This is a genomic window from [Zimmermannella] faecalis ATCC 13722, from assembly GCF_000381765.1.
Classification (GTDB): domain Bacteria; phylum Actinomycetota; class Actinomycetes; order Actinomycetales; family Microbacteriaceae; genus Gulosibacter; species Gulosibacter faecalis.
On sequence record NZ_KB907080.1, the window covers coordinates 56587 to 169388 of the forward strand.

The following is a 112802-nucleotide window of genomic DNA, read 5'->3' on the forward strand; positions in this document are numbered from 1 at the left end:
GCCGAGTCGTCGGGACACCTGCTCCCGATCACCGATCCCGACCTCGTCATCGCCGAGGTCGTGCGCGCGCTCCGATCCGACCGCGCGGGCAGCGAGGCCGACGAGCTCAGGCCGTGACCCCTACCGTTTCAACCCCCTACCGCTTCGGGTCGAGCAGCCCGACGCCGTACCAGCGCTCGCGCGGCACATCCATCGCCGAGCACACCGCGAGCCACACCGAGCGGGCATCCTCGCCGTCGTCGAGCGCCTGGCGCGCCGTGCGGTCGCCGAGGGCGCCGATGACGACATCGCGCACGACCGACGTGCCATAGGCCTCGCCAAACTCGTCGCGCACTGCCCGCTGGAACTCGCTCAATCGCATGTCGCACAGCCTAACGGCCTCGGCCCCGACCGGAGAATCCGATCGGGGCCGAGGGCTCGAAGGTATAAAGGGCCATCGCTTCGGTGAAGCGACGCGGGTTAGTGCGTCGTGACCACCGGCTCGTGGCGCGCCGCGCCAGCGAGCAGGTTGTCGGGGACGGTGTCGGGAATCACCTGCGTGAGGCCGTGCTCGCGTGCGAGCAGCGTCTCGTTCTTCGCGAGACGGTTGCCGACCTCGTGGTAGATCGTCGACAGCGGCGTGTCGAGCGCTTCGGCAACCGAGGCGAGAATCTCGCTCGATGCTTCCTTCTGCCCTCGCTCAATTTCCGACAAGTATCCGAGCGCCACCGAAGCGCGACCGGCCACCTGACGGAGGGTGTCGCCGCGACGTAGACGGACGTCCCGCAGCACCTCGCCCATTTCATGTCGTACCAGCACCATACGGAACCTCCCTTCCTAATAAGTTCGTGGCTCGCACGGTTCGTGAGCCTTGAAGTCTACAACCGAAGCCTCCGCGATCGCATTCCCGAGTTCGGCAATGCTGTCGGGAAATCTTCAGGCTCCCGCGAATTCCGCGAGATGTTCGAGCAGATTGAAGATCGCGGCCTCGACGGTCGCGATACGGATGCGGTGGCGCGAGCCGATCGGGTCGTCGGCCCGCACGAGGTTCCCGAAGTCGAGTTCGACGACGCGGTCGCCAAAGATTGAGTCGATGCCGATGAACACGCGGCCCGGAGCGCTCCCGTCGGAGGGCTCGGGGCCAGCGACCCCGGTCGTCGAGATGCCGATGTCGACCTCGCGCTCGTGCTTGAACGAGAACTGTCGCCGCACGCCGGCCGCCATCTGCTGCGCGACCTCTGGGTGCACGGCCCCGACCGCGCCAAGCAGCGACTGCTCGACGCCGAGCAGCTCGCGCTTCGCCGCGAACTGATACGCGACCGTCGCCCCTTGGAACACGGCCGAAATACCCGGCACGCGCACGAGCTCGGCGGCGAGCTCGCCGCCGGTGAGCGACTCGGCGACCGCGATCGTGAGGTCGGCCCGCAGCAGCAAGTCGCCGAGCTCGGCGGTCTGCGCGGGGATTGCGTTGACCTCCGACTCGACGGGCGGCAGGCCCGGCATGTCGGGTTCGGGCTCGGTGTCGCCGGCCGCGCGTTCCGCTTCCGCGGCGGCGACGACCTCGTCGCTCACCCGCACGGCGTTCTCGTCACCCTCGTAGTTGATGGGCTCGAGCACCTCGGCCTCCCAGTACTCAACGGGCTGCGTGCGGTCGTCGTTCGTGTTGCGGTCGCTCATGCGTGCTCCCCCGAGGCCTGCGCCGACGCGCCATCGGCGTCGGTCTTCTTTGGCCAGTATGCCCGCACGAGGTAGTCGATTCCCGACCAGATGGTGAGAACGAACGCGGCCGCCATGGTGATGCCGTTGACCCAGTGCATCCAGTCGCCGAGGAGCGCCGGCAGCGGCGCAATCGCGAGCGAGATCGCGATCGCCTGCATGACCGTCTTGAGCTTGCCGCCGCGCCCCGCCGGCAGCACGATGCGACGCGCCTCGACGAGGCGCCACACGGTGATGCCAAGCTCGCGCAGCAGAATCAGCCCCGTGACCCACCACGGCAGCTCGCCGAGCAGGCTCAGCAGAATGAGCGCGGCGCCGGTGAGTGCCTTGTCGGCGATCGGGTCGAGCAGCTTGCCGAGGTCGCTGATGAGATTCCGGCTGCGCGCAAGGTGGCCGTCGATCGCATCCGAGCCGATGCCGACGACGAACAGCGCGAGCGCAACCCAGCGCAGCGCGCCGTGCTCCCCCGCGTCGGCGAGCATAGCCCACGCGAAGGCCGGCACGAACAGGATGCGCACGATCGTGATGAGGTTCGGCACGGCCCAGTTGCTCACGGGGCCGTCGCCGGCGCGCCAGACGCGCGGGCGCGTATCCGCCCCGCCCGCCGCGTTCGAAGACTCAGTCACGACCGGTCAGCTCCCACGCGTCCTCGGACTCCGACGACTCGACCTCTTCGAGACCCTCGTACTCGGCGGCGATCGGGTCGCTGCCGTAGGGGTCGTCGTCGCCGTCGTCGCTCGGCGCCGCGGGCGGCGGGCCGTCACCGCGGAGCATCGCGAGCACCTCGGGCAGCTGCTCGGGTGACGCAAGCACGTCGCGGGCCTTCGAGCCCTCCGAGGGTCCGACGATTTCGCGCGACTCGAGCAGGTCCATGAGCCGGCCCGCCTTCGCGAAGCCGACGCGAAGCTTGCGCTGCAGCATCGAGGTCGACCCGAACTGCGACGTGATGACGAGCTCGGCGGCCGCGAGCAGCGGCTCGAGGTCGTCGCCGATGTCGGCGTCGATCTCGCGCTTCTCTGCCGGCGCCGTGACATCGGCCCGGTACTCGGGCTTCGCCTCGGACTTCACGTGCGTGACGACCTGGTGAATCTCGTTATCGCTCACCCAGGCGCCCTGCACGCGAATGGGCTTCGACCCCTGCGGCGAGAACAGCGCGTCACCCTGGCCGATGAGCGTCTCGGCGCCGGTCTGGTCGAGAATGACGCGCGAGTCGGTCGAGCTCGTCACCGCGAACGCGAGGCGCGAGGGCACGTTCGCCTTGATGAGGCCCGTGACGACGTCGACCGAGGGGCGCTGGGTCGCGAGCACGAGGTGGATTCCCGCGGCACGGGCGAGCTGTGTAATGCGCACGATCGAGTCTTCGACGTCGCGCGGCGCCGCCATCATGAGCTCCGCGAGCTCGTCGACCACGACGAGCAGGTACGGGTAGGGCTTGAGCTTGCGCTTCGATCCCTCGGGCACCTCGACCTGGCCCGCACGAATCGCCGCGTTGAAGTCGTCGATGTGGCGGAACCCGAAGTTTTCGAGGTCGTCGTACCGCATCTCCATCTCTTTCACGACCCACTGCAGCGCCTCGGCGGCCTTCTTCGGGTTCGTGATGATGGGCGTGATGAGGTGGGGCACACCCTGGTACGGGGTGAGCTCGACGCGCTTCGGGTCGACGAGCACCATGCGCACCTCCGACGGCTTCGAGCGCATGAGGAGCGACACGATCATCGAGTTCACGAAGCTCGACTTACCCGAACCGGTCGAACCGGCAACGAGCAGGTGCGGCATCTTCGCGAGGTTCGCGAGCACGAACCCGCCCTCGACGTCCTTACCGACGCCGATCGTCATCGGGTGGTGCGCCTTGAGCGCCTTCTGCGAGGCGAGCACGTCGCCGAGCTGCACGGTCTCGCGGTCGGTGTTCGGAATCTCGATACCGATCGCTGACTTGCCGGGAATCGGCGAGAGGATGCGCACCTGGTTCGAGCGCACCGCGTACGCGATGTTCTTCGAGAGGTTCGTCACCTTCTCGACCTTCGTGCCGGGCGCGACCTCGACCTCGTAGCGCGTCACGGTCGGGCCCCGTGAGAAGCCCGTGACCTTCGCGTCGACGTTGAACGACTGGAACGTCTGGTTCAGCGCCTCGATCGTCGTCTCGTTCGCCTCGGTCTTCGACTTCGGCGCGGCGCCCCGTTCGAGAATCCGCTGGGCCGGCAGCGCGTAGGGCGCCTCGTCGGCGCCCGCCTCGGTGCGCGTATCCCAGTTCGCGGTCTCGTCTTCTTCAACCGCGGCGAGCGCGTCGGCCTCGCTCGGCTCCGACGACGCGGCCGGAGCGGGCGCGGCGGATGCACCGGGGCGCGGTGCCGGGGCGGACTGCGAGCTCGACTGGCTCGCGGCCTGCTCGGGCAGCGGCTGCGTGTTCGACCGCAGGGGTGGGAGCACCTCGGTCGGGTTCTCGAGGGGCGCGGGATCGGCGAAGTTTCCAATTGGCGACGCGTCGTCGCTCGGCGCCTGCACGTCGTCGAAGATCTCGGTGCCGAACACCTCGGTCGCCTCGTCGCGGCGGCGCTTGCGGCCGCGACGCCCCTTCTTGCCGTCGTCGAGCACGCGCGTCTCGGCGGTGCCCTCGCGGTTGTCGGGGTCGACGAGCGGCGAGTCGTAGGCCGGGTCTTCCTCTCGGCCCGTGTCGTTGCGGCGCCACCACGGCAGGTCATCGTCGGCCGCGTCGCGCGGTTTCGCCGACTCGGTGGCCGTGGCGGGCTTGCTCGCTTCGCCCTCGGGCTTCTCGGCGCCGACGAGCCAGTTCCAGCCCTGCACGATGCGGGTGGGGAGCTGGCGCGGCGGCGTCTTCGTGAGCACGAACAGCGAGAGCACAAAAATGAGCGCGAGCACGACCGTCGCGCCGATGACCGTGATGAGAAAACCGAGCGAGCCGCCGACCATCCAGCCGAAAATGCCGCCGGAGCGCGCGAGGGCGGGCATGCCCTCGGCGGGCTGCGGCTGGCCGGAGTGGAGGTGGCAAATGCCGGACGCCGTGAACAGGGCCATCGCGAGGCCCGTGAACACGCGGCCGTTGTCGTAGACCGATGCCGGGTGGCGGTAGAGCCAGAGCGCGAGGCCGACGAGCACAACCGGCATCGCGTACGCGACGAGGCCGAACAGGCCGCCGAAGCTGAAGGCGTTGAGGTTCTCGGCGACGACGTTGCCCGGGAAGAACCAGAGCGTCACGCCCCCGAGTACGCCGAGCAGCACGAGCACGGTCGGGAACGTGTCGCGACGGTCTTCTTTCGCGAGATCATCCCGGCCGAGCGAGCGCGCGGCGCCGCCCATCAGGTGTGCGAAGCCGTTCCAGGCGCGCGCGCCCCAGCCCAGCTCTTCGTTCGTGAACTGGACCTTCGTATCGTTCTTCGCGGCGCCGCGAGACCGGCCGCTCTTGGCAGCGGTCTCCTTCTTCCCACGGTTCGAGGCAGTATTCGGCATGGATACCAAGGTACTTCCCAGGCCCGGATTTGCCCGGGTTCGCCGCGGAGTGCCCGCGAATTGCCTCGCGTATCCGCCGGGGGTCGGCTACTCGGCGGAGTTCGCGAACGTCACGACCGGCACGATCATCGGCCGACGGCGCTGCTTCGTACCCGCCCAGCGGCCCACGACGCGACGCACGGCCTGCGAGAGGCGGTACGTGTCGCGCACGCCGTCGTCGAGCGCATCCTCAAGGGCCTTGCGTACCTGCGGCACGAGCGGCTCGAACACGCGGTCGTCGGGCGCGAAGGCGCGGGCGTGGAACTCGGGGCCCGCGATGATCTTGCCGGTCTTCGGGTCGACGACCGTGTAGATCGAGATGAAGCCCTCCGACGAGAGCGTCAGGCGGTCCTTGAGGTCATCTTCGGTCACCGTGCCGACGGTCTTGCCGTCGACGTACACGAACCCGACCGGCACCTCGCCGACCTTGGTCGGCACGCCGTTCTTCAGGTCGATGACGCCACCGTTCTCGGTGATGATCGTGTGGTCGGGTCGCACGCCCGACTTCACGGCGATCTTCGCGTTCGCCGTGAGGTGACGCCACTCGCCGTGTACCGGCATGGCGTAGTTCGGCTTGATGACGTTGTACGCCGCGAGCAGTTCGTCGGCGAAGCCGTGGCCCGAGACGTGCACCTTCGCGTTGCCCTTGTGCACGACGTCGGCGCCGACCTTCATGAGGTTGTTGATCATGTTCGACACCGGCACCTCGTTGCCGGGCACGAGGCTCGAGGCGAGCACGACGCGGTCGCCCTCGCCTACCTCGATCGCGTGGTCGCCCTGCGCGATGCGGTTGAGCACGGCGAGCGTCTCGCCCTGCGAACCGGTGCACACGAACACGACCTTGTCGCGCGGCATGCCGAGCGCCTTCTTGTAGTCGACGATGACGCCGTCGGGAGCGCGCAGGTAGTCGAGGTCGAGCGCGATGCCCATGTTGCGCACCATCGAGCGACCGACGAACGCGATCTTGCGGCGGTTCTCGGCCGCGGCGTTGATGACGTGCTGCACGCGGTGCACGTGGCTCGCGAAGCTCGAGACGATGACGCGGCCCGTGCTCGTGCGCACGGCCTCGTGAATCGCGGGGCCGACCGAGGCCTCGGAGCCCGAGTGGCCCGGCACCTCGGCGTTCGTCGAGTCGCAGAGGAACAGGTCGACGCCCTGCTCGCCGAAGCGGCCGAGGGCGCGCAGGTCGGTGAGGCGGCCGTCGAGCGGCGTCGGGTCCATCTTCAGGTCGGCCGTGTGAATGAAGCTGCCGGCTTTCGACGTGACGTGCACGCCGAGCGAGTCGGGAATCGAGTGGTTCACGGCCCAGAACTCGCACTTGAAGGGGCCGAACTCCTCGACGTCGCCCTCGTGCACCGTGAGGGTGTACGGCGTGATGCGGTGTTCCTTGAGCTTCGCCTCGACGAGCGCGAGCGTGAGCGGCGAGCCGATGAGGGGAATGTCGGGCTTGCGCTTGAGCAGGTAGGGCACGCCGCCGATGTGGTCTTCGTGGCCGTGCGTGAGGAAAATGCCGACGACGTCGTCGAGGCGGTCGAGGATGATCTCGATGTCGGGCAGGATCAGGTCGACGCCCGGCTGCGTCGACTCGGGGAAGAGCACGCCGACGTCGATGATGAAGATCTTGCCGTTGAGCTCGAACGAGGTCATGTTGCGGCCGACCTCGCCGAGTCCGCCGTGCGGAATGATGCGCATCGTGTCGCGCGCGAGGGTCGGAAGCTGGACCGGGATTGATTCAGTTGTGGTCTGAGTCATTGTTGCCTGTCGATTGGGCAGCCGCGTCGCGGCCGGGATGTTCCCGGTGCGGCGGCCGCGGTGGAGACGCCTAGCGCGTCGTGCCCGCGATCTTCGGCAGCGCGCCACCTGCGGCGGCGTTGCGATCCGGGCGGAAGTTTGAGAAGTCGACGCCGGCGAGCCCGTGCACCTGTGCGACGTCGTTCTCGATGACCTCGGCCTCGGGTTCTTCGGGCCCGACGAGCGGCAGACGCACGCGGGGGCTCGAGATGAGGCCAAGGCCGTGGAGGATGTACTTGGTCGAGACGGTGCCGGGGATGTGCGTCATGGTCGCACGGGCGAGCGGCTCGAGGAGCTTGTGTTCGGCCGTCGCGGTGGCGAGGTCGCCCCGGTTGACGGCGTCAACGATGGTTCGGTAGGGCTGCGGCGCGATGTTCGCGGTGACGCCGATGAGCCCGGTCGCGCCGATCGCGAGCTCGGGCAGGGCCATTGCGTCATCGCCCGCGTAGTAGAGCAGGTCGGTCTCGTTGAGCACCTGCGACACCTCGGCGAGGTCGCCCTTCGCGTCCTTCACGGCGAGGATGTTCGGGTGCTTCGCGAGCCGCGTGATCGTCTCGCGACGCACGGGCACCCCGGCGCGGCCGGGGATGTCGTAGATGATCATCGGCAGGTCGGTCGCGTCGGCAATCATGCGGAAGTGCGTGAGCAGACCGGCCTGTGTGGGCTTGTTGTAGTACGGGGTGACGGCCATCACCGCGTCGGCGCCAGCGGCTTCCGACTGCTTTGCGAGCTGGATGGCGTGGGCGGTCTCGTTCGAGGGGCCGCCCTGGATGATCTTCGCGCGGTTCCCCGCGACCTCTTTCGACACCTTGATGAGCTGCAGCTTTTCGGCGTCGGTGAGCGTCGAGGTCTCGCCGGTGGTGCCCGAGACGACAATGCCGTCGGCACCGTTCGAGACGAGGTAGTCGACGTGGCGTTCAACGTCGCCCCAGGCGACCTCGCCATCGTGATCCATCGGCGTAATGAGCGCCACGAGTACCTGGCCGAAAGGGTTGTTTGCAGTCACTCTGTAATCCTACCGTGATGCGGTGAACCCGCGTCGAGTGCGACGCCAGGCTACGACGCCGCCGCTGCCCCAGCCCACGGTGCGGCGTGAGTTCGCCCCGGCGGCCGTGAACCGAGAGAATAGTGCTCATGCCCGAACAGCCTGATACCCCCGACGCGCCCGCTCGCGGCGCCGCCAAGTCGTCGGCCGAGTCGCGCGCGAAGTTCCGCGTGCGGTCGTTCTCGATGCGCGGACACAACCGTATGGCCCGCGACTTCGACGAGATTCTCGAGCGCCACGGCGACGATTACCTCATCGACCTCCCCGCGGGCGGGGCGACCGCGACGATCGCCGACGACGCGCGCGTCGATCTCACCGCCGAGTTCGGCCGCGAGGCGCCCCTCGTCGTCGAGATCGGCCCCGGCAACGGCGAGCAGCTCACCCACGCGGCCCAGGCGCATCCCGACTGGAACTTCCTCGCGTTCGAGGCGTGGCACCCCGGCGCGGCCCGGTGCGTCGGCAACTTCGCGCGCGCGGGCGTCACGAACGTGCGCGTCATCGAGGCCGACGCGGCGCAGGCGGTGCCGATCGTGTTCGGGCTCGAGATCGCGCGCGACGCCGACGACGTGCAGGGCGGCTACGGTGTCGGCGTCGACGGCACGGGCCGCACGACCGGTCGGCGCGACCCCGCGCATCCGAACTCGTCGAACCCACTCGCGCACGAGCTGTGGACCTTCTTCCCCGACCCGTGGCGCAAGGCGAAGCACCACAAGCGGCGCCTCGTGAACGAGCTGTTCGCCGCGACGGTCGCGGGCGTGCTCGAGCCCGGCGGCACGTGGCGGCTCGCGACCGACTGGGAAAACTACGCGTGGCAGATGCGCGACGTCGTCGAGGCGTCGCCGCACTTCACGAACCCGCACGCCGGCGAGCGGCCCGACCCGGCCGATCCGGAGCCCGAGCGCGGCGGCTTCGCGCCCCGCTTCGAGGGCCGGCTGCTGACGCACTTCGAGGAGCGCGGCCGGCTCGCCGATCGCCCGCCGCACGACATCGTCGGCGTTCGCGTCAGCTAGTGGTGGCCTAGCGTTGGCGCGGTAGGTCGCGGGCGCCGACCGCGCGGTCGATTGTGACGCCGAGATCGGGCACCTCGAGGCGGATGTTCGCGATACCGTTCGCGTCGAGCCGCACGGTCTCGCGCACGAGTGGGCCCGGGTCGCGGCGCTCGACCGCGACGCGCTCGAGATCGGATACGCCGACCAGGCCGCGCTCGAACGGCACGACGACCTCGGCGAGCACCGTGAGGTTGCCGATGCCGCCCGCGCCCTCGCGCGTGAACTCGACGAACCGGAACCAGCCGACGTTGTGCGCCGCCCGGTATTCGCGCACGGCCGTCGCTCCCGCCGCTCCCTCGCCCGCGTCGAGGAGCACGTCGAAGTCGACCTCGGCGCCCGCCGCGCGCTCGCGAAACACCCCGACGCCGCGCGACGAGCGGTCGAGCAGCCAGTAGTCGGAGCCCGGGTCGGCGGCGATCGCGAGGCCAATCGCGGTGGCGGCGGCGGGATACGGCGAGCGGTGCACGCGACGGCCAAATCGCTCGCGCAGGAGCCGCGGCACGAGCGGAAGCGCGCTCGCGCCGCCGACGAGGTAGATGCCCGCGATCTCGGAGTCGGTGAAATCGGTTGGTTTGGCGCTACGCCTGCCCGCCGGGATGCTCCGTGCGAGACATGGCCCCATCGCCTCGAGGGTGCGTTCGACGAGCGGCGCGACCGCGCGGTAGTAGTCATCGACCAACACGATGAGGTCGTCGTCGCCGCGCTCGAGCAGCACGCGTCGGGTCTGCGGTGTGAGGCGTTCCTTCGCCGCGCGGGCCGTCTCGCGCAGCCGCTCGAGCTCGGCCGGGATGACCGCGCCGTGCCCGCCCACATTCCCCAGCCCATCCGCCCCGCTGAGGGCGAGCTCGACGAGGCGCTCGTCGAAGTCGTCCCCACCGAGGTGCGGGTCGCCCGAGGTCGCGAGCACGGCGTGCTCGGCACCGTCGATGCGCACGAGCGACGCGTCGAACGTGCCGCCGCCGAGGTCGTACACGACGACGTCACTGCGGCGCGAGTTCAGCGTGCGCGCGTGCCGATGGCTGTACTCGAACGCGGCCGCGCTCGGCTCGTTCACGAGCGCGAGCACCCGCACGCCCGCGCGAGTGAACGCGTCGAGTGTGAGGAGGCGCTGCGCGCTCCCCGCGTTCGCCGGCACGCCGACGACCGCCTCGAGCACGGCGTCGCCGGCCGCGATGCGCTCCCGCACAAGCGGATGCCGCCGCACGCCCGCGATGACGTGGGCGGCGAATGCCGCGAGCACCTCACCGAGCGGACGATGCTCGGCGTCGATCGCCACCGGCGTGGCCGCCGACGCGTCGGGGCGCGCAAGCAGGCGCTTGAACGACCTCGCCAGCGCGGCGGAGGCGTTCACGCCATCGGAGCCGGGCAGTGCATCCCGCCCAGCCGGTGCATCCCACTGAGCCAGCGCATCCCAGCCACCGACGAGCCGACCCGAGCCGTCGCCCGCGAGCCCCACGACCGACGGGACGTGCTCGTGGGGGTCGCCCTGCGCATCCACGACCCCGAGCACCGGGTAGTTCCCCCGATCGGCCATTGCCACGAGGGTGCGCGTCGTGCCGAAGTCGATGCCGAGCCGCATGCGCGCGAACCTAGCAAGCGCGAGTTACCGGCGGGCAAACACCCACGCCTCAGCCGCAAGCCGCTGCCGACCTACTTCTTCGACTCCTCGACGTCGCCCGACAGCGCCGCGATGAAGGCCTTCTGCGGCACTTCGACGCGGCCGACCATCTTCATGCGCTTCTTGCCTTCCTTCTGCTTCTCGAGCAGCTTCCGCTTGCGCGAGATGTCGCCGCCGTAGCACTTCGCGAGCACGTCCTTGCGAATCGCGCGAATCGTCTCGCGGGCAATGATGCGCGCGCCGATCGCCGCCTGAATCGGCACCTCGAACTGCTGGCGAGGGATGAGCTTGCGCAGACGCTCGGCCATCATCGTGCCGTAGCTGTACGCCGAATCGCGGTGCACGATCGCACTGAACGCGTCCACCTTCTCACCCTGCAACAGAATGTCGACCTTGACGAGGTCGTCGGACTGGTCGCCGATCGGCTCGTAGTCGAGCGACGCGTAGCCCTGCGTGCGCGACTTCAGCTGGTCGAAGAAGTCGAAGACGATCTCGCCGAGGGGCAGCTGGTAGCGCAGGTCGACGCGCTCCTCCGAGAGGTAGTCCATCGACTCGAGGCGGCCGCGGCGCGACTCGCACAGCTCCATCACCTTGCCGATGTAGTCCTTCGGCACGAGAATCGACGCCTTCACCATCGGCTCCCGCACCTCGGAGATCTTCCCCTCGGGGAACTCCGACGGGTTTGTCACGTGATGCGTCTCGCCGTCTTCCGTGACGACGTCGTAGGTCACCGACGGCGCGGTCGTGATGAGGTCGAGGTCGAACTCGCGCTGCAGGCGCTCCGTGATGATCTCGAGGTGGAGCAGGCCGAGGAACCCGACGCGGAAGCCGAACCCGAGCGCGACCGAGGTCTCGGGCTCGTATGTGAGCGCCGCATCCTCGAGCTTGAGCTTGTCGAGTGCCTCGCGCAGAGCCGTGTAGTCGCCCGCCTCGATCGGGTAGAGCCCCGAGAACACCATCGGCTTCGGGTCGATGTAGCCCGGCAGCCCCTCGGTGGCCGCCCGCTTCGAGGCCGTGACCGTGTCGCCGACCTTCGAGAGGCGAACATCCTTCACCCCTGTGATGAGGTAGCCGACCTCGCCCACCGCGAGGCCCTTCGCGGGCTTCGCCTCGGGCGCCGAGACGCCGAGCTCGAGCAGGTCGTGCGTCGCGCCGGTCGAGATCATCTGAATCTTCTCGCCGGCCGAAATCGAGCCGTCGACCATGCGCACGTAGGTGATGACGCCGCGGTACGTGTCGTACACCGAGTCGAAGATGAGGCCGCGGGGCGCCGCCTCGCGATCGCCGGCGGGGGCCGGGATGCGCTCGACAATGCGGTCGAGGAGCTCCTGCACGCCCGCGCCAGTCTTGCCCGAGACTCGCAGCACGTCGCCCGGGTCGCCGCCGATGAGGTTCGCGATCTCGAGCGAGACCCGCTCGGGATCGGCCGCCGGCAGGTCGATCTTGTTCAGCACGGGAATGATCTCGAGGTCGTTCTCGATCGCGAGGTAGAGGTTCGCGAGCGTCTGCGCCTCGATGCCCTGCGCCGCATCCACGAGCAGAATCGCGCCCTCGCACGCCGCGAGCGAGCGGGAGACCTCGTACGAGAAGTCGACGTGGCCCGGCGTGTCGATCATGTTGAGGATGAAGTCGCCGCCGTCGGCCGTGTGCCACGGCATCCGCACCGCCTGCGACTTGATCGTGATGCCACGCTCGCGCTCGAGATCCATCTTGTCGAGGTACTGGGCGCGCATAACGCGGTCCTCGACGGAGCCCGTGAGCTGCAGCATCCGGTCGGCGAGCGTCGACTTCCCGTGGTCGATGTGCGCGATGATGCAGAAGTTGCGGATGCGCTCGGCGGGAGTCGCGAGCGGCTGCAGGATCTGAGGCGTGTTCGGCATGGTACCGGCCATTCTCCCATGATTGCGCGCCCGCTTCCCCACCCCGCTCATCCCGTGCCCGGCTCTTCGCGAACTGACGGCAATTCGCAACGATTCCGCGGGATTTCCTGCAAATTGCCGTCAGTTGGCGGATGAAGGGTGCCGACAGGAGTGGCGGGGCACGGCGGATGCGCTGGCGGCGACGCGGACGGATGCGGGTGGATGCGCTGGCGGCAGATGCGCGGGCGGCGGATGCGGGTCTGTGCGGAATTCGGGGCGCGAGGGCGGTCGATTCCTGGTAAAGTTTTGCGTTGGCTTACGCGTACCCCACTCGACGCGATGCTGACGGCGGCCCCTCTACCCGCTCGAGGCAAAACCCATCCGTTTTCTTTTCACGAAAGTAGTTACGTGGCAAACATCAAGTCGCAGATCAAGCGCATTGGCACCAACCGCAAGGCGACCGAGCGCAACCGCGCCTACAAGTCGGAGCTCCGCACCGCGATCCGTCGCGTGCGCGAGGCCGCGTCGGCGGGCAACCAGGAGCAGGCCGCGACCGCGCTCGCGTTCGCGTCGAAGAAGCTCGACAAGGCCGTCTCGAAGGGCGTCATTCACAAGAACCAGGCCGCGAACCGCAAGTCGGCCCTCGCGAAGCTTGTGAACGGCATCGCGGCCTAGCCTCGACAGTCTTCACGAAGTGCCCCGCGCCTCACGGTGCGGGGCACATCGCTTTTCCCTCCCCGCAACAGGGCTGCCACCCCGCAGTTCAGTGGTCGAATGTTGCTGTTCTGCGGCCGCAGAACAGCAACAATCGACCACTGAACTGCGACGGAACGGGGTTAGAGGTCGCGGGTGGCGATGCGGCGCACGAGGCGCTCCGTCGCGAACTCGGGGTCGCGGGAGCCGCCCTTCACGAGGAAGTCCGTTTCGGCCGTGAGGCGGATCGCCCGGCCGAGCTCCTCATCGCTCCAGCCGCGCAGCTCCCGCCGAGCCTGGCCAACCTGCCAGGGCGCCGCGCCGACCTGGCCCGCGAGCTGCGCATCCGACCCCGACAGGCCCGACACCTTCGCCATCGTGCGGAGCTTCATCGCGATCGCGAGCACGATCGGCACCGAGTTCAGGCCGGTGTCGAAGCCCGCGCGCACGAGCATGAGCGCGTCGGCAAGCCGCCCGGCGATCGTCGCGTCGGCGATCTTGAAGCCCGTCGTCTCGACCCGGCCGCCGTAGTACCGGTTCACGATCTCGCCCGTGATCTCGTCGTCGGGCGCAATGCTCATGAGCTGTCGCGCCGCGGCCGCGAGCTCTTCGATGCTCGTGTTGAACGCCGCGACGAGCGCCTGCGCCGCCTCGGGCGACACCTTGCGCCGGCGCGCGCGGAACTCGTCGCGCAAGAAGTCGTGCAGTTCGTTCGCCTTGAGCGGCGCACACGGCACCTCGATCGCCGCCTCGTTCGCGCGCACGGCGTCGAGCAGCTTCTTGCCGCGGTTGCCGTTGCGATGCCGCAGCACGAGCGTCGTGTCGTCGATCGGCGCCGCAACGAACGCGAGCGCCTCCTCGAGAAACGCGTCGACCGACTCGTGCACCTGCTGCGCGATGACGAGGCGGGGCTCGTTGAACAGCGACGGCGTCACCACGGTGCTGAGTTCGCCCGGCGTGTACTCCTTCGCGTTGAACTCGTGCACCTCAATCGAGGGGTCTTCCGTGCGCAGGTGGGTGCGCAGCAGCCCGATTGCCTCCGACGCGAAGAAGTCTTCGGCACCACTCACGAGCACGATCGGCGCGGGCCGAACCTCGCGCCACCCTACGAGCGACGCCTTCTGCGATCGTGCGCCGCGCGATGCGGTCTTGCGCTGTGCCATCGAGCACCTCCTGCCGACTCATCATGGTATCGGCCGGCACCGACGCGCTCCACGCGCGTCCACACCACCGGGCCCCTACACGAACGCGCTCATGCCCGTGATCTTGCGGCCGATGATGAGCGACTGCATCGTGTCGGTGCCCTCGTACGTGTGAATGGCCTCGATGTCGAGCAGGTGCCGCACGACGTCGCGCTCGAGCAGAATGCCGTTGCCGCCAAGTAGGTCGCGGGCGTCGGAGGCGATCGCGCGGGCGAGGCGCGTGCAGGTCACCTTCGTCATGGAGGCCTGCGTCGCGTCGAGCTGCCCGGCCGCTTCGAGCTCGGCCGCGCGCACGCAGTGGAGCTGCATCGTCGTGAGCTGCATCGACATGTTTGCGAGGCGCTGCTGCACCACCTGCGACTTCGCGAGGGGGCGGCCGAACTGGATGCGCGTGGTCGCGTGCTCGAGGGCGGCCTCGTAGCAGGCGAGGGCGTGCCCGAGCGCGCCCCACGCGACGCCCCAGCGGGTCGCGGAGAGCACGCGGGTCGTGTCCTTGAACGACTTCGCGCCGGGGAGGCGGTTGGCGACGGGCACGCGCACGTCGGTGAGGCGGATGTGCGCCTGGTGAATCGCGCGCATGGCTGCTTTGCCCTCGATCACCTCGGCGTCGTAGCCGGGCGTTTCCTGCGGCACGAGGAACGCCGACACCTCGCCCGTGTCGTCGGCGCGGGCCCACACGATCGTGATGCCGCCCGAGGCGCCGTTGCCGATCCAGCGCTTCTCGCCCGTGATGACCCACTCGTCACCGTCGCGGCGCGCGGCCGTCGCGAGGCTCACGGAGTCGGAGCCGTGGTCGGGCTCGGTGAGCGCGAACGACCCGAGCACCTGCCCGCTCGCGAGGGGCTCGAGCCACGCCTCCTTCTGCTCGTCGCTGCCGAACAGCGCGATCGTGCGCAGCGCGAGCCCGCCCTGCACGGCCGCGATCGTGCCAATGGAGCCGTCGGCGCGGCAGAGTTCCATGTTCACGAGCCCGGCGCCGAGCGGCGAGAGCTTCGCGTGCCCCGGAATGTCGAGCCCGTCGGTGTAGAGGTCGAGCTCGCCCATGCGCCGCACGAGCTCGAGCGAGTAGTCGGCCGACTCCCACAGGCCGTTGATCTGCCCGAGCGCCTCGGTGCCGAGGTCGCGTGCGCGCTGCCAGGCGGCGGCGTCGGTGCCCGACACGTCGCGGAACAGGGCGTAGTAGTCGCTCGACTCGGCGAGTGGGTTGGTCATCTGTCACCTCTCGTTGGGCGGCATCTTCGCCGCGGGCATCGGTTTCACGGCCACTGGCCGTCGCAACGACTCAGTCTGCCGACCGCGAGCATCCGAGCCATAGTCGTTTGTACAAACCGGCAACGGCAGCCTACGACCGAGACCTCAGGGCGCGCGCCCGGCGAGCGCCTGCGTGAGCCGGTCGGCCGCGCCGACGACGGGGTCGATGAGCTCGGTGAGCCGCGCCTCAGTGAGTCGGAGCGTCGGCCCCTGCACGCTGATCGCGCCGACGAGCTCGGCGCGGCGGTCGAACACGGGAGCCGCGATGCCGCTCGCCGCGCTCTCGCGCTCCCCCGTCGTGATCGCGAAGCCCTGCGCCCGCGTCGCGTCGACGACCCGGCGGAGCGACTCGGCGTCGACGATCGTGTCGGGCGTGAGCGGCTCCAGCGGCTCGGCGAGCACGTCGTCGAGCAGCCCCGGTGTCCAGGCGAGCAGCACGCGGCCGGTCGAGCCGACGTGGAGCGGCATGACGCGGCCGAGGCGCATTTCGCGGCGCAGCTCGTGCCGCGTCTCGACGAGGCCGATGCACACGCGCTGGCGCTGCTCGACGCGAAAGAACACCGCCGTCTCTTCGGTCTCGTCGCGAAGCTCGGTGAGGGCGGGCGAGAGGAGGTCGACGATGTCGAGTCGGCGCACGGCCGGTGCGGCCCAGTACGCCATGCGCGCGCCGATCGAGTAACGGTCATCGGTGCGGTCGAGGAAGCCCTCGGCGACGAGATTCGCGAGCAGGCGGTGCGCCGTCGAGGCGGGGATGCCCGTGGCGCGGCGAATCTCGGCCCCCGTGAGCGAGTCGTTCCGCAGCGAAAAGGCGTCGAGAATCGCGGTGATCTTCCCGAGCACCAGCAGTGGCGCTTCTTGCATGCGGCCAACCCTACGCGGCACCCGAGATTTCCACATGGCGGAATTGCCCTTACGATGTGAAACATTCTGTTCCCCTCAACGGAGAGGCCTGCTATGCCCGAGTGGACGATCTTCGCCGTCGTCGGCGTCGCGATTGTCGGCGTTGTGCTGCTCATCGTGCGTTTCCACGTGAATCCCGTCATCGCGCTCGCGATCGGTGCCGCCTCGATCGGCCTCGGCAGCGGCCTCGGCGCGACAACCACGGTTGACACGATGGCGGCGGGCTTCGGCGAAACAATGGCCGAGGCGGGCCTCCTCATCGCGTGGGGCGTGCTCATCGGCTCGATGCTGAACCGGCTCGGCGCGGTCGAACGCCTCGTCGAGTCGCTGCTGCGGATATTCGGGCCGAAGGGTGTGCCGTACGCGATCGCCGCCTCGTTCGCGACGTATCTGCAGACGATCTTCGTCGACGTCATGATCGTCATTGCGGCACCCCTCGCGCGACGCATCGCGCCGCACCTCGGCAAGGCGGGCGTCGGCATCATGAGCGCCGTCTTCGCCGTGAGCCTCGAGACCGGAATCGCGCTCATGGTGCCCGGTATCGGCGCCGTCATGATCGCAGGTGCCCTCGGCATCCCGATCGGCCAGATGATGCTCTGGGGCTTCGTCGCGGTCGTCCCGACCGTACTCATCACGACGCTGATCCTCACGATCCTCATGCGCGCCGGCTTCTGGAACCCCGAGAAGGATGAGCTCGCGATGATCGACGACGAGTCGGTCGTCGTCGAAGAGGCGCGCGAGACGGCGCGCTCGGTTGCCGGTGCGACCCGCGCCGTGCCGGTCGCCGCACGCCAGGGCCAGCACGACAACCCGGCCGATACCACTACGGGCGTCGACGTCGACGAGCTCGAGCCCGCATCCGCCGACCGCTCGCGCGAGCTCTCGCTGTTCGTGCAGTTCCTCCCCCTCGTCGTCTCGCTGCTGCTCATCGCGGCCGGCGCCGTGCTCGACGTACTCGGCATCGAAATCGCCGTCATGCAGTTCCTCGGCGCGCCCGCAATCGCGCTGCTGCTCGGCGTCATCGGCACGGCGCTCATCTGCCGCTGGGCCCTGCCGAAGAACGAGCTCGAGCGCACGCTCGTGCACGGCTTCAAGGATGCGGGCCAGATCTTCGCGCTCACGGGCGTCGGCGGTGCGCTCGCGGCGATCATCGCGGCGACCCCGCTCGGCGAACTGCTCACCGACGCGTTCGGCGCGAGCTCGTTCGCCCCGATCCTGCTCGTGTGGGTGATTGCCGCGATCCTCCACGTCGCCGTCGGCTCGGTGACCCTCTCGGCGATGACCGCCGCGGGCATCCTCGCGCCGGTCGCCGCGACGCTCGGCATCAACCCCGTGCTCATCGGCCTCGCCGCGGGCGCCGGTGCCCTGTTCCTCATTCACGTCACCTCGAACACGTTCTGGCTGCTCCAGTCGTTCCTCGGCCAGTCGGTGCGCGGCGCGCTGAAGAGCGTCACGTTCGGCGTCTCGGTGTCGTCGGTCGTCGCCCTCGGCTGCGTGCTCGCGCTGTCGGTGTTCATCTAGAGCGAAGGAGCTTCAACATCGTGTCCGTCCTCCCCCTCGCCGGCCTCAAGGTGCTCGAGCTCGGCAACTATATTGCGGCGCCGACCACGGGCCGCCTGCTCGCCGACTTCGGCGCCGACGTTGTCAAGGTCGAGCGCCCGCGCACGGGTGACGAGCTGCGCCGGTGGCGGCTCGAGGCCGGCTCGACCTCAATGCTCTACCGCACGCTCAACCGCGGCAAGCGCTCGATCGAGCTCGACCTTCGCTCGGAGTCGGGCCGCGCGGCCGTGCTCGGTCTCGCCCGCGAAGCCGACGCACTCATCGAGAACTTCCGCCCCGGCACGCTCGAGAAGTGGGGCCTCGACCCGGATACGCTCGCGAAGGAGAATCCCGGGCTCGTGATCGCTCGCGTCTCGGCATTCGGGCAGACCGGTCCGCTGGCGCCCCGGCCGGGGTTCGCGGCCGTTGCCGAGGCGTACGGCGGCATGCGCGAGCTCATTGGCGAGCCCGACCGTCCCCCGTCGCGCACGGGGTTCTCGATCGGCGACTCGGTTGCCGGCATCTACGCCGCGTTCGGGGTCGTCATGCGGCTCCTCGAGCGCCAGCGCACCGCCGACCCCGCGGCCGCCTACGGTGGCGGGCGACTCGTCGACGTTGCCCTCAACGAGGCCGTGCTCTCGCTCACGGAATCGCTCGTGCCCGACTTCACGGCGTACGGCGTGCGTCGGCAGCGCACGGGCGGCCGCGTCGAGGGCATCGCCCCGTCAAACGCCTACCTGTGCGGCGACGGCCGGTCGATCGTCGTCGCGGGGAACGGCGACGGCATCTTCCGCCGGTACATGGGCGTCATCGGGCGGCCCGACCTCGCCGACGACCCGCGGCTCGCGTCGAACGAGGGCCGCTGGGCCCGCCGCGACGAGCTCGACGAGGCGATCGGTGCCTGGACCGGCGCACGCGCCGCGGCCGACGCCCTCGCCGAGCTCGAGGCCGCGGGCGTCCCCGCCGGCCCCATCTCGACCGCAGAAGACATCGCGGCCGACGAACAGTTCGCCGCCCGCGACATGATTCAGCGCTTCGACATCGACGACGGTGATGCCGTGCGCGAGGGCGTCGGGCTGCCCGGCATCGTGCCCGTACTCAGCGAGCGGTCGCTTCCCATCACGCATCCCGGCCCCGACCTCGGCGCGGACACCGGCGAGGTGCTGCGCGACTGGCTCGGCTGGGATGCGCCCCAAATCGCCGACCTGCTCGAGGAGCTCCGATGACCATCGCCGCCGAGACCCCGACCCCGACCGCCGAACCTGCGCCCGCGAGGATCCGCGACGTCACGCTGCGCGACGGCCTGCAGCTCACCGGCAAGCCGCTTCCCACCGAACGCAAGGTGCGGCTCGTCCGCGAGCTGCTCGCGCTCGGCGTCGAGGAGCTCGAGATCGGCTCGATGGCACGCCCCGACCTCGTGCCCGCCGTCGCCGACACTCTCGACGTCGTCGCCGCGCTGACCACCGAGGAACTCGAGCGCTGCTGGATCTGGGTCGCGACGCCCCGGCACGTCGAGCGGGCCCGCGCGGCCGGCGCGACCCGCTTTCAGTACTGCTTCAGCGCATCCGATTCGCACAACCGCGCGAACATCGGCCGCGACACCGAGGCCTCCCTCGCGGCGATGCCCGACGCCATGGCGGCGGCCGGCGACGACGGCCAGGTACAGCTGTGCATCGCGACCTCGTTCACGTGCCCCTTTGAGGGCGTCGTGCCGATCGAGCGCGTCGCCGCGATTGTCGACGACCCGCGCACTGACGGCGCGAGCCACGTCGTGATCGCCGACACGCTCGGCCAGGCGCACCCCGCCGACGTGCGCGAACGCGTGGGCCTCGCCGCCGAACGCCGGGGGCTTCCGGTGGTGTTCCACGGCCACGACACGTGGGGCCTCGGCGTCGCGAACGCTCTCGCCGCGGTATCGGCGGGCGCGACGACGCTCGACGGCGCGCTCGGCGGGCTCGGCGGCTGCCCGTTCGCCCCCGGCGCCTCCGGCAACACCGCGACGGAAGACCTCGCGTTCGGGCTGCGGCCCGGCTGGGCGACGCCCGAGTCGTTCGCCGAGCTCGTGCGCCTCGGCCAGGAGCTCACCTCGACGCTCGACGAGGCCGACCGCGCCCGCGTGCTCGGCGGCGCGCTGAGCGAACAGGCTCGCGCGTTCCCCTGGACGCTGCGCTGAGCCGAGCAGCCAGCACCACTGGCACCAACGCAGTGAGGCGGCACCCCGGTTGGGGTGCCGCCTCACTGCGTTGGCCAGGTTCGGCCGCCGGTCGGCGAGCTACAGCATGCAGCTCACGCAGCCCTCGACCTCGGTTCCTTCGAGCGCGAGCTGACGCAGGCGGATGTAGTAGATCGTCTTGATGCCCTTCGTCCACGCGTAGATCTGCGCGCGGTTGATGTCGCGCGTGGTCGCGCTGTCCTTAAAGAACAGCGTGAGCGACATGCCCTGGTCGACGTGCTGCGTCGCCTCGGCGTAGGTGTCGATGATCTTCTCGGGGCCGACCTCGTAGGCGTCCTGGAAGTAGTCGAGGTTCTCGTTGTTCATGAAGGGCGCCGGGTAATACACGCGCCCGATCTTGCCTTCCTTACGAATCTCGATCTTCGACGCGATCGGGTGGATCGACGACGTCGAGTTGTTGATGTACGAGATCGAACCCGTCGGCGGCACAGCCTGGAGGTTGCGGTTGTACATGCCGTGCTGCTGCACAAGCGCCTTGAGCTCGCGCCAGTCGTCCTGCGTCGGGATGTGGTGGTTCGCGAAGAGCTCGCGCACGCGCTCGGTCTTCGGGGCCCACTCGCCGTCAGTGTACTTGTCGAAGAACTCGCCCGACGCGTACTTCGAGTTCTCGAAGCCGCGGAAGCGAACGCCGCGCTCGCGGGCGATCTCCATCGACTCACGGATCGCGTGGTAGACGACCGTGTAGAAGTACATGTTCGTGAAGTCGAGGCCCTCTTCGGAGCCGTAGTGCACGTGCTCGCGGCCGAGGTACCCGTGGAGGTTCATCTGGCCGAGGCCGATCGCGTGCGACCCGTCGTTGCCCTCGCGGATCGACGGCACCGAGTCAATGCTCGACATGTCGCTCACTGCGGTGAGGGCGCGGATCGCGGTACCGATCGCCTTGCCGAGGTCGTCGCTGTCCATCGCGAGCGCGATGTTCATCGAGCCGAGGTTGCACGAGATGTCCTCACCGACGTGGTCGTAGGTGAGGTCGTCGTGGTAGGTCGACGGCGAGTTCACCTGGAGGATCTCGCTGCAGAGGTTCGACATGTTGATGCGGCCCTCGATGGGGTTCGCGCGGTTCACGGTGTCCTCATACACGATGTACGGGTAGCCCGACTCGAACTGGATCTCGGCAAGGGTCTGGAAGAACTGGCGCGCGTCGATCTTCTGCTTGCGGATGTTCGCGTTGTCGACCATCTCGTAGTAGTGCTCGGTGATCGAGATGTCGCCGAAGGGCTTGCCGTACTCACGCTCGACGTCGTACGGCGAGAAGAGGTACATCGGCTCCTTGCGCTTCGCGAGCTGGAACGTGATGTCGGGCACGACGACGCCGAGCGACAGCGTCTTGATGCGGATCTTCTCGTCGGCGTTCTCGCGCTTCGTGTCGAGGAACCGCATGATGTCGGGGTGGTGCGCGCTGAGGTAGACAGCACCCGCGCCCTGACGCGCGCCGAGCTGGTTCGCGTAGCTGAAGCTGTCTTCGAGCAGCTTCATGATCGGGATGATGCCGCTCGACTGGTTTTCGATCTGCTTGATCGGGGCGCCGGCCTCTCGCACGTTGCTGAGGCTGAAGGCCACGCCGCCGCCGCGCTTCGAGAGCTGCAGGGCCGAGTTGATCGAGCGACCGATCGACTCCATGTTGTCTTCGATACGCAGGAGGAAGCACGAAACGTACTCGCCGCGCTGCTTCTTGCCGACGTTGAGGAAGGTCGGGGTGGCCGGCTGGAAGCGGCCCGAAATCATCTCGTCGAGGAGCGCAGTGGCGAGCTGCTCGTCACCCTGCGCGAGGCCGAGCGACACCATGAGCACGCGGTCTTCGAAGCGCTCGAGGTAGCGGCCGCCGTCGAACGTCTTGAGTGCGTACGAGGTGTAGAACTTGAACGCGCCGAGGAACGTCGGGAAGCGGAACTTCGCCTTGAACGCGCGGTCGCGCAGCTTGCTGATGAAGTCGATCGAGTACTGCTCGATAACCTCGCGCTCGTAGTACTCGTTGTCGACGAGGTAGGTGAGGCGCTCCTCGAGGTCGTGGAAGAACACCGTGTTCTGGTTCACGTGCTGCAGGAAGTACTCCCGCGCCGCCTCGCGGTCCTTGTCGAACTGGATGCGCCCCTCAGCGTCGTAGAGGTTGAGCATCGCGTTGAGCGCGTGATAGTCGATGCCCGAACTCTGGCCCTTCTTCGGCGCCTCGATCGTGATCACGTCGTCGCGAGTGTCGGTTGTTGTTGCCAAAACTGGTCCAATCCCTGAGAAACGTTCTGCACGTCTTCGGTCGTGCCGAAGACTTCGAAGCGATAGAGCACGGGCACCCCGCACTTCGCGGCAATGACGTCTGCCGCGAGTCCGTAGGCTCGCCCAAAGTTGGTGTTCCCGGCGCCGATGACGCCGCGAAGCAGGTCACGGTTCTCAACGACGTTGAGGAACTTAATGACCTGCTTCGGGACTGCGGTCTTCGGTGTACCCCCGCCGTAGGTGGGAACGATGAGCACGTATGGCTCGTCGGCGAGGATCGTGGGTTCGTAGGTGTAGAGCGGGATGCGGCTCGCCTCGCGCCCCAGTTTGGTCACAAACCGGTGCGTGTTTCCCGATGCACTCGAGAAGTAGATGAGGGCGGGCACACGATCATCTCCCGAGCTACGCCGTGCGCAGCTGCGCGAGTTCGGTGATCTTGTCGGGGCGGAAGCCCGACCACGAGTCGTCTTCGGTGACGACAACGGGGGCCTGCAGGTAGCCGAGGGCCTTCACGGCCTCGAGCGCCTTGTCGTCGGCCGAGACGTCGAACACCTCGTACTCGATGCCCTGGTTGTCGAGGGCCCGGTAGGTCGCGGTGCACTGAACGCACGACGGCTTGCTGTACACGGAAACGGTCATCGCTACTGCCTATCTAAACGGGATCTGTTGGGATCAACGAGGTGAAATCTTGGGGAAGTGGCACTGTGCCGGCGAACCCGCCGAGCCACTAGATGTTGTGTTGCAAGAATCTAACACCACTACATCTCGGATTACAAGCGTGTAATTATCCACATGTGCATCCACAGACACACGGCGTGTCTGCACAGGTTTTCGCCGCTTTTCCACAAGGCCTCCACAGTTCGATACACAGTGCTGCCACGAGTGGAACACGAGCCTCCGACATGCAAAAATGCGCGCCGACGAGCGCCAAAAATTAGCGACGTTCACCGTGTCACCCGCACGTTCCCCGCCCGATCCACTAGCGTTCGGTACGGCCACATCCCGTCAGACGGAGCACCCATGAGTTACAACCCCGCACGCCCAGAAGGTCTTCCCTCGACCCGCCTCGACGCAATCGCCGAACACGTTTCCGCGACCCTCGCCGCAACCGCCGCCGCGAGCCCCGAGGCCGAGGTGAACGGGGTCTCGAGCTCGACGAACACCGTCACGGCGGGCACGCTCTTCGTCGCGATTCCGGGCGCCCGAACCCACGGGGCGAAGTTCGCCGAACGCGCCGCGGAAGCTGGCGCGACCGCGATCCTGACCGACCCGACCGGCGTCGAGCTCGCCGAGGCCGCGAACCTGCCGATTCTCGTGCATCCCGACCCCCGCGGCGTGCTCGGCGAGGTCGCTTCGCTCGTCTACCGCACCGAGCGCAGCAACCCGGTGCTCGTCGGCGTCACCGGCACGAACGGCAAGACCACGACGGCATACGTGACCGACGCACTCCTGCGCGCCCTCGGCGTGCGCAGCGGCCTCTCGGGCACGGTCGAGCGCCGCATCGGCGACGAGTCGATCACCACCCGCGACTCGGGCCGGCTCACGACGCCCGAGGCCGACGACCTGCACGCCCTCAGCGCCGCCTTCCGGCTCGCCGGGGTCGAGGCCGCCGTCATCGAGGTGTCGGCGCAGGCGATCACGCACCGCCGCATCGCCGGCCTCTTCTTCGACACCGCGATCTTCACGAACTTCGCGCAAGACCACCTCGACGACTACGGCACGATGGAGCAGTACTTCGCCGCAAAGCTCGCGCTGTTCACTCCCGACCGGGTTGGCCGCGGGGTCACCCTCGTCGACGACGAGTGGGGGGCTCGCCTCGCCCGCGAGGCCGAGGTGCCCGTCACGACGCTGAGCACGGATGCGCGCACCGAGGCCGACTGGCACGTCACGACCCGCGAGGTCGACCTCGACCGCACCGAGTTCACGCTCACGGCGCCCGACGGCCGCGATCTCACGAGCTGGGTGAACCAGCCCGGCGCGTTCGTCGCCGTCGACGTCGCCCTCGCCGTTGTCGCGCTCGTCGACGCGGGCTTCGAGTTCGACCGGTTCCTCACGGCGCTCGACTCCGAGCGCGGCCTCGAGTTTGCGCTGCCCGGCCGCCTCGACCCCGTGAACCCGGGCGGCGACGGCCCGCGCGTCTACGTCGACTACGGGCACACGCCCGCGTCGTTCGCGGCCGTACTCACGACGCTGCGGCAGTTCACGAAGGGCCGTCTGTTCATGGTGTTTGGCGCCGACGGCGACCGCGACCAGACGAAGCGCCCCGACATGGCCCGCTCCGCCGCGATCGCCGACGTCGTCGTCGTCACCGACTACAACCCGCGCTTCGAAGACCCCGCGGCGATTCGCAAGACCCTCGTCGACACGCTCCACACCGAGTTCCCCGACCGCGAGGTCTACGAGATCGGCGACTCGGCGGAGGGGATCCGCAAGGCGGTCTCGCTCGCGACGCCCGACGACATCATCTTCGTGGGCGGCCACGGCCACCGCCAGGACGTCGAGGTGCGCGGCGCCCTCGTGCCCTACTCGGTGAAGGACGCCGTGCGCGACGCGCTGCGCGCCGAGGGCTGGTCGGCGTAATGCCCGGGCGCGCGCGGCAGTAGGCTCGCAGCGTGCGTCACTATTTCGAGGTGCTCCGGACCCGCGGAGTCGCCCGCCTGCTGTTCTCGCAGCTCGCGGCGCGATTCCCCACCGGCATGCTCGCGATCGGGCTGCTGATTCACGTCGAACAGCGACTCGGCAACTACACGTCGGCCGGTGCCGTGCTCGCGGCATTCGGCATCGCGCAGGGCATCGCGAGCCCGCTCGGCGGTCGGCTCATGAGCCGGTTCGGCATGCGCGGCGTGCTCGTGCCCACGATGCTCGTGTGTGCGACGGCGCTCGCCGTGATCGCGCTTGTGCCGATGGCGACGTGGCTCACGGCCGTCGTCGCGTTCGTGGCGGGCCTCACGGTGCCGCCCGTCTCCCCCGCCGTGCGCACCGTGTATCCCACCCTCGCGCGCGGCCCGAAGCTCGTCACGCTCTTCTCGTTCGACGCGACACTGCAAGAGATTGTCTGGATCATCGGCCCGCTCGCGACGATCGGCATCGGGGCGATCTGGGACCCGAGCATCACGGTGCTCGTGGCCGCGGTCGTGCTGCTTGCGGGCAGCGTCTGGTTCGCCTCGGCCCCCGAGATCGGCCTCGTGAAGATTCCGGCCTCGCCGCGACGCATGGGCGCCGTGCTGCGGAACCCCGTCGTCGTCATCATGGCGATCGTGCTCATGCTCGCGCTCGGCATCTGGGGCGCGATCGACGCCTCGATCGTCGCGCACTACGGCCACGATTCCCCCATCACCGGCGCCGTGCTCGTGGTCTCGGCCGTCGGCTCGTTCGCGGGCGGACTCCTCACCGGCAACCTCCCAATGCGACGCTCATCGCTCACGGCACGGGTACTGCTCGCGGTCGTCGGCGTCTGGTTCGCGCTCCTCGTCGCAGCGAACCCGTGGCTGCTCTCGATTGCGCTGTTCATCGCTGGCGCCTCGTGCGCGCCGGTCATCGCGGTCGCGAACGCGAGCGTGAGCGCCCGCGTGCGCTTCAGCGACACCGCCGAGGCGTTCGGCTGGCTCGCGACCGCACTTATGCTCGGCTCGTCGCTCGCGAGCGCGCTCGCCGGCATCGTCATCGACCAGGTGGGCGCGATGGGCGGCATGTATGTTGCCGCCGGCTTCATCACGGCGGCCCTGATGTTCACGCTCGCGACGTTCCGCTGGCATCCCGACCTGCGCGGCGCCGACCTCGAACCGCAGGCCGACACCGGCGCGATGCCGATCATCGACCTCCGCCAGGAGATCTAGCCGTCGCGCCTGCGCGCTCGTCCGCGTGGCGGATGCACGCCCCGCCGGGCGGGGTTAGGGTCGATGCCGTGACTGAACTTTCGCCCTCCCTCGAACTCCGTGGCGGCAGCCGGATTCCGCAGCTCGGCCTCGGCGTGTACAAGATCAGCAACGACGAGGCGCCCGACGCCGTCGCCTCCGCCCTCGAGATCGGCTACCGACACTTCGACACCGCGACGCTCTACGGCAACGAGCAGGGTGTCGGCGAGGGCATCCGCCGCAGCGGCATCGACCGCGGCGACGTGTTCGTGACGACGAAGGTGTGGCAAGACGCGCACGGGTACGACGAGACGCTGCGCTCGTTCGACGACTCGCTCGAGGCCCTCGGGTTCGACGAGGTCGACCTCTACCTCATTCACTGGCCGGCGCCGCTCCAAGACCGGTACGTCGAGACGTGGCGCGCGCTCCTGCGACTGCGCGATGAGGGCCGCGCCCACTCGATCGGCGTCGCGAACTTCAAGCAGCACCACCTCGAGCGGCTCATCGACGAGACCGGCGAGGCGCCCGAGGCGAACCAGGTCGAGCTGCACCTGCGGTTTCAGCAGCCCGAGCTGCGCGAGTTCCACCGCGAGCACGGCATTCTCACGCAGGCGTGGTCGCCGCTCGGCCGGGGCAAAGACCTCGACCAGCCGGCCGTGCTTGAAGTCGCGGGCAAGCACGGCTGCACGCCCGCGCAGGCGATCATCGCGTGGCACCTCGCGATTGGCAACGTCGTGATTCCGAAGTCGGTACGCCCTGAGCGCCAGCGCGAGAACTTCGACGCAATTCACGTCGCGCTCGACGAGGCTGACCTCGCGGCGATCGCGGCGATCGACACGGGCGTCCGCGCTGGCAAAGACCCCGACGAGTTCGAATAACGGCCGCTCACCGGCGGAAAGTTCCCGCGCGAAGGCAAGATCCCCCTCGGGTCGCGCACGGTCGCACCGTTGGTCGCGCCGGAGTCAGGTCACAATTGCCCCGCAGTCTGACGACCGCACGGTCGCGCGAGGCGACACTGGGAGCATGACTACGACACGACTGCCAGCACGCTTCATTGCCACACTGACGTGCGCGCTTGCGCTCATCGGTCTCGTGGCCGGATGCGCGGGCGGCTCGGGCGGCTCCGCCACCAGCGTTGATTACGAACCGCACGAGCAGTCGGGCGACTCGGGCGGCTCGGGCGCCGCACCCGACAGCGAGGCCGCGCCCGAGCATCAAGCCGAAGACGGCGGCGAGGTTTCCGAGCGCGCGATCATCACGACCACCGATGTCTACGTGACCGTTGACGACGTCGGCGGCGCGGTTGACGCGATGGAGCAGCTCGTCGACGAGTACGACGGCTACCTCGAGTCGCGCAACGAGTCGCTCACGGGCGACCGCCCCGATGCGTGGATGCAGGCGCGGGTGCCGGCCGACACGCACGACGCGTTCGTCGCCGACCTCGACGGCTTTGGCGAGGTGACGAGCGTCGAGTCGTCGTCCGAAGACGTGACGCTGACAAAGGTCGATCTCGAGTCGCGCATCTCGGCGCTCGAGGCCTCGATCACGTCGCTCGAGTCGATGCTCGAGGCCGCGACGACGGTGTCGGAGATGCTCGAGATCGAGCAGGAACTCTCGTCGCGCCAGGGCGAGCTGCAGAGCCTCGAGAGCCAGCTCGAGGTGCTCGAAGAGGACGTCGCAATGTCGACCGTCACGGTGAACTTCAGCACTGAGTACGTCGCGCCCGACGACGAGCCCAAGGGCTTCTTCGCGGGCCTCGCGGAGGGCTGGAACAACCTCATTGAGTCGCTCGGGCGCTTCGTGCAGGGGCTCGGCTACGCGATCCCGGGCCTCGTGCTCCTCGCGGTCATCCTCGTCGCCGCCTGGTTCCTCGGCCTGCGAAAGCTGTGGCGACGCATCCGCCGCCCTGGCAACCGCGACAACGGCCCCGCCGGCTGGACCCCGCAGCCGGGCCCGGGCAACGACGGCCCGCACCAGGCCGGACCCCACCAGGCCGGCCCGCACCAGGCAGCCCCGCGGCCAGCGACCGAGCGACCGCACGAAGCGGAACCGGGCGCCGAGGCCCGCGACGAGGCCCCGAGCCCGCAGCAGCGCCTCGCCGACGGTCTCCCGCCGCTGCCGCCCACGCAGTAGCCGGTGTCAAGCAAGAAGCTCACGAGCACCCGATCGATGCGGTTTTCTCGGAGCGCGACGGTTCTCACCGCAGCGCTCCGAGAAAACCACAGCACTTCGAGCGCTGCGGCACGGAGCGCGCGGGCAGGGAACTGTGTGCGTGATTGGATAGGCTGCACGGTGCGCAATCGCGTGCAATGTCCAAGCGCAGAGGAAAAGCAATGGCTGATTCGAACGAGATTCAGGACGACAACGTCGCCGACGCAGCCGGCGACGCGCAGTCGACCCCGAACGACGCAGACCTGACGCCCGACAGCGACGCGACCGGCGACGTCGACGCGGCTGAGGCCGTAGCCGAGGGCGATTCGGTCGCTCCCGCCGAGGTCGAGCAGAACGCACCGACCGAGGAGGAGCTCGCCGCCCGCGAGGCCGAAGCCGCGCTGCTGTTGATTTTCCAGTCGACCGTCTTCGACAAGAACGGCAGCAAGATTGGCCGCGTCGGCCAGGTCTACCTCGACGACCAGACGCAGGAACCGAACTGGGTGACGGTGAAGACCGGCCTGTTCGGCACGAAGGAGTACTTCGTTCCCCTCGACGAGGCCGACGCCGTCGAGAAGCGCATCACCGTGCCGTACGACAAAGACACCGTGCTCGGCGCCCCGTTCACCGAGATCGACCAGAATCTCTCCCCCGAAGAAGAGGACGAGCTCTACAACTACTACGAGGTGCCGGGCCGCACGACGCAGGACTCGAGCCTCGTCGAAGACGAGGTCGACGAGCCGAAGCGCAAGTCGGAGCCCGAGACGATCGCGCCCCTCGGCACGCCGTCGAGCGGCGACTCGCTCACCGACGGCGACACCACGAACGACGACGCGAGCCAGAGCGAGTCGGCGAGCGCCTTCGATGCGATCGTCGCCGACGCTCCCGCAGAAGCCGACGTCGAGGCACCCGAGACGACCGACGGGGCCTCCCCATTCGAGTCGCTCCAGCAGGACGCGGCCGCCGAGGTGCCCGAGCACGGCGACTCGGATGCCCTCAGCTTCGACGCCTTCGTCGACGACGCCAATGACGGCGCCTCGGACGACGGCGCCTCGCCCTTCGAGCGCCCCACCGACAAGTAACCCCGCGCATCCGGCGCCGGGTGGAGCCAACCCGCGGCAGCGCGCCGCTCGGAATAGCCCCACCCGGCGCCGTGTTGCATCCGACATCAACTTTGATCCCGCCGCATCCGCGGCGTTAGGAGGAACCACATGGCAACCACCGAACTCACCGAGCAGACATTTCTCGAAACCGTCACCGGCGAGGGAATCCACCTCGTTGATTTCTGGGCCGAGTGGTGCGGCCCCTGCAAGCAGTTCGGCCCGATCTACGAGCAGGTGAGCGAGTCGCACCCCGACATCACCTTCGGCAAGGTCGACACCGAGGCGAACCAGGCCCTCGCGGGGCAGCTCGGCATCCGCTCGATTCCGACGCTCATGGCGTTCCGCGACGGCGTGCTCATGTTCAACCAGGCGGGTGCGATGCCCGCGGCGGGCGTCGAGCAGGTCATTGAGGCCGTCGCCGCCGCCGACATGGACGAGGTACGCGCCGAGATCGAGCAGCAGAAGGCCGCCGCCGAGGCGGGCACCGAAGGCCCGCGCGCCGACGGCGCCCAGGTCTAGCAAGCAGCCCGCGTAGCGAGCAGCTCCGCACGATTCTCCGAACCGGCCGTCGCGACATCGCGGCGGCCGGTTCGCTGTGCGTACGGGGCCGCAGGGTGGATACGCGCCCGCCGCCCGCCTGCGGGTCGCGGCTAGACTGGGCATGGCGAGTCCTCCCCGTGCAGCCGATCTCGCCGACCGCGCGCCGATCCCCTCGGCGTCACCCGGCCGGGCGTCTCCAGCATCCGCCCGACTGGCCGCTTGCCCCCCGATTCGAAGGAGCACCCTCATGCCCAAGATCTCTATTGGCCTCGGCGTCATTCTCATCATTCTCGGCGTCGTGTCGTGGCTCGTGACGGGCATGACGAGCTGGACGGCCCTGATTCCCGCGATTCTCGGTCTCGTCATCGCGGTGTGCGGCTGGATCGGCATCAAGAAGCCGATGCTCGGCATTCACATCGCGCTGCTCGTGGCGGTACTCGGCCTCGTCGGTACGTTCATGAACGTCATGAAGCTCGGCGACGTGTTCGCCGGCACGGCCGAGCGCCCGGCCGCCGTCATCGTGAGCACCATCACCTTTATCCTGCTCATCGGGTACATCGGTGCGGGCGTGCGCTCGTTCATCAACGCTCGCCGCTGGAAGAACGACGAGGCCGCGAAGAACGCGTAGTCTCACGGCCCTCGCCTGGCCCCAACGCGACACCGCCGCCGGCCGCCCTCCACGGGCGCTCGGCGGCGGTACTCCTTTCCGCGGTCGGTACGCGTCCGCGGTACTGCGCTCAGTGCTCGACTGCGTTCAGTGCTCGATGTAGACGGCGGTGAGCCGAATCTCGGGCTCGCGCAGGCCACGTGCCTCGAGGAGTGTCGCGATCACCTCGCGGGCGCGGCGCAGCGTCTCGGCGACGCTGAGGCCGGCATCGAGCCCGAGCGAGGCCGTCACGCGAACGCCCGCGTCATTGGCCTCGACCGCGACGAGCGACGCCTCGTCGCGCAGGCCGAGCGCCTGCGCCCCCGCCTCGACGAGCTTTGAAAGCGCCGAGCCGCTGCGGAACACGATCGTCACGCCCGGCACCGCGCGCACGGCGGATTCGATCTCGGCCGCGAGTTCGCCCGCGTCGATCGAACTCGGGTCAGTCGACACCGCTTGCGTCTCGTCGTATGCCTGCGACTGCTCCCCTGCCGTCATGGCTGCTCCTCAGGTTCGGTTTCGGTCGCGCGCGGGCGAACGTCGTGCACGTCGATATTGATCTCGACAACATTCAGGTCGGTATGCCGTTCGAGGCGCTCGGCGATCTCGGCGCGCAAGCGCGTCGCGAGCGGCAGCACCGGCTCCCCGTAGGGAACGCTCAGGTCGATGCGGATGCGCACCGGCGCCTGCGACACCGTCACGTCGCCCTCGAGCCGACAGCGGCCGATAAGGGCCCCCGGCACGACGGACTCCGCGGCGCGGATCAGGGCGCGCACGGCGCCCTCGGTCACCCCGAGGTCAGCGTTCGCGTCGGGCGAGGCAACGGGAATTCGTCGGCCCGCGTTCACGTCGAGGCGAATCCCCGTGAGGATCGACTGCACCCAGTCGTCATCCGCTTCCGGTTCGGCGGCCGTGTCGCTCGCGAGTAAGTCGGCTCCCGCCGTGCGAAGACGCACGAGCGCGTCGAGGGCGAGGCGACAGCCGGGTGACGCCTCAATCGTCGGATCGCTCGGGGTTCGGCCGCGGTCGAGGTAGTCCTCGATCTCGTCGATCGTGTGCCCGTCGAGGTCGTCGGGCTCGAGTGAGAGGGCTGATTGTTCGGTGGTGTGGGAGGTCGGTGTCATCGCCACTCCTCCATCCGTACGATGATGTGTTTTCTCGCGCGAGAGAGGATCCCGCGCACGGTCGAGACTGGCAGCCCCATTTCGGTCGCAATCTCGTCATAGCTGTTGCCGCCGATCGATCGCAGCACCCAGCAGATGCGCTGCTCGTCGGGCAACTCCTGCAGGACCGCGGCGAGGGCGGCGGCCTCGGCGTTTGCCTCGGCGACCTTCGCCGGGCCAGCATGGGCGGGTGCGGAAGCTTCGGCCGCGACCGAGTCGAGTTCGGCGCTCGGTTTTGCCGCGCGCAGCCGGTCGATTGACCGGCGGCCAACGATGCGCATGAGCCAGCTCTTGACCTTCGCGAGGTCGTCGAGTTCGCCGAGCCGCTGCCAGGCGGTGATGAATGCGTCTTGCACGACGTCGTCGACCTCGGCAGAACCGGGCAGGATGCGCCCGGCGTACGCGCGCATCATCGGGGTATACCGACGCACGAGCACGGCGAATGCGGCGGTATCACCGTCGGCCGCGCGGCCCGCGACGATCGAGTCTTCGGCATCGGCAAGGCTGCTGGCACGTGCGGACGATTCCACGATGGTTCCCCCATGAACACAGGCCGGTGAGGCGCGGGCCACAACACCGAACAAGCACTGCCCAACGGCCGAGTTTGTTCGGTGTTCAGTGTAGGCCCAACGATTCCCGGCCCGCTGCGAACAGCCGGCCGGGAACGTCGCTTGAGCGAAATGAACTAGCTCTTCTTCGAGCCGCGACCCACGATGGCACCGTAGATCAGCAGCACGATGAGCGAGCCGCCGATGGCGAGCGCCCAGGTCTGAATCGAGAAGAACTCTTGGAGATTCGCGTTGAAGAGCAGGCCGCCGAGCCACCCGCCGATCATCGCGCCGATGACGCCGAGAATCAGCGTCGCAATCCAGCCGCCGCCCTGCTTACCCGGCAGGATGAGCTTGGCGATCGCTCCCGCGATGAGGCCAAGGAGTAGAAAACTAAAGAAACCCATGATCGGAGCCTTTCGTTGATGTCGGTGGTGCCACAGCTCCGCGCCTGGTTGGTACGGTGCCGCCCGCGAGGGATTACGCGAGTAGTTACTTTCTAGCTGACGCGGGGCTGATCCGCCGCGAGGCGGGCCCGCACGCCGGTATGAATCGTGATACAGGTGGGTGTTTGCCGACCGGTTAGCGTCGCGAGGTTGTCGACGAGGCGACCGACCGTATCCGCCACCTGCACCGGCGAAACGTTCTGCCGCGGCGTCACGCTGACGTGGAGCACGTCGTCGCCGCGCAGTCGGTGCGTCGAGACCTTCGAGGTGAGGATCTCGGCGTGGTTCGCGAGGGAGCTCGTGATCGCGTCGGCCGCAAAGCCCTCGCGAATCGTCACCGGCCCGAGCGAGTCGGGGCCGCCCTCGTCGCGCACGACCACCGAGCTGCGACCCCCGCCGAGGCGGCAGATCATGCCGATCGCGAGCACGATCAGCAGCACGATGACCGCGAGCACGACGAGCAGGAACCAGCTCAGCGTTGTTGTGTCGCTGATGCGGGTCCACTCCTGCACGTCGACGAACCAGCTGTGCGCGGCGTCGAGGCCGGTCTGCCAGAGCTCGGCCCCCTTCGGCCACGCGAGCGCGGTGACGGCGCTACCGCCCGCGACGAGGAGCAGGATGCCCGCGATGAGCAGCACCGTGCGGTTGAGTGCGCGATTGGTGTTGTTCATGACTCGGCTCCCGTCTCGCGCGGCTGGCGAACGCGCACGTGCACCCGCAGCTGCGGTTCGAGCGCGTAGCCGCTGAGCTCTTGCTCGGCGACGGCGCGCAGCTGGTCGCGGTCGAGCACCTGACCGGGCTCGGGCTGCACGGTGAGGTCGGCGCTGCGGTGCGCGACGCCGACGGTGACGCCGCCCTTTGCCAGGTCGAACTCGCGCCGCACACGCTCGGCAAGCGACGTCGCGATGACGCCGTTGTCGGCGAGCACGGCGTGTTCGGTGACGGCGAGGCGGTGCTTCGGCCGGCGGCCGGGGGTCAGTGCGAGCACGACGAGCACGAGCCCGACGAGGCCCACGAGCACCGCGACGGCGGCGATCGTCGCTTGCGGCTCGGCCTGCGGCAGTCCCGCGAGCCACTCGAGCCCCGCCTCGGGCGAGACGAGCAGTGGCGCGAGGCCGAGCAACCCGAGCACGAGCTCGACGCCGAGATACGCGAGCGCGACCACGGCGACGAGAAGCACGAGCACCGCCGCGACGGTGCGCGGCGAGTGGGTCTCGCGCCGCACAACACGATTGAGTACTGGTGCGGTCATCTACTTCACCCGCTTTCGCTCGGGAATCCTGGCGCCGGTCACGGTGACGGCGACGCGGCGGACCTCACGGCCCGTCACGCGCGCGAACATCGACGCGAGGTCGGACTGCGCCTCGCGCACGCGCTCGAGGAGCGGCTTGCCTGCGGCGATCGCCTCGGTGTCGGCGAGGTCGGGAATCGGGAGTCGGGCCCCGACTCGCACGGCGATGCCGCCGCCGTACTCCGAGACCTCGACGCTGACGTCAGCACGGGGCACGCCGATCGTGTCGGCCGACGCCTCGCGAATGGCCTTCTCGATCGCCCGTTCACGCACATGGATACGCCCGCTCACCCCGGCTTCCGGAGCCGAGTTCGGCGCCGGGGCGGGAATCGCGGTCGACGCGCTCATAGCGAGGTGCGCCGACCAGAGAACACGCCGACGAGCGCGCGCAGGTCGAGCTGACCCGACGCGACGCGGCCGACGAGGGCGCCGAGGCCCATGAACACGGCGACGAGGAGGAAGCCCCAGAAGCCGAACATCAGCGCGGCGAATGCGAGCACGGTGCCGACGAGTGCGCCGGTGAGTGTCGGGCTCATGCGACGCGCGACTCGGTGTCGTCGTCGGAGTCGTCGCTCGGCAGGTGCACGTCGTTGACCTCGACGTTCACTTCGACGACCTCGAGGCCCACGAGGTTGGTGATCGCCTGCTCGACGGCGCTGCGCACGTTCTGCGCGACCTCCTGAATCGGCTGCGGGTAGTCGACGACGATCGTGAGGTCGGCCGCGGCCTGGGTCTCGCCGACCTCGACCTTGACGCCCTGCGTCAGGTCGGTCGAGTTGACGACGTTGCGGATCGCGCCGATTGCGCGAGCGCCACCGCCGCCAAGCGCGTGGACGCCGGCGACCTGACGGGCGGCGATGCCCGCAACCTTGGCGACGACGCCCTCGGCGATCGTCGTGGTGCCGCCGGTCGAGCCGACCTCGGTGGGCTGGCCGCCGACCTTCGGGCGGTCGACGCGCGACGTGGGCGCGGTGGTCTTCGGGGTGGGGGCGGCGCCCGCGTTGTCAGTTCCGGTCGTGGTGTTCGTAGCTTCCGTAGCCATTGCAGATACCTCCAGTTCCGTGACGCGATCATCGCGCCTGGTTGCGAACGAAGAATGTCGTTCACTAGTGAGACGTTGGTGCGGCGAACAATGTCACAAACTTTCTGGAAGTTCTTTTTGAGGGGCAGGCAGAGCACCAGGCAGCGGGCGCGGCCGCCGTGGCTACCGAGTCAGGACGCGCCTACGCGTCGGTCTCGTCGCGATTGCGACGGTTCCGGATGAGCATGAGGGCCGTGCCGAGCACGAGCAGCGCGGCGACGACGCCGGCGGCGATGCCAAACCCGCTCGCGCCCGTGACCGCAAGTTCGGGCTGCGCGATGACGGCCCCGTCGGCGGCGGAGGCGTGGGCGACGCTCACGCCGGTGAGGATCAACACGAGGCTCATCACGACGGTGCCGATTCCCGTGAGCACCGATTTGACCTTACGCATGGCGTCTCCTCCCCGAGCACGCGACCGCCCGATGGGGCGGCGCCCTCCTTCGACTCTAGGCCGAAACCGCGCGGAAGTGGCGAGGATTTCGCCCGGCAGCGCGGGTTACGCCGAGCGCGTAGCGAGCGGCCGAACGGCGACGTTGCCGGCGAGGTCGGTCACCGACACCGAGAGCCCCTCGGTCGACTCTGTGCCGGGCGGCAGTTGGAGCTCCGGGTCGAGCTGGCCGCGGACGTCGCGCCACGCGCTCGCGAGGCGCACCTCTCGGTGCAGGAGCGTCCAGCCGAACAGCGGGGCCAGAGCATCGGCATGCACGGCCGCGAGCGCGCCGTCGTCGACCCCGCGGGCCGGGCGGAGTCGCCCGAACGCGTCGGCCGCGGGCGTGAACTCCCGCATCCGCACCACGCCCGACTCAACCGAGAGGCGCAACTCACCCACCGCATCCTGCGCCGTGTCGCGCCCGACAACGTAGTCGGCGCCCGCGGCGTCGAGTCGCGCCTGCGCCGTCGCGATCGCCTGCGGGTTGCTGTCGATGCTCACCCAGTCGCGGCCAAGCGCCGCCGCCGCGAGCGCGGTCGTGCCAGAGCCGCCGAACGCGTCGACGACGAGGTCGCCGGGGCCGGTCGTCCACCGCAGCAACAGCTCGAGGAGCCCGAGCGGCTTCTGGGTCGCGTAGCCCGAGCGCTCCTGGGAGACGTTGAGCACGGGCCGCACCGAGAGCTCGCACACCCCGCCATCGGCGTCGACGAGGTGCACCGCGCCCTCGAGCACGTCGCGCAGCAGCGTGTCGGCGTAGTGCCGGCCCTCAGCGTCGACCTTGCTGCCCATGAATGAGCGGCGCAGGTACTGCCGTTCGGCGAGGGGGCGGATGCGGAACGCGCGGGAACGGCGGTAGAGCAGGAGGTCGTCGTGCTTGCGCGGCACCGACTTCGTGCGCGAGGCACCGCCCGAGCGGTAGCCCCACACGAGGTTGTTCACGAAGTGCTCGGCGCCGAACAGTTCGTCGAGCATGACGCGAACCCAGTGCGACGCGTGCCAGTCGACGTGCACGCAGACGGCGCCGTCGGGGGCGAGCAAAGCACGCACGAGCACGAGCCGGGTCGCGAGCATCCGCAGGTATTCGGGGGTGCCGCCGCCCCAGCGGTCGGAGTAGGCGAGGTGTTCGAGCGCCACCTGCTGACCGTCGCTGAGCCGCGTGACGACGCGGCTACGGTAGTCGGCCTTCGAGTCGAACGGCGGGTCGAGGTAGACGAGTCGGGGGCGCGCGGCCCCGCCCGCCGCGTGCTCGAGCTCGGCGGCCGCGACGAGTTCGGCGAGGGCGCGCACGTTGTCGCCGAACACGAGCCGGCCAGGCACGGCGTGCGTGTGTGGTACGAGCGGTGCGTCCGCACCAGCCAGCCCGGCACCGGGCAGGCTCGCACCAGGCAGGCTCGCACCAGGCAGGCTCACACCGCCGAGCCTGGCGCGGGCCGCGTCGAGGGCGGTGTGCGCATCCGCCTCGGCCGCCGCAAGCAGGTCGGGCAGGTCACGCAGCAGCGATGCGCTCACGTCAGCCGCCCACGTACGCGGCGAGGTGCTGCCCCGTGAGGGTCGACGCCGCGGCAACGAGGTCGCGGGGCGTGCCCTCGAACACCACCTCACCGCCGGCGTTGCCGCCGCCCGGGCCGAGGTCGATGATCCAGTCGGCGTGCGCCATGACGGCCTGGTGGTGCTCGATGACGATGACCGACTTCCCCGAGTCGACGAGGCGGTCGAGCAGGGCGAGCAGGTGCTCGACGTCGGCGAGGTGCAGGCCCGTCGTGGGCTCGTCGAGCACGAAGATCGCGCCGCGCTCGGTCATCTCGTTCGCGAGCTTGAGCCGCTGACGCTCGCCGCCCGAGAGGGTCGTGAGCGGCTGACCGAGGGTGAGGTAGCCGAGCCCGACGTCAACGATGCGCGCGAGAATTTTCTGCACGGCGGGGATGCGCGACTCGCCCTCCGAAAAGAACTCGAGCGCCGCCGCGGCCGGAAGTTCGAGCACCTCGGCGATGTCGCGGCCCGCGAACCGGTACTGCAGCACCTCGCCGTCGAAGCGGCGGCCCAAGCAAACCTCGCAGGTGGTGGCGACGCCCGAGGCGATCGCGAGGTCGGTGTAGATCACGCCAGCGCCCTTGCAGTTCGGGCAGGCGCCCTCGGAGTTCGGCGAGAAGAGGCCCGGCTTCACGCCGTTGGCCTTCGCGAACGCCTTCCGAATGCCGTCGAGCATGCCGGTGTACGTCGCGGGGTTGCTCCGGCGCGAGCCGCGGATCGCCGACTGGTCGACGAGAATGACGCGCTCGTCGCGCTCGACGACGCTCGTGAGCAGCGAGCTCTTGCCCGAGCCCGCGACGCCCGTGACGGCCGTGAGCACGCCGAGGGGAATGTCGACGTCGACCTGCTTGAGATTGTGCTCGCTTGCGCCGCGCACCTCGATGTGGCCACTCGCGGTGCGTACCTCGTCCTTCAGGCGCGTGCGGTCGTCGAGGTGCCGGCCCGTGAGGGTGTCGCTCGCGCGGAGCTCGTCGACCGTGCCCTCGAACGTGATCGTGCCGCCCCGCGTGCCGGGCCCGGGCCCGAGGTCGACGACGTGGTCGGCGATCGAGATAGTCTCGGGCTTGTGCTCGACGACGAGCACCGTGTTGCCCTTGTCGCGCAGGTCTTCGAGCAGTCGGTTCATGCGCTCGATGTCGTGGGGGTGGAGCCCCACGGTGGGCTCGTCGAAGACGTAGGTGACGTCGGTGAGTGACGAGCCGAGGTGGCGAATCATCTTCGTGCGCTGCGCCTCCCCGCCCGAGAGGGTGCCCGACGAGCGGTCGAGCGAGAGGTAGCCGAGGCCGATCTCGACGAACGACGCGATGAGGGCGCGCAGGGTCGCGATGAGTGGCGCGGCCTCAGGCGCGTCGAGCGCGTCGGTCCATTCGGCGAGCTCGGTGAGCTGCATCGCGCACACCTCGCCGATGTGCTTGCCGGCGATCTTCGAGTTGCGCGCGGGCTCGGCGAGCCGGGTGCCGCCGCACTCGGGGCACGGCTGGAACGCGACGGCGCGGTCGACGAACGCGCGAATGTGCGGCTGCATCGACTCGCGGTCCTTCTGCAGGAACGACTTCTGAATGCTCGGCACGAGGCCCGTGTAGGTGATGTTGATGCCGTTGAACTTGATCTTCGTCGGTTCCTTGTAGAGGAAGTCGTGCCGCTCCTCGTCGGTGAAGTCCTTGATCTTCTTGTCGGGGTCAAAGAAGCCCGACTCGATGAGCATCTTCACGTTCCAGCCGTCGGCGGTGTAGCCGGGAATCGTGAACGGCCCCTCGCTGAGCGACTTCGTCTCGTCGAAGAGCTGGTGCAGGTCGAGATCGCTGATCTGCCCCATGCCCTCGCAGGCCGGGCACATCCCGCCGAGCACCTCGAAGCGGCGCACCTCACGCTTGCCACCCTGCACCGACACCGAGCCCTGCCCCTGCGCCGAGGCGACGTTGAACGAGTACGCCTGCGGCGACCCAAGGGCGGGCTCCGCAATGCGGGAATAGAGGATGCGCAGCAGCGAGTTCGCGTCGGTCACGGTACCGACCGTCGAGCGCGAGTTCGCGCCCATCCGCTCCTGGTCGACGATGATCGCGGTCGTGAGGCCCTCGAGCAGGTCGACCTCGGGCCGGCCGAGCTGCGGCATGAACCCCTGCACGAACGCGCTGTAGGTCTCGTTAATGAGCCGCTGCGACTCGGCGGCGATCGTGTCGAACACGAGGGAGCTCTTGCCCGAGCCCGACACTCCCGTGAACACCGTGAGGCGGCGCTTCGGAATCTCGAGCGAGACGTTTTGCAGGTTGTTCTCGTTGGCGCCGTGCACGCGAATCAGGTCGTGCTGGTCGGCCGGGTGCTGCGTCGTCGCGCTCATGCGCACAATCTTGCCACCCGCGAGCGCCACCGCGTCGCCGCAACCTGGCAGAATAAGCCGCACCAGTCGGCGACGCAGAACAGGACTCCTATGCAGTTCGTATCCACCCGCGGCGGCATGCAGCCCGCTTCCTTCAGCGACATCCTGCTCGAGGGGCTCGCGCCCGACGGCGGACTCGTCATGCCACAGGAAATCCCGCAGGTGTCGAGCGACCGGCTCGAGGCGTGGCGCGACCTCGCGTACGCCGAACTCGCGACCGAGGTGATCGGCCAGTTCTGGACCGACATTCCCCGCGACGACCTCGCCGCGATCTGCGCGCGCGCCTACGGTTCGCAGTTCGCTGCCGAGGTGCCCGTCACCGCGCTCGACGAGCGGGTCGCCCTCGTTGGCTTGTCGGAGGGCCCGACACTCGCGTTCAAGGACATGGCGATGCAGTTCCTCGGCGAGGCGATCCCCTACGTGCTCGAGCAGCGCGGCGAGACCCTGAACATCCTCGGCGCGACCTCGGGCGACACGGGGTCGGCCGCCGAGTACGCGTTCCGGTCAAAGCCGCACATCGCGGTGTTCATGCTCTCGCCGAAGGGGCGCATGAGCGCGTTCCAGCGCGCGCAGATGTACTCGCTCGACAACGCGAACATCCACAACATCGTCGTCGACGGCGTCTTCGACGACTGCCAGAACCTCGTGAAGGCGCTCAACGGCGACCTCGAGTTCAAGGCGGCGAACACGCTCGGCACCGTGAACTCGATCAACCTCGGCCGCGTCGCCGCGCAGATCGTCTACTACTTCTGGGCCTGGCTGCGGGCGACGGATGCGCGCCCCGGCTCGGCCGCGCAGGTGTCGTTCTCGGTGCCCTCGGGCAACTTCGGCAACCTCTGCTCGGGGCTCGTCGCGAAGCGCATGGGCGTGCCGATCTCGCAGCTCGTGCTCGCGACGAACGAGAACAACGTGCTCGACGAGTTCTTCCGCACGGGCGTGTACACCCCGCGCTCGCGCGCCGAGACGCTCGTGACCTCGAGCCCGTCGATGGACATCTCGAAGGCCTCGAACCTCGAGCGCTTCGTGTACCTGCTGCTCGACAGCGACCCCGAGCGGCTCTCGGCCGCGTGGACGGAGCTCGACGCGACCGGTCGACTCGACCTGTCGGCCGAGCTGCGCCGCTTCGCGCCCGAGTTCGGCATCGTCGGCGGCATGAGCACGCACGCCGACCGGCTCGAGGTGATCCGCGAGGTGCACGAACGCACGGGCACCGTGGTCGACCCGCACACCGCCGACGGCCTCAAGGTCGCGCGGGAGTATGTCGACCCGGGCGTGCCGATGCTCGTGCTCGAGACCGCGAAGCCGCAGAAGTTCGCCGAGACGGTGCACGAGGCGATCGGCCGCGACCCCGAGGTGTCGGCCGAGCTCGCCGACCTGCTCGACCGACCACAGCGCGTCGTCGAGATGTCCGACGACGCCGACCAGCTCCGCGAGTACATTCGCGAGCACGCGGTGCGCGACTAGCCGCCATGTTCCGGGTCCTCTTCTTTGCCGGGCTCGGCATCACTGCCGCGGGGATCGGGCTCGCAATCGTCGGTGCGACGAGCCCCACGCCCCTCCTCATCATCGGCATGCTGCTCGCAACGGGCATGCTCGTGCTCATCCAGATCTCGCGCTCGACGCGGGGGATGGCGACCGCGAACGACCAGCTGATCCGCAACTCGATCGACCACGGCCGACAGGCCCTCGCCCGCGTCGACGAGGTGCAGCAGACCGGCACCGAGATCAACGGTCGTCCGCTGTGCGTACTCACCCTCACGGTGCAGCCGCGGCGTGGGCCGGCGTATCGAGTTCGGGCGCGACGCCTGATCCCGATGATGCAGGCGCACGTGTTCGCTCCGGGAGCGGAGCTCCCCGCCGTCATGCTCACCGAGGGCGGCCCCGAGACGGCGATCGTGCTCAACCAGCCGTTTGCCGACGAGATTCTCGCCGCGGTTGCCGACGTGACGGTGCCGCCGGAGGAGGACGCCGGCGACGTTCGCACGCCGCCAGACGGCATCGTGCGCAATGATGGCACCCGCCGCAAGCCGCTGCTCGGGCTGCGGCGGAAGGGCCGTGCCGCGCGGTTTGCGCTGTACGCGGTGGCGTTCGTCGTCGCGGCGACGCTCTCGCTCGTGCCGTATCACCGCACCGTCGACTTCACGGCGCACGCGCTGCAGCAGGGCGAGCTGCGCCTGCAGGGCTGGGACCCCTACTACCTCGAGGTCACCATTCCCGAGCTCACCGAGCAGCTCGGGCACGACCGAGTGACGAGCATCTACGTGCGCGACTCGGGAGTCTTCGTGGATGCGCTGGTGTCGCCCGAGACGACCCACACCGACATGTGGTGGGTGCACGGCGCGTCCGTCGAGCGACAGGGAGCCGCGTCGCCACAGCCCTCCTCTACTCGCGAGGCCTTCTCGCTCGCCGAGGTGCGCTGGGAGGCGCTCTCGGGGCTCGTCAACCGGGCGATCGCCGAAGCGGGAGTCTCCGACGTCGACTCGATCGGTATCTACATCCAGCGGGAGATCGACAACGACGTGCACAGCGACGACTTCGGCTCGCCGGTTGGTGACATCGTCGTGCGCATCACGGTCGACAGCCCCTACGAGAACGTGAACTTCACCGCCGCTCCCGACGGCAGCGGGTTCGAGCGAGCCTCATAGCGGCACGTCGAGGAAGCCACTTCAGGAATACCCCCACGGGGTATAGCGTTGTGTCGAGTACCAGCAACGCAACACCGAGGGAGCAGCACGATGATCACGAGCGAATACCAGGTTACGGGCATGTCGTGTGCGCACTGCGAGGCAGCCGTGCGCGAAGAGGTCGGCAAGCTGCCCGGCGTGACGTCGATCGACGTCGCGGCGAGCGACGGCCACCTGCGCATTGAGAGCGCGGCCGACCTTTCCGACGCCGAGGTACTCGCTGCGGTTGACGAGGCCGGCTATGAGGCGGTGCGTTCCCAGTGACCGCCGAGGTGCCGATTCGTGAACTCGAGCTCGAAGTCGGTGGCATGACCTGCGCCTCGTGCGCCGCCCGCATCGAGAAGAAACTCGATCGGCTCGACGGGGTGACCGCGTCGGTGAACTTCGCAACCGAAAAGGCGCACGTGCGGGCGCCGGAGTCGGTCGACGACGCCGAGCTCATTCGCGTGATCGAGCAGACCGGCTACACCGCCGCCCTGCCGAAGGCGCCCGAGCGGCAGCCCGGCGACGCCGGGGCCGACGAAGCCCGGCCCGATGACGCGGCACAAGACGACCCCGAGGTGCGCGCGCTACGCCAGCGGCTCATCGCCTCGACCGTGCTCACGGTGCCCGTCATCGCGATGGCGATGGTGCCCGCTCTGCAGTTCCCGAACTGGCAGTGGCTCTCGCTCGCGCTCGCGTGGCCGGTCATCGTGTGGGGCGGCTGGCCGTTCCACCGCGCCGCCCTTCGCAACGCGCGCCACGGCGCGGCGACGATGGATACGCTCGTGTCGGTCGGCACGATGGCCGCGCTCGGCTGGTCGCTGTGGGCCCTCTTCTTCGGCACCGCCGGCGCGACCGGGCTCGTGCACGAGTTCTCACTGACGATCGAGCGCGGCCACGGTGCCGCGAACATCTACCTCGAGGTCGGCGCGGGGGTCGTCACCTTCATTCTGCTCGGTCGATACATTGAGCTGCGCTCGAAGCGGCGCGCCGGCGCCGCGCTCCGCGCGCTCATGGAGCTTGGCGCACGCGACGTCGCGGTGCTTCGCGACGGGCGCGAGACGCGTATCCCGATCGAATCGCTCGCGGTCGACGACGAGTTTGTCGTGCGCCCCGGCGAGAAGATCGCGACCGACGGCGTCGTCGTGCGCGGCGCATCCGCGGTCGACGCGTCGATGCTCACGGGCGAGTCGGTGCCCGTCGAGGTCGCCGAGGGCGACGCCGTCGCCGGCGCCACGGTGAACACGAGCGGCCGGCTCGTCGTGCGCGCGACGCGCGTCGGCGCCGACACGAAGCTCGCGCAGCTCGCCAAGCTCGTCGAGGATGCGCAGTCGGGAAAGGCGCCCGTGCAGCGGCTCGCCGATCGGGTCGCCGGGATCTTCGTGCCGATCGTTTTCGGCATCGCGGCGGTGACGCTCGCCGCGTGGCTCCTGCTCGGCGAGCCCGTCGAGTCGGCGTTCACCGCTGCCGTCGCGGTGCTCATCATCGCCTGCCCGTGCGCGCTCGGCCTCGCAACCCCCATCGCCCTGCTCATGGGCACGGGCCGCGGCGCGCAGATCGGCGTGCTCATTAAGGGCGCCGAGGTGCTCGAGTCGACCCGCCGCGTCGACACGATCGTGCTCGACAAGACCGGCACGGTGACGATCGGGCGGATGCGCCTCGTCAACGTCGTGCCCGCTCCCGGCGAGTCACCCGAGCGAGTGCTCGCGCTCGCGGGAGCGCTCGAGGCTGCGAGCGAGCATCCCATCGCGAAGGCGATCGTCGAGGGGGCCACCCGGCAGGGCGAGCTCGCGGAGGTGTCGGGCTTCGAGAATCTCCCCGGCCGCGGCGTGCGCGGCACGGTCGACGGCGTCGAGGTTCTCGCCGGTCGCGCCGCCCTGTTCGACGAGGTTGCCCCCGAGTTGGCCACGGCGCAGGCCGAGGCCGAGTCGGCCGGTCGCACCGCGATCGTCGTCGGCTGGGACGGTGCGGCCCGCGGGCTCGCGCTCGTCGCCGACACCGTGAAGCCGACGAGTGCCGCCGCGGTCGCGCGTCTGCGCGAGCTCGGCCTCGAGCCGATGCTGCTCACCGGCGATAACGCGGGCAGCGCCCGCCAGGTCGCCGCCGAGGTCGGCATCGACTCGGTCATCGCCGAGGTGCTGCCGGAAGACAAGGTCGCGCGCATCGTCGAGCTGCAGTCGCAGGGCCGCGTCGTCGCGATGGTTGGCGACGGCGTCAACGACGCCGCCGCGCTCGCGCAGGCCGACCTCGGCCTCGCGATGGGCACGGGCACCGACGTCGCGATCGAGGCGAGCGACCTCACGCTCGTGCGGGGCGATCTGCTCGCGGCCGTCGACGCGATCCGGCTGTCGCGGCGCACGCTCGGCACGATCAAGGGCAACCTATTCTGGGCCTTCGCGTACAACGTCGCGGCGATCCCGCTCGCCGCGTTCGGGCTGCTCAACCCGATGCTCGCCGGCGCGGCGATGGCGTTCTCGTCGGTGTTCGTCGTCGGCAACAGCCTGCTGCTGCGCCGCTTCACGCCCGAACGCTAGCCTGTCGCTCGCCGCGGCACGAGGAGCACGGCGAGCGGCACGAGCAGCACGAGCGCGGCGAGCGACAACACCGAAAAGTCGCTCGCCGCCATGAGCGGTCCCGACGCGAACGCGGCAACCGCGGCGCAGAGATTCGAGAGCGCATCAGCGCCGCCCTGCGCCTGCGCCCGGTGCGCGTCGCTCACGGCGACGCTGAACAGCGCCGACGAGGCCACCGAGGTGAACGACCAGCCGACGCCGAGGAGCCCGAGCGCCGTCACGATGGCGGCGGTCTCGTGCTGCCACGCCGCCCCGACGAGGCACGCGGCCGCGAGCAGGGCGACGCCGATCGCGATCGTCACGCGGTGCCCGAGCCGATCGACGCACCACCCGACGAGCGGCGCGAACACGTACATCGCGGCGACGTGAAGCGAGATCGTGAGCCCGATGACCGTAATCGTGTCGCCGTGGTGCGCGAGGTGCACGGGCGTCATCGTCATCACCGCGACCATGACGCTCTGCCCGACGAGAATGCCAACGAGCGCGAGCCTGCCGGGGCCCGAGCGCCGCACCTCCGCGAGCGCCTGCCCGAGCCGTGGGCGCTGCGCACCCGGCACGGTGCTGACCCCTGCGCGCGCCTGCAGCGTGACGAGCGGGTCGGGCCGCAGCCAGATCCACACGACGGTCGCGGCGAGCGCGAGGCAGACGGCCGCGATGCCGAACGCCCCGCCGAAGACGTTGATGCCGATGCGGTCGTGCAGCCACTCCCCCGGCACCCCGAGGTTCGGGCCGAGCACCGAGCCGAGCGTGCCAACCCACACGACGAGCGCGAGCGCCCGGCCACGGCCCGCGACGGGCGCGAGGTCGGTCGCCGCGAACCGCGACTGCAGCCCGGCGGCCGTGCCCGCGCCGATCGCGAACAGGCCAATAAACAGCGGCACGACGAGCGAGAACTGGGCGGCAAACACGAGCAGCGCCGCGCCGGCCGCCGCGACATACCAGCCGAGCGTGAGGGCGACGCGACGGCCCCGGCGCGCCGCGAGGCTGCCGAGTGGCAGCCCCATGAGCGCCGCGCCGAGCGTCGACGACGAGCGCGCGAGCCCCGCGATCGCCTCGTTCTGCGTCACCTCGGTCGCGAGCAGAATGCCGACCGACGGCGCCGCGCCGACCCCGATCATCCCGATCACCTGCATCACCACAAGCACGAGCATCGTGCGGCGCTGCAGGTGCTCGATGGCGCCGACGGTCGTAGTCACGCTCGAAGCGTACCCGCCGCTAGCGCACCTGCGTGCGGCGCACGAGCACCGCCCAGATGGCCGCGCCGAACGCGGCAATCACGGCGAGCATCGCCATGTACTGCCACCAGGCGAGGCCGAACAGCCCATCGAGCCAGCCGGCGAATGTCGGCGAGACGATCGCCGCGATCGCGAGCGCAGCGACGATGGCTGCGGCCGCGATCACGAAGCTCCAGACGAACTTCTGCTGCCAGTTGCTGTGCGCGGCGACGAAGGCGGCGCCCACAAACATCACGGCGAGGGCGATGAGCGCCGCTTGAATTGCCGTTTGCCACAGCGGGCCCGTACCGACGTAGACGACGTCGAAGAACCGCACCCGCAGCCCATAGCCGTCGGTCGCCAGCTCGAGCGCGCGGCCGACGACCACGAGCGCGGTAAACGCGACGGCGTAGCCGACGAAGACGAGGCTCGTGCCGGCGAGGTACTCGCGGCGGGTGAGACCGAGCCCGAGCGAGAGCGGAAAGTACTGCCCCATGGAGATGAAGCCGAGGCCGACGACGGGCCCGAGCACGGTGAAGATCGCGCCGTTGAAGCGCATCCCCTCCTCCATACCGGGAACCCCGTTGCCGCCGTCGACCTGGTTGACGGCGTAGCCGATGGCGATGACGATGACGAGCGCCATGCACATCGTGATGAGCGGCCAGCCGATGATCTGAAGTTTGTTTGCCGTGTGCAGTTGCACGACGCTGCGGGTACGCATGAGGGCTCCTTAGCGCTCGGCGGCGGTGGCCGCGGGTTCACGGGTGGTGAGGTGCACGACGTAGTCCTGCAGCGAGATTGGGGTGACGTCGAGCCCCGCGGCGCGCGCCGCCGCGCGATTCTCGTCGCGGTCACCGAGCACCGCCGCGGTGGCGAGCGAGCCGATGGACTTCAGGCTCAGGGTTTCCCGGTCGGCGGCGAACGCGCGCACGTCGGCGGCCCGCCCGGAGACCTCGACCGCGGCGTCCTGCAGGTCTTCGACCGGCGCATCGGCGAGCACGCGCCCGCGGTCGAGCAGTACGACGTGCTCGAGCAGGTTGGCGACCTCGTCGATGTGGTGGGTCGAGAGCAGCACGGTGCGCGGATGCTCGGAATAGTCGGCGAGTAGGCGATCGAAGAAGAGGCGCCGCGCGACGGCATCGAGGCCGAGGTAGGGCTCGTCGAAGATCGTGAGCGGGGCGCGCGACGCCAGCCCGACGATGATGCCGACGGCAGACAGCTGGCCGCGCGAGAGCTTCGGGATGTTCCGCGTGAGCGGGAGCTGGAACGCGTCGATGAGGTCGTCGGCGAGGTCGCTCGACCAGTTCGGGTAGAGCCCCGCGGCGATCGTGAAGAGATCGCGGGGCCGGTAGGTGTCGGGGTACTTCTGACTCTCCTGGATGAAGGCGGTACGGCTGAGCACGCCGGCGTTCTCAACCGGGTTCTCACCGAACACGCGCAGCGTGCCCGAGCTTGCGAACTGCTGCCCCGTGAGGAGCTTCATCAGCGTGGTCTTGCCGGCGCCGTTGCGGCCGAGCAGGCCGTAGATGCGGTCGGCCTCGAGCGAGATGGTGACGTCGTCGATCGCGGTGACGTCGCGGTACCGCTTGGTTACGTTTTGGGTTTCGATAGCGGTCACGATGTGGACTCCTCGGTAATCATGCGGGCGAGTTCGTCGGGGTGGATTTCGAGCTGGGCGGCTTCGCGCAACAGCGGTTCGATGTAGTGCACGCGGAAGGCGTCGCGACGACGTCGACGGAGCACGTCGAGCGCGCCCGGAGTGACGAACATGCCGATCCCCCGGCGCTTCGTGAGAATGCCGGCGTCGACGAGCCGGTTGAGGCCTTTGCCCGCGGTCGCGGGATTGATGCGGAGGAACGCGGCGAGCTCATTCGTCGAGGGCACGGCCTCGCCCTCGGCGTAGGTGCCGTCGAGAATGCCGTTCTCGAGCTGTTCGGCCACCGCGATGAACAGTGGCTTCGAGTCGTCGATCACGCCGCCTCCTGGGGAATGCGCGGCGCCGGCTGTCCGGCGCACTGGTTCATTACTCAACTAACTAACCAGAGAACCTAAGCCCCGTCAACCCCGTCATCGCCGCTGACTTGTGCACACCGGTCGATTCCCCGCCCACAACGCTGTGGCGCACCGCACGTGCTCGCGGCTCCGACCGGACTAGGCTTGCTCGTTGGGTCGTTTCTACGAAAGGGAATGCATGTCGGAATCGCCAAAGCAGAAGCTCGAAGTCCCTCCGGAGATCTCGCGATCGTGGCTACTGCTCTCGGCCCGGGCGACGAACAAGTTCGACGCGGCCCGCGCATCCCGAACCGACCAGGTCATTCTCGACTGCGAAGACGGCGTCGACACGAACTACAAGGACGAGGCGCGCGACGACGTGCTGACCTGGTTCGCGCAGGGCGGCAAGGCCTGGGTGCGCATCAACCCGCGCAGCACGGACTTCTGGAAGGCCGACGTCGAGGCCCTCGCCGGGGTCGACGGCCTGCAGGGCGTCATGCTCGCGAAGGTCGAGTACGCCGACGAGGTCACCGAGACGTTCGAGCGGCTCGGCGAGTCGACCCCCGTCATCCCCCTCATCGAGTCGGCCCTCGGCATCGAGTCGGCCGTCGACATCGCGAAGGCGAAGGGCGTGTTCCGCCTCGCGTTCGGCTCGGGCGACTACCGCCGCGACACCGGCACCGAGGCGACCGACCTCGCCATGTCGTATCCGCGCTCACGCCTCACGACGGCGAGCGCCATCGCCGGCCTCACTGGCCCGATCGACGGCCCGACCGTGAGTAAGAGCCACCCGATCATTCGCGAGCAGTCGGAGACCGCCGTGAGCCTCGGCCTCACCGGCAAGCTCTGCCTCGACGTCAACCAGCTCCCGGTCATCAACGAGTGCTTCAGCCCGCCGCCCGCCGACGTCGGCTGGGCGCGCGACTTCATCGAGGAGTTCAACGCCCGCGGCCGCATCGTGCGCGACGGCAGTGACCTTCCCCGGCTCAAGCGCGCCGAGCGCATCGACTCGCTCGCCCGCGCCTTCGGCATCGAGCCCGTGCGGTTCTAGCGAGCCCCACGCCGGCGCGGTAGCGGCGGAACCACCACGGCCCCGGGTGGGGTGGATGCGCGCATCCACCCCACCCGGGGCCGATTGGTTTGGTCGCTACTTCTTCGCGGCGAAGCGGAAGAGCTTCTTGTTCGCGAACTCGAGCATGCCGACCTTGCCGAGCTCACGACCGTAGCCCGACTTCTTCACGCCACCGAAGGGCACGTCGGCACCCTCGAGGCCGGTCGCGTTGATGAAGACCATGCCGACGTCGAGCTGGTTGCCGACCTCCTCGGCGTGCGCCTCGTCGTCGCAGAACACGGCCGAACCGAGGCCGTAGGGCGACGAGTTCGCGAGGGTGATCGCCTCGTCATCGGTCGAGAACTTGTACAGCTGCGCGACGGGGCCGAACAGCTCCTGGCTGTAGACGTCCATCTCGGGCGTCACGCCCGTGATGACCGACGGGGTGTAGACGTTCCCGTTCGGCTCGTTGTCGCCCACGAGCACCTCGGCGCCCTGGTCGATCGCGCCCTGCACCTGCTTCGTGAGCGTCGACGTCGCGCCGGCCGACGAGAGCGGGCCGAAGTCGCCGTTCTCGTACGACTGGCCCGCGATCGCGGCCTTGAACTTCTCGGCGAACTCGTCGAAGACCGACTCGTGCACCACGATGCGCTTCGAGCCGTTGCAGGCCTGACCGGTGTTCTCCATGCGCCCGCCGACGGCGTGCCGCACGGCGCGGTCGATGTTGCCCGTGCCCTCGAGCACGACGAACACGTCGGAGCCACCGAGCTCGAGCACGCACTTCTTCAGGTGCTTACCCGCCTGCTCGGCGACGATCGCGCCGGCGCGCTCCGAGCCCGTGAGCGAGACGCCCTGCACGCGGTCGTCAGCGATGATGTCGGAGATCTGGTCGTGCGTCGCGAAGATGTTCACGTACGCGCCCTCGGGGAAGCCGGCGTCGAGGAACAGCTGCTGCAGCGCGAGCGCCGACTCGGGGCACTGCGCGGCGTGCTTGAGCACGACCGTGTTGCCGAGGATGAGGTTCGGCACCGCGAAGCGAGCGACCTGATAGTACGGGTAGTTCCACGGCATGATGCCAAGGATCACGCCGGTGCCCTGGAAGCGGAAGAACGAGCGCAGCCCGTCTTCGACCTTGAGCTCCTCGTCGGCGAGCCACTCTTCAGCGTTCTCGCCGAACGCCTTCGAGATGGCGCCCGAGAACTCCGCCTCACCGATCGACTGGTCGAGGGGCTTGCCCATCTCGCGGTTGATGATTGCGCCGAGCTCGTCCTTGCGCTCGTCGAACAGCTCGCCGAGGCGAACCGCGAGCTTCGCGCGCTCGGCGACCGTGGTCTTGCGCGACCACTCCTGGTAGGTCTTCTGGGTCGAGGCGAGGGCCTGCTCGATGTCGGCGGCGGTCGCGTCGGGATACTCGGCGACGGTCTCGCCAGTCGCGGGGTTAATGACTGCGAACGTGGTCATTTGGGGAACTCCAACTCTCATTCGGCGTTGAACAGGTGAACGACATTCAATATTGCACATTCGGGCTGGGAACGCGCTCCGTTTCCGCCTGACGCTGCCGCCGACGCGGGCCATCGGCGGGCTCGAAACCTGAGTGTTACCCTTGAAAAGTTGGTCGTGCGCGATTCTCTGCGCACGAGTTCCGACCCTCCCACTCGATCGGTGCCCCGAACTTCCCGGCACCCGGTGCGAACGCACGGAACTCCGCCCGCCGCAACGGCGCGGGCGTCGGCCGAAGTTTTCCTGCCCAATTCAAAAGGAGATGCATGACGAGCGCGCCCGGACGCAGTGAACTCGGTGGAACCGAACGCCGCCACAACAGTGGCACCGACGAGGGCCGCCCGCCGATTTCGAGCAGCGAGCTCGAGCGGGCCCGCATCGAGCTCACGACCGAGGCCGACTCCGCACCCCGCGTGAACTGGCGTGTGTTCATCATCGCCGCCCTGATCATCCTCGCGTTCTCGCTCTGGGCGATCTTCGCGCCGGCGGCGGCGCAGACGACGATGCAGCAGGTCGTCGGCTGGATCTCGGAGAACCTCGGCTGGTTCTACGTGCTCACCGTCACGGTCGTCATCGGCTTCGTGCTCTGGGTCGCCTTCTCGAAGGAGGGCTCGGTGCGGCTCGGGCCCGACCATTCGCGCCCGCAATACAAGTTCTTCACGTGGGTCTCGATGCTCTTCGCCGCCGGCGTCGGCATCGACATGCTCTTCTACTCGGTCACGGGGCCAATTCAGCACTACCTGACGCCGCCCGACGCGACGGCCGAGAGTGCGGCTGCACTGCAGAACTCGGTCGTGTGGACGATGTTCCACTACGGCATCGCCGGCTGGGCCATGTACTCCCTGCTCGGCATGGCGATGGGCTACTTCGCGTACCGCTGGGGCATGCCGCTGTCGATCCGTGCCGCGATCTACCCGCTGCTCGGCAAGCGCGTCAAGGGCGGCATCGGCGACACGATCGACATCTTCGCGCTCGTCGGCACCGTCATGGGCGTCGCGACCTCGATGGGCATCGGCGTCGTGCTCCTCAACATCGGCTTCGCCTGGCTCTTCGGTCTCGAGGAGGGCCTCGCGCTGCAGATCGCGCTCGTCGCGGTCGCGGTCATCATGACCATCGCCGCGTGCACCTCGGGCGTCGACAAGGGCATACGCCTCATCTCGGAGCTCAACCTCTGGAGCGCTGCCGCGATGATGCTCTACATCCTCTTCTCGGGCAAAACGGCGTTCCTGCTCAACGCGCTCATCGAAAACATCGGCCAGTTCATCGTCACCCTGCCCGGCCGCACGCTCGAGACCATGGCGTATCAAGACGGTGGCTCGGAGTGGATGAGCGGCGCCACGCTGTTCTTCTGGGCGTTCTGGCTCGCCTGGGGCCCCTTCGTCGGCCTCTTCCTTGCCCGCATCTCGCGCGGCCGCACGCTGCGGGAGTTCGTCATCGCCGCGATCACGGCGCCCGTGCTCTGCGACTTCTTCATCGTCTCAATCTTCGGCAACTCGGCCCTCTCGGTCGTGCTCGGCGGCAACACCGACTTTGCGAACCTCGCGGTCGAGAGCCCCGAGAAGGGGTGGTACGCCCTGCTCGAGATGTTCCCGGGCGCGGCGTTCCTCATCGGCCTCGCGACGCTGTCGGGCCTGCTGTTCTACCTCACCTCGGCGAACTCCGGCGCCATGGTCATGTCGAACTTCTCGTCGACGATTCGCGACCCCGGCCAGGACGGCCCGAAGTGGCTGCGGATCTTCTGGGCGCTACTCACCGCCGTGCTGACCGTCGCGATGCTCGTCGCCGGCGGCGTAACGACGATGGAGTACGCGACCCTCATCTTCGCGCTGCCCGTGACGATCATCGCCTACCTCGTCATGGCCGCGTTCTCGAAGGTGCTGCGCATGGAGCGCGCCGAGCGCGAGGGCACGGCGATGCGCCGCCGCTCGGTCGCCGCGACGGGCGGGAACGTGCCCGAGAAAACCTGGCGCCAGCGCCTCGCAAACCTCCGGTCGTATCCGTCGAAGCGCCAGGTCGTGCAGTACATCGAGCGCACCGCGGCCCCCGCACTCGCCGACGTGCGAGGCGAGTTCGAGAAGCTCGGCTACGCCGCGGCCCTCACGAGCGAGGTCGACGCCGAAACGGGCGTCGACAGCCACACGCTCACCGTGAGCATGGACGAGTACCGCGCGTTCGTCTACCGCATCGCCGCCGTCGAGGCGCCCGTGCCGGCCTTCGGCGGCCGCATGTCGCGCGAGGTCGACGTGTACTTCCGCCTCGAGGTGTTCACGCAGACCGGTTCCGAGGGCTACGACCTCATGGGGCTCACGAAGCAGCAGATCATCGACGACGTGCTCGACCGGTACGAGGGGCACCTCAGCTTCCTGCGGTACTCGACCGACCACGACGCGGCCTCGCTGCTCACGCCGGCCGACCCCGAGCCGGGTGAGGCGGCCCACTAGGGCAGCCTCACCGGTGCGCCCGAGCGCGCCCGCAGCGACCTAGAGTGAGCTGGTGACCACCACGAACTCGCGGGATGCGCGCCCGGCCTCGCCCGCGCATCCCGGCCGCCGCTCGGTGCTGCAGGCGCTGCTGCTGATACTCGCCGGTTCCCTCGGCATTCAGACCTCGGCGGCGATCTCGTCGGGGCTCTTCGACGCCTACGGCACGTACGGCACGTCGGCGTTGCGGATGCTCGTGGGCGCCGCGGTGCTGCTCGTACTCGTACGGCCGCGGATACGCGGGCGCAGCCGCGCGCAGTGGCTCGGCATCTCGGTGTACGGCATCGCGATGGCGGCAATGAACATCTGCCTGTACAACGCGATCGATCGCATCCCGCTCGGCATCGCGGTGACGCTCGAATTCCTCGGCCCCTGCGCCGTCGCGCTGCTCGGCTCGCGTCGCATTCGCGAGGGCATTTGCGCGGTCGTCGCCCTCGCGGGTGTCGCACTCATCTCGGTCGGGCCCGCCGGCTACTTCGACCTCGCCGGATATCTCTTCGGGCTCGGCGCCGCGCTCTTTTTCGCGCTCTACACGATCGGTGCCGACCGCATCGGCAAGGCGAGCAGCGGCCTCGACGGGGTCGCCCTGTCGGTGACCGTCGCCGCGATCGTGACGCTGCCGTTTGCCGTCGTGCAGGTGCCGCGCGTCACGCCTACTGACTGGGGCGTGCTCGTGCTCGTCGCGGTCATCGGGGTGGCGATGCCGTTCTCGGTCGACACGATCGCGGGGCGCATCACGTCGGCACGCATTATCGGCACGCTGTTCGCGATCGACCCGGCGATGGGCTGCCTCGTTGGCTTCGTCGTGCTCGGGCAGGCGGTGACCGTGACGGCGCTGTGTGGCGTCGGGCTCGTCGCGGTCGCCGGAGCACTCATCGTCTGGATCTCGAAGAAGCCGGCACCGATCGGCGAGCATCCGCTGCCGCCCGAATAGGGCCACCTGACAACACGGGTGACCGTGTGTGACGCGACCGTGCGCCAGATGACGGCACGTGAACCGGTGTGACGTGCCGGGTGTCGTGGGGCAGGCACTCCCCCTAGCTTGGCTCGCGACCATTCCACCGGGCGAACGGTCGCGGCCGCCACGCGTCGCGCCGTGCGCATTGCGGTGACTCAGCGGAAGGATGCCCATGCCCACGACACCCGAACTCCTCGCTCGATTCGCGCCCGTGTTTGCCGCGATCGCCGACGGTGCCCTCGAACGCGAACGCGAGCGCGCCCTGCCGGTCGCAGAGGTGCGGGCGCTCGCCGAGGCGGGCTTCGGCCGAGTGCGCCTGCCCGAGTCGGCGGGCGGGTTCGGCGCGACCGTGCCGCAGCTCGCCGCGCTGCTCGTCGAGCTCGCGGCAGCCGATTCAAACCTCGCGCAGATCTGGCGCGGCCACATCGCGTTCGTCGAAGACGTGCTGCTCTCGCGGCGCAGCGAGTTCCGGGCGCGCTGGCTCGACCGCATCGCGGCGGGCGCCGTGCTCGGCAACGCCTGGAGCGAGATCGGCACGGTCGAGCGCGGCCGGCTCGGCACGAAGATCGACGTCAACGGCGACGAGGCGCGCGTCACGGGCGAGAAGTTCTACACGACCGGCTCGATCTACGCCGACTACTCCGACACGACGGTCGAGGCCGCCGACGGCACGCAGTACATCGCGGTTGTGCCGCTCGCGCAAGGCGGTGTGACGATCAGCGACGACTGGGACGGCTTCGGCCAGCAGCTCACCGGCACCGGCACGATCGTGTTCGATGGCGCGACGCTCGACGCCGCCGACGTCGTGCCATTTGCCGATCGGTTCCCGTATCAGACGGCGCTCTACCAGCTCGTGCTGCTCGCGACCCACGCGGGTATCGCGCGGGCGGTGCTGCGCGACGCGTCAACCGCGGTGGCGGCGCGCGAGCGCACCTACAGCCACGGCAACGCCGACCGGGTGCGCAACGACCCGCAGATTCTGCAGGCCGTCGGCGAACTCGGCGCGACGTCGTACGCGAGCGACGCAATCGTGCAGCGCGTCGCGGAGTCGGTGCAGGCCGCCTACGAGACGGCCGATGCGGTGCGCGGCGGGCTCGGCGGCGACGCGGCGGTCGAGGCCGCCCATGACGCCGTCGTCGCGTCGGAGCTCGATTCGGCCCGCGCGCAGGTGACGCTCTCGAGGCTCGTGCCCGAGGCCGCGACCCGGCTCTTCGACTCGCTCGGGGCGTCGGGTGTGCGCGCGTCGGCCGCGCTCGACCGGCACTGGCGCAATGCCCGCACCGTCGCATCCCACAACCCGTGGCTCTACAAGGCACGCACCGTCGGCGACTTCGAGGTGAACGGCACCGAGCCCGGGTATCAGTGGACGATCGGCACGGTCGCGGCTACGACGCCCGCCGCACCGTAAGCAGCAGCACCGCGTCGTCGAGCGCGTCGACCGAGTGGCGCTCCGGCGGAATCGCAATGAGATCGCCCGCCGCGAGCGCCCACTCGTGCTCGGCGCTGTGCAGCCGAACTCGCCCGGCAAGCACCTGCAGGGTGGCCTCGGGCGGGCTGTCGTGCTCGGCGAGTCCCGAACCGGCGAGAATCGCGATCGCCGTCTGCCGCAGAATCGAGTCGTGATCGCCGAAGACGGTCGCGGCCGCCCGCTGCGCGCGGCTCGCGCGTGCCTTCTCGAGCAGGTCGTCGGCGAGCACGGGCAGGCTCCAGGCCTCGGCTCGTTCGGTCTCACGCATCGGGTGCCTCCCTCGTCGACGAGTGGGTCACTCCAGTCTCCCCCGCGTCTCTCCGCCTGTCGAATAGGCCCGCCACAGTTCGGCGTAGGCACCGCCGACCTCGAGGAGCTCGACGTGCGTGCCCTGTTCGATGACCCGCCCCTCGGCCATCACGAGAATGCGGTCGGCCACCTGCGCCTGCTGCAGCCGGTGGGCGACGACGATGCCCGTGCGGCCCTCGAGCGCCGCCGCCGCAGCCCGCTCGAGCCGCGCGGCACCGCGGCTGCCCGACTCGGCCGTCGCCTCGTCGAGAATGAGCACGGCCGGGTCGGCGAGCACCGCCCGGGCGAGGGCGAGCTGCGCGACCTGCTCGGGGGTGAGGGCGTGGCCGAGCTCGCCGACGACGGTTTCGGCGCCGTGTGGCAGAGCCGCAACCCAGTCGGATGCGCCGGCCACCTCGAGCGCGTGCGCCACCTCGGCGTCGCTCGCGTCATGCTTCGCGAGTCGGAGGTCGGCCGCGAGCGGGCCCGCGAACACGTGAGCCTCCTGCGAGACGAGTACGACGGGGCGCGGATGCGTGCCTGCGAACTCCTCGACGGGCCGGTCGTGCACCGTCACGGCGCCCTCCGCGGGCTCGACGAGCCCGGCGAGCACGACCGCGAGTGTCGACTTTCCCGCGCCGCTCGCGCCGACAACGGCGACCTGCTCGCCGTGCGCGACCTCGAGCGAGACGTCGTGCACGACGGGCACGTCGCCGTAGCGGTGCGTTAGCCCGTCGGCGCGGACGTCGCCGCGCGGCCGCTCCTCGATGGGGGCGAGCACGCGCTCGCGCTCCCCCGCCTCGATGACGCCGACCATGCGCGCGAGGCTCGCGGCGGCCGACTGCATCTCGTCGAAGCTGTGGACGATGATGCCGATCGGATTGAACAGGCGGTGGAAGTAGAGGGCTGCGGCGGTGACGGCGCCGACGGTCGCGGCGTCGAACGACACGAGGGCGAACCCGACCGCAATGATCGTGCCGAGGCCGACGAGCTCGGCGAAGTTCATCCATTTGCCCCAGGCGCTCGAGAACCACAGCACGGCGCGCGAGATGCCGCGGGCCCGGTCAGAGGCCGCGACGATGCCGTCGAGGTGCGCCGCCTCGGCCCCGTACGCGTGCACCGTCGGCAACCCCTCGAGCGACGCGATGAGCGATTCGGCGCGGTCGCCGAACGCGGCACGCTCAGCGTTATAGCGCGGGGCCGCGCGCGGAAGATACCAGCGCAGCGAGAGCACGTAGACGGGCACCGACGCGAGCCCCGCCACTGCGAGCCACGGGTTGAGCGCGAACAGGCCGGCGATGGTAAGCAGCACCGTGAGGAGTGCCCCGACCCACGGTGCGAGCAGGGCGACGACGACCTGGCTCACGACGGCGACGTCGTCGCCGACCCGCGCGAGGAGGTCGCCCCGCCCCGTCTCTTCGAGCCGCCGGGGCGGGAGGCGCAGGGCTGCACCGACGACGTCCTCGCGCATCCGTGCGAGCACGCGCTGGCCGATTCGCGCGACGAGCGCGCCGCTCGCGGCGCTGAGCACGGCGCTGAGCCCGCCGGCGCCCGCGACCCAGATCGCGAGGATGACGATTTCATGAGCGTCTCCCCCGCGCTGCACGGCGTCGACGATGAGCCCGACCACCCACGGCGCGACCACGCCGGCGAGTGCGGCGAGCCCCGCGAGCACGACCGTCGCGACCGTGAGCGCGCGTTGCCGACGAACGCTCCGGCCGAGCGCGCGCCGAATCCCCCGCCCGTTCGCGAGCGGCAGGCGCAGCGCGGCGCTCATGCGAGCACCCGCCCGCGGTAGTCGGCGTTGCCGTCGAGCAGCGCGGTGTGGGTCGCGCTCACGGGCCCGTCGGCGCCGACGAACACGACGCGATCGGTTTGCGCGAGCAGCGCCGGGCTCGAGGTCACGACGACCGTCGTGCGCGTCGCGTCGTCGCGGTCGTGGCGCAGTCGGCGAATGCCCGCAGCAATCACCTGCTCGGTCATCGCGTCGACCGCGCTCGTCGGCTCGAGCAGCACGAGGGCGGCCGGGTCGGTGTGGAGCGCCCGCGCGAGGGCGAGCCGCTGGCGCTGCCCACCCGAGAGGCTGAGGCCGCGGTCGTGGATGAGCGCGTCCATGCCCGTGGGCTGCGCCTCGACAAACTCGCGGGCGCCCGCCGCATCGATCGCGGCCGTCGGGTCGCCCGACGCGCCACCGAGGGCGAGGTTCTGCGCGATCGAACCGGCGAAGAGGTTCGGGCGATGCGGCTCGACGTGCCAGCCCCCGTCGGGCAGCCGCAGGCTCGCGACCACCTCGGCCTGCGCGGCCGGCTCGGCGACGATGCCGAGCAACTCCCCCGGCACCACCGCGATGTCGCGGCTGGTGCCGGGCCACACATCCTCGGCGACCGCGTCGTCGAGCACGCCGGCGACCCGGCCCGCCGACGCCTTCGCCGCCGCGCCGATCTTCAGGTACTCGCCGATCGCCGCGAGCGGTTCGGCGATGAACTGCGCCGCGCCGACGGCGGCAATGAACGAGCCAACCGTGATCGAGCCGTCGAGGGCGAGCAGTCCCGCGAACGCGACCGACACGGCGAGCACGACGGTCGAGGCGAGCACGCTCGCGCCGAGGTGCAGTGCGTTCGCGTCACCGGCGCGGATGCCCGCCATCGCGGCCGCGCGGCTCACCTCGCGGTACCGGCCGGTCGCGGTGCGCTGCGCGCCGAGCCCGTGCACGACGCGCAGGCCCGTCACGAGATCGGTCGCGAGCGCCGAGGCCGCAGCGAGCGTGCGCTGCTGCACCTCGACCCGGCGTGAGATTCGCGGCGAGAGCGCACCGAGCGCGAGCGTGACGAGCACGGCCGTGCCGATGAGCACGGCGCCGAGGCGCAGATCGATCGTGAGCAGCACGCCGCAGCTCACGGCGAGGGCGGCGCCGGCGCCGAACATCCCCGCGAGCCAGACGATGCTCCGCGACGCCTGGTCGGCGTCGGACGACGCGATCGTGAGCAGTTCGCCGTGCGCCCGCCGCGCCCCGCCCGGCCGCAGCGCGCTCGCCGCGAGCTCACGGCGCAAGTGATGGCTCTCGTCGATGACGGCACCCTGCCCGAACCGCGCGAACCAGCGGTAGCAAAGCGTGAGCGCCGTGAACAGCGCGGTCAGCCCCGCGAGGCAGGCGAGCAGGTACGGCAGCGAGCGGCCCGCAACGGCCGTGTCGATCGAGATGCCGATCGCGACCGGCACGAGCGCCTCGCAACTCTGGTGCCCCATGAGGCACAGGGCGGCCGACACGACGCGCGGCCGCTGGCGACGAAGGAGCTGCGAACGCAGGCGGCCAGGCCGCGGTGATGAATCTGGCATTGTTCTCAATCCTGAACCCGGCCGCGAGGCGCGGCAAGCGGCCGTTGCGGCGGATGACGGCGGCGGCAGATGACGGCTGCGGCGAAGACGCGAACGCCCGGCCGCGCGGGATGCGCGGCCGGGCGTTGGCGCGACGGCGGCTATTCGGTGCCGAGCGCCTCTTCAATGAGCGTCGGGAGCTCGTCGGCGGTGTACTGCACCGACAGCGGCGAGTTCGCCGAGAACGCCTGCGAGAGGTCGCCGTCGATCACGATCGCGTGGCCGTCCTGCACGGCCTGCAGCGCCTGCCACTGGGCGTCGTCGGTGATCTCGGTGGTGTCGATGAAGATCGGGAAGGCCACGATGAGGTCGGCCTCGAACACGTCGAGCTCCTCGCTCGAGACCGACGCGGCGAAGCCGGAGGCATCGGCCTCGAGCGCGGCGACCGACGGGTTCTGCGTGAAGCCGTAGGCCTCGAGCTGCTCGAGTCGGCCGTCGCCGGCGAGGTAGGCGCCCCACCCCTCGGAGGTCTTCGTGCCCACCGTCACGGTCTTGTCGGCCCACTCGGGGTGCGCCTCGGCGATCGCGGCGTTGCTCTCCTCGACCTGCGCGAGGAGCTCCTCGCCCTTCTCGGGCACGCCGAGCGCGGTCGCGATCATCGTGACCTGCTGGTCGAGGCTCGTGAGGTAGCTCTCGCCACCTTCGGGCACGCCGACGGTCGGGGCGATCTCGGAGAGCCGTTCGTAGCGGTCGGGGTCGCCGCTCGAGCGCACGTCGAGGATGAGGTCGGGCTCGAGCGCGGCGATCGCCTCGTACGAGGGCTCGAGGGTCTCGATGATCTCGGGGGCCTCGTCGTACATGCCTTCGGCCCACGGGCCGACGCCCTCGCCGCCGAAGCCGAGCCAGTCGGAGGCACCGACGGGCTGCACGCCGAGCGCGAGCGCCGTCTCGGCGTCCGACCAGCCGAGGGCGACGACGCGCTCGGGGGCCTCGTCGATCGTCACGTCACCGAACGCGGTCGTGACGGTCTGGGGGAACGTGCCCTCGCCCGCGGCGGACTCGCCGTCGGTGTCGGTGGTCGAGCCAGCGTCACCGCCGGTGGCGCAGCCGGTGAGCAGCAGCGCGGCCGCCGCGGCGGTCGCCAGGAGCCGTCGAGAAATTCGCATGATGAGACGCCTTTCGATATCGCGCTTGGGGAGGCGCGCGCAAACAGATTCTTCGCGCCGCGGGCAGAAATCCGCCGACGGATGCGTCGATACCGGTAAGGCTATCCTAAGATCGACTCGTGATCCGTGCCCACGAGACGCCGCCCGCGAGCGCGGCCGAGGCCCGCGCCGCAACCCGGCCCGCGGGGCTGTCGCGACGGCTCCTCGGCCTGCTCATCATTTTCGCGTGCCTCGCGGTTGCGATCATGGCGAGCTTTCTCGTCGGCTCACGCACCGTGTCCTCCGACGTCGTCGTTGACGCCCTCGTGGGCGGGGCAACCGGCTCCGACGCCGACGCGGTGCGCAACCTGCGGCTGCCCCGCACCGTGCTCGGCCTGCTCGTCGGCATGGCGCTTGGCGTCGCCGGCGCCCTCATTCAGTCGGTCACTCGCAACCCGCTCGCCGACCCGGGCATCCTCGGGGTGAACTCGGGCGCGGCGTTCGCGGTGGCGATCGGCGTCGGCGTGCTCGGCGTCACGGCGCCGCTCGGGTACGTCTGGTTCGCGTTCTTCGGCGCGCTGGTTACCACCGTGTTCGTCTACTTCATCGGCGCGGTCGGCCGGGGGCCGGTGAGCCCCGCCCGCATCACGCTCGCGGGCGTCGCAATCGGCGCCGTGCTCGCGGGCATCACGACCGGTCTCGTGCTCACGAATCCGCGCGGATTCAACGCGATGCGGGCGTGGGAGGCAGGGTCGTTCATGGATCGCGGCTGGGAGCCGGTGTCAGCGACCGCGTGGTCCGTCGGCATCGGGGTCGTGCTCGCACTCGCGCTCAGCCCATCGCTCAATACGATCGCGCTCGGCGACGACCTCGCGCAGGCACTCGGCGCGAACATCGTGCGCACCCGCATCCTCGCCGTCGTCGCGATCACCCTGCTCGCCGGCTCGGCGACGGCCATGGCCGGCCCCATCGCGTTCATCGGCCTCATGATTCCGCACATCGCCCGCTGGATTGTCGGCCCCGATCAGCGCTGGATCATCGCCTACTCCGCACTCCTCGCGCCGATTCTCGCGCTCACGGCCGATGTCATCGGCCGCGTCGCGCTCCCGAACGGCGAGCTGCAGGTCGGCATCGTCACCGCGATCGTCGGCGCCCCCGTGCTCATCGCGCTCGTGCGCCGACAGAGAGCGAGCGCCCTGTGAGCTACGTTTCGCCCCACGACGTTGCCCGCCGCCCGAAGCGGGATGCGCGCAAGTATCACGAGCGCGACGGTCACCTGCGCCTGTGGGTTCCGGGCGGCATGCTCCGCGTTCATCGCCGGGCTGTGTTCGTCTGCCTCCTCGTCGTGCTCGCGACGCTCGCGCTCGCCGTCTGGTCACTTTGCCTCGGGGACTATGCGCTCTCGGTGCCCGAGGTGGTCACGGCGATGTTCGGCGACGAGGGGTTCACCACAACGCTCGTGCGCGAGTGGCGTTTGCCGCGCGTCATTGCCGCGATCGTCTTCGGCGCGGCCCTCGCCGCATCCGGTGCGCTGTTCCAGACCCTCACCCGTAACCCGCTCGGCTCCCCCGACATCATCGGCTTCGCCTCGGGCTCGTACACCGGCGCGATCGTGGCCATCACCCTCATCGGCACGAACACGTTCTCGTCGACCGCGGGCGCACTGGTCGGCGGACTCGGCACGGCCGTTGTCGTCTACCTGCTCGCGTGGCGCGGAGGCGTGCAGGGCTTCCGCCTCATCATCGTCGGCATTGCAGTGACCGCCGTACTCCAGGCGGTGAACACCTACCTGCTGCTCCTCGCCCAGACCGAGGTGGCGATGGCCGCATCCATCTGGGGCGCGGGGTCGATCTCGCTCGTCGGCTGGGACGAGCTCGGGGTGTCGAGTATCTTGCTCGCGCTCCTCGGGGCGGCGACGGCGTTCACCCTGCCGTCACTGCGCCAGCTCGAGCTCGGCGACGATGCCGCGCTGGCGCACGGCGTACGGCTCGAGCCGATGCGCCTCACGGTGCTTGCCGTGGGCGTCGCGCTCGTCGCCGTCGTCACCGCCATCACGGGCCCAATCGCGTTCATCGCCCTCGCCGCGCCACAGATCGCGCGGCGGCTCACCGCGACCCCGGGCATCCCCCTCGGCACCTCGGCCGCGGTCGGTGCGCTGCTGCTACTCGCGGCCGACTTCATCGCCCAGCACGTCCTGGGCGGCTCGGTTCCCGTCGGCGTCGTGACGGTCGTCATCGGCGGCGCCTACCTCGTCGCGCTGCTCATTCAGGAGGCACGGAAACAGCTATGAGTACTCCGATCACCGTGAAGGGTTCGGCCCGCCTGCGCGCCGACGACGTCACGCTTGCCTACGACGGCCGCGTGATCTCCGAACAGCTCTCGATTGAGATTCCCGACGGTTCGTTTACCGTCATCGTCGGCCCGAACGCCTGCGGCAAGTCGACGCTGCTGCGCTCGCTCTCGCGCCTGCTCAAGCCGAGCGCCGGCAGCGTCGTGCTCGACGGCAAGGCGATCTCGAGCTACGGCGCGAAGGAGGTCGCGCGCATCGTCGGTCTGCTCCCCCAGACCTCGATCGCGCCCGACGGCATCACGGTTGCCGACCTCGTCGCCCGCGGCCGGTTCCCCCACCAGGGCCTCATTCGGCAGTGGAGCGCCGACGACGACGCGGCCGTCGAGCACGCGCTCGAGGTGACGAGCACCGCCGAGCTGCGGCGTCGGCAAGTTGACGAGCTCTCGGGCGGCCAACGTCAACGCGTGTGGGTCGCCATGGCGCTCGCGCAGCAGGCACCGATTCTGCTGCTCGACGAGCCAACGACCTACCTCGACATTGCCCACCAGTACGACCTGCTCAACCTCTTCGAAGACCTCAACCGCGCGGGCAGCACGCTCGTTGCGGTGCTGCACGACCTCAACCAGGCCGCTCGCTACGCGACACACATGATCGCGATGCGCGAGGGTGAGGTGCTCGCAACCGGCGCGCCGAGCGAGGTCGTTACCGAGCAGAACGTTCGGCGGGTGTTCGGCGTCGACGCGCTCGTGACCGACGATCCAGAGACGGGGACACCGCTCGTCGTACCCCGCGCGCGGACTGCGTCATAAGCACCGTCGCATTCGCCGCGACGATGACGACGATCGCGAGCCACGAGGCGAGGTCGAGGCGCTCGCCGAGCATGAGCCAGCCAACGATCGCCGCAATAATCGGGTGCACGCTCATGAACACGCCGAACATGTGGGTTGGCACGCGTCGCAACGCGAGCACATCAACGAAGTAGGGCACGCCCGACGACAGCAGCCCGGCGAGCAGCGCGTACGCGATAACCTGCCCCGTGAGCTCGGCGTTCGCAAGAATCCACACCCCGATCGGCAGGTACGCGAGCGCCGAGATCATCGCGGCGGTCGCGGAGCCCTGCACGCCCGGTAACCGCTGCCCGACGGCTCGATTCGCGAAAATGTAGAGCGCCCAGCACACCGCCGCCAGGCAGGCGAGGCCCACGCCGACATAGTCGGTGGATGCGCCGGGTCGCGTGAGCACGACGACGGCAATGCCCGCGGCGATGGCGCAGAGCACGTTGACGAGGCGCTTCGCCCCGAACACCGCGATCGCGAGGGGCCCGAGGAACTCGAGCGTGATCGTGAGCCCGAGCCCGATGCGGTCGATTGCGAGGTAGACGCAGAGGTTCATCGTCGCGAACGTGACGGCGAGCGCGACGACGGGCCGCCACTGCGCCTTCGTGAACCGCCAGAACCGCGGCCTCGCGATGCAGCCGAGCACGAGCGCGGCGACCCACTGCCGCACCGCGACGACCCCGACCGGGCCGATCACGGGGAAGATCATCGCCCCGAACGACGCCCCGAACTGCGACGATGTGCCGCCGAGCAGCATGAGCGCGACACCCGTCAGCCGGTCTCGCTGCCGGGGCTCGCCGACCTGCGCGACCGGTGCGGTCGGGAGGTGGTGTGCGCCGAGGTTCCGTGCCATATCGCCACGCTAGGCCGACTCGATCGTTACGCAAAATGAATATTTCGCCCCATTGATACGCTGAGCGTATGACAAGTCGTGAGTCGGATGCGCCGCGCAGCCGCGAGTCAAGGGCCGAGCGCGTCGAGCTGCGCCACCTACGCCACTTCGTCACCGTCGTCGACGCCGGCGGTTTCACCGCAGCGGCCGAGCGGCTCTTCGTGTCGCAGGCCGCCGTTTCACGCAACGTCCGCGCGCTTGAGGAGGCGATCGGGGTGCGGCTCCTCGCGCGCACGAGCCGCACGGTGCGCCCGACTGCGGCGGGTGTGCGCGTGCTCATGCGCGCCCGCACCACGCTCGCGGCCGTCGACGAACTCGTGCACGAGGCCGCCGCGGGAGAGAGCACGATCCTGCTCGGGCACGCCTGGGCGTCGTTCGGAGCGCGCACGCCGGTCTTCCAGCGCCGCTGGCGCGCGGAGCATCCCGACACGGCGCTGCGCTTCGTGCACCATCACGTGCCCTCGGGCGGGCTCGCCGAGGGCCTGTGCGACATCTCGATCGTGCGCGGTGATACCGACCTGAGGGCCTGGCCGCACGCCCTCGTCGGCCACGAACAGCGCGCGGCCGTCATGTCGACTGACGACCCGTGGGCCCGGCGCCGAGTGATTCGGTGGGATGAGCTGCGCACGCGACGACTGCTCGTCGACCGCGTCGCGGGCACGACCCACGCGGGGCTCTGGGAGGGCGAGCCGAAGCCCGAGGTCGCCCCCTCGGGCGGCATCGACGACTGGCTCGCGCTCATCGCCGCCGGCGAGGGCATTGGGGTGAGCGCCGAGGCGACCGCGGCGCAGTACCGCCGCGACGGCATCGTGTACCGAACGATTCGCGACGCGCCGCCGATTCCCGTGCACCTCGTCTGGAGGGCCGACGACGCGCATCCGCTCACCCCGGCCGTCGTCGCCCTCGCGATCGACCTCTACTACGGCGCCGACCGCTCGAGCTAGCCGTGGCGCGTGCGGCGCCGCGCGGGTAGCGAGTCGATCGGGGCGCGCGGCGGCACGACCGTCTTCATCACGAGGGTGGAGTTGAGTCGACGCACACCGGGCAGCTGCGAGAGCTGCTCGTCGTAGAGCTGCTGAAACTGTGCCTTCGATTCGGTCGCGACGTAGAGCTGGTAGTCGGGCTCGCCGAAGAGCCGGTGCGCCTGCATGACGTTCGGCAGGGCGGCCACGGCCGACTCGAACGTCGCAATCGAGGTGCCGTCGACCGTGTCGATCGTGACGAACACCACCGCCTCGAAGGGCAGCCCGAGCCGCTCGAGATCGATCTCGACGCCGAAGCCCCGAATCACCCCGCTTGCCTCGAGCTCCCGGAATCGTCGGTGGCAGGCCGACAGGCTCAGCCCGACCTTCGCGGCGAGCTCGGTCATGCTCGCGCGGCCGTCATCTTGCAGCAGCGAAAGAATCTTCGCGTCAATCGCGTCCATGCGAGAAATTCTTGCATGGAGGCACGACCAACGTGATGAGAATCGAAGCACATTTCGCGTGCTTCTCAATAATCTTCAGGCGTGACGGGGCGCGGCGGGCGCGCCCGACGACGGAGGAAGGGGCCCGAGCCGTGGACGGTTCGCTCGTGATCGCATTCTGGGGTGTTTCCGCGATGTTTATCCTGCTTCCGGGCGCCGATTGGGCGTACATCCTCGCGTCGGGCTCCCGACGCGGCGGCGCGACCCCGGCAATCGGCGGCATGATGACCGGCCACCTCGTCGTGATCGTCGGCGTCGCGGCGGGCATCGCCGCAGTCGTCGCCGCGTTCCCCCTTGCCTTGACCGCACTGTCGGTCGCCGGCGGCGGCTACCTCGTCTACCTCGGCGTCTCATCGCTGCGCTCCGGCGCCGACACGAACCCCGACGTGAAGGACGTCTCGGTGAACCCCGGCGGCCTGTATGCGCGCGGCGTCGGCGTCAGCCTCCTCAACCCCAAGGTGTTCCTGCTGCTGCTCGCCCTGCTCCCCCAGTTCACGACCCCGAACGGCAGCGTGCCGCTCAGCCTGCAGCTGCTGGCGCTCGGCGGCGTGCACCTCGTCACCTGCACCGTGGTCTACCTGCTCCTCGGCTTCGGCGCCGGCATCGTGCTCGAGCGGCGCCCGGGTACCGCACGCATCGTGCGGCTCGTGTCGGGCGGCATCATGATCCTCATCGGCGCGCTCGTCATCGGCGAACAGGTCGTCGAGCACCTGCGCTAAACGCGGCGGCGTACGCTGGGCCCGACCTGACGACGGGTACCGCCCACGAGCCCAAGGAAGTGCCCGGATGCCACTCGTGCTGTCACACACCACGTGGGATGCCCACGACCCACACACCATCGCGGAGTTTTGGCGCGAGCTACTCGGGTGGGAGATCGCCGAACCCGACTGTTACCACCCCGGCTCCGACGAGTGCTACCTCGCGAGCCCCGACGGGCACACGATCCTCTTTCTCGAGGTTCCCGACGCGAAACGGGTGAAGAACCGCGCGCACATGGATCTTCGCCCCGCCGCGGGGTCCACCCGTGACGACGAGATCGATCGCGCCGTTTCGCTCGGCGCGACGATCGTTGCCGACCACCGCGACGACCTGAGCTGGGCGGTCATGGCCGACCCTGAGGGCAACGAGTTCTGCATTCTCAAGACGTCGGCGAGCGCCTGACGAACGCCGACTGACCAACACGGACTGGCCAGGAGCGACCGACGCATCCCGCACCTGGCACCGCCCGGCGCCGCGCGGCAATCGCGCGCGCCGGGCGGTCTGCGGGCCCGGAACCCCGGGGAGGGAGGATCAGTTGGGTGCGCCCGCCCCGTCGCTACGGGAACAGCACGCCGAACAGCAGCGATGAAATCGCGAGGCCCGCGACGAGGTTCACCACCGTGCCGACGAAGAACACGAGAATCGGCTTCCAGCCCGCCTCGCGCAGCGCACCGAACCGGAACTCGAGACCGATCGACACGAACGCGAGCGTGAAGAACGCCGTCTGGAGCGTCTTCGCGGCATTCATGCCGTTGTCGAGCCACGCACCATCCTCGAGCGCGGCGGGGAACGACGCGGCGAGCACCGACACGAGCACCGAAGCCACGATGAAGCCGAGCACGAACTTCGGGAAGCGCTTCCACACCTCGCCCCAGCCCGAGCGGGTAACCGACATCGCGTCGACACCGGCCTGCCGGTCAACCTTGAGGGTGAAGTAGACCGACAGCGCCACCGCGACGAAGCCGATGAGCGCGTTCTGAATCATCTTCACGATCGACGCATACTGCAGCACCTCGTCGCCCGCGACGGCGCCGGCCGCGGTGACGGCGGCGGTCGTGTCGATGTTGCCGCCGATCCAGGCGCCCGTCACGAGCGGTGAGAGGCCGAACAGCTCGGCAAGCCACGGCAACAGGAAGATCGCAGGGAGCGCGAAGACGATCACGAGGCCGGCGACGTACGCGAGCTGCTCCTTCTTCGCGTGCACGGCGCCGGCCGCGGCGACCGCGGCCGAGACGCCACAGATCGACAGCGCCGACGCGAGCAATGCGCGCAGGTGCGGCTCGAGGCCAATGATGCCGGCGAACCACCAGGTGAAGAAGAACACGACGCTGATGAGCAGGAGCGCCTGCACGACCGCGGGCAGCCCCATGTCGAGGATCACGGTGATGTTCACGCCGGCGCCGAGCAGCACGAGGCCGATCTTGATGAAGAACTCGGTGCGGAATCCGCCCGAGAGCCGATCGCGCACCCCGAGCAGCGAGAGGATGCCGTTGAACGCGAAGCCGAGAATGATCGCGTAGACGGGGAACTCGATCGACTTTGCGACCTGCCCAAACCAGGTGCCGGCGGTCCAGTCAGGCAGGTTACTCGTGAGCACCTGCACGACCCAGGCGAGGGCGACGACGATGACGAGGCCCGCGAGCGTCCAGGCGCCCGACCCCTTCGGCTCGGGCTGCGCATCCTCGTGCACGACGGATGCGTGGTCGGCGTTCGTGGCGGTCATGAGAGGAAGATCCCCTTGATGTCGGGAATCACCTGAAGCAGGCAGAGCCCAAGAATCACGAGCCCGATGACGGTCGCGGCCCAGTCCTCGTTGAGCGAGAACTTGCCGTGGGTGTCGGGGGCCTGCACGTCGGTGGGCGGGATATCGACGTAATCGCCGCGATCGTGTGGCTGAGACATCGCTCCTCCTGAGCTACAAGCAATTCCAGTGACCTAACAACACAGCATTGTAGCCACGGCGGGTTGCCGCGAGGTTACGGCGCGACATCGGTGACGCATATGTTCGGTGCAGGATTCCCGACGATTCGGCACCTACTCTCGGAGTCGATATGCAACAGTTCTTCGATTCCGTCATCGAGTTCCTGGGCCCGTTCTGGCCCCTCGCCCAGGTGCTCCTCATCATCCTGGGCGCCTTTGTCGTGCACTGGGCGCTCCAGCAGATCATCAAGCGGTTCGTGGGGCAGATCGTCGCCGGTGTGAAGCGCAAGCGCGGCGTCGACGACACGCAGATGCTCGCGATTCGTTCCCCGCTCGAGTCGGTTCGCACGGTGCAGCGCACCCGCACGATCGGCCAGGTGCTCGGCAATATCGTCACGGTCGTCGTGGTCGTGGTGGCCGTGCTCTGGTGCATCGGCGTCATCAGCCCGAGCTTCCTGCAGTCCCTCACCGTGCTCTCGGCCGCGATCGGTGCCGGCCTCGGTTTCGGCGCGCAGAAGATCGTTGGCGACGTGCTCAACGGCATCTTCATGGTGATCGAAGACCAGATCGGCGTTGGCGACGAGGTCGACATGGAGTACGCGTCGGGCACCGTCGAGGCGGTCGGCGTGCGGGTCACGCAGGTGCGCGACGTCTACGGGCAGCTCTGGTACGTGCGCAACGGCGAGATTCAGCGGGTCGGCAACAACTCGCAGGGCTGGAACCGCGCGATCATCGACCTCCCCGTGCCGTACTCCGAAGACCGCGCGAAGGTGCAGCGCATCGTCGAGGGCGTCGGCAAGGGCATGTACGAAGACGTCGACTGGATGATGAAACTTCTCGAGGAGCCCACCATCTGGGGCCTGCAGTCGCTCTCGGCCGAGGCGGTCATCATGCGCATCACGGTGAAGACCTCCCCCGGCGAGCGGTGGGGTGTCGAGCGCGAGCTGCGCGCCCGCCTGCAGGATGCACTGAAGGCCGAGGATGTCTCGCTGCCGCCGCTCAACCTCATCGCGTTCGACGGCCCGAACGGCATCGAGCCGCGGAAGAATTCGGCGACCGACGAGTAGCCGAGCGACGGCTGGCCAGACCGCTGGGTTGGTGACAGCATCGGAACCGGCGAAACGATACGGGGCCGCGGTGCGCAACCAATGTTGCGCACCGCGGCCCCGTGTCGATGGTGCTAGCGCTGTCGGGCGATCGCGGCCGCGAGGCGGCGGGCCGCCTCGTCGAGCTCGGCGACGCTCGCGCGCGAGAATCCGAGTCGCAGGTGCCGGTCGGCATCGGTGCCCTCACCCGAAGTGAAGAACGCGCCGCGCTGGTATTCGATGCCCTCGAGACTCGCGTCGGCGGCGAGTCGCGCCTCGTCGATCGCGTCGTCACGCAGCCGCGCCCAGACAAAGAAGCCGCCGCGGGGCGGGCGCACCTCGAACTCGCCCGGCGCCTCGCGCTCGAGCGCCGCCGCGAGCGCCGCCGCGCGCTCGGCGTACACCGGTCGCGCCCGCTGCAGCACCTCGTCGAACGCGGTCTCGTGCGACGTGACGAAGCGGGCGATCGCGTGCTGCGTGAGCTGTGACGAGTGCGAGTCGTTGCGGCTGCGCAGCTTCACGGCGTTCGCGGTGAACCGTTCGGGCAACACGACCCAGCCGAGTCGCAGGCCCGGGCCGAGCGTCTTCGTGAACGTGTTGATGTGCACGACGTGGTCGGATTCGTTGAACGCGGCGACCGACTCGGTGACGCCGTCGAACGCGATCTCGCGGTACGGGTTGTCGGCGAACACGATGAACCCGTACCGCTCCGCAAGCGCGACGAGGTGGCGACGGGCCGACTCCGGCAGCACGCCCTGCGAGGGGTTGTGAAAGTCGGGCACGGTGTAGAGCGCCGCGGGCCGGGCGCCCGCGGCGAGCCGCGCCTCGAGCTCGTCGAGGTCGAGGCCGTCGGCGCCGACCCGAATCGGCAGGATGCGCGCGTCGGCGAGTTCGAGGCCGCGCAGGAACAGCGGGAAGATCGGGTTGTCGACCGCGACGAGGTCGCCGCGCTCGAGCACGAGCTGAATCGCGAGCGCGAGGCCGTGGAACCCGCCGTTCGTGATGAGGATGCGCGACACGGGCACGGCCTCGCGCGCGGCGATCCACTCCCGCAGCTCCGGCACCCCCTCGGTGCGGCCGTACTGCAGCGCGGGCAGCCCGGGCTCGGCGAGGGCGGCCGCGTAGGCGTCGGCGAGCTGCGCCCCGGGCAGCAGGTCGGGGTCGGGGATGCCCCCGAGCAGCTCGATCGCGTCGGCGCGGGGCGTGCGGAGCGTCGCGTCGCCAAACCCCTTCGGGTCGGTGAGCGCGCGGATGAGCTCGGGCACGGGCGTCGCGTCGGTGTGGGGTCGTGTCGCGTCGGCGAGGAGGTGGCTCACTTGGCGTCCTTTCGGTGGGTGAGTTCGGGTTCGAGCGCGTTCGTGGCGGCGGGCTGGAGCACGGTCGTCGCCGCCTCGGGCGCGGGAATCGCGTCGATGAGCGCGCGCGTGTACGCGTGCTCGGGGTCGTGGAGCACGCGGGCGACGTCGCCGTGCTCGATGATTCGCCCGGCCTGCATGACGCTCACGGTGTCGGCGACCTGCCGCACGAGCGCGAGGTCGTGTGACACGAGCACGAAGGTGATGCCGAGCGTCGCCTGCAGCTCGAGGAGTGCGTCGAAGATGTCGGCCTGCACGCTCACGTCGAGGGCGCTTGTTGGTTCGTCGAGCACGATCACCCGCGGGCGCAACACGAGTGCGCGGGCGATCGCGACGCGCTGCCGCTGGCCGCCCGAGAGCTCCGCGGGCTTGCGTTTCGCCAGTGTCGGGTCGAGGCCGACCGCCGCGAGCGCCTCGGTGACCTTCTGGCGTCGTTCGGCCGGCGTGCCGATGCCGAAGCGGTCGAGCGACTCGCGCACGAGCCGCTCGACGCGCCACGTCGGGTCGAGCGACGTGAACGGGTTTTGGTAGACGACCTGGAGCTCGCGGTACGTGGCCGTGCGCGCCCGGCCGGTGCGCGTATCCACTCGTTCGCCGTCGATGCGCACCTCGCCCGAGTCGGCGTCCTCGAGGCCGAGCAGGAGCCGTACCGTGGTGGTCTTGCCCGAACCCGACTCCCCCACGATCGCGTGGGTCGTGCCGGCCGCGACGCGCAGGTCGACGTCGCGTACCGCGGCGAAGTCGCCGAACGACTTCGTGAGCTGCCGGAGCTCGATGCGCGGGGGCGCCGACTCGATCTCGGGGCGCGAGGCGCGCACCTCGGCGTAGCGGTCGGGGTTGAGGGCGGGCACGTCGCCGCGCAGCCGGTGGGTGTATTCGGAGCGCGGGGAGGCGAACACCTCGGCCGTGTGGCCCGACTCCTGCACGCCGCCGTCGCGCAGCACGAGCACCTCGTCGGTGCGTTCGGCCGCGATCGCAAGGTCGTGCGTGATGAGCACGACGGCGAGGTCAAGGTCGCGTCGCAGCTCGTCGAGGAGGTCGAGAATACGCCGCTGCACCGTGACGTCGAGTGCGCTCGTAGGCTCGTCGGCGACGATGAGCTTCGGCCTCGGCAGCACCGCGAGCCCGATGAGCACGCGCTGCAGCATGCCGCCCGAGAGCTCGTGCGGGTAGGCGTCGTAGACGCGCTGGGGGTCGGCGAGCCCGACCCGCTCGAACACCTCGAGAATCTCGGCGCGCTGCGCGGCCCGGTCGAGGCCCGGCAGGAGCGCCGCCGCCTCGTGCGCCTGTGCGCCGATCTTGCGCACGGGGTTGAGGGCGTGCGCGGGGTCTTGCGGCACGAACCCGAGCTGCCGCCCCCGCAGCGCGCGAAACTCCCGTTCGCGCAGCCCGAGCACCTCGCGCCCTTCGAGGTAGACGCTGCCGCCGACCGACGCGCTGCCGGTCGGGAGCAGCCGCAGCACGGCGCGGGCGATCGTCGATTTCCCCGAGCCCGATTCGCCAATGATCGCGAGGCTGCGGCCGCGCTCGAGCGCGAAGCTCACGTCGTGCACCACGGTGGTATCGCCGTACGCGACGCTGAGCTGCTCGACGCGAATGAGCGGATGCGCTGGTGTGGTCATGCTGGCCTCCTTCGGCCTGGTGGTGAGTCAGTTGCTGCCGCGCAGCGACCGGCTGAGCCGGTTGACGGCGAGCACCGTGACGACGGTGACGAGCGCGGGCCAGAACACGAGCCAGGTCGCGGTCGTGTAGTCCTTGCCCTGCGAGATGAGCAGGCCCCAGTCGCTCGCGGGCGGCGGGTCGCCGTAACCGAGGAACGAGAGCCCGGCGATGACGAGAATCGAGAGGCCGAACTGCAGCACCGCGAGCGTGAGCACCGAGCGCGAGGCGTTCGGGAGCACGTGCCAGACGAGGCTCTGCAGGCGGGTGCCACCGAGCACGCGTGACGCCTCGACGAACACCGACTGCCGGGTGGCAATCACCTCGGCGCGCATGACGCGAGCGAACACGGCGACGGCCGAGATGCCCGTCGCGATGGCGGCGTTGATGGTCTGGAACCCGAGCGACGAGACGATGATGACCGCGAGCAGAAAGCTCGGGATCGCGAGCAGCACGTCGACGAACCGCGAGAGCACCGAGTCCATGAGCCGCCCGAAGAATCCGGCGACGAGGCCGACGAGGCTGCCGACGACGAGCCCGATCGCGACGGCGACGAGCGCGCTCAGCACCGACGAGCGCGTGCCGTAGACGACGCGAGCATATAGGTCTCGGCCGAGGTGGTCGGTGCCGAACGGATGCGCGAGGCTCGGCGCCTGCAGCTTCTCGCTCGTGACCCCGAAGTCGGGGGCGAGCCCCGTAAACAGGCCCGGCCAGATCGCCCAGGCGACGACGAGCAGGAGCACGGCGGCCGACAGCCACACCGTGAGCGGCTGGCCGCCGGGGCGGCGCCAGGCGACCTTCGGTGCGCCCGTGCGGCGGGCGGTGAGCACGGTCATGCGATGGCCTCCGTGGTCTGGGGCTGGCTGACGCGGAGTTTGCGGCCGGCCTGGGCGAGGTCGACGCGGGGGTCGAGCAGCGGATACGTGAGGTCGGCGAGCAGGTTCGCGACCACGAAGATGACGGCCGTGAGCGCGACGACGCCCTGCAGCGTCGGGAGGTCTTGCGACACGACCGACTTCTCGATGAGCGAGCCAATGCCGTTGCGGCCGAAGACGAACTCGGTGATCACCGAGCCGCCGAGGAGCTCACCCACCGTGAGCGCGAGCACGGTAACGGCGGGCAGCGACGCGGGCTTCAGCAGGTGCACGAAGAATGCCCGCACCTGCGTCACGCCCCGCGATCGCACGACGGTCGCGTACTCACGCCCGGCCTCGCGGTCGAGGTTCGCGATGAGCACCTCGGCGATCTGGGCCGACACGGGAATCGCGAGCGCGAGCGCCGCGAAGAAGGTGCCCCACGGCGACTCGGGCTCGATGATGCGGAACAGCCCGAGGCCGAACGCAAACAGGTTGATGAGCAGCAGGCCAATCACGAAGTTCGGCACCGAGAGGAACAGCGACGGGAACGACCGCACGATCCCCTGCCCGTACTTCGCGGGCAGCACCTGGCTGCCGAACGCGACGAGGCCGGCGATGAGGCAGGCGAGCACGAGCGCGCTGCCGGCCAGCGCGAGCGTCGAGGGCACCGCATCTGCGATGAGCTGCGAGACCGGCAGCTGCGTGCGCAGCGAGAGCCCGAGGTCGCCCACGAGGAACCCGCCGAGCGAGTGCGCGAGCTGCTCGAGCACGGGCCGGTCGAGGCCGTAGTACGCGACGAGCTGGGCGATCTCAGCCTCACTGAACCCGTTTTCGGGGTTCCGCAGCTGCGACGAGATCGGGTCGCCCGGCAGGATCGTGATAACCGTGAACGTGAACACGTACGCGAGCAGCACGACGAGCGCGGCCTGGCCGACGCGGCGCGCGGTGAACGCGAAGTAGCTGCGAGACATCAGCGGTCGAGCCACGCCGTCGCAAAGCTCGCGTAGGCGAGCCCGTTGTAGGTGACGTCGTGCAGGTCGGGGCTGAGCACGTAGATGCGCTGCGAGATCTGCGTCACGGGCACGAAGTAGCCCTCTTCGAGCACGTACTCCTGCAGACTGTCGAGTGTCTCGGCGCGCGCGTCGAGGTCGTCTGCGCTGAGGATCTCCTCGGAGTACTGGTTCAGGGTCTCGTCGCTCGTGCCGACGAAGAACCAGTCTTCGTCGCCCTCTTCGGCGCCGACGATGACGCCGGCGACGGTCGCGGCGTCGATGAAGCTGCGGGTGATCTCGTTGGTCTGCACCTCGGCGCGGTTGTTCAGCACCTGCTCGGTGTAGCTCGCGACGTCGAGCGTCTGAATCGAGACGTCGAAGCCGAGCGGGGCGAGTTGCTGCGCGATGAGCTCGTCGATCGCCTGCGACGTGGTGAGGTACGGGTTCGGGTAGAGCTTGAGCTCGAGGCGCTCGCCGTCGCGCTCCCGCACGCCGTCGGCACCGGGCTTCCAGCCGGCCTCATCGAGCAGCTCCTGCGCGAGCTCGGGGTCGTACTCGAAGGCGTCGGAGTGGTCGGTGCTCTCGGCGACGTTGCTCTGGATGAACGACTGCGCCGGCTCCCAGTCCTCGGTGTAGACGGTGTCGAGAATCTCGTCGCGGTCGATGCCGTGCTGCAGCGCGAGCCGCACGTTCTTGTCGTTGAACGGCGCGATGCTCGTGTTCAGCGCGAACCCGTTCACGAACCCGAGGTACCGGGGCGCGGCGACCGTAAGCCCCGCATCCTTCAGCCCGCCGAGCTCCTGCGGCGAGATGTTGTAGACGACGTCGGCCTGGCCCGACTGCACCGAACCGGTGCGCAGCGACGCCTCGGGCACGACCTTGTAGGTGATCGAGTCGAGGTACGGCGCGCCCGTGTGGCCGCGGGCATCGGGGCCCCAGCTGTAGTCCTCGCGCTTCGTGATCGTGACGTGGTCGCCGTCGGCCCACGACTCGACGACGAACGGCCCGGTGCCGATCGCGTTCGAGAGGTCGGCCTGTTCTTCGGCGGGCAGCTCGAGGGTCTTCGGCGAGACGATGATCGAGCCGTGATACGCGAGGGTCGGGATGAACGCGAGCGTCGGCTGCGAGAAGGTCACCTCGACGGTGGTCGCGTCGACGGCCTCGGCGCCCTCATAGTTCGCCGAGGGGAACAGGCCGACGCGCGCGATGCCGTCGCTCGGGTCGCCGTTCGCCCAGAAGTCGATGTTTGTGGCGACGGCCTCGGCGTCGAGCGCGCTGCCGTCAGAGAACGTCACGCCCTCGCGCAGGTGGAGGGTGAAGCTCGTCGCGTCGTCGGACTGCTCCCAGCTCTCGGCGAGCCACGGCGACAGCTCACCGGCTTCGTCGACGTAGACGAGTTTGTCGGTGATCTCGCCCCACACGTTGCCCTGGAAGCTCGAGATCGAGCTCGTGTTTGGCACCCACGAGTCGCCGAGCGAGTCGATCTGGAACACGAGGTCGCCGCCCGACTTGGGCTCGCCGTTGCCCTCGCTGCCGGTCGATGGGGCGGCGGCGCAGCCGGCCGCGAGGGCGATGACGGCGCCGAGGGCGCCGATCGAGGTCGCGAGGCGGCGGGCTCGGCGCCGCCGGGGCGGTTGTGACGTGGTCATGGTGGTGCTCCTTGGGGTTGGAAATGCGAAAAGTTGCGGATGTTCCGGCTGCGGCGTGGGCGAGATGTCCGTGGCCTAGATGGCTTTGCCTGGGTTGAGCAGGCCGTGCGGGTCGAGCGCGGCCTTCACCGCGTACTGCGCCTCGAGGTTTCGGCTCGAGAGCTCGAGCGCGGCGGCGCCCCGCTTCGTCGAGCCGAGCCCGTGCTCGCCGGTGACGGTGCCGCCGAGCGAGAGGGCGAACCGCACGAGGTCGTCGTTCGCCGCCGCGAGCGCGGGCGACGGAACGTTCGGGTCGGCGCCCTCGGGAATCTGCAGCGTGATGACGGGGTGGAGGTTGCCGTCGCCCGCGTGCGCGACCGCGCTCACGTCGACGCCGTACCGCTCGCGCAGCTGGTCGAAGTAGGCGTAGACCTCGGGCAGCGTCGACTTCGGTACCGCGACGTCGCCGCCGGCGAACCACTGGTCGGCGGGGAATCCGCGGCCCGAGCGACGCAGCTCCCACAGCCGCTCGGCCTCGGCGTCGTCGACGGCCGATACGCGCCCGCCGACGGCCGTGAGCGCCGCGTCGAGGTCGCGGTACTGCTCGTCGATGCCGTAGCCGTCGAGTTCGATGAGCAGGAGCGCATCGCCACGGCCCGCGAGGTCGGTCCCGTTGTGCGCGTCGATGTTGCGCAGCGTGCCGCCGTCGAGAAACTCGGTGATGCTCGGGCGCACGCTGCTGCGGGTGATGGCGGCAAGCGCCGCGGTACCCGCGCCGACCGTGTCGAAGAACGCGGTGACGGTGCGTCGGGCGACTGGCACCGGGCGCAGGCGCACGGTCGCGCGCACGACGATGCCGAGTATCCCCTCGGCGCCGATGAACAGCCCGCGCAGGTCGAGCCCCGTGACCGACTTCAGGGTGCGACTGCCCACCGACACGAGCTCGCCGTCGGCTAGCACGACGTCGAGGGCGAGCACCGACTCCCGCGTGACGCCGTACTTCACGCAGCGCAGTCCGCCGGCGTTCGTCGCGACGTTGCCGCCGATCGACGAGATGTCCCAGCTCGCGGGGTCGGGCGCGTAGAAGAGCCCGAGCGGCGCGACGTGGGAGCTCAAGTCAGCGTTGAGCACCCCCGCCTCGACCACGGCGAGTTCGTCGTCGGGCGACACCTCGAGGATGCGCGTGAGCCGCTCGGTCGATACGACGAGTTCCGCGGTGGTCGCCGCGGCGCCGCCCGACAGCCCCGTGCCGGCACCGCGCGGCACGACGGCGACGCCGTACTCGGCGGCCGCGCGCACGACCGCCTGCACCTGCTCGACGGTGTCGGGCAGCGCGACGGCCGGGCCGACCTCGTCGGCGAGCCGCGCTGGCAGGGTGCCCTGGTCGTACGCGTACCCGGCTGTCTCGGTCGACGCGGCGCGCACATCAAGGTCGGGGTGCGCTTCGGCGAGGTGCGCGACCAGCGCGGCGACATCGTCGGGTGTCGCGGTGCTGACCTGTGGCAGCGCGGGTGCGGTGGTCGACATGTGGGGCTCCTTCTCGTGGGGAGACAGCGCCACCTGGAAACGGCGCTGCTTGGGCAACAGCTCTGGAGAAGTTTGTTGGCCGCCCGAGGAGGTACGGAAGGTCGCCGGTCACATCGCTTCACGAGCTGACACGAAGCGACGATGTGCCACATATGTGTTCACAAATGTGGCGCCCGCCCGCGAAATGCGGTATGCGGTATGCGGTATGCGGCGCCACGACGTCGAGCCGCCGATAGGCTCGAGACATGAACTCCCCCGCGCCGCAGCCGACCGTGTACGACGAGGTCGGCGGCATGGCCACCTTCGACGAGCTCGTGCGACGCTTCTACGCGCGGGTGCAGCTCGACGAGGTGCTCTGGCCGATGTATCCCGCCGACGACCTCGAGGGCGCGATCTGGCGCCTCAGCCGATTCCTCGGCCAGTACTTCGGCGGCCCGACCACGTACTCGTCGATGCGCGGGCATCCGCGCCTGCGGATGCGCCACGTCGACTTTCACGTCAACCCCGACGCGCGCGATCGCTGGCTGCGGCACATGACCGCGGCGCTCGACTCGATGGAGTTCGCGCCGATCGTGCGGACGACGATGGCCGACTACTTCGATCGTGCCGCAACCGCGATGGTGAATACGTTCGAGCCGACACCCGAGCGGTAGCATCCGCGGAAAGCAGCGCAGCGCCCCGGTCGTGCGACCGGGGCGCTGCGCCGTGGTGTGGTGTGCCTACTCGAAGACGAGCACGGGCTTGATGACCTCGCCCGACTTCGACGCCTCGAAGGCCTCGTTGATCTGCTCAAACGAGAACGTCTTCGAGATCTTCTCAATCGGGAACTTGCCGAGGCGCCACAGGTGCACGAGGCGCGGAATGAAGTCCTGCGGCACGGCATCGCCCTCGACGATGGTCTTGAACGTCCAGCCCTTGATGAGCGACGCACCGACCTCGAACTTCACCTCGTCGCCGGGCTTCGCGGCGCCGACGAGGCCGAGCGTGCCCTTCACGGCGAGCAGCGGCGCGGCCGAGCTCGTCACGGCGGCGACACCGGTGGTGTCGAGCACGAAGTCGAGCCCGCGGCCGCCCGTGATCTCGGCGACGCGAGCCGCAACATCCTCGTTCCCCGAGTTGATGCTGTGCGTGGCGCCAAGCTCCTTCGCGAGCGCGAGGCGGTCGTCGTTGAGGTCGAGCGCGACGATCGTCGTGGCGCCGATCGCCGCGGCGGCCATGATGGCGGCCGAGCCGACCGCACCGGTGCCGAAAACACCGACGCTCGCGCCGGCACCGACCTGCAGCGAGTTGATGATCGCGCCGGCGCCCGTCGAGAGGCCGCAGCCAAGCGGGCCGAGGAGCTCGAGCGGCGCGTCGTCGTCAACCTTCACGACGTTGCGCTCGGTGGCGATCGCGTACGTCGCGAAGCTCGACTGGCCGAAGAAGTTGCTGTCGATGCGCTCGCCGTCACTGCTGAGCACGCTCGTGCCATCGGTGCGGCCGCCGCCGAAGTTGTAGGCGTTGAACTCGAGGCAGTAGGCGGGCTTGCCACTCAGGCAGTTTTCGCAGTGACCACACGAGTTGAAGCCGAGCACGACCCGGTCGCCGGGCTTCACCGAGGTCACGGCCTCGCCGACCGACTCGACGACGCCGGCGCCCTCGTGCCCGAGCACGACCGGGAAGTTCGTGGGGTAGCCGCCGTCGCGAATGAACGCGTCGGTGTGGCACACGCCGGTCGCGACGAGCTTCACGCGAATCTCACCCGCGCGAGGCTCCTCGATTTCGAGGGGCTGAATTTCAAAGTCGGCGGAGGCCGCCGAAACGACTGCTGCGCTAATTTGCATGCGTTTTCCTCTTTTCTGACAGGAGTGACCGTACTCCTCGAACGTCAGAAACGCATGCAGATTCGTTGATGTGTTGGTGCTAGGCGTCGCCGAGCGCGATCGACGCGTCGATCGTCTCGACGAGCGCGGCGTTCTCGGCGATGTCTTCGCCACGGAACTCGACGGCGTAGATCGTGCCGGTCGACGCGTCCTCGAGGAACCAGTAGTGCACGAACATCGGTACGCCCGACTCGGTCTCGTACGACTGCTCGGCGGTGCGCGCCGACGCGACGCCGGGGTACGGCTGCGCGGTCGCGCTGCCGCCATTCACATAGCCCGAAACCGTCGGGCCCGGTTCGTCGCCGTCAGTGACCTGGTCCACCGCCTCCGACACGGTCGTCGCGTCGTGGTAGTCGGGCGAGAACCGCAGCGACGAGGTCGTGCTGCTCGAGTCGAGCGCATAGGCGACGGGATACACTTCGCTGCCACGCGTGGCGCTCACGTCGGTCCAGTCGGCCGGCACCTCAACGTGCAGGGCTGCGACCGAAACCGTCTCGGTCATGACCTCGTGCGTTTCGGGGCCCGAGGCGGCGAATTCGCCCGCGCTCTGGGTGACTACCGGCGAGCATCCGGCCACCGCCAGACAGAGCAGTGCACCGGCCATCGCGGTCACCCCTCGCCTGAAATGCACCCCTAGACAGTAGCAACTCGTGGAGCGTTCAAAAAACCGACTGTGATGAACTACCTGCATGAGCGCGCATGAACATATTCACGATGATGTTCAACCTCGCCGCTGGCCTGCGGTTTTGCATCCGGTGGTGCTCGTCGCGCTCATGTGGGCGATCGAGTTCCTTGACCGAATACTCCCGGGCCAGTGGGAACGCTTCGGCCTGCGCGGCTGGGATTTCTCGTCGCTCGGCGGCATCGTGCTCGCGCCGCTCCTCCACACCGACTGGGCGCACCTCGCCGGGAACTCGGTTCCGTTCGTCGTGCTCGGTGCCCTCGTCGCGATCGAGGGGGCGCGGCGGTACTGGCTCGTCACCGCGCTCATCGCCCTCGTCGGCGCAATCGGGCCACTGCTGCTCACGGCGCCGGGCACGCTCACGGTCGGCGCCTCGGGGCTCGTGTTTGGCTACTTCGCGTACGTCATGACGCGCGTCGTCGTCGTGCCCGGCGTGCGCCATCGGCTGCTCTTCGGCGCCATCGCCGTGATCGTCGCGATCGCGTACGGCGGCGTCATGTTCGCGGGCATTTTCGCGGCCGGCGCTGGCGTCTCGTGGCAGGGCCACCTCACGGGCGCGATCGGCGGCATCGTCGCGGCGCTCGTGCTCCGCGAGCGCGACTAACGCGTGACGAGGTGGCCCTCGTGGAGGTAGAGGATGCGGTCGGCAATCGTCGCGGCCTCGCCCTCGTCGTGCGTCACGTGTACCGCGCTCGTGCCGGTCGTCGTGAGAATCCGCCGCAGATCGCCCGTGAGCCGCTCGCGCAGCCCCCGGTCGAGCGCCGAGAGCGGTTCGTCGAGCAGCAGAAGCTGCGGCCGCGTCGCGAGCGACCGGGCCAGCGCGACGCGCTGCGCCTGGCCACCCGACAGGGTCTGCACGGGCCGGTCGGCGAACCCCTCGAGCCCAACAAGTTCGAGCATCTCGGTGACCCGGTCGGCGATCACGGCGCGCGGGGCCCGCTGCGCCTCGAGCCCGTAGGCGATGTTGCGCCCGACCGTGCGATACGGGAACAGCTGGCCGTCTTGGAACACCATGCCGCAGTCGCGCCGGTGCGTCGGCACGTCGTTCACGACGCGGCCGCGCATGCGAATCTCACCCTTCGTCACCCGCTCGAGCCCGGCGATGCCGCGCAGCGTGGTCGACTTGCCCGAGCCCGATTCGCCGAGCAGGGCAATCACCTCGCCGTCGGCCACCTCGAAATCGAGGTCGTGCACGGCCTCGGTGTCGTCGTCGAACGCGATGCTCACGCCGCGCAGTTCGAGGGCGAGTTCGGTGTTGCTCACCAGGCGCCTCCAATGGTCGTCTTCGCCCCGCGGGGCCGGAGCCACTCGCTGAGCAGCATGATTGTCGCGCACACCACGGCGAGCACGACGGCGGCGGCGAGCGCCATGCCGTAGTTGTCGCCGCCGGGGCGCCCGAGCAGGCGCGCGATGAGGATGGGCAGGGTCGCGCGGTCGGGCGCCGCGAGAAAGCTCGTGGCCCCGAACTCGCCGAGCGAGATCGCGAACGCGAAGCCGGCCCCCACCCCGAGGGCGCGGGCGAGCACGGGCCCGTCGACGGTCGCGAGCACGCGCCAGGGGCCCGCGCCGAGGGTGCGGGCGGCCTCGCGCAGGGCGGGGTCGATCGCCCGCATCGCCGGCACGAGCGAGCGCACGACGAGGGGCAGCGCGACGACGGCCTGCGCGAGCGGCACGAGCACGCCCGAGTGCGCGAGCTGCGGTGCGAGCGCCTGCAGCGACACGACGTACCCAAAGCCGAGCGTGACGGCCGACACTCCGAGCGGCAGCATGATCGCGACGTCGAGCAGCCGCTGGGCCCCCGCCGCGGCGCCGCGCGTGCGCCGCGAGAGCAGGAGCGCGAGCGGAATCCCGAACAGCAGCGAGATCCACGTCGCGTCGACGGCCGCCTGCAGCGAGTGCGCGAGCGCCTGCGCGGGCGTGATGCCGCCGGCGAAGCCCATCCCGCTCGTCGAAAGCGCCTCGTAGTTGTGCAGGCTCCACTCGCCGTCAACGAGCACCGAGCGCACGAGCAGCGTCGCGAGCGGCAGCAGCACGACCCCGAAGACCGTGACGAGCGTGACGATGAGCGCTGGGGCATCCGCCCGCCGCAGCGGCCGGTCGCGGGTGTCGCGCTGCTTGATCGCGGTCTCGGTGCGCCGGTTCAGGCGCGACGAGACGACGAGCGCCGCGACCACAATCAAGAGCTGCAGCGTCGAGAGCACGGCGGCCGTGCGCAGGTCGAGGAACACCGTGGTCTCCGTGTAGATCTCGGTCTCGAGCGTGCCGGGGGCCGGCGTGCCGAGCGTGAGCACGATGCCGAACGCGGTTGAGCAGAACAGGAACACGAGCCCGGCCGCAGCAGTGATCGCGGGCGCGAGCTGCGGCAGCGTCACGGATAGGAATGCACGCGCCGGTGAGGCGCCTAGGGTTCGCGCCGCCTCGCCAAGCCCGGGGTCGATGCTGCGCCAGAACGTGCCGACCTGGCGCACGACGACCGAAACGTTGAAGAACACCATCGCGAACACGACCGCCGCGGTCGTGCCGTCGATGCCGAGCCAGCCGAGCGGCCCGCCCGTGCCGAGCAGCGAGCGGAACGCGACGCCGACGACCACGGTGGGGAGCACGAACGGCACCGTGATGATGCCGCGCAGCAGCGCCCGGCCGGGCACGCGGCGGCGGTAGAGGATGCTCGCGGTCGGCACCCCGAGCAACACGGCGCCGACCGCGGCGGCGAGCGCCATGCCGACGGTGTTGCCGAGCAGCCGCCAGGTGCGGGTGCTGCCGAGTACCTCGCCGTAGCCCGAGAGGTCGAGCCCCGACTCCCCCGAGATGCCCCGCCACAGCATGCTGGCCACGGGCCAGCCGAAGAACAGGGCGAGGAAGGCGAGGACGCAGGCGCCCGCGACCCAGCTAGCGAGCCTCATACAGGGCGGTCCACTCCTCAAGCCAGGTGTCGCGGTGCTCGGCGACCTCGGCCGGGTCGACGTCGATCGGGTCGTCGACGAGCGAGGCGTGCTCGGCCCACTCGCTCGGCAGCTCGACCGACTCATCGACCGGATACATGTACATGCCCTCGGGCAGCGCCTGCTGGAACTCGGTGTCGAGCATGAAGTCGATGAACGCCTGCGCACCCTCGGGGTTCTCGGCGCCGGCGGTGACACCCGCGTACTCGACCTGCGTCGTGCAGCTTGCGTCGAGCACGCCAGTCGCGCCGCCCGCCTCGGCCGGCGACGACGAGTAGCTGAGCACGAGCGGGAACTCCCCCTCGCCCTCGGCGCCCGAGAAGTCGACGTAGTACACGTCCGACCAGCTCGCCTCGATCTTCGCGCCGCCGTCGAGCAGCTGCTGCCAGTAGTCCTGCCAGCCGTCGCCATACTCGCCCACGGTCGCGACGAGGAACGCGAGGCCGGGCGACGAGGTCGTCGGGTTTGTGAGGGCGAGGAGCTCGGCATACTCGGGCTGCGCGAGCTCGTCGAGGGTCGTCGGCTCGGCCATGCCCTGCTCCTCGAACCAGGCGTGGTCGATGTTCACGCACACCTGGCCCTGGTCGATCGGGGTGAGCGCGTCGCCGAGCGCGAGACTCTCGGCGGATGCGGGCAGGTTCGGCGACGAGTACGGCGCGAGCACGCCCGCGTCGAGCACGGTCGCGGCCGAATAGTTGTCGATGCCGTACACGCCGTCGACGCCGGGCGCATCGCCGGCGAGCAGGAGCTGGCTCGTGATGACGCCGGCGTCGCCGGGCGACGTGATGACGAGGTCGTAGCCCGTCGACTCCTCAAACTGTGCGATGAGCTCGTCGCTCACGCCGAACGAGTCGTGCGTGAGGAAGGTGACGGTGCCGGATGCGCTGCCCGACTCGGTCGCGCTGGTACCGCCGCCCGTGCCGGTCGCGGCGAGCGTGCATCCGCTCAGGGCGAGGGCCGAGGCGGCCGCGGTGACCGCGAAGAGGCCGCGGGTGACGGATCGTTGCATGATTCCTCCATTCGCATGGAGGGCCCGCGTGCCACGGTGGTGGGCGCGCGGGGAGAGAACTCGACTTCCTTCGCCGGTACGAGCCGGATCAGGTTCGAGGGTCTGCCAGTGTGGCACTCTCAGCGCCGCTCGGCGCTCCCCTGTCGTAGTTCACGAGCCTACCCCAGCGTCGACGCCGTCATGCTCCCGGCGCCCGCGACGCCCCACCCTCTCGACACTCGACCCTCTCGACACCCCACCAACGCGAACTGACGGCAATTTGCGGCTTTTCTGTTGAAAAAGCCGCAAATTGCCGTCAGTTCGCGGAGATAGCGGGGTGGATGCGCGGGGCTAAAACGCAGTGAGTCGGGCTAGACGAGGCCCTGGGCGATCATCGCCTCAACGACCTTCGTGAAGCCCGCGACGTTCGCGCCGAGCACGTAGTCGCCGGGGGCGCCGTACTCCTGCGCGGTCGCGCGGCAGGTCTCGTGCACGTTGACCATGATCTCTTCGAGCCGGGTCTCGGTGTAGTCGAACTGCCACTTGTCGCGCGAGGCGTTCTGCTGCATCTCGAGGGCGCTCGTGGCGACACCGCCGGCGTTCACAGCCTTCGCGGGGCCGAACAGCACGCTCTCGGTCTCGCGCATGAGCGACGCGGCGTCGGCGGTGAGGGGCATGTTCGCGCCCTCGGCGACGACCTGCAGACCGTTGTTGATGAGCGCCTGCGCCGAGCGCAGGTCGAGCTCGTTCTGCGTCGCGCACGGGAGCGCGACGTCAACCGGCACCTGCCACACGTCGTTGCGGTTCGAGAAGTACTCGACGCGCGAGCTGCGGCGCTCCGCGTACTCGCCGATGCGGCCGCGCTCGGTGAGCTTGATCTGCTTGAGCAGTTCGAGGTCGATGCCGTCAGGGTCGTACACGGCGCCCGACGAGTCGGATGCAGTGACGACGAGGGCGCCGAGCTCCTGCGCCTTCTCGATCGCGTAGATCGCGACGTTGCCCGAACCCGACACCGAGACGCGCTTGTTCTCAAAGGTCTCGCCGCGGGTGGCGAGCATCTCGCGGGCGAAGAAGATGGTGCCGTAGCCGGTCGCCTCGGGGCGCACGAGCGAGCCGCCCCACGTGAGGCCCTTGCCGGTGAGCACGCCCGCCTCGAAGCGGTTCGTGATGCGCTTGTACTGGCCAAACATGTAGCCGATCTCGCGCGTGCCGACGCCGATGTCACCGGCGGGGACGTCGGTGTGCTCGCCGATGTGACGGTAGAGCTCGGTCATGAACGACTGGCAGAAGGCCATGATGTCGCGGTCGCTGCGGCCGTGGGGGTCGAAGTCGCTGCCGCCCTTGCCGCCGCCGATGGGCAGGCCGGTGAGGGAGTTCTTGAAGGTCTGCTCGAAGCCGAGGAACTTCACGATGCCGAGGTTCACGGTGGGGTGGAACCGCAGGCCACCCTTGTACGGGCCGAGGGCCGAGTTGAACTCGACACGGAACCCGCGGTTGATGTTGACGTTGCCCTCGCTGTCGGTCCACGGCACGCGGAAGATGATCTGGCGCTCGGGTTCGCAAAGTCGGCGAATCACGTCTTGGTCGAGGTACTCGGGGTGCCGCTCGAGCACCGGCGCGAGCGAGTCGAGCACCTCGGCAACCGCCTGATGAAACTCGGGTTCACCGGCATTGCGTTCGAAGACATCGTTCTTGAGCGTCTCGATCGTTGCGTGCATCGTGGTCAAAGTGGTGATCCTCTCGATCAGGTGAAACCAACCTTTGTAGCCTACTGCGCGCTGACGAATTTTCTACGTCGAATTAGCACTTGGCCCGCTGGAAATGCGAGCCGCCACCAGCCCGACACGGTTGAGAGCGTACCCGTGTCGCCGGGGCGAAGGAACCCGAGTGCGTGCGCGGCGAAGGCGCTTCCGGCGGGAGGGAGGCGGTCGGGCGCGTCGCTCGGGGCGATATCGGCCGAAACGACCGACTCGGGCAGCATGCGGGTCCAGACATCGGTTCGGATGCGCTCGGCGAGCAGTTGCCCGAGCTGGTTTTCGGTCGCCTGCGCGATCTGGCCGATGCCGTCGTCGGCGACGGCCGTGAGCTGCGCGACGTCGAGTGTCGTCACGCGCTCCCAGCCGCCGAGGGGCGGCCAGTTCCCGGTCCACGACTCGTGAAGCCGCTCGCGCGGGAGCGGAATCCGAACCGCTTCGTCGTCGCTCGCGGGTTCGCGCGCGAGCCGGTCGAGCATCCCCCGCAGCGGCACGACGGCGTCGAAGCCGCCGTCGAGCCGATCGCGCTCTTCGACGTCGAGCACGCTGCCGGGGATCGCGCGCACCGCCATGACGAGCGGCGAGTCGGTGAGGATTCCGGCTGGCCGCAGCACGGGCACCCAGAGCGCAACGCCCGACTCCCCCACCTGCTGGATGCGCACGCCGGAGTCTTCGATGCGGCCCGCGCGACCGAGGTAGGTCGCGAGGTCGGCCCTCGCGATCGGGTTCGCGAGCTGCAACGTGGCGGTCATTCGGCCGGCTTCGCCTCGCTTCGCATGGGGGCGGGCGCCCCGACGTAGGGCTGCCACGCTTCGCGCTCGGCGTCGCTGATGCGTCGCGGGCGCCCCGTCGTCGTGTCGATGAACACGATGGTGCTTCGCGCGACCGTGAAGAGCGTGCGCGACTCGTCGGTGACGGGGCTCCACACCTCGTACGACACCTCGGCCGAGGCGGCGCCGATCTTGCTGATCCACAGCTGCACGTCGACCGGGTAGTGCAGGTGTGGAATCGGCGCGCGGTACTCAATCTGCTGCGCCGCGATGAGCGTCGCGGTGTCGGCCCCGACCCCCGCCGAAACAACGGCGAGGGGTCGGGGCTGCTCGTCACTGCCCTCGGGCACGACCCAGAAGGCCTGCACGCGCGCCTCTTCGAGGAGCGTGAACATCGTGGCGTTGTTCACGTGGCCGTAGCCGTCGAGGTCGCGCCAGCGCACCTGAATCGGCACGTGGAAGCGGCGCTCGCCGTCGGCATCGCCGGTCGACCAGCAGTCGTAGAGGGTCGACATTAGTCGCGCGTGAGCTTGCGGTACGTGACCCGCGACGGCTTCGCCGCGTCGGGGCCGAGCCGCTCGATCTTGTTCGCCTCGTAGCCCTCGAAGTTGCCCTCGAACCAGTACCACTTCGACGGGTCTTCTTCGGTGCCCTCGTAGGCGAGGATGTGCGTGGCCACGCGGTCGAGGAACCACCGGTCGTGGGTGATGACCACGGCGCAGCCGGGGTACTCGAGCAGCGCGTTCTCGAGGCTCGAGAGGGTCTCGACGTCGAGGTCGTTCGTCGGCTCGTCGAGGAGCAGCAGGTTGCCGCCCTGCTTCAGCGTGAGCGCGAGGTTGAGGCGGTTGCGCTCACCACCCGAGAGCACGCCGGCCTTCTTCTGCTGGTCGGGGCCCTTGAACCCGAACGACGAGACGTACGCGCGCGAGGGAATCTCAACCTGGCCGACCTGAATGTAGTCGAGTCCGTCGGAGACGACCTCCCACACCGACTTCTGCGAGTCGATGCCGGCGCGGCCCTGGTCGACGTACGAGATCTTCACGGTCTCGCCGATCTTCAGGTCGCCGCCGTCGAGCTCTTCGAATCCGACGATGGTCTTGAAGAGCGTCGACTTACCGACACCGTTCGGGCCGATGATGCCGACGATGCCGTTGCGCGGCAGCGAGAACGAGAGGTGGTCGAAGAGCACGCGGTCGCCGAAGCCCTTCTTCAGGTCCTTCGCCTCGATCACGACGTTGCCGAGGCGCGGCCCCGGCGGAATCTGAATCTCTTCGAAGTCGAGCTTGCGGGTGCGCTCGGCCTCGGCAGCCATCTCTTCGTATCGGGCGAGACGGGCCTTCGACTTCGCCTGGCGACCCTTCGAGTTCGAACGAACCCACTCGAGTTCGTCGGCGAGGCGCTTCGCGAGCTTCGCATCCTTCTTGCCCTGAATCTGCAGGCGCTCGCGCTTCTTCTCGAGGTAGGTCGAGTAGTTGCCCTCGTAGGGGTAGAGGCGACCGCGGTCGACCTCGGCGATCCACTGGGCGACGTGGTCGAGGAAGTACCGGTCGTGGGTGACGGCGATGACGGCGCCAGGGTACTTCTGCAGGTGCTGCTCGAGCCAGAGCACGCTCTCGGCGTCGAGGTGGTTCGTGGGCTCGTCGAGGAGCAGCAGGTCGGGCTTCTCGAGCAGGAGCTTGCAGAGGGCGACGCGGCGGCGCTCACCACCCGAGAGGTTCGTGACGGGCTCGTCGGCGGGCGGGCAGCGCAGCGCATCCATCGCCTGCTCGAGCTGGTTGTCGAGGTCCCACGCGTCGGCCGCGTCGATCTCGGTCTGCAGCGCGCCCATTTCTTCCATGAGCGCGTCGAAGTCGGCGTCGGGGTTCGCCATCTCCGCCGAGATCTCGTTGAAGCGGTCGAGCTTGCCCTTGATCGCGCCAACGCCCTCTTCGACGTTCTCGCGCACGGTCTTTTCCTCGTTGAGCGGCGGCTCCTGCAGCAGGATGCCGACCGTGAACCCGGGGGTGAGCTTCGCGTCACCGTTCGAGGGCTCGTCGAGGCCCGCCATGATCTTGAGGATGGTGGACTTCCCCGCACCGTTCGGACCGACCATGCCGATCTTGGCGCCGGGGAAGAAGGACATGGTCACGTCGTCAAGAATGAGCTTGTCGCCCACCTTCTTGCGGGCGCGGACCATTTGATAGATGTACTCGGCCATGCGCCCCAGTCTACTTACCAGTCGATGTCTTGCGTCTTCCCAATGAGGCACTTCCCAGTGCTCATCGGCTCGGCCACCATCGAGGCGTATCCCTTGCTACTGCGCTGCCCGATGAGGCACTGCCCGTCGGGCATCTTCACCGACACGATGATGTAGTCGGCCTCGAGATCGATCGTCGTGCGATCGAACGTGACCTCCATTTGCGACTTGTCGAAGCCGGCGTCGGTGAGCGTGTCGACGAAGTCGTGCGAGCTCGCCTTGTCGTCGTCGGCGAGCAGGTCGCGCAGCGTCATGTCGAAGTACGCCTTGTTCGCCTCGGCGCCGCCCGACGGATCGAAGGTGGGGTCGGGCGTCTGCGTTGCCTGCTGCGTCTCATCGGGGCCCGGGCCATCCCCGCCGAACGAGCAGCCAGCGAGCAACACGGTTGCGGCGAACGCGGTGGCGATGAGGCGGGATACGCCGGGCGTACGAGACGTGCGCACGTGCGTCCTTTCGACGGGCGGCCATGACTCCCCTAGCGTACGCGGGAGTCATGGCCCGAACCCGCAGGTGCCACGCGCCGCGGTCCGCGCTAGAAGGTGGGCGCGAGGTCGTGCGGCAGATTCGGATACTCGGCAGCGGGTTCGGGTGCGGGCGCACCAGCACCGTCGGTCCCTGCAGTCGGTGTCGACGCGGGCCGATCGAACTCGGTCGGCTCCGCCCGCGCTTGCCCGGATGCGGCGGCAGGCGTGGCCTCGTCGCGTGGCCGGCTCGCGTAGGCGAGGTCGGGGCCGAGGTGTGCGGCGATGATCTCGGCGGAGGTGCCGGTCGAGCCGTCCTGGCGCTCGTAGTTGCTGAGGCGGAACTTGCCGGTCACGACGACCCGCTGTCCCTTCCGCAGAACACCTCGGGCGTTGTCGGCGAGCCGGCCGAACGCGGTCACGCTGTACCAGTTCGTGTGGGCGTCTTCCCACTCGCCTGCCGGGGTCTGCCGGCGTTCCGACGTTGCGACGCGGAACGTGAGCCGCGAGAGGTTGTTGCCGACGGTGCGGTGCTCGGGGTCGGTGCCGAGGGTGCCGGTGATCGTGAGGTGGTCAGACATGATGCTCCTTCGTTCGAGTGCTGGGCGCGCCCCGGCGCGAAGGTGCCGTGCAAGGGTTGGGGATTCCGCGCCGGGTCGCGGGGCAAGTCTCACGATTCGCTACGCCCAATGCTGCCCCTCCGTCCCTGCCTGTGGATGACCGCGCATCCACAGTCAGGTCGGGAGGCCGCGCATCGACCGAAGCTGAGCGCCTGCCGAAAGCTGTGCGCAATTGCGCACAGAAGCGGTCCCTGCATACGCGCGGCGTACGCAGGGACCGCTTCCGCTGATTTGACGCGGAGATATCGGCAAAACTGGGCGCTACTGACTTAAGTGCGACACACGCACCGGCGAAATCCAGAAGCTCCAAATGAGCCAGCTCACAACTCCAAGGAACGGCACACAGATCAGCACGACCATCCAAGCCGTGAGCGGCAAGGGGTCAAATCGATAGCGACCCCACACCATGCGCCCCGCCACAACAGCGAGTGCGACGAGGACCGCCAGCACCCCGACCCCGAATATCCATCCGATTGCTACGTCTGACATATTCGCTCCAATTCTTGTCGGAATTGCAATCCGCCGCCCAAGATTAAGACTACTACCACCAGTGACCAAAACCAGAAATAGCCTAATTTACGAATAGCTTGGCCGCCGTAAGCGCACTGGCCTCGCTATCCGAGTCGCCTGGGTCGTCTAGTTGGATTCCTCGATATAAACAGAGGGCTCGATTGACTGCGCGAAAGGGCTGACTTCAATTTGCACTTCCGCACCGTCCTCGTCGATCGGAATTGCAGCAAGAATCTCAAGCGATTCGGCATCGATGAGCGTAGCCACGGGGACATCCGCGTACAGAATCGCCTCAATCTCGTCCGAGGTCTGCAACTCACTGCGTTACTCGAGGATTGCTTGCCTCTCAGATTCGTTCTGCGTTTCGATATCCGAGAGTTGCCCAACGGCACTCTCGCCTCCGTCGCTCTCGGCAGCAGTCGCAGAAACAGCCCCGCCCGCAATCAAGATCGCCGCACCAATCAATGCCCACGATTGCCGAACAATGGACTTCATGAAATTCCCCCTGCGCGTAGGATTCGCCTCGGGCACACATGCTCCATATACCTTCAAAGGTCGCAACTACCTACGTTTATACAGTGTCACATTCCTACAGTCGGGTCAACGACTGATTCCGTTGGACCGCCGTCAGTTACCTGAAGTTTGCACGCTGCCGAATGAATCTTGGATCGCGTAGCCAGACACGCTCTCCGCCCCTAGTCGAGCCGGAGCACAGCGATCAGCAGGACCCCAAGGTCTCACGAGACGGCACGAGGCCAATTTCTCGAAGTGTAGCGACGTCACCATCGAGGTGGTGCCGCGTCGGCCGTCGGCCTAACGCGAACTGTGGGTTTCGACGTTGCGAGCTGGTTGGCTCCGGCGACACTCAGCGCCAGGAGCGTGAACGCTGCGCCGACGACGATGGGCTGCGAGAACCCGAGCACGAGCACGGCCCCGATTCCGACTATGCCGGCGACGACGCTCACCGCCGCGAGCACAGGTTCGCCGATCCGCACGGCGGGCAGCACAAGGCGGGGTGTCCAGCGCTCGAGCCGCGCGAGCCGACTCGCGATCGGGAACACGACGAGGGCGACCGTCACGAGCCACGGCACACGAGTGCCCCACCACGCGAGCGAATGCACCTCGGGCATCGGCGCGCCGAGGGCGAAGCCGACGCCGACGAGCGTGAGCAGCACCGGCATGTGCCACACATATACCGTCATCGAGCGGGAACCGAGGGCGCTCGAGACCCGGGCGACACCGGGCCGCGACGCGACTCGGTCAAGCCACGGCTTGCCCAGCCGCACGAGCCCGAACGACAGCACCCCGTACAGGGCCAGCACGACGTTCGGCGGATTGAGGTTTTCGTACATGTCGGGAGAGGCGCCGGTCGCGAGGCAGAGGAGCAGACCGACGAACGCGGCGACCGGCAACGCGACGCTCCCCCGCGCGACTCGTCGGCCCCCGCCGTCGAGCAGCAGGTAACCAAGCTGGTGCACGAAGAGCCACACGAACGCGAGATTCGCGTAGCCGAGGCCGGGCATCCCGGTCACTGCCGCGAGCGCGTCAACCACAACGATGCCGCCGGCGAACGCGACGAGCGTGATGACGCGATGGTGCTCATGGAGCCAGCTCGTCACCGGCACGAGTGCGGTGACGCCGAGATAGACGGCGAGGAACCAGAGCGGCTGCCCAGCGCGCAGGCTCGCCTCGTCGACGAGTTCGGGTGCGAGACCGACGAGTTTCGCGATCGTGATGGCGATGCCGACCACGGCGATCATCACGGCGGCGGGCACGACGAGCCTGCGCGTGCGGCCCGCGACGTAGGCCTGCCACCCCTCACCGCGCCCGCGCATCCGCCGCCACTGGCTCAACGAGGCGAACCCGCCCGCGATGAAGAACAGCGGCATCACCTGCGTGACCCACGTGATCGGCACGAAGATCGGCTCGCCCGAGAGCGCGACGCTCGTGCGCAGCTCGCCGGTCGCGGTCACCTCGGCGCCGACCATGAGCGAGTGCAGCACCACCACCGCGATGAGGCTTAGGGCGCGAATCAGGTCGATCGCGCCGTCGCGGTGGCTGGCCCGCGCCGGCCTGGGTTTCGTCATGATGGCGTACATGGGGTGCTCCTCGTCTCGATGTGCGAGGAACGTATGGCCGCGGTCACGGGCCGCGCGCCACCCGATCGGGTGGCCGGTGACCCTACCTTTGGGGCACGTCGGGCCTTTGGGAATGCGCCCGACTATTGAGGCGCGCTGGGCGCGTCGCCGACCCGCACGAGACCCGACTCGTACGCGGCGACGACGAGCTGCGTGCGATCGCGCAGCCCGAGCTTTTGGAGCACGCGCGACACGTGCGTCTTCACGGTCTGCTCGCCGAGGAACAGATCGCCCGCCACCTCGGCGTTCGACATGCCCCGTGCGATGCGCTGCATGACCTCGAGCTCGCGGGCAGTGAGGTCGTTCAGCCGTGCCGAGTCGCGGGGCGCCGCGGGGCGGGCCGCGTAGTCGGCGATGAGCTTCTGCGTGATCGCGGGCGCGAGCAGGGCGTCGCCACCCGCGACGACGCGCACGGCCTCGACGAGCGCATCCGCCGTCGCGTCCTTGAGCAGAAAACCGCTCGCGCCCGCGCGGATCGCCTCGAACACGTACTCGTCGGCGTCGAAGGTCGTGAGCATGATCACGCGCGGATGCCGCTCCCCCGGCATTGCGAGGATCTGCCGCGTCGCCTCGAGGCCGTTCATGTTCGGCATGCGAATGTCCATGAGCACGACGTCGGGCTGCGTGCGGCGCACGACCTCGGTGGCCTCGCTGCCGTCACCCGCGCTGCCGACGACCGTCATGTCGCCTTGCGCGTCGAGCAGCGCCCCGAAGCCCTGCCGCACCATCGCCTGGTCGTCGACGATGAGCACGCGGATGCGGGGTTCGGCCGGGTTCTGCTGCATGCCCCCAGCGTAGGTCGGCCATAGGTGGCGCGGGCTCCCCCAAAGGTAGCCGTCACGATCACTCCGTACAGTGACGTGGGCGCGGTGGACTCGCCCGTACGTTGCCGGGGCACGTCACGCACGACCCGCCGCCAACGAAAAGGACTCTCATGCAATCGCGTCAGCAATTCACCGCCACCCTGCGCCGCGACTTCGCCTACCTCCTCCCCGGCCCCCTGTTTGCCCTCGCGTCATTCACGACGCTGATCACGCTGTTCTCGCTCTCGCTCGGCACGTTCATCATTTGGGTCGGCGCCGCCCTGCTGCTGATCACGCTTCGCGTCGCCACCCGGTTCGCCGACATCTCGCGGCACCGTGCGCGCGAGTGGGGGCTCGAGCTACCCGAGCACGAGGTGCCGCCTCGCGAGTCCGGGTTCGGCGGACTCCTGCGCGAGATACGGCGCCCCGGCGCGTGGCATGACCTCGTGTTCGAGCTGCTCGTGGCGCTGCCGCTGCGCTTCACGACGGGGCTGCTTGCCCTCTGCTGGCCACTCATCGCCGTCGGCGGCCTCACCTATTGGGTGTGGAGCTGGTCGCTGCCGAAGGGCGGGGGCAGCCTCGCCGAGCTGTTCCACCTCGCGTTCCCGAGCGCGCAGCTCGCGCCCTGGCTCGACGGCAACCTCTTCGACATCATCGTCAACCTCCTCCTCGGCGCCGTCGCCCTCGTGACAATGCCCGCGGGGCTCCACGGCCTCGCCTGGCTGGATGCGCGCGTCACGAAGCTCGTGCTCGGCCGGGTCGAGTGGTTCTGGCTGCTCGGCAGCATTGCCGGCGTCGCGCTGCTCGCCGCGACGTGGCCGGTGCTCGCGGCGGTCTACGGTGTGCACGTCGCCCTCGCCGGGGCGCTCGCGTTGACGACGGCTGGCGCCGTCGTGGTGGCCGTGCGCCTTCCGATCACCGCCACCATCGTCGCTTCGCTCGGACTCTTCGCGACGGCGATCGCGTCGGCACCGGCAACCGGGCTGCCGTGGCCGGTGCCCGCGACCGGCATCGTCGCGGGCGTGCTCGTGATCGCGATCATCGGGCTTCGGCACCGCTGGTATCTCGCGGTGCTCGCGTGGGCCGTGATTTCGGGCGCGAGCCTCGCCGGTGCGCTCATCGGAACCGGCGGCACCGGCGGCGCCATGGCGAACTTCACGACCTTCGCCGCGATTGGCCTCGGCGTCGTTGTGCTCGTAGCGGTCGTGCGCCAGCTGCGCTCGAGCCGCGGCGAAATCGAGCAGGTGCGCGCGCTCTCGGCCCAGGAACAGCGCAAGCGCGCGGAACTCGAGGAGCGCAACCGCATCGCGCAGGAGCTCCACGACGTCGTCGCGCACAGCCTCTCGGTGACGAGCGTGCAGGCCACCACGGCAAAGTACCGGCTCCCCGAACTCGCGCCCGAGGTCGTCGACGAGTTCGACACGATCGCCGACTCGTCGCGCCGCGCCCTCGGCGAGATGCGGGGCCTGCTGCGGCTGCTGCGCGGCGACGGCGATGCCGACCTCGCCCCGCAGCCGACGCTCGCCGACCTCCCCCAGCTCATCGAGTCGTCGCGGGCGAGCGGCGCCGAGGTCGACTATGTCGATGGGGTCGGCGACGGGGCCGCCCGGGAGATCCCCGCGACCGTCGCGCTCGCCGCGTACCGCATCGTGCAGGAGGGCATCAGCAACGCGCTCCGCCACGCGCACGGCGCGAGAATCCGCGTCGAGGTGCGGCGCGCATCCGAGGCGATCGAGGTGGACGTGGTGAACGGGCCGGCCGACGAGTCGCGACCCATGCATCCCAGCCCCGGCGCGGGGCTCGGTCTCGCGGGCCTGCGCGGCCGCACCGAGGCACTCGGCGGCACCTTCGCCGCCGCGCCCGAGCCGGAAAACGGCTTCGCGGTGCGCGCCCGACTACCGATTGCGTAGCCGGGAGCGCACCGCGAGCGGGCGACGAACCTACTTGCCGCTGGCCTCCTCGGCGGCGACGCGACGCGCCTCCGCACGCGCCGCGGTCGCCTCGGTACCGGCCTTCGTGCCCTTCACCGCAACGATCGCGCCAGTCTCGGTGAACTCGCGGTCGATCTCGGGGTCGGTGTTCGGCTTCACGAGGCTCACGATCATGGCCGCGAGCAGGGCGAGGATGAACGCCGGGAGCAGCTCGTAGAGGCCGATCTCGAGTGCCGAGTCGATCGCCTTGTAGACGAACACCGTGACGGCCCCGACGACCATACCGGCGAGCGCGCCCCAGTTCGTGAGCTTGCGCCAGTACAGGCTGAGCAGCACGATCGGGCCGAACGCGGCACCGAAGCCGGCCCACGCGAAGCTCACGAGGCCGAGGATCGTGTCGTTCGGGTTGACGGCGAGGATGCCGGCGACGATGGCGACGATGAGCACGCCGATGCGGCCGAGCCACAGCAGCGTCTTCTGGCCCGGCACCTCCTTACGCACCGCCCGGTAGAGGTCTTCGACGAGCGCCGACGAGCAGACGATGAGCTGGCTCGAGAGCGTGCTCATGATCGCCGCGAGCACGGCCGCGAGCACGAGGCCCGCAACGAGCGGGTGCAGCAGCACCTGCGAGAGCAGCAGCACGACGGTCTCGGGGTCGGAGGGGCCGTCGCCGAACTTCGAGAAGTACGCGACGCCCACGAGACCGCTCACGACGGCGCCGAGCAGCGAGAGGAACTGCCAGCTCGTGCCGATGCGGCGGGCCGAAGCGGCCTCCTGCGGCGTGCGCAGCGCCATGAAGCGCACGATGATGTGTGGCTGGCCGAAGTAGCCGAGGCCCCACGCGAGGCCCGACACGATGAACATCACGACGGCGACCGTCGAGAGCGAGCCGTCGCCGAACAGCGAGAGCGCCGCCGGGTTGACGTCGTTGATGCGCGTCGCCGTCTCATCGAAGTTGCCGATCGTGAACAGGGCGACGACCGGCACGACGATGAGCGCGATGACCATCATGAGGCCCTGCACCACGTCGGTGAGCGAGGCGCCGAGGAACCCGCCGAACAGCGTGTACGCGAGCGTCACGACAACGACGAGGATCATGCCGAGCATGTAGTCGCCGCCGAACGCCGACTCGAAGAACTTGCCGCCGGCGACCATGCCGCTCGAGGCGTAGAGCGTGAAGAACACGAGGATGATGACGCTCGAGACGCTGCGCAGCAGGTGCGAGCGGTCGCGCGTACGGTTCTCGAAGAAGCTCGGAATCGTAATCGAGTTGCGGGCGACTTCGGTGTACGCGCGCAGGCGCGGCGCGACGAGGCGCCAGTTGAGGTACGACCCGATGAGCAGGCCGATCGCGATCCAGCTCTCGAGCAGGCCGGTCACGAAGATGGCGCCGGGCAGACCCATGATGAGCCAGCCCGACATGTCGGAGGCGCCAGCGCTCAGCGCGGCGACCCACGGCGGCAGGCCGCGCCCGCCGAGCATGTAGTCCTCGTGGTCGCTCGTCTTGCGGAACGCGAGGTAGCCGATGAGCAGCATTGCGGCGAAATAAATACCGAGGGCGATGTAGAGATACACCTGGTCAGACACCGTTGTCCCCTTTCTCTCGTTGAAGTCAGTGTCGGACGTTGCTCCCGGCGCTGACGCGGAGGTGCGCGTAGGTCGCACACCATGAACCTGGCAGACCCCGCGGCGTAGGTCGACTACCCCGCGGGGTTGCTACCGATTCGTGACTAAATGAGCCCCTCCGACAGGTGGTTCGGAGTGCCGAAACGGTGTGCCGTGATCGAGACCGCCTGCTCGCGCAGGTGCGGCAGCAGCTCGACTCGACCCGCGCGCACAACCTCCCCAGCGTAGACGGCGATGTCGGGCTTGCCCGAACTCGCCGCAACGATCGCGGCGTGTTCGGCGTCGCGCGAGGCACCGGCGACGAGGCGGATGCGCGCCCCGGCCGCGGGCCCCTCTTGCGCCGCGAGCCGGGTCACCCGGCTGCGCCACAGCGTGGCGTCTTCGACCACGACGGTCGCGCCAAGTCCGCGCAGGTGCTGCTGCACCTCGGTCGGCAGCGCCTCGGCGGCCGAGACGGTCACGGTCGACTCGGCCGCGAGCGCGGCGGCGATCGCGCGGATGCGATGGTGCAGCGGCGCGTCGGCGGCGAGACGGATCGTCACGGGAACGGGGCGGTAGCGCAGCAGGTTGCGCTCGACGCCGAGCTGCGACGCGTCGCGGGCGATGCCAAACTCGTCGGCCCAGGCGTGCGCATCCGACGACACGGCGTCGTGCAGCCACGCGAGGTCGCCGCCGCTGACGCCGGCGCGTTCGGCCGCCGCGAGCAGCTCGGCCACGTGCGGGCGCGGCGCGAGCGACGCCGAGGTGACCGGCGCATCCGACCACTCGCCGAGCGCGTGCAGGTAGTTCGGGCCGCCGGCCTTCGTGCCCGGGCCGATCGCCGACTTCTTCCAGCCGCCGAACGACTGGCGGCGCACGATCGCGCCCGTGATGCCGCGGTTCACGTAGAGGTTGCCGGCCTCGGTGCGCTCGAGCCAGGTGGCGAGGTCGCCGCGGTCGAGCGAGTGGAGGCCCGACGTGAGGCCGTAGTCGATCTCGTTCACGATGTCGATCGCCTCGTCGAGGGTGTCGGCGGTCATGATGCCGAGAATCGGGCCGAAGTACTCGGTGAGGTGGTATTCGCTGCCGCGCTTGACGCCGTCGCGCACGCCCGGCGTCCAGAGCTTCACCTCGCCCTTCGCGTCACGCGAAAGCTCGCCCGCGTCGGTCACCGGCTTCGGTTCAACGAGCCACGACTCGCCCTCGCCGAGCGTCGTGAGACCACGCAGCAGTTTGCCGCTGGGGGCAGTGATGATCGGGCCCATCTGGCTCTCGAGACGGTCAGGGGTGCCGACCTTGAGCGAGCGCACGGCGTCGAGCAGCTGCCGGTGGAACCGCGGCGACTTCGCCACCGAGCCAACGAGCACGACGAGCGATGCCGCCGAGCACTTCTGGCCGGCGTGACCGAAGGCCGAGTTCACGACGTCCCTCACCGCGAGGTCGAGGTCGGCGTTCGGGGTGACGATGATCGCGTTCTTGCCGCTCGTCTCGGCGAGAATCGGCAGGTCGGGGCGGGCCTCGCGCATCGCGGTGGCCGTCTCGTAGGCACCCGTGAGAATGACGCGCTCGACGCGCTCGTCGGCGATGAGCTTCGTGCTGAGCTGGCGGTCGCCGAACTGCACGTACTGCAGCACGTCGCGCGGCACGCCGGCCTCCCAGAGCACCTGGGCAACGACGGCGCCCGTGCGGGCCGCGGCCGAGGCCGGCTTGAAGATGACGCTCGCGCCCGACGCGAGCGCCGCGAGCACGCCGCCCGCGGGAATCGCGGTCGGGAAGTTCCACGGCGGAATCACCGCGATGAGCCGCTTCGACTCGTACTTCGCGCCGTCGACGCGCTCGAGCTCCTGGCCGAGGGCCGCGTAATAGTGCGCGAAGTCAATTGCCTCGCTCACCTCGGGGTCGCCCTGGTCGAGCGTCTTGCCGCACTCCGAGCCCATGACCTCGAGCAGCTCGCCGCGGTGCGCCTCGAGCAGCTCGCCGGCGCGGTGGAGGATGCGCGTGCGCTCGGTTACACCGAGGTCGCGCCACGCCTGCGCGGCGTCGACGCCGCGCGCGATCGCCGCGTCGAGCCCCGCCTCGTCGGCGATGCGCGCCTGCTCGACGAGCTCGCGACCGAGGTCGGAGCCAACCATGCGCTGCGCGATGCCGCGGCCCCACGCCCGGTTGCCGGGCAGGTCGGGGTCGGTGTCGGGCGTGTTCTCGAAGCCCTCGTAGCCGCCCTGCGTCCAGGCATCGACCCGCGCATCCACGCCCTCGGCGTCGAACTCGCGGCGGTCTTGCGTGCGGTTCGGCGCGGGCACGTGGAAGTGCTCGGCGTCGCCGTCGGCGGTGATGCCCTCGAGCTCGGCGAGCGAGGCGAGGAAGCGCTGCTTCTCACGCTCGAAGAGCTTCTCGTTGTCGTTGAGCTCGAACACCGCCGACATGAAGTTCTCGTGGCTCGCGCCCTCTTCGAGGCGGCGAATGAGGTAGGCGATCGCAACGTCGAACTCGTCGGGGTGCACGACCGGGGTGTAGAGCAGCAGCGAGCCGACCTCGCGCTTCACGACCTCGGCCTGGCCGGTGGCCATGCCGAGCAGCATCTCGAACTCGACGCCAGACTCGGCGCCGCGGGCCTTCGCGAGCAACCACGCAAGCGCGACGTCGAAGAGGTTGTGGCCCGCGATGCCGACGCGCACGTTGCGCACTCGGTCGGCGGTGAGCGCGTAGTCGAGTACGGCCTTGTAGCTCGTGTCGCTGTCTTGCTTCGTGCCCCACGTGGCCTGCGGCCAGCCGTGAATCATTGCGTCGACGTGCTCCATCGGCAGGTTCGCGCCCTTCACGACGCGCACCTTGATCGGGGCGCCGCCGGCGGCGACGCGCTTGCCCGCCCACTCCTGCAGCCGCATCATCGCGCCGAGCGCGTCGGGCAGGTAGGCCTGCAGCACGATGCCGGCCTCGAGGTTCTTAAACTCGGGGCGGTCGAGGATGCGCGTGAACACCTCGATCGTGAGGTCGAGGTCTTTGTACTCCTCCATATCGAGGTTGATGAACTTCTTCGGGCTCGCGGCGGCGGCGCGGGCGAACAGCGGAACGAGCTGCGCCTCGATGTGATCGACGGCCTCGGCGAACGCCCAGTGGTTGTGCGGCGCGACGGTCGACGACACCTTGATCGACACGTAGTCGACGTCGGGGCGTTCGAGGAGCGCGTGCGTGCCCGCGAGGCGGCGGTCGGCCTCGCCCTCGCCGAGGATTGCCTCGCCGAGCAGGTTGATGTTGAGGCGCACGTTGTCGCGCTTGATCTTCGCGATGGCGGGCCCGAGCTTCGCGTCGGTCGCGTCGATGATGAGGTGACGCACCATCTGCCGCAGCACCTTGCGGGCGATCGGCACGACCACGCTCGGGAGCACGGGGCCGACGGCGCCGCCGAGGCCAATCGCGCCGCGCATCGGCGCGGGCAGGAACGACGGCGTGAGCGGGGTGAGCTTCTTCAGGTTCTTCGCGGCCGCGCCGAGGTCTTCGGGGCGCACGACGCCGTCGACGAACCCGACCGTGAAGTCGAGGCCGTGCTCATCCCGCAGCACGCCCGCGAGGCGGCCCGCGGCGGGGTCGACGGGCTGCTCCGCGGCCTCGGCGAGCCAGCGCCGCACGAGTTCTACGACCGCGTTCGCGAGATCTTGCGGACGAACTTCACGCACCAACGACGATTGCGACGTCACGATCAGCCTTTCGACACGTCGAGCAGCGCTCGAGCAACTGGGGCGGCGCCAGGATCCTTCGTTGTGATCGCGGGGCGCACGCCGGGGTGACTCCAGTGTGGGCCTCGTTAACCGTGACGTAAAGTAACGGTAGTTACCGAATAGCATGAAGTTTTGCTAATGCTTTTTTCGTGAGAGGGCGACACGGATGCTCGAGATGAAACGGCTGCGGTTGCTCTGGGAGCTCTCGAGCCGCGGCACGATCGCCGCGGTCGCCGAGGCGCTCGCCTACACGCCGTCGGCCGTGTCACAGCAGCTCGCGCTGCTCGAGCGCGAGGCGGGGGTGCAGCTCCTGCGCAAGTCGGGCCGCACGCTCGAGTTCACCGCGACCGGCGAGGCCCTCGTGCGCGAGGCCGAGGAACTCTTGAACGGGCTCGAACGCGCCGAGTCGGTGCTGCGACGCTCCCCCGCCGACACCTCGGGCACGATTCGGGTCGCGGCATTCCAGACCGCCGTGCTCGCGCTGTTTCCCCACGTCCTGCAGCGGCTCCGCCGGGTCGCGCCGCAGCTTCGGGTCGAGCTCGTGCAGTACGAGCCCGAGACCGCCCTCAGCGAGACGTGGGCGCGCAGTTTCGACCTCGTCGTCGCCGAGCAGTACCCGGGCCACGCCGCCCGGCACTTCCGCGGGCTCGACCGCCGCCCACTCACGACCGACCGCATCCAGCTCGCCGTGCCGCCCCTCGGCGCCGGTGGCCCCGAGTTCGACGCGATCACCAGGATCGAGGACGCCGCCGACCTGCCATGGGTCATGGAGCCGCCGGGAACCGCAACGCGGCACTGGGCGGAGCAGTCGTGCCGCCGCGCCGGGTTTGAGCCCGACGTGCGGTTCGAAACCGCCGACCTGCAGGCACACGTGCGGCTCGTCGAGACCGGCAACGCCGTCGCGCTGCTGCCGAGCCTCGTGCACATCGCCGAACCGCGCGTGCGGCTCATCGATCAGGAGGGGTCGCCGCGGCGCGAGCTGTTCACCGCCGCACGCGAGGCGAGCAAGGGTCACCCCGCAATCGCGGCGGTTCGGGATGCGCTCGCCACCGTCGTGCGCGACCTGACGGGCACCGCCCGCCCCGCGCATCCCGACGGTGCCTGATCATCCCGACGAGGCCTGATCAACCAGACGAGACCTGATGGCACACCAGCAGGTCTCGTCGGCGCGATCAGGTTTGGTCGGTGACAGCAGGGCTCGCGGGCTACTTCATCCACTCGGCGAAGCCGGCGCGCACCTTGTTCACCTTCGGCACGGCAACTGCGAGGCAGTAGCCCTGGCCAGGATTCTTCGCGAAGAAGTCCTGGTGGTAGTCCTCGGCGACGTAAAATTCGGTGGGCTCCTCGAGCGTCGTCACGACGCCGCCGCCCCAGATGTCGTTCGCGCGCTCGATCGCGGCCTCGAACGTCTCGCGCTGGGCGTCGTCGGCGGGGAACATCGCCGAGCGGTACTGCGGGCCAATGTCGTTGCCCTGGCGGTTGAGCTGGCGCGGGTCGTGCAGCGTGAAGAACATGTCGAGAATGACGTTGCCGGGCACGACCTCCTCGTCGAACACGACCTTCACGACCTCGGCGTGCCCGGTCGTGCCGGTGCAGACCTGCTCGTAGGTCGGGTGCTCGACGGTGCCGCCGGCGTAGCCCGAGATGACGTCGCTCACGCCCTTCACGTTGCGGTACACCGCGTCGAGGCACCAGAAACATCCACCAGCAAGCTCATACGTCGTCATGCGGGCAATGCTACGCCCGCAGCCTGGCACCGGCCCTCCGCATGGGTTGTCAAAGAAGCACGATTGCGCGGCTCACGATAGGGCTTTTGCGACAACCCATGGCCGCGGATACGCGGGACGACCGGGCGGGCGCGTGCACACGCACGATCGGCACGGATACGCGTGCACGCGAGCATGTCGCAGGCTCGGCATACGCTGCGGGCGCGTGCAAGAGAACGGAGTTGCCATGACCATCACCCTGCTCCCCCGAACCAATGACCTCGTGCGCGAGCGCGCGGGCCTGCGCATCCATCAGCTCACCGAGACCCGCTGGCGCGTGACCCAGCCCGGCGGCGCGATCGTCGGCTATCTCGAGCGCCGCGGCGACGCGGTGGTCGTCATGCGCATGACCGCCGACCGTCGCGGATTCTTCGATATCGGGGAGTTCGACGACCTCGACGAGGCGTTCGACGCGCTGCGCCGCATGTGACGCGCTAGCGCCACCAGGTGTCGAACGGCGTCACCGGCACGGTGCGCTTGTGGCGCGTGCGCGCGTAGTAGCCCTCGAGCTTCTCGGCGACCGCGTCGTCGACCTCGCCGCCCGTGAGGTACGTGTCGATGTCGTCGTAACGAAGGCCGAGCTCCTCCTCGTCGGCTCGGCCCGGCTTGCCGTCGAGCAGGTCGGCGGTCGGCACCTTGAGGTAGAGCCGCTCGGGGGCGCCGAGTTCCACGAGGAGCTGTCGGCCCTGCCCCTTCGTGAGTCCAGTGAGCGGTGTGAGGTCGCACGCACCATCGCCGAACTTCGTGAAGAAGCCCGTGACCGCCTCGGCGGCGTGATCGGTGCCGATCACGAGCGCGCGGCGTTCGGCCGCAATCGCGTACTGCGCGACCATGCGGATGCGGGCCTTCGAGTTTCCTCGGTTGAAGTCGGCAAACGAAAGACCCTCGGCGCCTGCGTCGAGCCCGTCGACCGCGGGCTTGATGTTGAAGTCGATCACCTCGTCGGCGCCGATGAAGTCAAGCGCGAGGCGCGCGTCGTCTTCGTCGGCCTGCACGCCGTAGGGCAGCCTGACGGCGGTAAACCGAGCCTCGTGGCCAGCCTCGCGGAGCTGTTCGCACGCGAGCTGCGCGAGGCGCCCCGCGAGCGACGAGTCTTGCCCGCCCGAGATGCCGAGCACAAACCCGGCGCTGCCCGTCGCGAGCAAATAGTCGCGCAAGAAGCCGACGCGCGCGTCGATCTCCTGCGCCGGGTCAATCTGTGCCCGAACGTCGAGCGCTTCGATAATCGCTGCCTGTGCCTCACGCATGTTGTCGAGTCTCCCACGGTGCACCCGACGCGCGATACTGGCTTGACTTTAGGCTAGGCTTACCTACCGTAAAATCCCCCATTTCGAGAGCGAGCTATGCCCGAACTGCAGTCGCTGCACGCCCGTGACCTGGTACTGCGCTACGGCAGCAGCGACGTCGTCCACGGGGTCTCCCTCGGGCTCGAGCCGGGCCACGTCACGGCACTCGTCGGCCCGAACGGCAGCGGCAAATCGACGGTGCTGCGCTCGATCGCCCGCCTGCATCCGATCACCGAGGGCGAGGTTGTGCTGCGCGATGCGAGCGCCGCCGGCGACGACGCGCCGCAGGATGCGCCCGAGCAGCAGGCGCGCGTGTTCAGCCCGCGGGAGTTCGCGCGCCTTGTCACGCTCTTTTCGCAGTCGCGGCAGGCGCCGCAGGGCATCACGGTGCGCGAGGTCGTCGCGTTCGGCCGCCACCCGTACCGCCGCCGGTTCTCGGGCCTCACCGAGGTCGACCGGGCCGCGATCGACGGCGCGATGGCCCGCACAGGCATCGCGCCGATGGCCGACCGTGCCGCTGGCGAACTCTCGGGCGGCGAACTGCAGCGCGTGTGGCTCGCGGCCTGCCTCGCGCAGGACACGGGCGTCGTGCTGCTCGATGAGCCGACGAACCACCTCGACCTCCGCTACCAGTTCGAGACGCTCGAGGTCGTGCGCGATCTCGCCGAGGTGCAGGGTGCCGCCGTCGGCATCGTGCTGCACGACCTCGACCAAGCCGCTTCAATCGCCGACACCCTCGTGCTCATGCGCTCAGGGCGCATCCACGCCGTCGGCGAGCCCCTCGCCGTGCTCACCGCCGAGCACATTCGCGAGGTCTATGAGATCGACGTCGAGGTCTTCTTCGACGCTGACGCAGGCCGCCTGCGTATCGATCCGGTCGGTCGGCATGTCCGGTCGGCTTCCCCAGGCGACCCGAGCACTCGGGTCGGCATCCCCTACGAAAGTGAGCACCACGCATGACCCGCACTTCGCGGCTCGCCGCCCTCACGGCGATGGCCGGTATTGCCGCCGTCGCCCTCGCCGGCTGCGGCACGACCGAGGTTGAGACGCCCTCGACCGATGAGGCATCGGCCGACGTCTCGGCCACCTGCGCCGACGACACGACCACGACGTCGACCGGCCCCGTCACGATCACCGACCAGCTCGGCCGCACCGTCGAGCTCGACGAGCCGGCAAAGCGCGTCGTCGTGCTCGAGTGGCAGGAAGTCGAAGACGTCCTCAGCCTCTGCGTCAACCCGGTCGGCGTGGCTGACCCCGAGGGCTACAGCACGTGGGTGAGCGCCGAGGAGCTGCCCGAGGGCACGGCCGACGTCGGCCAGCGAGGCGAGCCCGACCTCGACTCGATCTACGCGCTCGACCCCGACCTCATCATCGTCGAGGCGTTCACCGCCGACGACGAGCAGCTGAAGAAGCTCGAGGAGGGCGACGTGCCCGTGCTCGCGACGGTCGGCGCCGACAGCGACGGCCAGATCGACAACATGAAGACCGTGTTCTCGACGATCGCCGAGGCGCTCGGCCGCAGCGACCGCGCCGACCAGATTCTCGACGAGTTCGACGCGTACCTCGCCGACGCGAAGGAGCAGCTCGCCGACTCCGACGCCGCCGGCGAAGAGTTCCTCTACATCGACGGCTGGCTCGAGAGCGGCAACCTCTCGATTCGTGCCTACGGTGAGGGCGCCCTGTTCACCGAGCTCGGCGCCGAGCTTGGCCTGAAGCCCGTGTGGACGAGCGACCTCGAAGCCGAGTACGGCGACGGCGGCGTGAACAACGAGTACGGCCTCTCGCAAATCGACGTCGAGTCGCTCACCGCGATCGGCGACGCGATGATCATCTACGCGAATGACGGCGCAGAAGAGAACTACGTCACCGAGCTCGAGAAGAACGAGGTGTGGCAGTCGCTGCCCGCCGTGCAGGAAGACCGCGCCTACGCGTTCCCGCCGAACGTGTGGGGCGCCGGCGGCCCCCGCTCGGTGATGCAGGCGATCGACGGATACGTCGAGATCCTCTCGTAGGTTGCGCACGACCCTCGAAACCGCGCCCCGGGAGCGCGCCGCCATCGTGCGGCCCGCTCCCGGGGGCGTTCCCGGCGCCCTCGCGGCGATCGCGGGCCTGCTCGTGGCCGTCGCGCTCGTCGCCGGGTGGCACCTCACCCAGGGCACCTCGGGCGTCGGCTTCGGCGACCTGATCGCCTACTTCGGTGGTGCCCAAGAGACGGTCGGCGGCGTGCCGATCGGCGACATCTTTGCGGGCTCGCGCCTCCCCCGTCTCCTCGCCGGCATTGCGGTCGGGCTCGCGCTCGGCGTCGGCGGCATGCTGCTGCAGTCGATCACGCGCAACGTGCTCGCCTCGCCCGACACCCTCGCGGTGACCTCGGGCTCGCACCTCGCGCTCACGGCGGTCGCGGCGTTCGGGATCTCGGTGCCGATCTGGGCCTCAACCGGGGTCGCGTTCATCGGCGGCATCGGCGCGGCCGCGATCGTGCTCGGCCTCGCGGGCCGCTCCAGCGGCACCGCAACGACCCGACTCATCCTCGCGGGCTCGGCGCTCGCGATGGCGTTCGACGCCCTCACCGGCATGCTGCTCATCCTCTTCAAGGAGTCGACGATCGGCCTGTTCGCGTGGGGCTCCGGTTCGCTCGCGCAGCTGAGCATCGACGCCTCGCTGCGGGCGCTCCCCCTCATCTTCGTCGTGCTCATCGCGGCGATGCTGCTGAGCCGACGCCTCGATGTGCTCGGCCTCGGCGACGACGCGGCCGCCTCGCTCGGCGTACCGCTGCGCTCGACCCGGCTCATCGCGATCGTGCTCGCCGTCCTGCTCTCAAGCACGGCCGTCACCGTCGCGGGCCCGATCGCGTTCGTCGGCCTCGGCGCGCCCGTGCTCACGCGCCTCCTCGCGACGAAGGTGCGCGGCCTCGGCCGCCACGTGCTGCGCCTGCCCGCCTCGGGCCTCGTCGGCGCCCTGCTCGTGCTGCTCGCTGACGCGGTGCTGCGCGCGATCCTCGGCGCCGAGTCGGCCACGTCGATCCCCACGGGCATCCCCACCGCGCTCCTCGGCGCGGTCATGATCGTCATCCTCGCGATGCGGCTGCGCGATTCCGGCCCCGTGCGCCAGCCGCCGCAGGCGAACCACGGCCTGCGCACGCGGCACCGCTTCACGCTCGTCTGGGCGATCGCGGCGGTCGCACTCGTCGCCGCGGCAATCGTCGGCCTGCTCGCCGGCAGCATCTGGCTGAAGACCGGCGACATCTCGGTGTGGCTGCAGGGCAGCGCCCCGAGCCTCATCGACCGCGCGCTCGACGAGCGCCTGCCCCGCGTCGGCGCCGCCGTGCTCGCCGGTGCCGCGCTCGGCCTCGCGGGCACGGTCGTGCAGTCGACCGTGCGCAACCCGCTCGCCGAACCGGGCCTGCTCGGCATCACCGCCGGCGCGGGGCTCGGGGCCGTGATTATCGTCACGGCGGGGATACCGGGCCGCGCCCCGCTCATCGCGATGGCGGTGCTCATGGGACTGCTCACGTTCACCCTCGTCGCCCTGCTCGCCTCGCGCGGTGGACTCCTCCCCGACCGGTTCGTGCTCATCGGTATTGGCTGCGGTACCGGCTTCAGCGCGATCAGCACGTTCCTGCTGCTGCGCGCGAACCCGTACGACACCCCGCGCATCTTCACGTGGCTGTCGGGCACGACGTACGGCCGCACGCTCGTCGACCTCGCGCCGGTCGCGATCGCTCTCGTGCTCACGATCCCCCTGCTCATCAGCCTGCGCCGCGAGCTCGACCTGCTCGCGGTCGACGAAGACACGCCCCGCGTGCTCGGCGTGCGGCTCGGCCGAACCCGCTTCGTCGTGCTCGCAATCGCGGCGGTGCTCGCCGCCGTCGCGGTCGTCGCGATCGGCGTCATCGGCTTCGTCGGCCTCATCGCCCCGCACCTCGCCCGGGCGCTCGTGGGCTCGCGGCACAGCCGCGTGATCCCGGTGTCGATGCTGCTCGGCGGGCTGCTCGTCTGCGTCGCCGACATGCTCGGTCGATCGCTCATCGCGCCGTCGCAGCTGCCGGCGGGCCTCATGATCGCGCTCATCGGCGCGCCGTACTTCGTCTGGCTACTGCGCAGCTCGCGAAGTTGACGCTCCGCGTCGCCGAGGTATCGACACGCCTCGGCGACGTGTGTAGTGTGGCCCGCAGTGACACGGGGTGCCGCATCTGCGGCTGAGATGACACCCGTTGAACCTGCTCCAGTTCGTACTGGCGAAGGGATTGTCCAGCTACTTCGTCGTGTGCGCCCGAGCGGTGCCACGGTGCCGTTCGTCGCGCTCCCGCCGCAGTGAGCGTGACGGCCCTTTGCCGTTTCCAGAAGGGCCAACATGACCACCGCTTCCACCCACAACCCCGCCGCGCGCCGACGCTGGCGCCGGCTCGGAGCATCCGTGCTTGCCGCCGCGTCGCTCGCGCTCACCGCCTGCGCCGCCGGCCCCGCCGACTCGGCCGACGGCCTCACAACCGTGCGCTTTGCGCTCGACTGGACGCCGAACACGAATCACACCGGCCTCTACGTCGCGATCGAGCGCGGCTACTTCGCCGACGCCGGCATCAACGTCGAGATCGTGCCGTACAACTCGTCGAGCCCGGGCGTGCTCGTCGACTCGGGCCAGGCCGACTTCGGCATCGGTTTCCAAGAGAGCACGTCGGTCGCGATGGCGGCCGGGGCCGACCTCGTCTCGGTGCTCGCGGTCGAGCAGACGTGGACCACGAACATCAGCGTGCTCGCCGACCGCGACGACATCCAAAGCCCCGCCGACCTCGACGGGCTCACGTACGGCGGCTTCGGCTCGGCGACCGAGAACGCGAAAATGCGCGCGATCATTCAGGCCGCCGGCGGCAAGGGCGAGTTCGACACCGTCGTGCTCGACACCTCGGCCTACGAGGCGCTCTACTCGGGGGAGGTCGACTTCACGGTGCCGTTCGTCGCGTGGGAGGGCCTCGACGCGGCCCACCGCGGCATCGACCTCAAGGGCTTCGCGCCCACCGACTACGGGTTCCCCGACAACTACCAGGTGATCGTCATCGGCAATGGCGGCTGGCTCGACGAGCATCCCGACCTCGCGGCCGGCTTCACGCAGGCGCTTGCGCACGGCTACGAAGACTCAATCGCCGACCCGGCGGCGGCCGCAGAGATTCTGCAGGAGCAGAACGCCGACGTGCTCACCGACCTCGATTTCCTCGTCGAGAGCCAGGAGCTGCTCGCGAGCGACTACATGCTCGACGAGCACGGCGAGTTCGGCGGGCAGACGCTCGAGCAGTGGACCGAGCTCGGCGAGTTCCTGCTCGACGAAGGCCTGCTCGTCGACGCGAACGGCGACCCCATCACCGAGGCGCCCGATTGGTCGGAGTTCTTCACGAATGCGTACCTCGATGACTGAATCACGGGGCGGGATGCGCGGGCTCCACACCCGCGCCTGGGTTCCGGTCGCGCTCGTGGCAGCCGCGATCTGCGTGTGGGAGCTCGTCGCGCACGCGAGCGGCGTGCGGCCCCAGGTGCTGCCCTCCCCCTCGCGGGTTCTCGCCGAGGGCTGGGATCAGCGCGAGGTGCTGCTCGGGCACACACTCTCGACGCTCGGGGTCACGGCGGCCGGCTTCGCACTCTCGCTCGGGTGCGCGTGGGTGATCGCGGTCGTGGCAGACTTCTTCCCCGCGCTGCGGCAGGGGGTGACGCCGCTGCTCGTCGCGTCGCAGACGATTCCGGTGATCGCGATTGCGCCGCTCGTCGTGATCTGGTTCGGGTTCGGGCTCTGGCCGAAGATGCTCGTCGTCGCGCTCGTCACGTTCTTCCCGCTCGCCGTCGGGCTCATCGAGGGCTTCGGGGCGGCCGGGAGCGAGGCGACGCGGCTGCTGCGCAGCATGGGCGCGGGGCGCATCCGCCGGTTCGCGTTCGTGCGGCTGCCGTCGGCAATGCCGGCGTTCTTTACCGCGCTGCGCATCGGCATCACGTACGCCGTGACGGGCGCGATCTTCGCCGAGTACGTCGGCGCCCGGTCGGGCCTCGGCATCTACATGAGCGTGCAGAAAAACGCGTTCCGCACCGACCTCGTGCTCGCCGCGGTCGCGATCACCGCGCTCGTGAGCGTGGCGCTCTACCTCTCGACGTACCTCGTCGAGCGGCTCCTGATTCCCTGGCACTCACGTCTTCGAGGGGTGGCGCCATGACCGGCGCGGCGCCGCGGCTGCGCCTCAGCGACGTGTCGAAGTCGTTCGCGCTGCGTCGCAGGCACGAGCGGCTCGTGCTCGACGGCATCTCGTTCGACGTCGAGGCGGGCGAGTTCATCGCGATCGTCGGCCCCTCGGGCGCGGGCAAGTCGACGCTCATGAACCTCGTCGCTGGCCTCGACCGCCCCACGGCCGGCGGCATCGAGGTCGACGGTCGCGCCGTGACGGGCGCGGGCGGGCACGCGGCATACATGCCCCAGCGAGACCTGCTGTTCCCGTGGCGCACGGTGCTCGCAAACGCGGCGCTCGGGCTCGAGGTGCGCGGTGTGCCCCGGGCACGCGCCCGAGCCCAGGCGCAGGAGCTGTTTGCCGAGTTCGGTCTCGCGGGATTCGAAGACGCGCACCCGAGCGAGCTCTCGGGCGGCATGCGGCAACGGGCGGCGCTCCTGCGCACGGTCGTGCAGGGTCGGCCAACGCTGCTGCTCGACGAGCCGTTCGGCGCCCTCGACGCGCTCACGCGCCTGCAGCTGCACGCGTGGCTGCAGCGGGTGTGGGCCGAGCATGCCTGGACGGCGCTGCTCATCACCCACGACATTCGGGAAGCGCTCACCCTCGCCGACCGCGTCGTCGTGCTGAGCCAGCGCCCCGCGACCGTGCAGCGCATCCTGACCGTCGACCTGCCGCGACCCCGCGACGCCGACGTCATGACGAGCCCCGAGTTCGCTCGGCTCGAGCGCACGCTCCTCGCGACGATCAGCGGCACGCCCGAGGCGGAGTTCGCGGCGACGCCGGGTTCGGCGCTGAGCTAGTCAACCGCGGGTCGGTGCGGCGGGCGACCCCGCGTATCCGGCCCGCGGCTCGGGTTCGGCCTCGCGCGCTAGGAGCCGGCCCGCTCGACGTCGGCGAGGAACTCGACGAGTAGCCGAGCCGTAAGGTCGGGTTTCTCGCGTACGAGCGCGTGGGTCGTGCCTGGCACGATCGCGAGCTCGGCGCGGGGAATCGCCGCCGCGATCGCGAGCGAGTGGTCGGGTCGCACGGCGTCGCGGTCGCCCGCCATGACGAGGGTGCGGGCACGGATGGCCGCGAGCGCCGCGGGCTCGAGGTTCGGCTCGCTCCCCCACAGGCGCAGGAGCTTCTCGAGCATGGCGTCGTGATGCTCGGGCCCGTCGGGCGAGAGTCGCTCGTACGCCTCGCGCTCGGCCGCGTAGTCGGGGCCCTCGTCGCCGAGCGGCGCGAGCGGCGGGAGCGCGCCCGCCGCGGGGTCGAAGGCCGTGGGGTCGAGGTTCGCGCTGATCGCGACGATCGACCGCGGCCGTTCGGGCTGCCGCAGGGCGAGCAGGAGCGCGAGAATGCCGCCGTCGCTGTACCCGACGAGGTGGGGATGCGCGAGGTCGTGCGCGTCGAGGTAGGCGACAAGGTCGTCGAGCATCGCGTCGTAGCCGTAGTCGCCCGCGATGTCGGCCGAGCGGCCATGACCCGGTCGCTCGTACGCGTACACGCGATGCGTCGCCGCGAGCGCCTCCTGCTGCGGCCGCAACGATTCGAGGGAGCAGTACCCGCCGTGCAGCAGCACGACCGGCGAGCCGTCGCCCTCGACCTCTTCGTAGAGGTCGTGCCCGTTGATGGCGATGCGCGTCACGACTGCGCCTTTGCGAGTGTCTGCCCGAGTTGGCTGAGGAGCTCGCGCTCCTCAGCGTCGGTGAGCCCCGCACCGTGTGGGTTCGGGATGCCGTGCTCGAGGTCGTAGCGAAGCGAATCACCGAGTGTGTCGGCGAGCGGCCGCAACGTGAGCCCCGCCGCTCGGGCTCGCTCGGTCGAGCGCGCGTTCATGCCGTACCAGTCTCGGGCGGCGATCCACAGCGGCAGCGAGCGTGGGCCCATCCACTGCGAGACTTCGTGCTCGTCGAGCCACGTTTCGGGCGCCGTCACGACCTCGGCCGCGCTGTTCGCAGCGGCCCGGGCTGCTTCAAGGTGGGCCGGGAGCGGATGCGCGTCGCCGAGCGCGTTGAACGCGCCGGTCGCGCCGCCGGTCGCAAGCCTCACGATGAACTCGGCAAGGTCGCGCACATCGATGATCGAGGTCGGGAGTTCGGGGGCGTCGGGCGCGAGCACGCGACGTTCGTCGTTCGAGGGCGCGGCGAATCGGCGCACCCAGTAGCTGGTGCGCCCCGTCGGGTCGCCCGGTCCCCCGATGAGCCCGGGCCGCACGATCGCGGCACGCTGCGGGCCGAACACGTCGATGACGGTGCGTTCGCAGGCGACCTTCGCCTCCCCGTACTCCGCCATGCTCGCCATTTCGTCGCCTTCGAGTGGCGGGAGCAGTTCGCCTGACTCGTCGGCGCCGATCGTCGCGTGGCTCGCGTACGCGCTGCAGCTTGAGACGTAGACGTACTTCGCGGCGCCTCGCTCGAGGTCACGCACCGCGCGGCGCACCTGGCCGGGCTCGCGCGCGAGATCGACCACCGCATCCCAGGATTCGTTACCCACGCCGTGCAGGGCGTCGTCGGTGTCGCGATCGGCTCGCACGAACCGGGCACCGGTCGGTACCGGCGCGCTGCCCCGGGCGAGGCAGGTGACGACATGGCCGTCACGGAGGGCAGTTTCGGCGACCGTGTGGCCGAGCCAGGCGGTGCCGCCGAGCAGGAGCAACTTCATGCCCTCAGCCTTGCAGCCGTGCGTGAAAGCGGGGTGGCCGTTCGCGTTCGGCGGAGGCCGCGCATCCGAGCCAACAGCTGTCGCTTGCTAGGGTCGGCGGCACCATGTGACGAAGGAGACACGCACCATGAAGCCGCTTCGAATGCTCGTACCGGTCGCGATCGCGACCCTCGCCCTCACCGCCTGCCAGTCGGGTGGCAGCACGCCAACGGACACGGG

Annotated in this window: 105 protein-coding genes, 1 pseudogene and 2 riboswitches (2 of these 108 only partly in view); of the genes and pseudogenes, 40 read left to right on the top strand and 66 right to left on the bottom strand. The window is 69.5% G+C overall.

Annotated features, from left to right (window positions below):
- A protein-coding gene (locus G328_RS15015) for an alpha/beta fold hydrolase (RefSeq protein ID WP_019619092.1) crosses the window boundary here: on the top strand, positions 1 to 117 show its end. The gene continues 810 nt to the left of window position 1, outside the view; the window shows 117 of its 927 coding nt (coding positions 811-927); its start codon lies beyond the left edge, outside the window; the stop codon is at positions 115 to 117.
- 19 nt (positions 118 to 136) lie between these two features.
- Here the strand turns inward: G328_RS15015 and G328_RS0109380 are convergent, their stop codons facing one another.
- The 7 genes from G328_RS0109380 to dapA all read right to left on the bottom strand — a co-directional run bounded on the left by G328_RS0109380 (position 137) and on the right by dapA (position 7996).
- Positions 137 to 361, bottom strand: a complete 225-nt coding sequence (locus G328_RS0109380; protein ID WP_019619093.1) for a DUF3046 domain-containing protein — start codon at positions 359 to 361, stop codon at positions 137 to 139.
- A 98-nt stretch (positions 362 to 459) separates the two neighbouring features.
- Positions 460 to 801: a helix-turn-helix domain-containing protein gene (locus G328_RS0109385; protein WP_026339782.1), complete on the bottom strand. Its 342-nt coding sequence runs from the start codon at positions 799 to 801 to the stop codon at positions 460 to 462.
- A 114-nt stretch (positions 802 to 915) separates the two neighbouring features.
- Positions 916 to 1656, bottom strand: a complete 741-nt coding sequence (locus G328_RS0109390) for a CinA family protein (RefSeq protein WP_019619095.1) — start codon at positions 1654 to 1656, stop codon at positions 916 to 918.
- Positions 1653 to 2321, bottom strand: a complete 669-nt coding sequence (pgsA, locus tag G328_RS0109395; RefSeq protein ID WP_019619096.1) for a CDP-diacylglycerol--glycerol-3-phosphate 3-phosphatidyltransferase — start codon at positions 2319 to 2321, stop codon at positions 1653 to 1655. Before pgsA ends, G328_RS0109390 begins: the two co-directional genes overlap by 4 nt.
- Positions 2314 to 5160: an FtsK/SpoIIIE family DNA translocase gene (locus G328_RS0109400; RefSeq protein WP_019619097.1), complete on the bottom strand. Its 2847-nt coding sequence runs from the start codon at positions 5158 to 5160 to the stop codon at positions 2314 to 2316. Before G328_RS0109400 ends, pgsA begins: the two co-directional genes overlap by 8 nt.
- An 87-nt stretch (positions 5161 to 5247) precedes the next feature.
- The gene (locus G328_RS0109405; RefSeq protein ID WP_019619098.1) at positions 5248 to 6951 is read right to left on the bottom strand and encodes a ribonuclease J; all 1704 of its coding nucleotides are present in this window, start codon (positions 6949 to 6951) and stop codon (positions 5248 to 5250) included.
- Between the two features lie 70 nt (positions 6952 to 7021).
- Positions 7022 to 7996 carry a 4-hydroxy-tetrahydrodipicolinate synthase gene (gene dapA / locus G328_RS0109410; RefSeq protein WP_019619099.1) on the bottom strand — a complete coding sequence of 325 codons (975 nt, stop codon included), beginning with the start codon at positions 7994 to 7996 and terminating at the stop codon, positions 7022 to 7024.
- Positions 7997 to 8124: 128 nt separating this feature from the next.
- On the opposite strand from dapA, the gene trmB reads away from it, so the two are divergent.
- Complete coding sequence (gene trmB, locus G328_RS0109415; RefSeq protein WP_019619100.1) at positions 8125 to 9045, top strand: tRNA (guanine(46)-N(7))-methyltransferase TrmB; 921 nt, start codon at positions 8125 to 8127, stop codon at positions 9043 to 9045.
- 7 nt (positions 9046 to 9052) lie between these two features.
- On the opposite strand, the gene G328_RS0109420 is transcribed toward trmB, so the two are convergent.
- Complete coding sequence (locus G328_RS0109420) at positions 9053 to 10663, bottom strand: Hsp70 family protein (RefSeq protein WP_019619101.1); 1611 nt, start codon at positions 10661 to 10663, stop codon at positions 9053 to 9055.
- Between the two features lie 71 nt (positions 10664 to 10734).
- Positions 10735 to 12582 (bottom strand): translation elongation factor 4, encoded by a 1848-nt coding sequence (gene lepA, locus G328_RS0109425; RefSeq protein ID WP_019619102.1) that lies wholly within the window; start codon positions 12580 to 12582, stop codon positions 10735 to 10737.
- A 387-nt stretch (positions 12583 to 12969) separates the two neighbouring features.
- Here lepA and rpsT point away from each other — a divergent pair, with 387 nt between their 5' ends.
- Complete coding sequence (gene rpsT, locus G328_RS0109430) at positions 12970 to 13236, top strand: 30S ribosomal protein S20 (protein ID WP_019619103.1); 267 nt, start codon at positions 12970 to 12972, stop codon at positions 13234 to 13236.
- Between the two features lie 161 nt (positions 13237 to 13397).
- Here the strand turns inward: rpsT and holA are convergent, their stop codons facing one another.
- The 3 genes from holA to G328_RS0109445 all read right to left on the bottom strand — a co-directional run bounded on the left by holA (position 13398) and on the right by G328_RS0109445 (position 16568).
- The gene (holA, locus tag G328_RS0109435; protein WP_019619104.1) at positions 13398 to 14417 is read right to left on the bottom strand and encodes a DNA polymerase III subunit delta; all 1020 of its coding nucleotides are present in this window, start codon (positions 14415 to 14417) and stop codon (positions 13398 to 13400) included.
- A 75-nt stretch (positions 14418 to 14492) separates the two neighbouring features.
- Positions 14493 to 15668 carry an acyl-CoA dehydrogenase family protein gene (locus G328_RS0109440; RefSeq protein WP_019619105.1) on the bottom strand — a complete coding sequence of 392 codons (1176 nt, stop codon included), beginning with the start codon at positions 15666 to 15668 and terminating at the stop codon, positions 14493 to 14495.
- A 144-nt stretch (positions 15669 to 15812) separates the two neighbouring features.
- Positions 15813 to 16568 carry an IclR family transcriptional regulator gene (locus tag G328_RS0109445; RefSeq protein ID WP_110463834.1) on the bottom strand — a complete coding sequence of 252 codons (756 nt, stop codon included), beginning with the start codon at positions 16566 to 16568 and terminating at the stop codon, positions 15813 to 15815.
- Between the two features lie 93 nt (positions 16569 to 16661).
- Here G328_RS0109445 and G328_RS0109450 point away from each other — a divergent pair, with 93 nt between their 5' ends.
- Genes G328_RS0109450 through G328_RS0109460 form a run of 3 tightly spaced genes read left to right on the top strand, consistent with a single transcriptional unit; the run spans position 16662 to position 20319 of the window.
- The gene (locus G328_RS0109450) at positions 16662 to 18128 is read left to right on the top strand and encodes a GntP family permease (protein ID WP_019619107.1); all 1467 of its coding nucleotides are present in this window, start codon (positions 16662 to 16664) and stop codon (positions 18126 to 18128) included.
- A 20-nt stretch (positions 18129 to 18148) separates the two neighbouring features.
- A complete protein-coding gene (locus tag G328_RS0109455; RefSeq protein ID WP_019619108.1) occupies positions 18149 to 19372 on the top strand; it encodes a CaiB/BaiF CoA transferase family protein in 1224 nt (407 codons plus the stop codon).
- Positions 19369 to 20319 carry a beta/alpha barrel domain-containing protein gene (locus G328_RS0109460; RefSeq protein ID WP_019619109.1) on the top strand — a complete coding sequence of 317 codons (951 nt, stop codon included), beginning with the start codon at positions 19369 to 19371 and terminating at the stop codon, positions 20317 to 20319. Before G328_RS0109455 ends, G328_RS0109460 begins: the two co-directional genes overlap by 4 nt.
- Before the next feature lie 99 nt (positions 20320 to 20418).
- Here G328_RS0109460 and nrdE read toward each other — a convergent pair whose 3' ends face one another.
- The 3 genes from nrdE to nrdH are packed head-to-tail and all read right to left on the bottom strand — an operon-like array spanning position 20419 to position 23229.
- On the bottom strand, positions 20419 to 22560 hold the full coding sequence (gene nrdE / locus G328_RS0109465; RefSeq protein ID WP_019619110.1) for a class 1b ribonucleoside-diphosphate reductase subunit alpha: 2142 nt from the start codon (positions 22558 to 22560) through the stop codon (positions 20419 to 20421).
- Entirely contained in the window at positions 22557 to 22976 is a 420-nt protein-coding gene (gene nrdI / locus G328_RS0109470; protein ID WP_019619111.1) for a class Ib ribonucleoside-diphosphate reductase assembly flavoprotein NrdI, read from the bottom strand. The genes nrdE and nrdI overlap by 4 nt, the downstream gene beginning before the upstream one ends.
- A gap of 16 nt (positions 22977 to 22992) precedes the next feature.
- Positions 22993 to 23229 carry a glutaredoxin-like protein NrdH gene (nrdH, locus tag G328_RS0109475; protein WP_019619112.1) on the bottom strand — a complete coding sequence of 79 codons (237 nt, stop codon included), beginning with the start codon at positions 23227 to 23229 and terminating at the stop codon, positions 22993 to 22995.
- Between the two features lie 381 nt (positions 23230 to 23610).
- Here nrdH and G328_RS0109480 point away from each other — a divergent pair, with 381 nt between their 5' ends.
- The 7 genes from G328_RS0109480 to G328_RS0109510 all read left to right on the top strand — a co-directional run bounded on the left by G328_RS0109480 (position 23611) and on the right by G328_RS0109510 (position 30866).
- On the top strand, positions 23611 to 25170 hold the full coding sequence (locus tag G328_RS0109480) for a Mur ligase family protein (RefSeq protein ID WP_019619113.1): 1560 nt from the start codon (positions 23611 to 23613) through the stop codon (positions 25168 to 25170).
- A gap of 32 nt (positions 25171 to 25202) precedes the next feature.
- Positions 25203 to 26426, top strand: coding sequence for an MFS transporter (locus tag G328_RS0109485; protein ID WP_019619114.1), 1224 nt, complete (start codon positions 25203 to 25205; stop codon positions 26424 to 26426).
- Positions 26427 to 26494: 68 nt separating this feature from the next.
- On the top strand, positions 26495 to 27322 hold the full coding sequence (locus G328_RS0109490; protein WP_019619115.1) for an aldo/keto reductase: 828 nt from the start codon (positions 26495 to 26497) through the stop codon (positions 27320 to 27322).
- Between the two features lie 145 nt (positions 27323 to 27467).
- Positions 27468 to 28577: a DUF4349 domain-containing protein gene (locus tag G328_RS0109495; RefSeq protein WP_019619116.1), complete on the top strand. Its 1110-nt coding sequence runs from the start codon at positions 27468 to 27470 to the stop codon at positions 28575 to 28577.
- A gap of 200 nt (positions 28578 to 28777) precedes the next feature.
- Complete coding sequence (locus tag G328_RS15945) at positions 28778 to 29677, top strand: PRC-barrel domain-containing protein (protein ID WP_019619117.1); 900 nt, start codon at positions 28778 to 28780, stop codon at positions 29675 to 29677.
- Between the two features lie 129 nt (positions 29678 to 29806).
- Complete coding sequence (trxA, locus tag G328_RS0109505) at positions 29807 to 30217, top strand: thioredoxin (protein WP_019619118.1); 411 nt, start codon at positions 29807 to 29809, stop codon at positions 30215 to 30217.
- A gap of 268 nt (positions 30218 to 30485) precedes the next feature.
- The gene (locus tag G328_RS0109510; protein ID WP_019619119.1) at positions 30486 to 30866 is read left to right on the top strand and encodes a hypothetical protein; all 381 of its coding nucleotides are present in this window, start codon (positions 30486 to 30488) and stop codon (positions 30864 to 30866) included.
- 126 nt (positions 30867 to 30992) lie between these two features.
- On the opposite strand, the gene G328_RS0109515 is transcribed toward G328_RS0109510, so the two are convergent.
- From G328_RS0109515 to G328_RS0109570, 12 genes are all read right to left on the bottom strand, one after another.
- A complete protein-coding gene (locus G328_RS0109515; RefSeq protein ID WP_019619120.1) occupies positions 30993 to 31382 on the bottom strand; it encodes a hypothetical protein in 390 nt (129 codons plus the stop codon).
- Entirely contained in the window at positions 31379 to 32008 is a 630-nt protein-coding gene (locus G328_RS0109520; protein ID WP_019619121.1) for an Asp23/Gls24 family envelope stress response protein, read from the bottom strand. Before G328_RS0109520 ends, G328_RS0109515 begins: the two co-directional genes overlap by 4 nt.
- The gene (locus tag G328_RS0109525; protein WP_019619122.1) at positions 32005 to 32577 is read right to left on the bottom strand and encodes an RNA polymerase sigma factor; all 573 of its coding nucleotides are present in this window, start codon (positions 32575 to 32577) and stop codon (positions 32005 to 32007) included. The genes G328_RS0109520 and G328_RS0109525 overlap by 4 nt, the downstream gene beginning before the upstream one ends.
- Positions 32578 to 32732: 155 nt before the next feature.
- Positions 32733 to 33002 carry a GlsB/YeaQ/YmgE family stress response membrane protein gene (locus tag G328_RS0109530; protein ID WP_019619123.1) on the bottom strand — a complete coding sequence of 90 codons (270 nt, stop codon included), beginning with the start codon at positions 33000 to 33002 and terminating at the stop codon, positions 32733 to 32735.
- A 92-nt stretch (positions 33003 to 33094) separates the two neighbouring features.
- The gene (locus G328_RS0109535; RefSeq protein ID WP_019619124.1) at positions 33095 to 33712 is read right to left on the bottom strand and encodes a hypothetical protein; all 618 of its coding nucleotides are present in this window, start codon (positions 33710 to 33712) and stop codon (positions 33095 to 33097) included.
- A complete protein-coding gene (locus G328_RS0109540) occupies positions 33709 to 34293 on the bottom strand; it encodes a DUF6286 domain-containing protein (protein ID WP_019619125.1) in 585 nt (194 codons plus the stop codon). Before G328_RS0109540 ends, G328_RS0109535 begins: the two co-directional genes overlap by 4 nt.
- Positions 34294 to 34680, bottom strand: a complete 387-nt coding sequence (locus G328_RS0109545) for an Asp23/Gls24 family envelope stress response protein (protein ID WP_019619126.1) — start codon at positions 34678 to 34680, stop codon at positions 34294 to 34296.
- Positions 34677 to 34868 carry a DUF2273 domain-containing protein gene (locus G328_RS0109550; protein ID WP_019619127.1) on the bottom strand — a complete coding sequence of 64 codons (192 nt, stop codon included), beginning with the start codon at positions 34866 to 34868 and terminating at the stop codon, positions 34677 to 34679. Before G328_RS0109550 ends, G328_RS0109545 begins: the two co-directional genes overlap by 4 nt.
- The gene (locus G328_RS0109555; RefSeq protein WP_019619128.1) at positions 34865 to 35374 is read right to left on the bottom strand and encodes an Asp23/Gls24 family envelope stress response protein; all 510 of its coding nucleotides are present in this window, start codon (positions 35372 to 35374) and stop codon (positions 34865 to 34867) included. Before G328_RS0109555 ends, G328_RS0109550 begins: the two co-directional genes overlap by 4 nt.
- A gap of 181 nt (positions 35375 to 35555) precedes the next feature.
- Positions 35556 to 35804, bottom strand: a complete 249-nt coding sequence (locus G328_RS0109560; RefSeq protein ID WP_019619129.1) for a hypothetical protein — start codon at positions 35802 to 35804, stop codon at positions 35556 to 35558.
- 105 nt (positions 35805 to 35909) lie between these two features.
- On the bottom strand, positions 35910 to 37352 hold the full coding sequence (locus G328_RS15025) for a DNA methyltransferase (RefSeq protein WP_019619130.1): 1443 nt from the start codon (positions 37350 to 37352) through the stop codon (positions 35910 to 35912).
- A gap of 1 nt (position 37353) precedes the next feature.
- Positions 37354 to 39711: an ATP-binding cassette domain-containing protein gene (locus G328_RS0109570; protein WP_026339789.1), complete on the bottom strand. Its 2358-nt coding sequence runs from the start codon at positions 39709 to 39711 to the stop codon at positions 37354 to 37356.
- Positions 39712 to 39801: 90 nt separating this feature from the next.
- On the opposite strand from G328_RS0109570, the gene thrC reads away from it, so the two are divergent.
- From thrC to G328_RS0109590, 4 genes are all read left to right on the top strand, one after another.
- Positions 39802 to 41214 (top strand): threonine synthase, encoded by a 1413-nt coding sequence (gene thrC / locus G328_RS0109575; protein WP_019619132.1) that lies wholly within the window; start codon positions 39802 to 39804, stop codon positions 41212 to 41214.
- Positions 41215 to 41219: 5 nt separating this feature from the next.
- Entirely contained in the window at positions 41220 to 42395 is a 1176-nt protein-coding gene (locus tag G328_RS0109580; RefSeq protein ID WP_019619133.1) for a hypothetical protein, read from the top strand.
- A gap of 90 nt (positions 42396 to 42485) precedes the next feature.
- Positions 42486 to 42698 carry a heavy-metal-associated domain-containing protein gene (locus G328_RS0109585; RefSeq protein WP_019619134.1) on the top strand — a complete coding sequence of 71 codons (213 nt, stop codon included), beginning with the start codon at positions 42486 to 42488 and terminating at the stop codon, positions 42696 to 42698.
- Positions 42695 to 44950, top strand: a complete 2256-nt coding sequence (locus tag G328_RS0109590; protein WP_019619135.1) for a heavy metal translocating P-type ATPase — start codon at positions 42695 to 42697, stop codon at positions 44948 to 44950. Before G328_RS0109585 ends, G328_RS0109590 begins: the two co-directional genes overlap by 4 nt.
- Here the strand turns inward: G328_RS0109590 and G328_RS0109595 are convergent.
- The 4 genes from G328_RS0109595 to G328_RS0109610 are packed head-to-tail and all read right to left on the bottom strand — an operon-like array spanning position 44947 to position 48177.
- On the bottom strand, positions 44947 to 46185 hold the full coding sequence (locus G328_RS0109595; protein WP_019619136.1) for an MFS transporter: 1239 nt from the start codon (positions 46183 to 46185) through the stop codon (positions 44947 to 44949). The two genes, G328_RS0109590 and G328_RS0109595, sit on opposite strands and share 4 nt — an antisense overlap.
- Positions 46186 to 46204: 19 nt before the next feature.
- Complete coding sequence (locus G328_RS15950) at positions 46205 to 46924, bottom strand: hypothetical protein (RefSeq protein ID WP_019619137.1); 720 nt, start codon at positions 46922 to 46924, stop codon at positions 46205 to 46207.
- Positions 46925 to 46933: 9 nt separating this feature from the next.
- Positions 46934 to 47821 carry an ATP-binding cassette domain-containing protein gene (locus G328_RS0109605; RefSeq protein ID WP_019619138.1) on the bottom strand — a complete coding sequence of 296 codons (888 nt, stop codon included), beginning with the start codon at positions 47819 to 47821 and terminating at the stop codon, positions 46934 to 46936.
- Positions 47818 to 48177, bottom strand: a complete 360-nt coding sequence (locus tag G328_RS0109610; RefSeq protein WP_019619139.1) for a GntR family transcriptional regulator — start codon at positions 48175 to 48177, stop codon at positions 47818 to 47820. Before G328_RS0109610 ends, G328_RS0109605 begins: the two co-directional genes overlap by 4 nt.
- A 217-nt stretch (positions 48178 to 48394) precedes the next feature.
- On the opposite strand from G328_RS0109610, the gene G328_RS0109615 reads away from it, so the two are divergent.
- Entirely contained in the window at positions 48395 to 49246 is an 852-nt protein-coding gene (locus tag G328_RS0109615; protein WP_019619140.1) for an HpcH/HpaI aldolase/citrate lyase family protein, read from the top strand.
- 96 nt (positions 49247 to 49342) lie between these two features.
- On the opposite strand, the gene G328_RS0109620 is transcribed toward G328_RS0109615, so the two are convergent.
- Positions 49343 to 50707: an NAD-dependent succinate-semialdehyde dehydrogenase gene (locus G328_RS0109620; RefSeq protein ID WP_019619141.1), complete on the bottom strand. Its 1365-nt coding sequence runs from the start codon at positions 50705 to 50707 to the stop codon at positions 49343 to 49345.
- A 305-nt stretch (positions 50708 to 51012) separates the two neighbouring features.
- Here G328_RS0109620 and betT point away from each other — a divergent pair, with 305 nt between their 5' ends.
- The 3 genes from betT to G328_RS0109635 all read left to right on the top strand — a co-directional run bounded on the left by betT (position 51013) and on the right by G328_RS0109635 (position 55592).
- Entirely contained in the window at positions 51013 to 53187 is a 2175-nt protein-coding gene (gene betT / locus G328_RS0109625; RefSeq protein ID WP_019619142.1) for a choline BCCT transporter BetT, read from the top strand.
- Between the two features lie 52 nt (positions 53188 to 53239).
- Positions 53240 to 54160, top strand: a complete 921-nt coding sequence (locus G328_RS0109630; RefSeq protein ID WP_019619143.1) for an EamA family transporter — start codon at positions 53240 to 53242, stop codon at positions 54158 to 54160.
- Between the two features lie 196 nt (positions 54161 to 54356).
- The gene (locus G328_RS0109635; RefSeq protein ID WP_019619144.1) at positions 54357 to 55592 is read left to right on the top strand and encodes an acyl-CoA dehydrogenase family protein; all 1236 of its coding nucleotides are present in this window, start codon (positions 54357 to 54359) and stop codon (positions 55590 to 55592) included.
- Here G328_RS0109635 and G328_RS0109640 read toward each other — a convergent pair.
- The 4 genes from G328_RS0109640 to G328_RS0109655 all read right to left on the bottom strand — a co-directional run bounded on the left by G328_RS0109640 (position 55570) and on the right by G328_RS0109655 (position 60421).
- Positions 55570 to 55920, bottom strand: a complete 351-nt coding sequence (locus G328_RS0109640) for a cupin domain-containing protein (protein ID WP_019619145.1) — start codon at positions 55918 to 55920, stop codon at positions 55570 to 55572. The genes G328_RS0109635 and G328_RS0109640 overlap by 23 nt on opposite strands.
- A gap of 27 nt (positions 55921 to 55947) precedes the next feature.
- Positions 55948 to 57717 (bottom strand): ABC transporter ATP-binding protein, encoded by a 1770-nt coding sequence (locus tag G328_RS0109645; protein WP_019619146.1) that lies wholly within the window; start codon positions 57715 to 57717, stop codon positions 55948 to 55950.
- Entirely contained in the window at positions 57714 to 59276 is a 1563-nt protein-coding gene (locus tag G328_RS0109650) for an ABC transporter transmembrane domain-containing protein (protein ID WP_019619147.1), read from the bottom strand. The genes G328_RS0109645 and G328_RS0109650 overlap by 4 nt, the downstream gene beginning before the upstream one ends.
- A 140-nt stretch (positions 59277 to 59416) precedes the next feature.
- Entirely contained in the window at positions 59417 to 60421 is a 1005-nt protein-coding gene (locus G328_RS0109655; RefSeq protein WP_019619148.1) for an iron-siderophore ABC transporter substrate-binding protein, read from the bottom strand.
- A 119-nt stretch (positions 60422 to 60540) separates the two neighbouring features.
- On the opposite strand from G328_RS0109655, the gene G328_RS0109660 reads away from it, so the two are divergent.
- From G328_RS0109660 to G328_RS0109670, 3 genes are read left to right on the top strand one after another with little or no spacing between them, the layout of a single operon-like run.
- Entirely contained in the window at positions 60541 to 61602 is a 1062-nt protein-coding gene (locus G328_RS0109660) for an iron chelate uptake ABC transporter family permease subunit (protein WP_019619149.1), read from the top strand.
- The gene (locus G328_RS0109665) at positions 61599 to 62690 is read left to right on the top strand and encodes a FecCD family ABC transporter permease (RefSeq protein ID WP_019619150.1); all 1092 of its coding nucleotides are present in this window, start codon (positions 61599 to 61601) and stop codon (positions 62688 to 62690) included. The genes G328_RS0109660 and G328_RS0109665 overlap by 4 nt, the downstream gene beginning before the upstream one ends.
- Positions 62687 to 63499, top strand: coding sequence for an ABC transporter ATP-binding protein (locus tag G328_RS0109670; RefSeq protein ID WP_019619151.1), 813 nt, complete (start codon positions 62687 to 62689; stop codon positions 63497 to 63499). Before G328_RS0109665 ends, G328_RS0109670 begins: the two co-directional genes overlap by 4 nt.
- Here the strand turns inward: G328_RS0109670 and G328_RS16195 are convergent.
- Entirely contained in the window at positions 63393 to 64379 is a 987-nt protein-coding gene (locus G328_RS16195) for an EamA family transporter (RefSeq protein WP_083919611.1), read from the bottom strand. The two genes, G328_RS0109670 and G328_RS16195, sit on opposite strands and share 107 nt — an antisense overlap.
- A 68-nt stretch (positions 64380 to 64447) precedes the next feature.
- On the opposite strand from G328_RS16195, the gene G328_RS0109690 reads away from it, so the two are divergent.
- Positions 64448 to 65362 carry a LysR family transcriptional regulator gene (locus tag G328_RS0109690; protein ID WP_019619155.1) on the top strand — a complete coding sequence of 305 codons (915 nt, stop codon included), beginning with the start codon at positions 64448 to 64450 and terminating at the stop codon, positions 65360 to 65362.
- On the opposite strand, the gene G328_RS0109695 is transcribed toward G328_RS0109690, so the two are convergent.
- Positions 65359 to 65844: an Lrp/AsnC family transcriptional regulator gene (locus tag G328_RS0109695; protein ID WP_019619156.1), complete on the bottom strand. Its 486-nt coding sequence runs from the start codon at positions 65842 to 65844 to the stop codon at positions 65359 to 65361. The genes G328_RS0109690 and G328_RS0109695 overlap by 4 nt on opposite strands.
- Before the next feature lie 131 nt (positions 65845 to 65975).
- Here G328_RS0109695 and G328_RS0109700 point away from each other — a divergent pair, with 131 nt between their 5' ends.
- Positions 65976 to 66602, top strand: a complete 627-nt coding sequence (locus G328_RS0109700; RefSeq protein WP_019619157.1) for a LysE family translocator — start codon at positions 65976 to 65978, stop codon at positions 66600 to 66602.
- A gap of 67 nt (positions 66603 to 66669) precedes the next feature.
- Positions 66670 to 67044: a VOC family protein gene (locus G328_RS0109705; RefSeq protein WP_019619158.1), complete on the top strand. Its 375-nt coding sequence runs from the start codon at positions 66670 to 66672 to the stop codon at positions 67042 to 67044.
- 154 nt (positions 67045 to 67198) lie between these two features.
- Here the strand turns inward: G328_RS0109705 and G328_RS0109710 are convergent, their stop codons facing one another.
- A complete protein-coding gene (locus G328_RS0109710; RefSeq protein ID WP_019619159.1) occupies positions 67199 to 68365 on the bottom strand; it encodes a YeiH family protein in 1167 nt (388 codons plus the stop codon).
- Positions 68362 to 68544: a hypothetical protein gene (locus G328_RS15035; RefSeq protein ID WP_019619160.1), complete on the bottom strand. Its 183-nt coding sequence runs from the start codon at positions 68542 to 68544 to the stop codon at positions 68362 to 68364. Before G328_RS15035 ends, G328_RS0109710 begins: the two co-directional genes overlap by 4 nt.
- 149 nt (positions 68545 to 68693) lie before the next feature.
- On the opposite strand from G328_RS15035, the gene G328_RS0109720 reads away from it, so the two are divergent.
- Positions 68694 to 69629: a mechanosensitive ion channel family protein gene (locus G328_RS0109720; RefSeq protein ID WP_019619161.1), complete on the top strand. Its 936-nt coding sequence runs from the start codon at positions 68694 to 68696 to the stop codon at positions 69627 to 69629.
- Positions 69630 to 69742: 113 nt separating this feature from the next.
- On the opposite strand, the gene G328_RS0109725 is transcribed toward G328_RS0109720, so the two are convergent.
- The 6 genes from G328_RS0109725 to G328_RS0109750 all read right to left on the bottom strand — a co-directional run bounded on the left by G328_RS0109725 (position 69743) and on the right by G328_RS0109750 (position 77665).
- The gene (locus tag G328_RS0109725) at positions 69743 to 70963 is read right to left on the bottom strand and encodes an aminotransferase-like domain-containing protein (protein WP_019619162.1); all 1221 of its coding nucleotides are present in this window, start codon (positions 70961 to 70963) and stop codon (positions 69743 to 69745) included.
- Positions 70960 to 72624 (bottom strand): dipeptide ABC transporter ATP-binding protein, encoded by a 1665-nt coding sequence (locus G328_RS0109730; RefSeq protein WP_019619163.1) that lies wholly within the window; start codon positions 72622 to 72624, stop codon positions 70960 to 70962. The genes G328_RS0109725 and G328_RS0109730 overlap by 4 nt, the downstream gene beginning before the upstream one ends.
- Before the next feature lie 27 nt (positions 72625 to 72651).
- Positions 72652 to 73497, bottom strand: a complete 846-nt coding sequence (locus G328_RS0109735) for an ABC transporter permease (protein ID WP_019619164.1) — start codon at positions 73495 to 73497, stop codon at positions 72652 to 72654.
- Positions 73494 to 74504, bottom strand: a complete 1011-nt coding sequence (locus G328_RS0109740; protein ID WP_235619868.1) for an ABC transporter permease — start codon at positions 74502 to 74504, stop codon at positions 73494 to 73496. The genes G328_RS0109735 and G328_RS0109740 overlap by 4 nt, the downstream gene beginning before the upstream one ends.
- Positions 74489 to 76159 (bottom strand): ABC transporter substrate-binding protein, encoded by a 1671-nt coding sequence (locus G328_RS0109745; protein ID WP_019619166.1) that lies wholly within the window; start codon positions 76157 to 76159, stop codon positions 74489 to 74491. The genes G328_RS0109740 and G328_RS0109745 overlap by 16 nt, the downstream gene beginning before the upstream one ends.
- A gap of 75 nt (positions 76160 to 76234) precedes the next feature.
- Positions 76235 to 77665, bottom strand: a complete 1431-nt coding sequence (locus G328_RS0109750; protein ID WP_019619167.1) for an FAD-binding oxidoreductase — start codon at positions 77663 to 77665, stop codon at positions 76235 to 76237.
- A 245-nt stretch (positions 77666 to 77910) separates the two neighbouring features.
- Between G328_RS0109750 and G328_RS0109755 the strand changes: the two genes are divergently transcribed.
- Positions 77911 to 78318, top strand: a complete 408-nt coding sequence (locus tag G328_RS0109755) for a globin (protein WP_019619168.1) — start codon at positions 77911 to 77913, stop codon at positions 78316 to 78318.
- A gap of 66 nt (positions 78319 to 78384) precedes the next feature.
- On the opposite strand, the gene G328_RS0109760 is transcribed toward G328_RS0109755, so the two are convergent.
- Positions 78385 to 79488, bottom strand: coding sequence for an NAD(P)-dependent alcohol dehydrogenase (locus tag G328_RS0109760; protein WP_019619169.1), 1104 nt, complete (start codon positions 79486 to 79488; stop codon positions 78385 to 78387).
- Positions 79489 to 79567: 79 nt separating this feature from the next.
- The gene (locus G328_RS0109765) at positions 79568 to 80131 is read right to left on the bottom strand and encodes a hypothetical protein (protein ID WP_154651563.1); all 564 of its coding nucleotides are present in this window, start codon (positions 80129 to 80131) and stop codon (positions 79568 to 79570) included.
- A 151-nt stretch (positions 80132 to 80282) separates the two neighbouring features.
- Here G328_RS0109765 and G328_RS0109770 point away from each other — a divergent pair, with 151 nt between their 5' ends.
- On the top strand, positions 80283 to 80813 hold the full coding sequence (locus G328_RS0109770; protein ID WP_235619872.1) for a rhomboid family intramembrane serine protease: 531 nt from the start codon (positions 80283 to 80285) through the stop codon (positions 80811 to 80813).
- Here the strand turns inward: G328_RS0109770 and G328_RS0109775 are convergent.
- From G328_RS0109775 to G328_RS0109835, 12 genes are all read right to left on the bottom strand, one after another.
- Positions 80810 to 81472 carry an ABC transporter ATP-binding protein gene (locus tag G328_RS0109775; protein ID WP_019619172.1) on the bottom strand — a complete coding sequence of 221 codons (663 nt, stop codon included), beginning with the start codon at positions 81470 to 81472 and terminating at the stop codon, positions 80810 to 80812. The genes G328_RS0109770 and G328_RS0109775 overlap by 4 nt on opposite strands.
- The gene (locus G328_RS0109780) at positions 81469 to 83112 is read right to left on the bottom strand and encodes an ABC transporter permease (RefSeq protein ID WP_019619173.1); all 1644 of its coding nucleotides are present in this window, start codon (positions 83110 to 83112) and stop codon (positions 81469 to 81471) included. The genes G328_RS0109775 and G328_RS0109780 overlap by 4 nt, the downstream gene beginning before the upstream one ends.
- Complete coding sequence (locus tag G328_RS0109785; protein ID WP_019619174.1) at positions 83099 to 84160, bottom strand: thiamine ABC transporter substrate-binding protein; 1062 nt, start codon at positions 84158 to 84160, stop codon at positions 83099 to 83101. The genes G328_RS0109780 and G328_RS0109785 overlap by 14 nt, the downstream gene beginning before the upstream one ends.
- A gap of 48 nt (positions 84161 to 84208) precedes the next feature.
- Positions 84209 to 84312, bottom strand: a riboswitch (TPP riboswitch).
- A 198-nt stretch (positions 84313 to 84510) separates the two neighbouring features.
- A complete protein-coding gene (gdhA, locus tag G328_RS0109790) occupies positions 84511 to 85857 on the bottom strand; it encodes an NADP-specific glutamate dehydrogenase (protein WP_026339792.1) in 1347 nt (448 codons plus the stop codon).
- Positions 85858 to 85907: 50 nt separating this feature from the next.
- The gene (locus G328_RS0109795; protein WP_019619176.1) at positions 85908 to 86645 is read right to left on the bottom strand and encodes a DUF8185 domain-containing protein; all 738 of its coding nucleotides are present in this window, start codon (positions 86643 to 86645) and stop codon (positions 85908 to 85910) included.
- Positions 86642 to 87178: an acyl-CoA thioesterase gene (locus tag G328_RS0109800; protein ID WP_019619177.1), complete on the bottom strand. Its 537-nt coding sequence runs from the start codon at positions 87176 to 87178 to the stop codon at positions 86642 to 86644. Before G328_RS0109800 ends, G328_RS0109795 begins: the two co-directional genes overlap by 4 nt.
- Entirely contained in the window at positions 87178 to 88860 is a 1683-nt protein-coding gene (gene ettA, locus G328_RS0109805) for an energy-dependent translational throttle protein EttA (protein WP_019619178.1), read from the bottom strand. The genes G328_RS0109800 and ettA overlap by 1 nt, the downstream gene beginning before the upstream one ends.
- A gap of 14 nt (positions 88861 to 88874) precedes the next feature.
- On the bottom strand, positions 88875 to 89342 hold the full coding sequence (locus tag G328_RS0109810) for a DUF6993 domain-containing protein (RefSeq protein ID WP_019619179.1): 468 nt from the start codon (positions 89340 to 89342) through the stop codon (positions 88875 to 88877).
- 89 nt (positions 89343 to 89431) lie between these two features.
- Entirely contained in the window at positions 89432 to 89941 is a 510-nt protein-coding gene (locus tag G328_RS15040) for a single-stranded DNA-binding protein (protein ID WP_019619180.1), read from the bottom strand.
- A 675-nt stretch (positions 89942 to 90616) separates the two neighbouring features.
- Positions 90617 to 90757, bottom strand: a complete 141-nt coding sequence (locus G328_RS0109825; RefSeq protein ID WP_154651564.1) for a hypothetical protein — start codon at positions 90755 to 90757, stop codon at positions 90617 to 90619.
- 512 nt (positions 90758 to 91269) lie between these two features.
- Positions 91270 to 92589, bottom strand: coding sequence for an acyltransferase family protein (locus G328_RS15045; RefSeq protein WP_019619183.1), 1320 nt, complete (start codon positions 92587 to 92589; stop codon positions 91270 to 91272).
- A gap of 122 nt (positions 92590 to 92711) precedes the next feature.
- Complete coding sequence (locus G328_RS0109835; protein WP_019619184.1) at positions 92712 to 93413, bottom strand: response regulator; 702 nt, start codon at positions 93411 to 93413, stop codon at positions 92712 to 92714.
- A 149-nt stretch (positions 93414 to 93562) separates the two neighbouring features.
- On the opposite strand from G328_RS0109835, the gene G328_RS0109840 reads away from it, so the two are divergent.
- Positions 93563 to 95341 carry a sensor histidine kinase gene (locus G328_RS0109840; RefSeq protein WP_051082894.1) on the top strand — a complete coding sequence of 593 codons (1779 nt, stop codon included), beginning with the start codon at positions 93563 to 93565 and terminating at the stop codon, positions 95339 to 95341.
- 30 nt (positions 95342 to 95371) lie between these two features.
- Here G328_RS0109840 and putP read toward each other — a convergent pair whose 3' ends face one another.
- Together putP and G328_RS0109850 are read right to left on the bottom strand one after the other, a co-directional pair.
- Entirely contained in the window at positions 95372 to 96949 is a 1578-nt protein-coding gene (gene putP / locus G328_RS0109845) for a sodium/proline symporter PutP (protein ID WP_019619185.1), read from the bottom strand.
- Between the two features lie 143 nt (positions 96950 to 97092).
- Positions 97093 to 100662, bottom strand: coding sequence for a bifunctional proline dehydrogenase/L-glutamate gamma-semialdehyde dehydrogenase (locus G328_RS0109850; RefSeq protein WP_019619186.1), 3570 nt, complete (start codon positions 100660 to 100662; stop codon positions 97093 to 97095).
- Between the two features lie 187 nt (positions 100663 to 100849).
- Between G328_RS0109850 and G328_RS15050 the strand changes: the two genes are divergently transcribed.
- Positions 100850 to 101788 carry a LysR family transcriptional regulator gene (locus G328_RS15050; protein ID WP_019619187.1) on the top strand — a complete coding sequence of 313 codons (939 nt, stop codon included), beginning with the start codon at positions 100850 to 100852 and terminating at the stop codon, positions 101786 to 101788.
- Between the two features lie 100 nt (positions 101789 to 101888).
- Here G328_RS15050 and msrA read toward each other — a convergent pair whose 3' ends face one another.
- The gene (gene msrA / locus G328_RS0109860; protein WP_026339796.1) at positions 101889 to 102410 is read right to left on the bottom strand and encodes a peptide-methionine (S)-S-oxide reductase MsrA; all 522 of its coding nucleotides are present in this window, start codon (positions 102408 to 102410) and stop codon (positions 101889 to 101891) included.
- Between the two features lie 226 nt (positions 102411 to 102636).
- Between msrA and G328_RS0109865 the strand changes: the two genes are divergently transcribed.
- The gene (locus G328_RS0109865) at positions 102637 to 102879 is read left to right on the top strand and encodes a hypothetical protein (protein WP_019619189.1); all 243 of its coding nucleotides are present in this window, start codon (positions 102637 to 102639) and stop codon (positions 102877 to 102879) included.
- A gap of 4 nt (positions 102880 to 102883) precedes the next feature.
- On the opposite strand, the gene nadE is transcribed toward G328_RS0109865, so the two are convergent.
- On the bottom strand, positions 102884 to 103696 hold the full coding sequence (gene nadE, locus G328_RS0109870; RefSeq protein WP_019619190.1) for an ammonia-dependent NAD(+) synthetase: 813 nt from the start codon (positions 103694 to 103696) through the stop codon (positions 102884 to 102886).
- A gap of 96 nt (positions 103697 to 103792) precedes the next feature.
- Here nadE and G328_RS0109875 point away from each other — a divergent pair, with 96 nt between their 5' ends.
- From G328_RS0109875 to G328_RS0109900, 6 genes and pseudogenes are all read left to right on the top strand, one after another.
- The gene (locus G328_RS0109875) at positions 103793 to 104695 is read left to right on the top strand and encodes an ABC transporter ATP-binding protein (RefSeq protein ID WP_019619191.1); all 903 of its coding nucleotides are present in this window, start codon (positions 103793 to 103795) and stop codon (positions 104693 to 104695) included.
- Positions 104692 to 105747: an ABC transporter substrate-binding protein gene (locus G328_RS0109880; RefSeq protein WP_019619192.1), complete on the top strand. Its 1056-nt coding sequence runs from the start codon at positions 104692 to 104694 to the stop codon at positions 105745 to 105747. Before G328_RS0109875 ends, G328_RS0109880 begins: the two co-directional genes overlap by 4 nt.
- A gap of 1 nt (position 105748) precedes the next feature.
- On the top strand, positions 105749 to 107851 hold the full coding sequence (locus G328_RS0109885) for a Fe(3+)-hydroxamate ABC transporter permease FhuB (RefSeq protein WP_019619193.1): 2103 nt from the start codon (positions 105749 to 105751) through the stop codon (positions 107849 to 107851).
- A gap of 53 nt (positions 107852 to 107904) precedes the next feature.
- Positions 107905 to 107999, top strand: a riboswitch (TPP riboswitch).
- 89 nt (positions 108000 to 108088) lie between these two features.
- Positions 108089 to 109144, top strand: coding sequence for an ABC transporter substrate-binding protein (locus G328_RS0109890; protein WP_051082895.1), 1056 nt, complete (start codon positions 108089 to 108091; stop codon positions 109142 to 109144).
- Entirely contained in the window at positions 109137 to 109928 is a 792-nt protein-coding gene (locus G328_RS0109895) for an ABC transporter permease (protein ID WP_235619869.1), read from the top strand. Before G328_RS0109890 ends, G328_RS0109895 begins: the two co-directional genes overlap by 8 nt.
- A gap of 67 nt (positions 109929 to 109995) precedes the next feature.
- Positions 109996 to 110737 (top strand): annotated as a pseudogene (locus G328_RS0109900) (ABC transporter ATP-binding protein); the annotation flags it as partial.
- A gap of 68 nt (positions 110738 to 110805) precedes the next feature.
- Here G328_RS0109900 and G328_RS0109905 read toward each other — a convergent pair.
- Positions 110806 to 111567 (bottom strand): alpha/beta fold hydrolase, encoded by a 762-nt coding sequence (locus G328_RS0109905; protein ID WP_019619197.1) that lies wholly within the window; start codon positions 111565 to 111567, stop codon positions 110806 to 110808.
- The gene (locus G328_RS0109910; protein ID WP_019619198.1) at positions 111564 to 112583 is read right to left on the bottom strand and encodes an NAD-dependent epimerase/dehydratase family protein; all 1020 of its coding nucleotides are present in this window, start codon (positions 112581 to 112583) and stop codon (positions 111564 to 111566) included. The genes G328_RS0109905 and G328_RS0109910 overlap by 4 nt, the downstream gene beginning before the upstream one ends.
- Before the next feature lie 127 nt (positions 112584 to 112710).
- On the opposite strand from G328_RS0109910, the gene G328_RS0109915 reads away from it, so the two are divergent.
- Positions 112711 to 112802: the beginning of a transporter substrate-binding domain-containing protein gene (locus tag G328_RS0109915; protein ID WP_019619199.1), read on the top strand. It continues 775 nt past the right edge of the window; the window shows 92 of its 867 coding nt (coding positions 1-92); its start codon is at positions 112711 to 112713; its stop codon lies off the right edge, out of view.

What these genes read in the sequence shown, in the direction of transcription:
- G328_RS0109745 (WP_019619166.1), bottom strand. Translation starts at nt 76,159, where the DNA reads ATGACCACGTCACAACCGCCCCGGCGGCGCCGAGCCCGCCGCCTCGCG.
- G328_RS0109540 (WP_019619125.1), bottom strand. Translation starts at nt 34,293, where the DNA reads ATGACCGCACCAGTACTCAATCGTGTTGTGCGGCGCGAGACCCACTCG.
- G328_RS0109730 (WP_019619163.1), bottom strand. Translation starts at nt 72,624, where the DNA reads ATGACCACACCAGCGCATCCGCTCATTCGCGTCGAGCAGCTCAGCGTC.
- G328_RS0109795 (WP_019619176.1), bottom strand. Translation starts at nt 86,645, where the DNA reads ATGACCGCCACGTTGCAGCTCGCGAACCCGATCGCGAGGGCCGACCTC.
- G328_RS0109495 (WP_019619116.1), top strand. Translation starts at nt 27,468, where the DNA reads ATGACTACGACACGACTGCCAGCACGCTTCATTGCCACACTGACGTGC.
- G328_RS0109880 (WP_019619192.1), top strand. Translation starts at nt 104,692, where the DNA reads ATGACCCGCACTTCGCGGCTCGCCGCCCTCACGGCGATGGCCGGTATT.
- G328_RS0109405 (WP_019619098.1), bottom strand. Translation starts at nt 6,951, where the DNA reads ATGACTCAGACCACAACTGAATCAATCCCGGTCCAGCTTCCGACCCTC.
- msrA (WP_026339796.1), bottom strand. Translation starts at nt 102,410, where the DNA reads ATGACGACGTATGAGCTTGCTGGTGGATGTTTCTGGTGCCTCGACGCG.
- G328_RS0109645 (WP_019619146.1), bottom strand. Translation starts at nt 57,717, where the DNA reads ATGAGCGCCGCGCTGCGCCTGCCGCTCGCGAACGGGCGGGGGATTCGG.
- G328_RS0109765 (WP_154651563.1), bottom strand. Translation starts at nt 80,131, where the DNA reads ATGGCCGGTGCACTGCTCTGTCTGGCGGTGGCCGGATGCTCGCCGGTA.
- G328_RS0109380 (WP_019619093.1), bottom strand. Translation starts at nt 361, where the DNA reads ATGCGATTGAGCGAGTTCCAGCGGGCAGTGCGCGACGAGTTTGGCGAG.
- G328_RS0109695 (WP_019619156.1), bottom strand. Translation starts at nt 65,844, where the DNA reads ATGGACGCGATTGACGCGAAGATTCTTTCGCTGCTGCAAGATGACGGC.
- G328_RS0109585 (WP_019619134.1), top strand. Translation starts at nt 42,486, where the DNA reads ATGATCACGAGCGAATACCAGGTTACGGGCATGTCGTGTGCGCACTGC.
- G328_RS0109570 (WP_026339789.1), bottom strand. Translation starts at nt 39,711, where the DNA reads ATGAGCGCGACGACGCAGCACCCGGCCGACCAGCACGACCTGATTCGC.
- G328_RS15945 (WP_019619117.1), top strand. Translation starts at nt 28,778, where the DNA reads ATGGCTGATTCGAACGAGATTCAGGACGACAACGTCGCCGACGCAGCC.
- G328_RS0109895 (WP_235619869.1), top strand. Translation starts at nt 109,137, where the DNA reads ATGACTGAATCACGGGGCGGGATGCGCGGGCTCCACACCCGCGCCTGG.
- G328_RS0109720 (WP_019619161.1), top strand. Translation starts at nt 68,694, where the DNA reads ATGCAACAGTTCTTCGATTCCGTCATCGAGTTCCTGGGCCCGTTCTGG.
- G328_RS0109670 (WP_019619151.1), top strand. Translation starts at nt 62,687, where the DNA reads ATGAGTACTCCGATCACCGTGAAGGGTTCGGCCCGCCTGCGCGCCGAC.
- G328_RS0109460 (WP_019619109.1), top strand. Translation starts at nt 19,369, where the DNA reads ATGACCATCGCCGCCGAGACCCCGACCCCGACCGCCGAACCTGCGCCC.
- G328_RS0109890 (WP_051082895.1), top strand. Translation starts at nt 108,089, where the DNA reads ATGACCACCGCTTCCACCCACAACCCCGCCGCGCGCCGACGCTGGCGC.
- G328_RS0109530 (WP_019619123.1), bottom strand. Translation starts at nt 33,002, where the DNA reads ATGGGTTTCTTTAGTTTTCTACTCCTTGGCCTCATCGCGGGAGCGATC.
- G328_RS0109440 (WP_019619105.1), bottom strand. Translation starts at nt 15,668, where the DNA reads ATGACCAACCCACTCGCCGAGTCGAGCGACTACTACGCCCTGTTCCGC.
- G328_RS0109875 (WP_019619191.1), top strand. Translation starts at nt 103,793, where the DNA reads ATGCCCGAACTGCAGTCGCTGCACGCCCGTGACCTGGTACTGCGCTAC.
- lepA (WP_019619102.1), bottom strand. Translation starts at nt 12,582, where the DNA reads ATGCCGAACACGCCTCAGATCCTGCAGCCGCTCGCGACTCCCGCCGAG.
- ettA (WP_019619178.1), bottom strand. Translation starts at nt 88,860, where the DNA reads ATGGCCGAGTACATCTATCAAATGGTCCGCGCCCGCAAGAAGGTGGGC.
- G328_RS0109520 (WP_019619121.1), bottom strand. Translation starts at nt 32,008, where the DNA reads ATGACACCGACCTCCCACACCACCGAACAATCAGCCCTCTCACTCGAG.
- G328_RS0109560 (WP_019619129.1), bottom strand. Translation starts at nt 35,804, where the DNA reads ATGCGTAAGGTCAAATCGGTGCTCACGGGAATCGGCACCGTCGTGATG.
- G328_RS0109480 (WP_019619113.1), top strand. Translation starts at nt 23,611, where the DNA reads ATGAGTTACAACCCCGCACGCCCAGAAGGTCTTCCCTCGACCCGCCTC.
- holA (WP_019619104.1), bottom strand. Translation starts at nt 14,417, where the DNA reads ATGGCACAGCGCAAGACCGCATCGCGCGGCGCACGATCGCAGAAGGCG.
- G328_RS0109420 (WP_019619101.1), bottom strand. Translation starts at nt 10,663, where the DNA reads ATGCGGCTCGGCATCGACTTCGGCACGACGCGCACCCTCGTGGCAATG.
- gdhA (WP_026339792.1), bottom strand. Translation starts at nt 85,857, where the DNA reads ATGCACGCAACGATCGAGACGCTCAAGAACGATGTCTTCGAACGCAAT.
- G328_RS15035 (WP_019619160.1), bottom strand. Translation starts at nt 68,544, where the DNA reads ATGTCTCAGCCACACGATCGCGGCGATTACGTCGATATCCCGCCCACC.
- G328_RS0109545 (WP_019619126.1), bottom strand. Translation starts at nt 34,680, where the DNA reads ATGAGCGCGTCGACCGCGATTCCCGCCCCGGCGCCGAACTCGGCTCCG.
- G328_RS0109655 (WP_019619148.1), bottom strand. Translation starts at nt 60,421, where the DNA reads ATGCGAATTTCTCGACGGCTCCTGGCGACCGCCGCGGCGGCCGCGCTG.
- G328_RS0109865 (WP_019619189.1), top strand. Translation starts at nt 102,637, where the DNA reads ATGACCATCACCCTGCTCCCCCGAACCAATGACCTCGTGCGCGAGCGC.
- G328_RS0109840 (WP_051082894.1), top strand. Translation starts at nt 93,563, where the DNA reads ATGCAATCGCGTCAGCAATTCACCGCCACCCTGCGCCGCGACTTCGCC.
- betT (WP_019619142.1), top strand. Translation starts at nt 51,013, where the DNA reads ATGACGAGCGCGCCCGGACGCAGTGAACTCGGTGGAACCGAACGCCGC.
- nadE (WP_019619190.1), bottom strand. Translation starts at nt 103,696, where the DNA reads ATGCGTGAGGCACAGGCAGCGATTATCGAAGCGCTCGACGTTCGGGCA.
- G328_RS0109510 (WP_019619119.1), top strand. Translation starts at nt 30,486, where the DNA reads ATGCCCAAGATCTCTATTGGCCTCGGCGTCATTCTCATCATTCTCGGC.
- G328_RS15045 (WP_019619183.1), bottom strand. Translation starts at nt 92,589, where the DNA reads ATGTACGCCATCATGACGAAACCCAGGCCGGCGCGGGCCAGCCACCGC.
- G328_RS0109450 (WP_019619107.1), top strand. Translation starts at nt 16,662, where the DNA reads ATGCCCGAGTGGACGATCTTCGCCGTCGTCGGCGTCGCGATTGTCGGC.
- G328_RS0109515 (WP_019619120.1), bottom strand. Translation starts at nt 31,382, where the DNA reads ATGACGGCAGGGGAGCAGTCGCAGGCATACGACGAGACGCAAGCGGTG.
- trmB (WP_019619100.1), top strand. Translation starts at nt 8,125, where the DNA reads ATGCCCGAACAGCCTGATACCCCCGACGCGCCCGCTCGCGGCGCCGCC.
- nrdH (WP_019619112.1), bottom strand. Translation starts at nt 23,229, where the DNA reads ATGACCGTTTCCGTGTACAGCAAGCCGTCGTGCGTTCAGTGCACCGCG.
- G328_RS0109690 (WP_019619155.1), top strand. Translation starts at nt 64,448, where the DNA reads ATGACAAGTCGTGAGTCGGATGCGCCGCGCAGCCGCGAGTCAAGGGCC.
- G328_RS0109635 (WP_019619144.1), top strand. Translation starts at nt 54,357, where the DNA reads ATGCCCACGACACCCGAACTCCTCGCTCGATTCGCGCCCGTGTTTGCC.
- G328_RS0109385 (WP_026339782.1), bottom strand. Translation starts at nt 801, where the DNA reads ATGGTGCTGGTACGACATGAAATGGGCGAGGTGCTGCGGGACGTCCGT.
- G328_RS0109710 (WP_019619159.1), bottom strand. Translation starts at nt 68,365, where the DNA reads ATGACCGCCACGAACGCCGACCACGCATCCGTCGTGCACGAGGATGCG.
- G328_RS0109390 (WP_019619095.1), bottom strand. Translation starts at nt 1,656, where the DNA reads ATGAGCGACCGCAACACGAACGACGACCGCACGCAGCCCGTTGAGTAC.
- G328_RS15950 (WP_019619137.1), bottom strand. Translation starts at nt 46,924, where the DNA reads ATGCGTACCCGCAGCGTCGTGCAACTGCACACGGCAAACAAACTTCAG.
- G328_RS15050 (WP_019619187.1), top strand. Translation starts at nt 100,850, where the DNA reads ATGCTCGAGATGAAACGGCTGCGGTTGCTCTGGGAGCTCTCGAGCCGC.
- G328_RS0109750 (WP_019619167.1), bottom strand. Translation starts at nt 77,665, where the DNA reads ATGTCGACCACCGCACCCGCGCTGCCACAGGTCAGCACCGCGACACCC.
- G328_RS0109835 (WP_019619184.1), bottom strand. Translation starts at nt 93,413, where the DNA reads ATGCAGCAGAACCCGGCCGAACCCCGCATCCGCGTGCTCATCGTCGAC.
- G328_RS0109445 (WP_110463834.1), bottom strand. Translation starts at nt 16,568, where the DNA reads ATGCAAGAAGCGCCACTGCTGGTGCTCGGGAAGATCACCGCGATTCTC.
- G328_RS0109755 (WP_019619168.1), top strand. Translation starts at nt 77,911, where the DNA reads ATGAACTCCCCCGCGCCGCAGCCGACCGTGTACGACGAGGTCGGCGGC.
- G328_RS0109760 (WP_019619169.1), bottom strand. Translation starts at nt 79,488, where the DNA reads ATGCAAATTAGCGCAGCAGTCGTTTCGGCGGCCTCCGCCGACTTTGAA.
- G328_RS0109535 (WP_019619124.1), bottom strand. Translation starts at nt 33,712, where the DNA reads ATGAACAACACCAATCGCGCACTCAACCGCACGGTGCTGCTCATCGCG.
- G328_RS0109580 (WP_019619133.1), top strand. Translation starts at nt 41,220, where the DNA reads ATGTTCCGGGTCCTCTTCTTTGCCGGGCTCGGCATCACTGCCGCGGGG.
- G328_RS0109615 (WP_019619140.1), top strand. Translation starts at nt 48,395, where the DNA reads ATGTCGGAATCGCCAAAGCAGAAGCTCGAAGTCCCTCCGGAGATCTCG.
- trxA (WP_019619118.1), top strand. Translation starts at nt 29,807, where the DNA reads ATGGCAACCACCGAACTCACCGAGCAGACATTTCTCGAAACCGTCACC.
- G328_RS0109780 (WP_019619173.1), bottom strand. Translation starts at nt 83,112, where the DNA reads ATGAGGCTCGCTAGCTGGGTCGCGGGCGCCTGCGTCCTCGCCTTCCTC.
- G328_RS0109910 (WP_019619198.1), bottom strand. Translation starts at nt 112,583, where the DNA reads ATGAAGTTGCTCCTGCTCGGCGGCACCGCCTGGCTCGGCCACACGGTC.
- G328_RS0109640 (WP_019619145.1), bottom strand. Translation starts at nt 55,920, where the DNA reads ATGCGTGAGACCGAACGAGCCGAGGCCTGGAGCCTGCCCGTGCTCGCC.
- G328_RS15040 (WP_019619180.1), bottom strand. Translation starts at nt 89,941, where the DNA reads ATGTCTGACCACCTCACGATCACCGGCACCCTCGGCACCGACCCCGAG.
- G328_RS0109620 (WP_019619141.1), bottom strand. Translation starts at nt 50,707, where the DNA reads ATGACCACGTTCGCAGTCATTAACCCCGCGACTGGCGAGACCGTCGCC.
- thrC (WP_019619132.1), top strand. Translation starts at nt 39,802, where the DNA reads ATGCAGTTCGTATCCACCCGCGGCGGCATGCAGCCCGCTTCCTTCAGC.
- G328_RS0109550 (WP_019619127.1), bottom strand. Translation starts at nt 34,868, where the DNA reads ATGAGCCCGACACTCACCGGCGCACTCGTCGGCACCGTGCTCGCATTC.
- G328_RS0109735 (WP_019619164.1), bottom strand. Translation starts at nt 73,497, where the DNA reads ATGACCGTGCTCACCGCCCGCCGCACGGGCGCACCGAAGGTCGCCTGG.
- G328_RS0109785 (WP_019619174.1), bottom strand. Translation starts at nt 84,160, where the DNA reads ATGCAACGATCCGTCACCCGCGGCCTCTTCGCGGTCACCGCGGCCGCC.
- G328_RS16195 (WP_083919611.1), bottom strand. Translation starts at nt 64,379, where the DNA reads ATGGCACGGAACCTCGGCGCACACCACCTCCCGACCGCACCGGTCGCG.
- G328_RS0109555 (WP_019619128.1), bottom strand. Translation starts at nt 35,374, where the DNA reads ATGGCTACGGAAGCTACGAACACCACGACCGGAACTGACAACGCGGGC.
- G328_RS0109800 (WP_019619177.1), bottom strand. Translation starts at nt 87,178, where the DNA reads ATGTCGACCCTCTACGACTGCTGGTCGACCGGCGATGCCGACGGCGAG.
- G328_RS0109705 (WP_019619158.1), top strand. Translation starts at nt 66,670, where the DNA reads ATGCCACTCGTGCTGTCACACACCACGTGGGATGCCCACGACCCACAC.
- G328_RS0109400 (WP_019619097.1), bottom strand. Translation starts at nt 5,160, where the DNA reads ATGCCGAATACTGCCTCGAACCGTGGGAAGAAGGAGACCGCTGCCAAG.
- G328_RS0109650 (WP_019619147.1), bottom strand. Translation starts at nt 59,276, where the DNA reads ATGCCAGATTCATCACCGCGGCCTGGCCGCCTGCGTTCGCAGCTCCTT.